Source organism: Sphingomonas alpina, from assembly GCF_014490665.1.
Taxonomy (GTDB): domain Bacteria; phylum Pseudomonadota; class Alphaproteobacteria; order Sphingomonadales; family Sphingomonadaceae; genus Sphingomonas; species Sphingomonas alpina.
Genome location: NZ_CP061038.1, coordinates 516,208 through 629,753, shown reverse-complemented (window position 1 = coordinate 629,753; position 113,546 = coordinate 516,208). Strand labels below are relative to the sequence as shown.

Sequence of the window (113,546 nt, the reverse complement as noted above, 5' to 3'; positions counted from 1 at the left end):
CAGGAGCAGAACGACAATTGAGCACAAGCCGCCTGTGCCGGCGTGGCGATCAACAGCGAGCCGAGCAGCGCAGGCAGCAGGAATAGGAGGCGCCGGATATTCATGGCGTACCGCCGGTGGCGGCGCAGCGCAGCGGTCCGATGCGCGGCAGCACGTCGCCCGTGGGCAGCGCCCCAAGCACCAGGCGACACGGCCCCTGCCTTGTGTCGAACTCGATCGCCAGGCCCGGCCGCACCTCTCGCACGAAGATCTCGCCGCCATAGCCGGTGAATGCCGTTTCGCCCGTGTCCAGCTGCACATTGGTGCCGACCTCGACCGGCGTTCCGTCGGCTGCTTGCAGCACGATGGTGGCAGGATGGTCCTTTTCGATCGCGAAGCGCGCCCTGACGGCACCGCGATAGCGTGGCACGACCAGCAGCGTGTCATTGGGCATGCGCGCATCGATCGGCACATCGCCGGGGTCGATCGCGATCCGGTTCTGCTCATAGGCGCGCAGGTCCGGGATGATCGCCCGGCCCTTGGTATCGGTACGGGTGACGGGACGGTTCTCCTGATAGATGCGGACATCCGCGAGATCCGGAACATCGACAACGCCCACGGCATCCTCGACACGCCGCGTGGCATAGGCGCGCCCGCCGGTGAAAAGCAGCCCGCCGCTCGCAAGCATCCTGACGCCCGCATTGCCCTCGACTCGCCCGGCCTCGACACTGACTTCCCCGGGGTCGCCGCGCCACAGCAGTTCGGCCTGCTGGCGGTCATTCTCGCCCACCCCCGCGGTGAGGCGATAGCCCCAGCCGCCCTCGGTCGGCGGTGTCTGGCGCACCTCGGCCAGGGCGTTGCGGTTGTCGGCCCGGACATAACCGCTGCCGCGTGATCCGAACGGAATGGTGAGGCCGACGCCAAAGGTGGTGTCGATGCCAAATCCCTCGATATCGCTCCTCAGCGCGAACAGGCTGACATAACCGCGATCGCCGATTCCCACGCTATAGCTGGCCGAGGCGAGCCGGGTGCGATTGCGATCGGCATATTCGAGATCGGTGTAGACCACGCCAAGATTGCCCCAGCGGCCAAGCGCGACTCCGCCCGATGCCTGGAGCTGGCGCGTGATGCGTTCCTGATCTCGATAGATGCCGAGCTGGTCGAAGTCGCGCGAGGCGCGCTGATAGCTGACCGCGATGTTCCAGCCGGGCGTGATGCGGCTGAAGAAAACACGATAGAGTGCGCCCTTCCCGTCCCCGCCGCGCGAGACCGCGCCGGCAACTCCGAACTCGCCGATTGCGGGCCAGACGATATTGGCGCCGGCGCCGACCATCTGGACATCGCCGCTCAGCTCAGTGCGGCCTTCAAGGCTGAGCCAGTCGGTGATCCCGCGGCGATAGGAGCCGGCGGCAAAGGGATTGCGGTAGCTGAAGTCGCGGATGCCATAGTCCCGGCGTTCTGCCCCACCCTCGAGCGACCAGGCACTAAGGCCCCGGCTGAGCAGACGCGAACTGACATAATAGGATGATGTCACGCGGCGTTCGACGCCAAGCGCGTCGCGGATCACCAGAGTCACGTCACCCGCACCGTTCACCAGCGGCACCTGGTCGATCGAAAAAGGGCCCTGCGCCACGTCGGTCTGGAAACGCTGCGCGTTGTTGACCAGCAGTTCGACGTTCGAGGGGATTGCCGTGCGGCCGGTAAAGGCCGGCGTAGGGAAGGTGACGAGGTTCGGCTGCAGGCTGAAATCAGTGCCGAGCCGGATGCCGCCGAAGCGGATCTGGCGCGACCAGTCGCGTGCGTCGGTGACTGCATCGCCGACCACCAGCCGCGTGAGCGTGTCGGGGAAGTCGCGCAGGAAATAGCTGTCGAGGCGCGTCAGGTCGCCCGCGCCCGCTCGCTGGCCGACTGCCATGGTCGAAGCAAGCAGCCCCCAATCGTCCGACACGCCAACCTCCAAAAAGGCGGCGGCCTGCAGCTTGCGATCATATTGGAGGGAAAGGTCATAGTTGAGAAAGGCCGCGAACGCGCTTTCGGTCGGTTTGACGCGGGCGACCGACCCCGAAATGCTTTGCGCGTCGAAACGGTCGGCGGGAATTGTGAGCGCAACATGCTGACGCGCGGCATCGAACTGCACGGCGATGCCAGGAAGCGCGGTCAACGGGATGAAGGATTCCCTGTCGATGATGACCGCCGCCGCCGGGGGAAGCGGATATGCCAGCGCGTGAGGTCGGACGAACGAAAGAAGAAATTGCCGACCTGCCGTGCGACCAGATAGTCGCCCTCCTGCGGCGCGCCGTTGATCGAGACCGCGAGAAACACCAGCTCGGCGCCTTCCGGACGCTGCAACGGCTCGGGCGGGTCATGCCCCGCCGACTGCGCTCTTCCGGCAGCCGGTTCGGCGGCGAGGCAGAGCGCGACCATGGCGCTCCTAAGGACGGCGGGCTTCACGCGGCCCCGCCTCGCTGACGAGATCGGCCGACAGGTTCGCCTGATCCGTCACCGCGTTCAATTTAAGCGCCTCTCCGACGCGAACCGGCGCGTCAATGTCGAGCTGGATCTGCTGCGACGCGCCAGGCAGCAGATAGACCGACATGTCGTCGGCGCCCAGTTTCGTGCCATCGCGGCGCGCCAGCGCAAGGCGGTTGATCTGGACATGGGCGGTGCCCTGATTGCTGATCGCGAGCGTCATCTTCCGCGGTCCCGTTGCCCAGGCCTGCCAGGTGAGGCGACCAAGCGCATGGGGGGCTGGCACGAAGATCGGAACGCTGATCCGCAACAGGGTGCGCACCTCGCCCGGCCGGGTCGGGCGCGACCCCGGCACCTCCTCGAGGAAGACGCGGTAGCTTTTCTCGATCGTGCCGGGCGTGGTCCGCAGCCCGAAGCGCGCAATCTGTTCACCCTGAGCAGCGATTTCGAACAGCCCGGGATTGGCCAGCACGTCACGCGTTTCCTCGAACACGTCCTTGCCTCCCGCTTGGCGCCAGGCGAACACGCGCACCTGGATACGCGCGGAATCCCCGCTGCTGTTCTGAATCCGCATCGTCTGTACCGGCTCTTTCGGGCTCAGCACGATACGGACCGGATAGATCCGGAGCGAAACCGCATGCGCCGCCATCACCAGCAAAAACATGCCGGCGACAGCAACGCCTGCGCGCATCGTGGCGCGCATCATCCCGGCCTTAGTAGTTGACGGTGACGGTGATGGTGTCGGTGTAACTGCCGGCAGGCACATTCTGACTGGCGGGCAGGCGACCGTAGACGGTCAGGGTGGTCGGCAGGATCGGCGCCGTGGTTGCCAGCGGCGTATCGGTGCCCGGCGTATTGCCCCAGTTGTTGGTGCGTGCCGCTTCCTGGTAAAGCGCATAGCCCAGCGTGTTCGCGCCGTTCGTCATGCGTCGCGTCGTGACGGTGGCGCCGCTCGCCGTACCCGCGTTGAGGCCGACCGTGAAGGATGTGCCGACAGTACAGAGCACGGAAAGCGTCGTCGTCGCATCGACCGGGGATGTCGCCGTCGGATCGTAATTCCCGAACGGAAGCGGATTTGCGGTGACGACACATGCCTTGAGCACGGTAGCGGTCACCGGAAATGTGGTGGTGGTGGTGGCCGCCTGTGCGGCTGGCGCGATCAACACGCCGGCGCTGGCGACAACGACCCAGCAAGCGCTGAGAAAATTGGTACGCTTGGTCATACAGAACCTTTCGAATACGCTACAGCTGCGGACAATACACGCACGCAATCTTCCGAGTGAATTAAACACTCACAACAAACCCCACTCGAAAAATCAAGCGTTGGTCACATTAAATCAAATTCACATAAGTTAATTTATGCCCGATATGGACATACTATCACAGCTCGCGCGCCTAGACAACGGATAATATTAACGAAGACTCTCAAGAACTTTGCCAAAGTCATAACGCAAGCGTTACGACATATGATATCGAGCAATTGTTCTATACTGATACTTATATTTTTACCGACCATGCAGGAAAGATAGTCGTCGTCAGAATATGATCTTAACGACCTCAACTACCCCATCGTCGGCGATATCTTGGGGCTCGGAGGAGCTGCCTCGCTGCGCATCGGCCCGGGGAGAGGCTTTCGCCAAATCATCCAGGACAACGAATGTTTGCGTCGATGAAACACAGTCGATGGATATGGATTTGGTGTCGGATGGTTGGCGTTTTTTTACCGGCGTCACCGAAATGGCGCAGGGCGAAACGACGGTCGCGCCAACAACGAGATCATTCTGCGCCGCAATCGCAGGCGCAGGAAGCGTCGAACCGAGAGCCGCGATTGCCGTATGAAACAGGATCTTTTGTGCGGCCAAGACGCCCTCCATCATACCGTAGAAACGGTAATGACGGCCAATCCTTAAGCGATGATTGTCGGGCTTTTCGGCACCTCAGCAAGGCTGCGGGCCAGGAACTCGTCCCGGTCGATCCGATCAGCCCGCAGGCTTCCAGGTCTGCGTCTTGCAAATGATGAAGAAGCACCCCTTCACGCGCAGCGTACCGTCCGGGTTGCGGCTGATGACCGACGAATAGGTATTACCATATTGCGGGTCATACAAATGACCGCGCCATACATCATCGTCTGCCTTCATGCTCAGGAAGATCGGCAGGCCGACCAGCGGGCGAGTACGCAGCTTCGGGTTGGAATTGCGTTCGTCCATCGTCTTGCCGGCATCGGATTTCGGCAGCAGCTTGACGATATGGCCGCATACCGCACCCCCGCACGGGGTGATCTCTACCACCGCCTTCTGGTTCTGCGTGACCCAGCGGCCAAGCACCGGCTCGGCCGCTTGCGCCGTGACAGGGAAAAGCATCAGGGTGGAAAGAAATACGGGGAAGAATGCGGCGAAACGCATGTTATGACTCCAGGGAATGGCAGGTCGAGCACCGCGACGGCGCGGTACTGAGGAATGACGAATGAATGATGACTGGACGATCGGAATCATCGGCGGATCGGGCCTTTACGCAATCGACGCGTTGGAAAATGCCGAATGGCGGCGTGTCGAAACTCCCTGGGGCGAGCCATCGGACGAATTGCTGTTCGGATCGATCGGCGGAGTCAAGCTGGTGTTCCTGCCGCGTCACGGAAGGGGCCACCGGATCGCGCCGTCCGAATTGAACGCGCGCGCCAACATCGATGCGCTCAAACGCGCCGGCTGCACCGACATCCTCGCCATCTCCTCGATCGGGTCGCTGCGCGAGGAATTGCCACCGGGCAATTTCGTGGTGGTTGATCAGTTCATCGACCGCACCGTCGCGCGCGTGTCGAGCTTTTTCGGCACCGGCATGGTCGCGCATGTCTCGATGGCCGAACCGGTCTGCCCGCGCTTGTCGGCCTTTGCCGCCGAAGCGGTGAACGCGGCTGGCGGTACGGTCGCCAAGGGGGCGACCTATCTCGCCATGGAGGGCCCGCAATTCTCCAGCCGCGCGGAAAGCCTGCTCTACCGGCAATGGGGCGCCGATGTGATCGGCATGACCGCGATGCCCGAGGCCAAGCTCGCACGTGAGGCGGAGCTGCCTTACGCGTTGATCGGGATGGTCACCGATTATGACTGCTGGCGGGAGGAGGAACATCATGTGGAGGTCAGCGAAGTAATCGCACAGATGGGCGCAAATGGGGCCATCGCGCGGCAGGCTGTGGCCGCATTCATTGCAGCGCTGCCGGAGAGACGAACGCCCTCACCGCTCGATACCGTCCTCGACGCCGCGCTGATCACTGCACCCGAGGTGCGCGATCCGGCGCTGCTGGCAAAGCTCGATGCGGTGATGGGACGGGTGCTGAGATAGGTTTTCGCTCCCCACAGGCATAGGGAAGGCAAAGGGACGAATGCCGTGATGCCTGTTGACGCCCAGCCTCGCATCGGTGAGTGAAAGATTATGTCGCCGCCTCCCTCCGTGTCCGGAACCGCCCAAGGCATGACCGGCGAGACGCGCACGCCGTCGCTGTCGGAAAGCTATCGCACGATCGCCGTGCCGCTCGGCGCGGGGCGCTTCTGGGGCAAGCTCGGTGCCTTTGCCGGGCCGGGCTATCTTGTCGCGGTCGGCTATATGGACCCGGGAAATTGGGCGACCGATCTCGCCGGCGGATCGGCGTTCGGCTACACCCTGCTCTCGGTCATCCTGCTGTCGAACCTGATGGCGATGGTGCTGCAGTCGCTCTCGGCCAAGCTCGGCATCGTCGCCGGACTCGATCTCGCCCAAGCATGTCGAGCGCATTATGGCCGCACGGTCAACTTCGCGCTCTGGCTGCTGTGCGAGCTGGCGATCATCGCCTGCGACCTGGCCGAGGTGCTCGGCACGGCGATCGCCTTGCAATTGCTTTTCGGCCTGCCGCTTGTCGCGGGCGTATGCCTGACCGCGTTCGACGTACTGGTGATCCTGTCGCTGCAGCGCTTCGGCTTCCGCAAGCTCGAGGCATTCATCGTCACGCTGCTGATCGTGATCGCCGGCTGCTTCGCCTATGAACTGGCGATCGCACAGCCGAGCGTCGCCGCGATCATGGGCGGGCTGATCCCGACCACCGAGATCGTCACCAATCCGGCAATGCTCTATATCGCGATCGGCATCCTCGGCGCGACGGTCATGCCGCACAATCTCTATCTCCACTCGTCGATCGTGCAGACGCGCAAATTCGGCCAGGACGAGGCCGGCAAGCGCGATGCAGTGCGTCACGCGACGCTCGACAGCACCATCGCACTTGGCCTTGCGCTGTTCATCAATGCCTCGATCCTGATCCTCGCGGCAGCGGCGTTCCACACCACCGGCCAGACCGAGGTCGCGGATATCGACCAGGCTTACAAGCTGCTCTCGCCGACACTCGGTGCAGGGGCAGCAAGCGTTGTGTTCGCGGTCGCATTGCTCGCATCCGGGCAGAATTCGACCGTCACCGGCACGCTTGCCGGGCAGATCGTGATGGAGGGCTTCCTCAATCTGAAGCTCAAGGTCTGGATCCGGCGCATGGTGACACGGATGCTGGCGATCATCCCGGCAGTGATCGTGGTCGGAATCGCCGGCAATTCGGGCGCGACGCAATTGCTGGTGCTGAGCCAGGTGGTGTTGAGCCTGCAGCTGCCGTTCGCGATCGTGCCCCTGGTGCGCTTCACCAACAGCCGGGAGACGATGGGCGGCTTCGCCAATCCGCTATGGCTGAAGCTCACCGCCTGGGGGATCGCAGCGGTGGTGATCGGGTTGAACACGACGCTGCTGATCGGCTTCTTCTTCTAGGACTTCCCCCGGGGACGCCAGCCTCGCCCGATCACTCCGATCCGCCGGTCGCCTTGCGGTAATCGAGCGCCGGCTTGCGGTCGCCGAGCATCGCTTCGTAGCGGAAGCTCGGGCCACGTGCCTTGACCAGTTCCGCCTTGGCCTCGGCCAGCGTCTGCGGGCTCAGGAACAGGTCGGCGGCGGTCAGCGCGATCGTCTTTGCGGCGACCACGCCACCCTTGGCGCCGATGCTCATCCCCGATGCGGCGACCGCCTGCCAGCTATGCGCCGGTGTGCCCGGCACCCAGGTCGCAGTGCCGAGACCGATGGTCGGCGCGGTCCAGCTGATGTCCGACACATCGGTCGATCCGCCCATATCGCCACTCCAGATCGGATCGATCGTTGCGACCGAATCCAGCGGCTTTTGTGTCGGCAGGGTCTTCTGGATCGCGGTCGCCCATTGCAGTTCCTCCGGCGTCCAGCTCTCGCCGCCCACGCTCGTCAGGTTGCGCTGCATCACGGCCGCCAGCGTGTTGCTCGCCAGCATCGAATAGACGCCGCCGGTCGCCTCGAACTCGACCGTGGTGCCGGTCGCGATCGCAGCGCCCTCGGCCGCCTTCTGCACCCGCGCCATCACCGATTTGACGATCGCCGGATCGGTGTTGCGGACATAATAATAGCTTTCGGCGAAATCGGGCACGACGTTCGGCGCCTGGCCGCCATTGGTGACGATGTAATGGATACGCGTCGACATCGGAATGTGTTCACGCAGGTAATTGACCGCGACGTTCATCACCTCGACCCCGTCGAGCGCGGACCGCCCCTTGTCGGGTGCGGCCGACGCATGCGCGGCGAGGCCATGGAAGCGGAACTTGCCCGAGATGTTCGCCTGGCTCTTGCCCACCGCGACGCCGTTCTGGTCGCCGGGATGCCAGTGCAGCACCGCATCGACATCGTCGAACAGCCCGGCGCGGACCATATAGACCTTGCCCGAACCGCCCTCTTCCGCCGGCGTACCATAGACGCGGAGCTCACCCTGAATCTTGTTGGCGACCATCCAGTCCTTGATCGCCATCGCCGCAGTGACCGATGCGGCCCCGAAGATATTATGGCCGCAGCCATGCCCGGCGACTTTGCCGGCGATCGGCGCGCGCGCGGAGGTCGCTTCCTGCGCCAGGCCGGGCAGTGCGTCGAATTCGGCCAGCACCGCGATCACCGGCCCGGTGCCGTTCTTGAAGCTGGCGACGAAGGCTGTCGGCATGCCGGCCACGCCCGCCGTCACGGTAAAGCCGGCTTTCTTGAGGTCGGCCTGCAACAGCCCGGAGCTCTTGGTTTCCTGAAAGCCGACTTCGGCATAATCCCAGATCTTCTTCGCGGTCGCCGCCAGCGCCGGGGCGCGGCCATCGACATTGGCGAGAATCGCGCCGCGCTGCACCTCGGTCACGCCCTGGGCATGCGCGGCGCCGGAAAAGGTGAGCGCCGTTGCGGCGAGAAGCAGGCTGCGGATCATCATCTCTTCCTTCTTTTCGAATGCCATTCTCAGGGTCGTTGCCGCCCTACACCAAGCCATATCGATGCGGGTCGCTTTCCCTGCTGACCGCTGCTATTTTCAAAAAAACATCACCCCTGTTAAGTTGGATTTCGGGTTATTGATTCCTGTTTATATTCAGCATCTTACTTTTCCTCACCGCTGTTATGGAAACAGCAGGTAACAGCGGTGACCCGACCCCTGTTATTGCCAGAACAGCGGTCGCAAACTGGAACGATATTCAGCACGGCAACGAGTGGTGCAAGATGCCCGGCAATGCGCACGTCCGGCACCACCATGCCGTACATCGCGCAACGACTGAATCGACGGCCGAGCGGATGCCGGGCAACAGAACCAAAACACCACAACCAGTGCACATCGGTGTCAGCGAACCCCCACCGCCAGCGCATCGGGGCGACGTGTGTCGGCCGACCCGAGAAAGCGGTCGCCGTCGACCATGATCGATTGCACGCTGCCCATCGTATTCGACATGCGCACCTTGTGCCCCTTCGCCTCAAGCAACCCGACCAGATCAGGCGAGAAGCCCTGTTCGAGTTCAAGCGGCGCATCGGCATCGCCCTGGTTGATGCGCGGACGCTCAGCCGCCTCGGCCACGTTGAGATCGAAGTCCATCACATTGGACAGCATCTGCACCATCGTCGCGATGATATAGCCGCCGCCCGGCGTGCCGGTGACCAGCCATGGCTTGTCGTCCTGGAAGACGATGATCGGCGTGATCGTTGAACCGACACGCTTGCCCGCTACCGGCAGGGTCGCGCGACGCTGGCCATCGGTCCCGCGCCCCCAGGCAAGATTGCCGAGCGAATTGTTGAGCAGGATGCCGGTGCCCGGCGCCACGACATGCGCGCCATAGGATGCCGACAATGTGTAGGTATTGCTGACCGCCCCGCCCTGCGCATCGACGATCGAGAAATGCGTCGTGTCCTTGCTTTCGAACGGATAGGGATTGCCCTCCGGCACATCGGTGCGGCCAAGCGAGCGGTCGGTGCGAATCAGCTTTGCGCGCTCGGCCGCATAGGCCTTGCTCGCCAGCCCCGAGGTCGGCGTCCGCCAGTCGGGCCCGCCACCGATCAGGCGGCGGTCGGACGATACGATCTTCAGCGTCTCGGCGAGCAGATGGAGGTTGGCGGTGCTGCCCCATTTTCCTTCGCGCACCGGGAAAGTCTCGAGGATGTTCATCGCCTCGGCAACGCTCACCCCGGAGGCGGTCGGCGGCATATAGGCGACCTTGCGACCGCGATAGCTCGACCAGATCGGCGCCGAGACGATCGGGCGATAGTCGGCGAGATCCCTGGCGTCGATCACGCCGCTGCCGGCCTTGATCCCGGCGGCAAGTTTCGCCGCGAGCGGTCCGGCATAAAAGCCATCACGCCCCTTGGCGGCGATCGTCTTGAGCGTATTCGCCAGGTCGGGCTGGCGCCATGTCTCTCCCGGCGCATAGGCGCTGCCGTCCGGCTTGAAATAGACCGCCAGCGCGGCGGGATCGTCGGCCATCGCCTTTTTCTGGTCGGCATTGGCCTGCGCCTCGTCATCGCTCAGCGCGACGCCCTTGGCCGCCATGGCGATCGCCGGCGCGACCAGCGTTCCCCAGGGCAAGCTGCCGAAGCGCCGATGCGCTTCCCATAACCCGGCGACGGTACCCGGAATGGCGACGCCCTTCATCGAATAGCCCTTGGCCGGATCGAACTTGCCATTGGCACCGAGCAGCAGGTCGGGCGTCGTGTTGCGCGAGGCCTGGCCGTAATAGTCGATCGCCAGGTCAACCGCCGGCTTTCCGCCCTTGGCCGGCATGTGCACCAGCATATAGCCGCCGCCGCCGATATTGCCCGCGCGCGGCAACACCACCGCCAGCGCAAAGCCGACCGCGACCGCCGCGTCGACCGCATTGCCGCCCTTGCGCAGGATATCGGCGCCAACCCGCGCGGCGACCGCGTTCTGGCTCACCACCATACCGCCCCGGCCGATCGCCGGTTTATGGATCTGGTCATAGGCGACGATGTCGCCGCCGGTCGTAGCGCGCGGCGCCGCGGGATCTTCCTGCGCCGACGCCATGACCGGTGTACCGGCCAGCGAAAGCAGGGCGGCGAATGCCATGACGCGACCGATGCGAGACATCAGAATGACGCCCGCACGCTGGCGTACCAGTAACGCCCATAAGGATTGTACATCGAACCGAGATAGCCGTTCGAGGACAAAGGCGGCTTTTCGTTGGTCAGGTTCCTGACGCCGAACCGGAGCCGGTAATTGCCCTCGCGCTCGGTGCCGACCGAGACCTGGGCATAGGCGTTGAAGGTCATCTGATCCTCAATCAGCCACGGAATGCCGGCGGAATCGACCAACGCGGTTTCATCCACGTCACTGGTATATTGCGTATAGCCGCCGAGTTCGAACTGCTTGTAGCTCCATGTCGCGGTGCCGGTAACCTTCCAGCGCGGCTTGCCATTCTGGCGGACCAGGTCACCGCCGCCGCTGATCGTCGTGCCAGCATTGATCGTCCCCGCCGCCCGCGCATCGATCAAGGTCTGGATATTGGGCGACGGCTTGAGGAAGAATTTGCTGAGATGCGCGGCATTGGCGGTGAAGTTGAACCGGCCGATGCCGAAATCCGGCAGCCGCCAGGTCAGACCAAGATCAAAGCCGGCCGCTTCCTGCGGCAGCAGATTGACGTATTGATCCTTGACGAAGAGCACGCGGCCCGCAGGTGCAAGGCCCGATCCCGCGAACAAGGCGATATCGTCGGCGGTCGGCGTGGCGCGGATGACGTTGGGATCCGAACTGCCTTTCGCACGCAACAGATAATCGTTGATCAACGCATTGCCCTCCCCGAACAGGCCGACAATGCCCTTCTGGTTCACGTGCCAATAATCGGCCGTGAAGGTGATCTTGCCGATCGCGCTGTCGAGAAAATAGGGTTGCAGGACGATGCCCGCCGACCAGGTGTTCGACGTTTCGGGCTTCAGATCGGGATTGCCCGAACGCTGCGCGGAGGTCGCGAAGCGTTGGGACGTGGCGCAGCGGGCATCGGTGAAACTCGTGATCGTCCCGCTTTTCAACAGCGCCTCGCAACGGAGCCAATCGGTTCGCGTGTTGGACCGCGTGACCACGGTCGCGTTGATCTGTTCAAGGTTCGGCGCCTTGAAGCCCTGAGCATAAGAACCGCGCAGCCGCAGGCCACGGAACACATCCCAGGCGCCGGCGATCTTTGGCTTCGCCACGCTGCCGACATCGTCATAATGTTCGAACCGGCCAGCGATCTGCAGTTCGAGCTTGCGGACCAGCGGGATATTCATCTCCGGGCTGACCACCGGCACCGCGAGTTCGACATAAGCGGCGGCCACGGTACGGCGCCCGCTGGTATCGGGCGAGGGGCTGGTGCCGATCAGATCGGAGCCGTTCACGACGCCGTTCACCGCATCCTTGAACGTGATTGTCCCGTCGAGACGCGGATCGCGATCGTCGCGCTGTGTTTCACGGCGAACTTCGCCGCCGATCGCCAGGCCGACATCGCCGCCAGGCAAGCTGAACAAGGAGGCATTGGACCCTTTCAGGTCGATCATCGCCAGCGTCGAGGTACTGACGCGCTGCGTCTTGACCCGAATTGCATCGATCGCCGCGCGGCTGCTCGGCGTTGCATCGGCGCCGCTCAGGTCGAGCAGGTTGCCGCCGTTGAACGGGTTATAGGCATCGGGGGTCGACAGAGCGAGCTGGCGCTGCAGCGCTGTCTGGCTGATACCATCGGAGGTGTCGCGGACGCGTGCCTGCGAATAGAGCGCTGCGCTTTCCCATTGAAAGCCAAGAAAATTCCAGCGCAGCCCGCCGAGCAGGCGATATTGCGTGTTCTTCACATCGACGATGTTGGGTCCGACATCGGCGAAATTATAGCTGCTGAGGATAACCGGCAGCCCGCCGGCTGGCGCGTTGATGCCAGGCAGGCGGTTGGGATTGGCCTGGCCATTGGCGAAGGTCACCGGGCCAAACGGATTCCAGTAATTCGACGCGGGGATCACCAGCGGCCCCGAACTCAGCGTGCCGGTCGAGGCCTGCACGCTGCGTGTCTTCGCCGTGTAATATCCGGCCTCACCGAAAAATTCGAGACCGTCGGTCAGTTCATAATGGCCGGTCAGGAAAAAATTCGCGCGCTTCAATGACGGTATCACGCTGGTGTTGAAGGCATGAGGCGCATCGAAGCCAAGGTTGCGATCGCCCGCCGCGCTATTGGCGCCGTCGTCGATGCAAATGCCGCCAGGCAGGCCAGTCGTCGTGTTCGTGGCACAGCCGGCATTGGTCAGCGGCTGGACGTGGAACTGGCCCGATGCGTTGGTCAGATTGGTGGCGCCCTGCCTGACGACGACATTGCCCAAGGTCTGGAACGAGCCCCAGGGCGTGATCGTGCTACGTCCGTCGGTCGCGGTGGAAAAGCGGGTATCGGCGAATAGCGGGTTGAGATTGGCCGAAGCGGTATAGTCCTGATCGCGTGCACCAAGCGAGGTTCGGCGATCATAGCTTGCGAACAAGGTTATGTTGCCACGGTCGCCGAGATTCTTCCCCGCCAACAAGTTGAGATTGCTCTCGGCGAGATTGGTGCCCTCCGCCCATCCGGTCTGTCCCTCGATCTGGACACCGGTGAAATTGGTCTTGAGTACGGTGTTGACCACGCCGGCAACGGCGTCGGAACCGTAAATCGCTGCCGCGCCGTCACGCAACACCTCGAGCCGCTCGAGCCCGAACACCGGGATCGCGTTGGTGTTGTAGGTCTGCACCGGAACGAGATTGTCGTCGGCGCGGCTGGTTGGATGAGCGACGACGCGGCGACCGTTGAGCAGAGTCAGCGTATTGCCGACACCCAGATTGCGCAGATTGACCGAACCGACATCGCCGCGCGCCGAGTTGGAGCTGTTGGGCAGATAGCTCGAATTGAAGCTGACATCGCCCATTTGCGGGATCGAACGGAACAGCTCATCACCCGAAACGGCGCCAGTGGCGCGAATCTGCTGCTCATCGACCACCGTGACAGGCAGCGCCTCGGTGACCTTGCTGCCCTTGATCTGGGTGCCGACGACGACGATGTCGCCCTGCTCCTGCTGATCATTGCCATCCACGGCATTCTCGGCCTGGGTGGTGCTGGATGTGTCGGAACCGGCCTGGCCGTCGGTGGCCTGGGGTGCGGATTGCGTGAGCGCAGCCGGCCGGACCTTCGCCCCGGCCTTGGCCAGCGCAATCACCCGGACGCTGCGCGCGCCGGTGAAGCGATAGGTATAGCCCGTCTTCGACAGCAATGTGTCGAGCAGCTGGCGCGCGGTATAAGAACCGGACACGCGCGCGACGCGGATTCCGGCGATACCCGGGTCGGTGAAGACTAGCTGCATGCCGGTCTGGCGTGCGACCTGGAACAAGGCCGTGTCGAGCGATCCGGCCGGCAAGTCGATGCTGTGGCGCACATCCGCAGCGGCCTGCGCGGTGGCCGGCATGGCGATCATGATTGCGGTCGTGGCGAATAACAGATGGCGTGTGTTCATCGGCGGGCCCCCTTCACTCGTTGCCCGGCCCTCCCCAGAGCCGATATTTCAATGACGCCAAAATGGATCAATGCGAACCAGGGCTGTAATTTTTTTATCGCCGGCCCGAATCTGGTTCGCCTTTGCCCCTGCGGCGCGTCATGGCAATGAGTACCGGGCGTGGATGGGGGACACAAAGAGTTGCGCAGAGCGGCAAATAGCGACGCAGGCCTAGCGACGGGCGAAGGCTTCGATGCCTATCGCGCGGCGCTTCGCGCGTTCGTCGCCCGCCGCGTCGCCAATCCCGCCGAAGTCGAGGACCTGGTGCAGGAAGCATGCGCGCGGCTGATCGCCCGGGCACGCACGCAGACGCTTGACGAGCCACAGGCCTATCTCTTCCGCATCGCCGCCAATCTGATCGCCGACCGCCACCGGCGCACGATCTCGACCGCGCCGCTGCTCGACGAACATGACATGCCGGTCCGGCCTGCGCAGGAGGATGGGCGGCGTGTCGCCGATCTGCAGGCTGCGCTGGAGGCGGCACTCGACGAGTTGGGCTCGCGATGCCGCGCAGTATTCGTGATGCGTCGCTTCGACGAACGCAGCACAAGCGAGATTGCGCGCGAACTGGGCATCAGTTCACGCATGGTGCAGAAGCATCTGACTCATGCTGTCGCGCATCTCTATGCCCGGCTCGGCCATTTGATGGAGCGCGGGCAATGAGCGACCGCGACCTGGGACACCGCGCCGAGGCGGTATTCGATGCGCTGCTGTCCGGGCGCAGCGACAATCTGCATCCGGCCGACCGGCAGGAAGCCGCGGCCTTCTGGGACTGGCTGGGCGACTTCGAGCGCCCGGTCGAGGCTCCGCCGGTACCGTCGATGTGGCAGACATGGCCGGCGCGAGCCGCCGCACTGGCAGCGGTGATGCTCGCGATCATCGGCGGCATCACCTGGTTCGTTCATCCCGCGACGGAACGCGATTTCGCGCAGCATTATGCGACGGGCCATGCCGAACGCAGGCTGATCCGGCTGGCGGACGGTTCGACGGTCACGCTCGCGGCCGACAGCCGCGTCGCCATCAGCTATACGCCGAGCGAGCGCCGGTTGAGACTGGCCAGCGGCGAGGCGCTGTTCAAGGTCGCGCACAACGCCGCGCGACCGTTCATCGTCGAGACGCCGCATGGCGAAGTGAGAGCGGTCGGCACCGCGTTCGACGTTGCGGTGGCGGCACGCGAGGCCGAGGTCACGGTGGTCGAGGGCGTGATCCGCATCGCGCTGCGCGACGGCGCACGGGGCGTGCGCGCGAGCGAGCCGATCGAGAAGCTCGCGCGCAAGGGGGAGCGGCTGGCGTTCGGGATTACCGCGCGCGATGGCGGCAGCGTCGGCTTCATCCGCCAGGCGACGGATCTCGACGCCGAGAGCGCCACCGCCTGGACCCGTGGCCAACTGGTCTTTCGCGGCGAGCCGCTGCGCGATGTCATTGCGAAGATCAATCTTTATGCGCGCGACCGCGTGGTGCTGACCGATCCAAAGGCGGGATCGATGCCGGTCTTCGGCGTGGTCGACCAAGGCGATACCGCCACGATCCGCGACCTGATTGCCGAACCCGATGCGATTGCGATTGAGCCGCTGCCGAGCCCCGCAGCGTCTGCGCCGAGGACGGCGGAACGCTGAGGCAGCCCTAGTCGGGATCGACATTCAGTTTTGTAGAGAATTCATCGTCCGCCTCTGCCGCCACTCCGGCTTGTTCGGCGCTTAACCCCTTCGACCAGGGGATCGGCATAATCGAGAGTGATCGCCCCTTCCTTGTGCTCCCGCGAAGGCGGGAGTCCAGACTGGGTCCCCGCCTTCGCGGGGACACAAGCTTCCTTGTCTTAAAGGGAGGTACCGACTTGTTCCGGGGTGACGAAATATTTCGAAAAGCGAACTCTCCAAACCTGAATGTCGATCCGCTCTAGCCAAGTTGATCCCCGCCCGTTCGGGCTGAGCTTGTCGAAGCCCAAGCGCAGCGGATGCCCTTCGACAGACTCAGGGCAAACGGTAGGGCCTGATTCCACTGAACCTGAGCAATGCTCGAAATCACGGCTCGCGCCGCGTGACCTCCGGCGCGGCTTCCCAGCCGCCGCCAAGCGCCTTGAACAGGCTGATCTGTGCATCCGCAACCGCTGCGTCCGACTGGGCACGGGCCGCCCGCGCATTGGCCCGGTCGCGTTCGGCATCGATCAGCAGCAGGAAACTGTCGGCACCATAGTCGAAGCGCAGTTTCGACAGCTTCGCCGCCTCCCCGCTCGCCTGTTCTGCACGGACCAGTGCGGCATTGGTGTCGAGCGCGCCAGCATAGCGCGCAAGTGCCTGTTCGACTTCCTTCAACGCGGTCAGCACCGAGCCGTCGAAGCGTGCGAGCGATCCGTCCGACACCGCCCTGGCCTGGCGCAGCCTGGCGCGCGCGATCGTCTGGTTGGGGAAGTTCCACGAGATGAGCGGCCCGAGCGAATAGGAAAAGCCCGATCCCTTGAACACGTTGCCCGGCTTGGTCCCACCAAAGCCAATGCTGCCGAGAAGCTGGATCGAGGGATAGAGATCGGCGGTCGCGACCCCGACCCGTGCGGTATCGGCGGCGAGCGTGCGCTCCGCCGCGCGGATATCGGGCCGGCGCGCAAGCAAGGCATTGCCGTCGCCCACCGGCAGGATCGCACGAACGCGCGGTGAGCTGGTGCAGCGATCGGCATCACCATCGATCTCGGCGGGCGGACGACCGGTGAGCGTCGCCAGCGCATAGAGCGACGCGCGGCGCTCGGCCTCGAAGCCTGGAATCTGCGCCTGGGTCTGGGCGAGCAGCACATCGGCGCGCTCGACATCGCGGCGCGTGCCGCGCCCGGCGTCGAACAAACGCCTGGTGAGGTCGAGCGTCTGCTGCTGCAGCCCGACCGTCTCCTGCGCCACGGCACGCTGCGCGGCATTGCCGCATGCGGTCGCATAGGCGCGCGCGGTTTCCGCCGCGATCGACACGCGCGCCGCATCGAGCTGCGCCGCCGCTGCATCGCGGTCGCCCTGCGCCGCCTGGATCGCGCGAGTCACACCGCCGAAAAGGTCGATCTCATAAGAGGCATCGAAGCCGACCGAATAATAATCGGTTTCGAACGCCGTCCGCGTCGGGCTTTGCCCCGCCGCCGTGCGGCTGCGCGTGGCAGACGCGCTGATGTCGGTCGACGGCAGCCGCGCGCCGCGCTGTTCCGACAATGCCGCCCGCGCCCGCGCCAGGTTGGCCGCGGCAACGCGAATATCGGTGTTGTGGACAAGCGCGTCGGTGATCAACCGGTCGAGGATCGGGTCGTCATAAAGCTTCCACCAATCATCGGGCAGCGTGGTTGCGGCAACCGCACTGCTCCGCCCCGTTTCACTGAAACCGCCCGCCGCCCCGGCCGATGTGGCCGGGCGCTCATAATTGGGCCCCACCGTGCAGGCCGCCAGCACCAGGGTCGATGCCAGCGCCGGGAGCGACGCAAGCGCCTTCATGCCGCGCCTCCTTCCGGCACCGGTGCCGGTTCCATTTCCGGTTTCGGCGTGCGACGCACCTTGGTGCTGACCCAGTCGCCGAACTTGCGGCTGATGACATAGAAGCTCGGCGTGAAGAGCAGGCCGAATGTCGTCACACCGATCATGCCGAAGAACACCGCCACACCCAGTGCCTGGCGCATCTCGGCACCCGGCCCGGTGCCGATCACCAGCGGCAGCACGCCGAGGATGAAGGCGATCGAGGTCATCACGATCGGGCGCAGGCGTTGTTCGGCGGCATGTTCGGCCGCCTTGTGCATCTCCATCCCCGCTTCCTCATTCTGGCGCGCGAATTCGACGATCAGGATCGCATTCTTCGCCGCCAGCCCGATCAGCACGACCAGCCCGATCTGAGTCAGGATGTTGTTGTCGCCGCCGAAGATATTCACCCCGACGATCGCCGCGAGCAGGCACATCGGCACGATCAGGATCACGGCGAGCGGCAGAACCAGGCTTTCGTAATTCGCCGCAAGCAGCAGGAAGACGAACAGCACGGCGAGCCCGAACACCAATGCGCCGGTATTGCCGGCCTGTTGCTGTTCATAAGCCAGTTCCGTCCATTCGAACGACATGCCCTTGGGCAAGGTCTGCGACGCCAGCGTCGCCATGGTGGTGAGCGACTGGCCGGACGAGAAGCCGGGCACGGTATCGCCCTGCAGTTCCGCCGATGGATAGAGATTGTAGCGCACCACGCGGTACGGCCCGCTGTCGTTCTTCAAGGTGAGTACCGCATCGAGCGGCACCATATTACCGGCCGCCGAACGCGTCTTGAGATGCCCGACATCGGAAATCTGATCGCGGTACGGCGCATCCGCCTGCGCCGTCACACGGAAGGTGCGGCCGATGAAATTGAAGTCGTTGATATAGGTCGAACCGAGATAGGTGCCGAGCGTGCGGAACACGCTGTCCACCGGCACACCAAGCTGTTCGGCGCGTTCGCGATCGATATCGGCATAGAGCCGGGGCGTGCGCGTGTTGAAGGTGGTGAAGGCGCTCGTGATGCCCTGGGCCTGGTTGGCCTTCATCATCATCGCGAACGCCGCACCCTCCAGCGCCTTGTAGCCCTGATTGTTGCGATCCTCGATCAGCATCTTCCAGCCGCCGCCGGTACCGATTCCGCGCACCGGCGGCGGCGGGATGACCAGGATGTTGCCGCCGGTGAGCGGGCCGAATGCCTTGCGCAGTTCACCGGCGATCATGTTCGCGTTCTTGCGGTCGGCATGCGGCTTCAGCGGAATGAACATCGCGCCCGCATTCGGCGCGGTCGAGAAGGTCGCACCGTCCAGCCCGGCAAAGGCGACGGTCGCCTGAGTCGCCCGGTTGGCGCGGGCGATTTCCCCCGCCTTGTTCATGATCTCGGTCGTGCGCTGCAGCGAGGATCCTGGCGGAAGCTGAATCACTGCGATCAGATAGCCCTGGTCCTGTGCCGGGATGAAGCCGGTCGGCGTCGCAGTGAAGCGCCAGCCGGCCAGCCCGATCAGGCAGGCATAGACGATGCCGACCAGCACCAGCGAGCGGACTGCGCGGGCGGTGAACTTGCCGAATCTTTCGCCGAGCCTGTTGAAGCCACGATTGAAGCCGCGTGAGAAGCGCGCCGGATAACCGAGCCAGCCCGGTCGCGGTTCGCTCTCATGCTTGGGCTTCAGGATCATCGCGGCGAGCGCCGGCGACAAGGTCAGCGACACGAACGCGGAGATCACCGCCGCCGAGACGATGGTCAGCGCGAACTGCTGATAGAATTGCCCTGAAATGCCGGGGATGAAGCTGGTCGGGATGAATACGCCGCACAGCACCAGCGAAATCGCGATCAGCGCACCCGACACCTCGTCCATCGTCTCATGCGCGGCCTCGCGCGGGGAGAGACCCTTTTCCTCCATCAACCGCTCGATATTCTCGACCACCACGATCGCGTCGTCGACGACAATCCCGACCGCCAGCACCATGCCGAACAGCGAGAGGTTGTTGAGGGAGAAGCCGAACACGGCGAGCATCGCCAGCGACCCGACCAGGGCGACCGGTACCGCGATCAGCGGGATGATCGTCGCGCGCCAGCTCTGCAGGAACAGCAGCACGACCAGCGCGACCAGGATGATCGCCTCGATCAACGTGTGGTACACGGCCTCGATCGACGCTTCGATATATTCGGTCGGGTTGTAGGGAATCGAATAGGTCATTCCCGCCGGGAAGGATTTGCTTGCCTCGGCGATTTCCTTCTTGACCGCTTCCGCCGTAGTCAGGGCATTCGATCCCGGCAGCTGGGTGATGCCGAGCGCGGTGGTCGCCTTGCCGCTCAACTGGGCGTTGATGCCGTAATCCTGCGCGCCGAGTTCGAGCCGCGCGACATCGCGCAGGCGTGTCAGCCGGCCCTGATCGTCGCGCTTGACGATGATCTCGCCGAACTGGTCGGTAGTGGTCAGCCGGCCCTCGGTCTGGATACCGAGCTGGAACGCGGTGCCGCCCTGGTTAAAGGGCGGCTGGCCGACCGATCCGACCGCGACCTGCGCGTTCTGCGCACGGATCGAGGCGATGATTTCATCGACGGTCAGGTTGCGCGACGATGCCCGGTCGGGATCGACCCACACGCGCATATTGTAGTCGCGACCACCGAACGAGCGCACGCCCCCAATGCCCTGAATGCGCGACAACCGGTCGATCAGCTGAGTCGTGGCATAGTTGGAGATATATTGCTGCGACAGCGATCCGTCCGGCGAGGTCAGCGCGATGACCATCAGGATGTCCGGTGAATTCTTGCGCACCGTCACGCCGATCTGGCGCACTTCCTCGGGCAGGCGCGGCTCGGCGGTCGAGACGCGGTTCTGCACCAGCACCTGCGCCTGGTCGACATCGACGCCCTGTTTGAAGGTGACGGTGATGGCGATCGCCCCGTCGCCGGTCGAAGAGGAGGACATGTAGATCATGTCCTCCACGCCGTTGATCGATTCCTCGAGCGGCGCGGCGACGGTTTCGGCCAACGTCTCGGCGGTCGCACCGGGATAATTCGCGCTGACCACCACGGTCGGCGGCGCGATCTCGGGATATTGCGCGACCGGCAGGCCAGGATAGGCGACGATCCCGAACACGACGATCAGGATCGACATGACGGCGGCGAAGATTGGCCGCTCGATGAAGAAATGGGGGAATTTCACGGGATCAGCGCGCCGTGGCTTCGGACGGCGGCGGGGCCGTGTCCGGCTGCGACGTCGGCGATGTGTTGGCGGCACGCGGCTGCATCTTGATCAGATGCGCCTTGACCGGCGCCCCGGGTTGCAGGGTGGTCAGCCCCTCGATCACGACCTGATCGGTGGCGGCCAGCCCTTTCTTGATCACGCGCAGTCCTTCGACCTGCGGCCCGGTCTCGACCGGGCGCGGCGTCGCCTTGCCGTCCTTGCCGACGACATAGACGAGCTTGCGAGTCTGATCGGTGCTGATCGCCTCGTCCGGCACCAGCATCGCCTTGTACGTGCCCGACCCGAGCAGCCGTGCCCGGCCGAACATGCCGGGGGTCAGGAAGCCGTCGGGATTGGCGATCACCGCATGGGCGCGGATCGTGCCGGAATTCTGATCGATCGCATTGTCGAGGAAATCCATATGGCCACGCCAGCGATAGCCGCTTTCATCGGCGAGTTGCACCTCGACCGGATTGGGCGTGTTGCGCGAAGAACCACGTTCGCCGCTACGGTCCTGGCGCAGATATTTGAGATAGAAGCTTTCCGCGCCTTCGAACGAGAACCAGATCGGGTTGGTCGATACGACGCGCGTCAGGACGGTCTGCCCCTCAGTCGCGAAATTGCCGCTCGACACACGACGGTCGGACACGCGGCCCGAGATCGGAGAGCGCACCGTGGTGAAACCGAGATTGAGCTGCGCGTTGCTGACCGAGGCCTGCGCCGCGGCAAGGTCTGCGCCCGATGTCCGTACCGCCGCCTGCTTGGTTTCGAATTCTTCCTTGGAGATCGCCTGCACATCGAGCAGTTTCTGCGCCCGCGCCAGTTCCGACCGCGCATTGGCAAGCGACGCCGCGGCCTTGGCCGATGCCGCCTGCGCCTGGCCCAGTGCGGCGCGATAGGGACGCGGATCGATGGTGAAGAGCGCCTGACCCTGGCCGACATTCTGCCCGTCGGTGAACAGCACGCGGTCGATCGTGCCTGACACGCGCGGGCGCAATTCGACGTCCTGGATCGCCTCGAACCGGCCGACATATTCGTCCCAGTCGACCACGTCGCGCTGCAGCGGTACCGCGACCGTCACTTGCGCCACCGGCGGTCCGGGGGGCGGCTTTGCGCCCGAGCAAGCGGCAATCAGCAACAGTGCAAGGCCGCTTGCCATGCCACGCAACCAGTTCTGGTTATCGATCATCGCTGCTCGTTCCCCCTGCCCTGTCGTTCAGGTCCCGGCTCCCGGAATGACGGCCGGCGTCTGCGCGCCCTTGCTCGGTCTCATTCCGGCGCGAATGGTGCGGCTGCCGCGAATGCTTTGCAAGTAGAGTATGGAACCAAAACGATAAGTACCGGAAACAAAGCAGAATTATTTGCTGCAATGCAGCACGCCCCGGATATGGCCCGGCAATTGGCGTGACGTGACGATGCTCCTATACCCGTCGACCTATCACGGGGGTTGGGGCCGAATGAACGATATACTGGCGAGCAGTGTCGGCGTGCTGCTCTGTGCGGCGCTTCGGGCAGCATGAAATCCGGCCCGTGGAAATCGGCCGCAGCGTTCGCGGCCGCGTTCGGCAGTTATGCGCGCTGGCGGGTCTGGCTGGCCGCCGGGCTGGTCGGGTCGGGCGCACTGCTCGAGGGGGTCAGCGTGGTGCTGCTGATCCCGATTCTCAGCGTCGTCGTTTCGCCGGGGAGCGGCGATCCGTGGCGGATATGGATCGGAGAGACGCTGACCGCGCTCGGCGCCACCACGCCAGTCACGCAACTCGCCGTGCTGCTGGCCGCGTTCGTCTGTGTCGCGCTGATCCGTGCCGGCACGCTTTACATGCGCGACCTGACGCTGGGCAAGTTACAGACCGGCTTTGTCGAACAGCAGCGCAACCAGGTGCTGCACACGCTCGCCGCAGCGCAATGGAGCCGGATCGTGACGCTGCGTCATGCCCGCATCACCAATCTGCTCGGCACCGAGATGCAGCGGCTCGGTTCAAGCGCACAATTCATGGTTCAAGGCGTGGTCGCGGTCGTGCTGCTGGTCGTGCAGGGCGCGCTCGCTTTCATGCTTGCGCCCGGCTTTGCAGCGGGGGCGATCATCCTGCTGATGATCGGGGGCGGCGTGATCCTGATGTCGCACGGCCGGTCGCGCGACCTGGGCAGCGATGTCGTGCGCCAGAGCCAGGCGTTGATGGGCAGCGCCAGCGGTTTTCTCGGCGGGTTGAAGGCAGCGGCGGCGCAGAATGGCCAAGGCCGTTTCGTCACCGAGTTCGAAACGATCCAGACCCAGTTGCGCCAGCGCCAGCTGACCTTTCAGCAACGCCAGGCGCGAAGTCGTGCCGGCTTTGCGATCGGCTCTTCATTGGCCGGTGCAGCCGTGGTGCTGGCCGGGGTTGCCATGCATATTCAGCCGGCAGTGCTGATCGCATTGGTGCTGATCTTCGCGCGGATGAGCGGCCCTGCGCAGCAGATCCAGGCGGCAGCGCAAAACTTCTTTTTCGGCCTGCCGAGTTTCGAAGCGATCCGTCAATTGGAGGTCGATCTGGGCCGCGACGAAGCCACCGCTCCGCCGCCGGTCACCCCACCCGTCGGCGATATCGAATTGCGTAGCGCGGCCTTCCTTCATCCGGGCGGCGGCGGCGTGAAGGAAGCGAGCCTGACGATCGCGCCGGGCAGCTTTATCGGCATCAGCGGTCCGTCGGGCGCCGGCAAGACGACACTGATCGACATGATGATCGGGCTGCTCGTACCGCAATCCGGTGAGATGCTGGTCGGCGGGGAGCCGCTCGACGCCGCGCGCCGCGCCGGCTGGCGCGACAGCGTTGCCTATGTCCCGCAGGACGGGTTCCTGTTTCATGACAGCGTGCGCCGCAATCTCAGTTGGGGCGACCCTGCGATCAGCGAGGAGGCAATGGCCCGCGCGCTCGATCTGGCGGACGCGCAAGGCCTGGTCGCGCGGCTCGAACAGGGGCTGGACACGGTGATCGGCGAACGCGGCACGATGCTGTCGGGCGGCGAGCGGCAGCGCCTCGCTCTGGCCCGCGCTCTGCTGCGCAGCCCGCGCCTGTTGGTCCTCGATGAGGCCGCCAATGCGATCGATGCCCAGGGCGAGGCTGCGTTGCTCGCCCGGCTCGCCGCGCTGGATCCACGACCGACGATCCTGATGATTTCGCACCGCGCCGAAAGCATGGCGCTGTGCGACCGGGTGGTGCGGGTGGAGCTGGGACAAGTCACCGCATAGGCGGCCCGTTACTCGTTGCCGCCTTCATGCCAGCGCAGAAAGCTGCCCATCTGAATGCCGCGCAGGAGCATCGGGCCATGTTCGGCGCTGCTCTTCATCGCCATCGCGGCATCCTCGGGAAAGGTATCGAGCAGATTTTTCAAGCGCGGGACATCGATAACCCGGGACGCGAGCGGCGAGCGGCCAATCCGCTCAATCGATGCCGCCATCGCATCGCGGCGCCTGCTGGCGACATGGTGCCATTCGGGACATTGCCGTCCCTGGCGATGTTCGATCAACACATCGCGAGGTACCCGATCGGCGAGGACGCGACGCGCCAGCCAGCGGGTCTCGCCCTTATGAAAGAATTGGGCATTGGGCACGCCCAGCGAGAATTCGGCGAGCCGTCGATCAGACATCGGATCGCGGTGATCGAAGGAAAAGGAATGCCGGAGCCCGGCCATGACATCGCGTGGATATTGGCTCTGAAGAAGCTGCATCCGCCAGGTACGAGCATCTCCCTTCCGCTCGAACGGCAGATCCTGGCCGAGCGCCCTGGCGTGTCGATCGAAATCGAGTCCGTCGAGAAAGTCGGGGGCAACAAGGCAGTGACGCAGCATCGCGGACGCTCCGCGATCATGCCGTCGCCAGCGCCAGAGGCGCAGCGATCGGGGTTCGATAGCGGGTATCATATCCTTGCGAAGGACGTTGAGAAGTGAGCGCTGCTGGGTTCGTTGCGTATCCATCGCCACGCGAACGGCGGCAATCAGCCGGCCACGCCGCAAATGGTCGGCATAAGGAGGCACGCCGGACCATGACAGGGTCATATTGCCCATCCCGCCATTGAGCAGGACGCGCGCGCCGGACCGTTCGACGGCATCGAGCAGAGGCTGGTACCAGCTTGGATTGAAGGCGCCGGTGTAGGGCATGCCTAGAATTGACGATTCCAGCTCGGGTTCGCGATCGCGCCGCATCTCGATATCATCGTCGATCGCCGTCCAGTCGATATTGGCATAACTGCCCGCCAATTGCCGCGCCAGCGCCGCCTCGTCGAGCGTATCATAGGGATGCGCAGCGCCCGGCACGCGAGTATATCCGCTGATCCGCCGATCCCCCAGCAATCGTGCGGCCGTGCCGACCACGCCGGTTGAATCGAACCCGCCGGACAGCATCGCAGCGACCCCGCCATTGGACGGCAGGCGGCTGGCCACCGCGCGGTCGAGCAGTTCACGCCCGGCATCGACATAGTCCTGATCGCGGACATAGTGCACCGGTGCAATCGATTGCGGCGTCCAGTAGCGACCCACCCGCACCGAACCACGTTCGATAACGACCGTACCGCCAGGCGGTACCCGGCGGATGTAACGATAAAGTGTGCGTTCAACATCGCCCTGTGTCTGGGTAATGAAATTACCGATCGCGATATCATCGAGATCACGCGGCACCTGCGGCAAGGCAAGCATCTTGCGCAAGGTGGTTGCAAATATGACAATATCATCATCGACGAAATAATAGAGTGCGCGCATGCCAAGCGCGTCGCGCGCCAATGTCAGCCGGCTCGATCGCTCATCCCAAAGTGCGAATGCGAAATCACCATATAACTGGGCGGCCGCGTCGTCGCCCCATCGCGCACAGGCGGCACCGAGTATCGCCAGATCCGCTGGCCGGCACGACACCTCCATCCCGAGTGCGCGCATTGTCTCGTCACGTTCGTCAACCCGGGCATCGGCAACCAGCACCGCGCCTGACGGGAGTTCCGCCAGTTGCGGCGCACTGTGCGAAGCGCTTCGCAAAGCACCCCGTTCGGCTATTGCCCCGGCACCCCCACGCCACAACGTCGCTTTAGCCTGACCGACAAGGCCCTGGCCCAACCGGTTGCATGTCGCACTTTCGATCGGGCCGCCATCAAACCGGACGGCGCCGGCAAATTCACCCATTCATTTTCACAGGTCTAGCCGATGGCGCGTTCAGCTCGAAGCATTGGACGATAGAAAATTGTCGCCGGCGACACCGGCATTAAAACCGGTCCCTTCCTTGATGTCGGCAGGCGTAATCACGGCCGGTGTCCGCCAGGATTTACGCTCGTCCGCTCCTCCACCGACCGTGTCGGTAGTGTTCAATCGCTCAGACTGTTCCATTGCCGTCCCCTTAACTCCAGTTCGCGCGTTCCTACGCGAAGCATGAGCGAACGAGCAATGCTAAAACTGACGACGAAAGTACAACAGATCGGTGTTCCGCCCCAATCGCGAACAGCCTGAGCCCAAAGGAGAGCCGGAACACCGCATTCTCCCACTTCGGCACCTCTGAACAAAAACCATATTGGATCAAAAATATGGCATTTATTGCGGCGCAACAATGCAGATCGCGCTTGACTGGCGGTCGATCGATGCGCGTATATGACGTGATCACCGACCTTTACGGGGTCAATCAGGCATCAAAGCCTGCATTGACACCGAGAGTGTTGACGTTCCTGTTCTTTTTATTGATTTGTTGCGCAGCGCTCAGCCGATTCTGAATCGCCGATTCAGATGAAGAGCGGAGCTTACTTTCTAAAGGAGGGTATATGTCGGATTATTTCTTGGGGGAAATCCGTATGTTCCCATGGGACTGGGCACCGAAGACCTGGGCTCTGTGCAATGGGGCCATCCTCGGCATTGCACAGAACCAGGCATTGTTCTCGTTGCTCGGCACGACCTATGGCGGCAACGGTGTTCAAACCTTCGCCCTGCCCGATTTGCGCGGACGCGTCGTCCTCGGCATGGGCCAGCTTCCCGGTGGATCCTTTTATCCCGAAGGTGCATCAGGTGGGGTGGAAAATGTCACGCTCGTCACCAGCCAGCTTCCGGCGCATAACCATTTGCTCAAGGGATCGAGCGCCAATGCGAACGCCAACTCGCCGTTGAACAATTATCTCGGCAATGCGCAGACTGCCATAACCGGCGGCGCGAACGAGATGATTTATGCGTCGACCACGACCAATTCGGTCGCACTTGCCGGTAACAGTATTTCGAACGTCGGCGGTGGCCAGCCCCATAATAACATACAGCCTTATCTGACGGTCAATTATTGTATCTCGACGTCGGGCATCTACCCCTCGCGCAATTGACCCTGCCGGACAACGGCTCCCTCCTGGAGGACGTGAAAAATGACTCCTTATCTTGGCGAAATCCGCTTGTTCGGCGGCACTTTTGCACCCGCCAACTGGCACCTCTGCAATGGCGCGCTGCTTGCGATCTCCAACTATGACGCACTCTACGCGCTGATCGGCACCACTTATGGGGGCGACGGCCAGACGACATTCGCCGTGCCCGATCTGCGCGGCCGTTTCCCGGTCAGCCAGGGGACGGGTCCGGGCCTGTCCTCCTATGTTATCGGTCAGGCATCGGGCAGCGAGACGGTAACGCTTCTCGAAACGCAGATTCCACCGCACTCGCACAGCCTGATTGCCCAGGCGACCGCAGCGACGACATCGCAGCCATCGAACGCGCTACTTGCCGAGCCGGAACTTGGCGAGCTGCTTTACCTCGACCCGACTGGGTTGACGACGACTGATTTCACGCTGGCGATCGATACGGTGCAGCCCTCGGGCAACACCCTGCCGCACGACAATATCATGCCCACTCTGGCGGCGACGTATATCATCGCGCTGGCGGGCATTTTTCCCAGCCGCAACTGACGGCGAACAGGGAGCTTTATCATGGACGGTTTTCTTGGCGAAATTCGCGCTTTCGGTTTCACATTCGTCCCGCGCGGCTGGTTGCAATGCAACGGCAACATATTGCCGATCCAGCAATATGCCGCGCTGTTCTCGATCCTGGGCACCAACTATGGTGGCAACGGCACGACCACCTTTGCATTGCCCAATTATTCCGGACGTGGTCCGGTCAGTCAGGGACAAGGCCCTGGCCTAACCAACTGGGTGGTCGGGGAATTAGCCGGCAGCGAGTATATCTCGCTGACCCAGGGGCAAATGCCGGCACATAGTCATATCGTGCACACCAAGGTATTCCCGAGTGCGATCACCGGTCTGCAGGCCGCGCCGAGCAATATAACGAACCTCAGCCGTCTTTCTTCGCCGGCCGGCACACCTTCGGCGCCTTTTACCAAACCACCGCTGACCCAGCCGGTGATCATGCATCCGCTCTCTGTCGGCATTACCGGCAGTTCCAGCCCGCATGAGAATCGGCAGCCCTATCTGCCGCTGATGGTCTGCATCTGCATCAACGGGGTCTTCCCTGCGCGGAACTGATGCGTTGACACTGCCAGCCTTCACGCTGCGCCCGGAGACGGCGGAGGACGAACCGTTCCTCCGCCGTCTCTATGTCGCAATCCGCTGGGCCGAGGTCGAGGCGATGGGGATTCCGGATGAAGCCCGGCGCCCGTTTCTCGAGCAGCAATTCTCGATGCAGCGCAGCCATTACCAGACGCATTATCATGACGCCGAATTCAGTGTGATCGAAGCGGATGGCGCGCCTGTCGGCCGGCTCTATCTGTTTCGCGGCACGCGCGATCATCGCATCGTCGACATCTCGTTGCTGCCCGAAACATCGGGGCAGGGCATTGGCGGCACCTTGCTCGACCGCGTCATGGCCGAGGCGGCTGCGCTCGGCCGCGGCGTGTCGATTCATGTCGAGGGCTTCAATCCCGCGCGCAGACTGTACGACCGCAAAGGGTTTCGCGAAATCGAGCGGCGCGGGCCCTATTGGCTGATGGAATGGTTCCCCGACGGCGCCACGCCGTCCGGGCAAGAGGTTCAGTTGAACACCGCTTCATAGTGGAAGCAGCCGCCACCGCTGTCGCGTCCGCACGGGGTGAGCATGATCTCGGTCACACCCAGCACCGGATGCTCCAGCGCGAGGATCTGCTGATCGAACAGGATGCTGGTGCTCGCGCCCTTGAACAAGAGGGTAAAGGGCTCGCGCGCTTCACTGGGCAGGCCATGCGGCAGATCGCCGACCTCGACCAGGGTCAACACATCCTCATACTCGTGCATCCGCACCGAAAACGCGCTGCCGATATGCGGCGTGAACATCGCGCTGGTCAGCAATTCGGTCATTGAACCCCCTCTTCCTTCCGGCCGCGCCCCACCGCGCCGACACGCCGCCCGATCCATAGCGGCACGCGCAGCACAGGATAGAGAAGATGCAGCCGCGACGGCAAGGGTATTGCCAGCACATCGTCCAGCGCCGTCATATGCGCGATGATATTGACGCCCAGGTCGCGCCAATCGCGTGACAGCAGGAAGCGCGCGCGGATCAGCCGCGCCTGACCGAAGCGCCGATGGGCGATCTCGCGCTCCGCCCCCGGCCCGGCCATGATGTCGAGCGCCACAGCGACAAGCTTCCGCACGCGGCGGCTGGCGCGCAGCTCTTCGGCAAGCGCCGGCGGCAGCGGCAGTTCGAGCAGCATCCCGGCAAGCAGCAGCGCCTGGGCGGCGCACTCGCCAACGCCATTCGCGGCTGCGGCGCGATAGAGGCGATCGATCTCGCCCTGCGCCCCCTGTCCCGCCAAGGCCGCGACGTCGGCGAGCCATTTCAGCCGGATCCAGCCATGCGCAGCGCCGTGCACGCACAAATAGGCGAACAGATCGTCCGGCCCAAGCGTGCGAACGCTCGGGCCGTCCGGGCCGAGCATCACCGTCTGGCTCGCCGCGGTCGCATTCAATCCCGGGAGCATGCGCGGATTGTCGGTCAGCCCCCAATGCAGCTCCAGTTGCACGCGACGCTTGCGATCGACCAACGCAATGTCGCGGCTATGGCGCATGACATCGCCGAGCTGGCGCTCGCTCAGTTCGCGGGCGGGCAACCAGAGCTGGTAGCCGTCGGCGCGAACCAAAGCGAGCGCAGCGGCGAGATCCGCGGGACGGACCAGCAGGTCGATATCCTTGGCATGTTTCAGAGCCTGCGAGCCATAAACAAGCTGCGCGAGCGGTGCGCCCTTGACCAGCAGCGAGGGGATGCCGGCGGCATCGAGCATGAATTGCAGCCGCGCCGATTCCATCGCCAGAACCCGGTTTTGCCCGGCGATCTGCCCGACGCGCGTCATCAGCGATCGCGCGAGAGTCTCCGGCAATGCGACGCCGGCTGAAGACAGCGCGGCATAAGCGAGGCCCAGGACGCGGTGGCGCGCGATGAGCTTATCAAAAAGGGCCCAGTCAACGGCAATGGCGGCAGCGCGCACGGCCGCGTCGCGCTCGGGAGTCGCCGGCCAGCGAGAACATGCTGTGACCAGCCGCATTTCGGGTGAGAGCATCTGCAGGTGCTGCGATGGTGGCTTGCCCCTCATGACACTGCCCTATCGCGCGCGCGGACACGACACAAACCCTCGGATTGCCAACCGGGTCCTTAGTTGCGACACTCCCGCTAAATCGTGGTCGGATTATCCATTTCATTCCCCCCTCGGAACCAAATTGATCGCTGTTCATTTTTTTAATTGAACATCGATCAATTGAGCGATATCATGCCTGTCATTAACATCGGCTTCGCGATTGGCCGATAGGAAGGCCGAGAGGAGACACCATGTCCGCCCCTGATCTTTCACTTCTCGGCAAACGCCGCTTCGCTCCCTTGTTCGTCGTCCAGTTCCTGGGCGCGTTCAACGACAATCTGCTGAAGTTCGCGCTGCTCTTCCTCGCCAATTTCGGGCTCTACGCCGCCGATCCGGGCAAGGCGGAGATGCTGGCGACGATCGCGACCGGTCTGTTCATCCTGCCCTATTTCCTCTTCTCCTCGATCGCCGGACAGATCGCCGACACCCATGACAAAGCCGTTCTGGTGCGCCTGGTGAAAGCCGCCGAAGTCGGCATCATGATCATGGCCATTGGCGGCTTCTGGTTTGAATCGGTGCCCGTCCTGCTCGTCTGCCTGTTCCTGATGGGCGTCCATTCGACGATCTTCGGGCCAGTCAAATACTCGATCCTGCCGCAGCATCTGAGCGAGCGCGAGATCATGGGCGGCACCGGGCTGATCGAGGCGGGAACCTTCCTGGCGATCCTCAGCGGCCAGTTGCTCGGCGGGATCATTCCCCCCTGGGAGGCAGGCCTTGCTGCAACCGGCGTCGCGTTGCTCGGCCTGTTCGCCAGCCTGTTCGTACCGCGCGCGCCGTCACTGCAACCGCGCCAACCCATCGACTGGAACATCGCGCGCGGCACCTGGCATATCCTGAAGGCGGCGCATGGCGGGCGCGGCGTGTGGCTGGCGATCCTCGGGATCAGCTGGTTCTTCGCGGTCGGCGCGATCATCCTGTCCGAACTCGCCCCGCTGGTGACGGGCACGCTGGGCGGCGGGCCCGAGCTGGTGACGATGTTGCTGCTGGTTTTCTCGGTCGGCGTCGCTTTTGGCTCGCTGGCGGTCAACCGCATGCTCGCGGGCGAAGTGTCGGCGCGCTATGTCCCGGTATCGGCGCTGGTGCTGGCGGGCTCGCTGGTCGTGATGTGGATCGCGACGCGAACCTTCACCATCGGCAGCGCAGGCCCATCGGTCTGGGCGTTCCTGGCGACACCGGGAAGCTGGGTGATCCTCGCCTCTGTCGCCGGCGTCGCTGTTTCGGGCGGCGTGTTCATCGTGCCGCTATACGCCATCCTGCAGACGCGCAGCGCGCCCGAACAGCGATCGCAGATCATTGCCGCCAACAATATCGTCAATGCGGTCATCACCGTGCTGCTGGTCGCGATCGTGCTTGGGCTGCTCGCGGCGGGCACCAGCGTGCCGGGCGTGATCGGCGCGATGGGCTTTGCGACGCTGGCGATCGCGCTGATCTCCTGCTGGCTGCTGCCCGAAACGGTGTTCAAGGCACTGGTCCGCTGGACGCTCACCTTGCTTTACCGCGTCGAAGTGACCGGCAAGGAAAATATGCCGCAGCCCGGCGAGCCGGCAGTGGTGGTGGTCAACCATGTCTCCTTCCTCGACGGGCTGCTGCTCGCTGCGTTCCTGCCGGGCAAGCCGACCTTCGCGATCCATTCGCGCATTGCCAAAGCCTGGTGGGTCAAACCGTTCCTCGGCATGTTCAACGCCTTTCCGGTCGACCCGACCAACCCAATGGCGGCCAAGGCGATGGTCAAGGCCGTCAAGCAGGGCCGTACCCTGGTGATCTTCCCCGAAGGGCGCATCACCGTGACCGGCGCGCTGATGAAGGTGTTCGACGGCCCCGGCATGGTCGCCGACAAGGCCGATGCACCGATCGTGCCGGTCCGCATCGACGGCGCACAATTCACGCCCTTTTCCTATCTCGGCGGCAAGGTTCGGCGCCGCACCTTCCCGAAGATCAGCCTGACGATCCTGCCGCAGCGCCGCTTCGCGCTCGCCGCCGGCACCGCGCGCGAACGCCGCGCGGCGGCCGGGCGGATGCTGTACGATGTGATGAGCGAGATGATCTTCGCCACGTCGGACATCGACCGCACCCTGTTCCAGGCATTGCTCGACGCGAAGGACATTCATGGCGGCAAGGCGCAGGTGGTCGAGGACATCAAACGCTCGCCCCTCGCCTATTCGCGACTGATCACCGGATCGCTCGCGCTGGGCCGGCCGCTAGCGGAGGGAACACGAAAGGGCGAAGCGGTCGGCGTGCTGCTGCCCAATGTCGCCGGCGTGGTCGCAACCTTCTTCGCGTTGCAGGCCAAAGGCCGCGTGCCAGCGATGCTCAACTACACCGCCGGGCTGACTAATTTGAAGGCGGCATGCACCGCGGCGGAGGTCCGCACGATTGTCACCGCGCATGCCTTTGTCGACCAGGCCAAGCTGGGTGACGTCGTTGCCGGACTGGCCGAGGCGGGGGTCGCCATCCGCTATCTCGAGGATATCGCCGCAACGATCGGCCCGATGCAGAAGCTGCGCGCGCTGTTCCTCACCCGTTTTGCCGGACGGCTCCACCGCCGCCTCGGCGTGGCGAGCGATGCGCCGGCGGTGATATTGTTCACCAGCGGCTCGGAAGGGTTGCCCAAGGGCGTGGTGCTGACGCACCGCAACCTGCTGGCCAATTGCCAGCAGCTCTCGGCGCGGATCGATTTCAACGAGAGCGACGTGGTGCTGAACGCGCTGCCGGTGTTCCACAGCTTCGGCCTGACCGGCGGCACCTTGCTGCCGATCCTGTCGGGGGTGAAGACGGTGCTCTACCCCAGCCCGCTGCACTACCGCATTGTCCCGGCGCTCGCCTATGACGCCAATGCGACGATCCTGTTCGGCACCGACACTTTCCTCAGCGGCTATGCACGGATGGCGCATGGCTATGACTTCTATTCGCTGCGCTACATCTTCGCCGGCGCCGAACGCGTGCGCGACGAAACGCGCAAGACCTATGCGGAGAAGTTCGGCCTGCGTATTCTGGAAGGCTATGGCGCGACCGAGGCGGCGCCGGTGATCGCGGTCAACACGCCAATGCATTTCCGCGCCGGCACGGTCGGGCGGCTGTTACCTGGCATGTCCAGCAAGCTCGATCCGGTGCCGGGAATCGAGGAAGGCGGGCGGCTGTCGATCCGCGGGCCCAACGTGATGGCGGGCTATCTGAAGGCCGACCGTCCAGGCGTGCTGCAACCGCCCGAGGATGGCTGGCACGACACTGGCGATATCGTCACGATCGACGATGCCGGCTTCATCACGATCCGCGGCCGCGCCAAGCGCTTTGCCAAGATCGGCGGCGAGATGGTCTCGCTGCCCGCGGTCGAAGGCTATGCCGGCGCGCTATGGCCCGACGCCGAACATGCCGTCGTCACCCGGCCCGACGCGCGCAAGGGTGAGCAGCTGGTGCTGTTCACCACCCGCCAGGACGCAAGTGCCGCCGCGCTGCAGGCCTGGGCCCGGGCCAATGGCGTGACCGAGCTGATGGTGCCCAAGGATGTCCGCATCGTCGAGGCGCTGCCGGTGCTGGGCACGGGCAAGATCGATTATGTGACGATGGGAACGATGGCGGAGGCATGATCGGTGGTCCAGTCACCCCACGAAAGGGCGGCCGGATCCTGCTGTTTCATGCTGTTTTCGCCGTGAATTTTTTCCATGCTGTTAAGTTGGATTTTCGGCGAGATTTCTTCCCGTAATCTCAATGCGATAATGGCCGCCAATGCTGTTATTCAATAACAGCATGAAAACAGCAATTAACAGCATGCGGGCTGCTGCTGTTCGCAACGGAACAGCAGGCGCCCGGAGGTTGATTTCATGATGAGAAAGAGCCGGCCGGGGATGTCTGCCCCGTGGAAATGATGCTGGCATCATAAACAGCTGAGTTGAATCGCCGGCGGCTTGGCAGGTGGGCCCACAGGGAGCAGAAGCGGCGGATGATCGCATCGCTCCTTCTGCTCGCCGCGCAGGCCGCCGCACCCGCCGTACAGGCACCCCCCGCACCGCCGCCGGCCAGCGCGACACCGGCACCCGCACCGGCCAGCAAATGGCCGACCGCCGAAGCGGATTTCCACATCAGGGATTTCCGCTTCGCATCGGGCGAGACGCTGCCCGATCTGAAGCTGCATTACACCATGCTCGGCAAGCCGCATCGTGACGCTCGGGGGCAGATCGACAATGCGGTGATGGTGCTGCACGGCACCGGCGGGACCGGACAACAATTCCTCTCGGCGCAATTCGCCGACCAGCTTTACGGCCCGGGACAGCCGCTCGACATCACGCGCTACTGGATCATCCTGCCCGACAATATCGGGCATGGAAAATCGTCCAAGCCGTCCGACGGGCTGCATATGCGTTTCCCGCGCTATGATTATGACGACATGGTCGCAGCGCAATATCGCTTGCTGAGCGAGGGTCTCGGCATCCCCCGCATGCGGCTGATCATGGGCACGTCGATGGGCTGCATGCACAGCCTGGTCTGGGGCGAGACGCACCCGGATTTCGCCCGCGCGCTGATGCCGCTGGCGTGCGAGCCGGTCGAGCTGGCGGGGCTCAACCGCATGTGGCGGCAATTGCTGATCGACGGGATCAAGGCTGACCCGGCCTGGGCCGGAGGCGATTATACCGCGCCGCCAGTACAGGGCCTGCGCACCGCGGCGACCCTGTTGTTCATTGCCGGCGCCGCACCGGTCAATCTGCAGAAACTCTATCCCGAGCGCGACAAGGCGGCGGCCTATGCGCAGGAGCGCGTCGCCAAGTCGATCGCGGGGATCGACGCCAATGACCTGATCTACCAGGTCGATGCCTCGCGCAGCTATAATCCCTGGCCCAAGCTGGAGGCGATCACCGCGCCGCTGACCTGGATCAATTCAGCGGACGATTTCATCAACCCGCGCAACCTCGATTATCCAGTGCGGGCCGTCGCGCGGATGAAGGACGCGCAGTTCCGCCTGATCCCGGAGACTGACGATACGCATGGCCACGGCACCCATACATGGGCGGTCAATTGGCGGGACGACCTGACGGCGCTGCTGGCACGGACGGAGGTGTCGGAGAAATAGGCGCGGGCGCCACGTCATAGGCCGAGACATGGTTGAGCGTGATCAGCCACTCACCACCGACCTTGCGGAACAGCCGGGTATTCACCCCTTCGGCCGCGCGGACCGGGCGTTCGAGATGATAGCGGCCGACCAGCATCGCAGCGTCGGGCGCGAGCAGTTCGATCTTCATGTCGTAGAAATGCAGTGTGCCGCGGGTCGCGGGCGAGGCGCCATAGTCACGGACATAATGGTCCAGCGTGCCCTGCCACCCGTCCTGGAACTTCCCGCCGGAAACGAACACCACGTCGGGATTCCGGAACCCGGCCATATAGCCGCGGAAATCGCCGCGGTTCCACGCCGCCTCCATCCGCGCGACCACCGCGAGGATCGCGGCGCGATCCTCCACCGGACCAGCGGCACAGGGTGTGGCGAGGATCAGCGCGAACGCGGCGAGGAGAAATCTGAGGATGGGCATGATGGGATTAGGCATGGCGCGGGGCGGTTGATCAAGCGCGTACGGACGTCAGCGTTTGCGCAGATCGATCATGACCATTTCGGGGTCGGGCGCGTCCTCCATGTAGAGCGGCTTGCTCACGCGCTTCGAGCGCTGCTCGAACACCTTGTCATAGGCCGCATCACCGCCGCCCTTGTTGAGCCGCAACTCGCGCGTGACGATCGCGCTGGTCAGCAGGTTCCAGCTCATCTCGAACCCGTCATGCGAATAGGTGCGGCTGTAGAGCGTCGCATCGAGGCCAATCAGCCGCATGCGTTGCCCCCGCCCCGCGGCCGGATCGATGCGGAAGCGGTAGATGGCGGACACCGCCGTCGTCCCGCCGGTCAACTCCTCGACCTTCAGCACGCCCTTTGCGATCGACAGCGATGCCGGGCCGAGCGCCACCGGCTCAAGCTTGAGCTCACCGATCGGCCGAAAGGGCGGCTTCACACCGGCCGGCTGCGCGATCAGCACCGTCACGCCGCGCGCGTCCGGGCTGCTCACGGAATAGGCGGTGTCGATCAGGCCGTCGCCGTTCAGGTCGCCATCGGCGCGGTCCTCGATCTCCTGGCCGAGTTCGAGCGAATCGTTGAGCTGCGCGTCGGTGAGGCGCGAAGCAGGCAGACGCTGCGCATCGGCCATGCCCGACGACAACAGGACAATGGTGATGGCCAGCATCCGCATCATGTCTCTCCTCCTCTCCTGCGACGGACCGCCGCCCGCGCTCAGTTCATATTGGCATAGACCTTCACCAGGTCGGTCAGATAATCGCGCCCGGTGAACAGCGAGCGCACCTCGATCCGCTCGTTCAGGCCGTGCGCGCCATTGCCGTCGGGGTCGCCCCAGATGCCCGGCACGCCATAGGTCGGGATGCCGACCGCCTCCAGGAAGATGCCGTCGGTCGCGCCGGTCGACATCACCGGCACCAAAGGCACGCCGGGGAAATATTTCTTCACCAGCGTCTCGGCCGGTCCCATGATGCGCGGGTCGAGCGACGGCGGCACCGCGGTCGGGCGGATCGGCGGCACCGGGGTGATCGTCACCTTCGCATCGCCGATCGCAGCGGCCAGCGCGGCCTGAGTCTGCGCCAGCGTCTGGCCCGGGAACATGCGGCAATTGACGTTGGCGCCGGCGCGCTGCGGCAGCGCATTATTGGCATGGCCGCCATCGAGCAGGGTCGCGACACAGGTGGTGCGCAGCATCGAATGATAGGTGCGGTCGGTCGACACGATCGCCTCCGCCGCCTTGTCCTGCGGGTTGGCGGCGATCGCGACCATCGCCGCGCCGATCTTGTCGGTCCGCGCCGCGCCCGCCTTGGCGAAGAAGGCCTTGGTCGTGTCGGTCATCAGCACCGGGAATTCATAATCGCGCACCCTGGCCAGCGCGTCGCTCAGTTCGTAAATCGCATTGTCGCGGATCGGGATCGAGCTGTGCCCGCCGGCATTGGTCGCCTCGAGCCGGAAATTCTGCACCGCCTTTTCACCGACCTGCATCGTCTGGACGATCACCTTGCCCTTGCCGTCGGTATCGCCGCCGCCGCCTTCGTTCAGTGCGAATTCGGCGGCGATCAGATCGGCCTTGTTCTGCGCCAGCCACTGCGCGCCGTTGAAGGCATAGGTGGTTTCCTCGCCGCAGGTCAGCGCCATCTTGATCATGCGCTTGGGGCGGTATCCGTCCTTCTTGAATCGGATCATCAGATCCGCCCACACCGCCGCCATCGACTTGTCGTCGGCGGAGCCGCGCGCATAATAATAGCCGCCTTCCTCGATCAGCTTGAACGGGTCGCGCGTCCAGTCCTCGCGCTTCGCCTCGACCACGTCGAGATGCGCGAGCAGCAGCATCGGCTTCAGCATCTTCGACGTGCCCGGCAGGACCGCTACGATGCCGCCCTCCTTCGGATGATCGGGTACGGCGAATGTCGTGATATCGGCATCGGTATAGCCCGCCGCCTTCAGCCGCGTGGCGACCTGCGCCGCGGCCTGAGTGCAGCTGCCCACCGACAGCGTCGTATTGGTCTCGACCATCTCCTTGTAGAGGTCGAGGAATGCCTGCTGATCGGGCTTCAGCGCGAGCGGGGCCGAGGAGGTCGGCACCTGCGCCGGGGCAATTCCCGGAGCGGCGACGCCGACGCACAATGCCGCAACCTGTACCGCCGCCAACCAGCTTTTCATGTGCCACCCCTTTAAGTCTGTCGAGCGCGAGATGATCATAGTTGGCGGCGGATGGAAAGGTGCGGAAACGGAAAATTACACGGCCGGGCAATTGTCCCGGATGCGGATGTGCGCGACAAGATGCGTATCGACCTGTATCCCGCCAGAAGGAATTCCGATGCGCATCCTGCCCGTTTTCGCCGCCGCCCTGATGATCGGCACCGGCGCCCCGACCGCCGGCATCGCCCAGGCGCAGGACGCCACGCCGGGTCGCGAGATCATGGCCGCGGTCGGGGCGCCGACCCGCCTGCCCGAGAACATGGCCCGCGACCAGTATCGCCATCCGGCCGAGACGCTGGCCTTTTTCGGCGTGAAGCCAACCGATACGGTGGTCGAGATCTGGCCGGGCGGCGGTTGGTATACCGAAATTCTCGCCCCCTATCTCGCGGGCAAGGGTACGCTCTACATCGCCGCCGCCAGTGAGAAGGGCCAGGCCGCGGTCAAGGCGAAGCAGGCGGCCAGTCCCGAACTCTATCGCACGGTAAAATATGCGATCTTCCCCGAAGGCGCGGGGCCGAAGGTGCCGGCCGGGACGGCGGACGCCGTGCTGACGTTCCGCAACGTCCATAACTGGCGCTTTGGCGAGAGCGACAAGACGCAGGCGGCGTTCGACCAGATGTTCGCCATGCTCAAGCCCGGCGGCACGCTCGGCGTCGAGGAACACCGGCTGCCCGAGGGCCAGGCGGGAGTCGAGGAAGGCAAGAGCGGCTATATGAAGCAGTCCACGGTGGTCGCCTATGCGACCAGGGCCGGCTTCAAGCTGGTCGCCGAGAGCGGGGTGAACGCCAATCCCAAGGATACGCACGACTATCCCAAGGGCGTGTGGACCTTGCCGCCGACCTATCAGGAGGGCGACACGGACCGCGCACGCTATGCGGCGATCGGGGAGAGCGACCGGATGACGCTGAAGTTCGTGAAGCCCAAGTAACGGCGGATCATCCCCGGCGCCGTCACAGGTAAACAGCGCGGTCACCACGAAACATTCCGGGACCTATGGCACTCTGGCTTTCCGGTGCTACATTCCCGGAATGTACCGCGTTTTTCACAGTCTTAGCGGCTGGATTCTGGCGTTGTCGCTCACGCCCTGCATGGCTGCGCACGCACAATATGCCCAGGGCACACCTGACCCTAAGCCCAACCCGCCGCTCGGTATCCCGGTTGGCCCGATCGACCCGATTCCGGGCGATCGGCAAATATGCCTGTACGACAAGCCGACCCGCAAGACGATCTGCCGCACCTATGATCAATGGCGGATCATCGGCCAGCAGCAATCGGCGAAACGGAATTTCGAGAAGCGTTGATCGACGCGCGTGGGCGCCCGCACCTCGTCCACCGCCGCGCATCCCGACAATGCAACGCATGGCACATCTCCGGCGTTGGAGCCGCTGCACCGGCGGGCATTTTTCCGACATGACGGGCCGCCTGTCCGGGAGACGATCCGGGAGAGTATCGATGACCGACCATGCAAACCCCGACCAGCCGCTCGCACCGGCGATGGAGCTGGCAATCAAGGGCCGCAAGCCCTTCCCGCACGACAGCGACGACTATCACCGCGCGCGCACTGCCTTGCTTGCCGAGGAGATCGAGCTGCGCCGCCAGATCCAGCGCGTCGCGGCGCTGCGCCGCGCACTGCCGCCGGGCGGCGCGGCCAGGGACTATCGCTTCCTCGGCGAGGACGGGCGCGAGGTCGGGCTGATCGACATGTTCGGGCGGCACGACACGCTGTTCACCTATTACTGGATGTACGGACCACAGCGCGAGCGCCCTTGCCCGATGTGCACCTCGTTCGTCGGCTCGCTCGACATCCCTGCGCGCGATATCGAGCAGCGCATCGCAATGGCGATCATCGGCAGTTCGCCGGTCGCGCGGCAACAGGCGGTCGCGCTCGAGCGCGGCTGGCGCAATCTCCATTTCTACCAGAGCATCGGCGACGATTTCGCGCACGATTATGGCGGGATCGACGCGGACGGCGATGAAGGCGCGATCGTCTCCGTCTGGCAGCGGCGCGGCGACACGGTCAATCTGTTCTGGGCGGCCGAAGGCGGCTTCGACACCGCCGATCCGGGCTTCGACCCGCACCTCGCGCCGGACCCGACGCCGCTCTGGACCATCCTCGACTGGACGCCGGGCGGGCGCGGGACCGACTGGTATCCGAGCCTCGACTATCCGGAAACCGAATCGCCCGGCAACGGCCGCTGAGCGGCGCCCACCCAGCTCCGGCAAGGACTTACCCACCCGCTCTGGACAAGCCGCGATCGCGAAACCTATCTGTGAACAGGCATGTCGATGCGTGTTCCGAGCGGGGAGAAGGTCATGAATCTGGTCAAGGCGGGTGCGGTCGGTTTCGTCCTGTTGATGGCGAGCGGCGGGGCCGCTCAGGCCCAGAATGCCTGCCTGATCGAGGGAGAGATGATGTCCGAGGCAATCAAGGATTGCAGCGAGACCAGCCTGAAGATCCCCGCCGCCGACTATGCCGAGCAATGCTCGTCCAATTCAAACGGCCCCCTGAAAGCCACGGTCCTCAAGGCCTGCCCGCCCCGAGCGCAGGCGAAATGCGTCGGCCCTTACGGCCAGCCCGTCACAACCTATTATTATGCACGCAGCCCGAAATCGCTGGCCGATACAAAGTCGAGCTGCACCGCGCAGCGTGGCAAATGGGTGCTCCAGCCGTAAGGGCGAAGGCAATCTCACTCCGGCTGCGCGCTGGCAGCGGGTTCATCAGGGATGTAGGCTGGAGCTGATCCATCCCCGTTCGGGCTGAACCTGTCGAAGGGCGAACGGAGGAGAGGTGATTCCGCCCAATCCAATGTTGGTCTAGGACAGGCCGGCAACCGCAAGGCGAACATACATGAACGACACGGCTCAAGGACCGGCGGTCCGGACCGCATTGATCGGCTATGGCTTTTCGGGCCGGACCTTTCACGCGCCGCTGATCCGCTCGATCGCGGGGCTCGACCTCGCACTGGTCGCGTCGAGCGATGCGGCGAAAGTGCAGGCCGACCTGCCCGGCATGAGCGTTATGGCCGATCCGCTTCAGGCCATTACCGATCCGGCGATCGAGCTGGTCGTCATTGCCACCCCGAACAGCAGCCATGCGCCGCTGGCGCGTGCCGCGCTGGCCGCGGGCAAGCATGTGGTGGTCGACAAGCCCTTCACGCTCGATCTCCACGAGGCGCGCGCATTGATCGCCCTGGCGGAGGAACGGGGCCGGCTGCTGTCGGTGTTCCACAACCGGCGCTGGGACAGCGACTATCTCGGCGTGAAGCAGCTGATCGACGCCGGCACGCTGGGCGATGTCGTGCATTTCGAATCGCATTTCGACCGCTTTCGCCCCGAGGTGCGCGACCGCTGGCGCGAGCAGGCGCTGCCCGGCAGCGGCGTTTGGTTCGACCTTGGCCCGCATCTGGTCGATCAGGCATTGCAGCTGTTTGGCCTGCCCGAGAGCCTGCAGGCGAACCTTGCCGTGCAGCGCAGTGGCGGACAGGTCGATGACTGGGCGCATGTCGTGCTGAACTACGGCGCGCGACGGGTCATCCTCCATGCCGGGATGGTGGTGACCGGCGGCACCGCGCGCTTCACCGTCCACGGCACCGAGGCGAGCGTGGTCAAAGCGCTAGCCGATCGGCAGGAACAGCAATTGCTTGCCGGCATCACCCCGGGCGCGCCGGGCTGGGGCGAGGACGGCGATGATCTGCGGCTCTATCACGGCGATGAGGTGCGCAGCCTCCCGACCCCGGCGGGCGACCAGCGCAATTATTACCGCGCGATCCATCAGGCGCTGCGCGGTGGCGGCGCCAATCCGGTGCCGCCGATCCAGGCGCTGGCGGTGATGGCGGTGATCGAGGCGGCGGCGCAGGCCGCGGCGGAAGGCCGGACCATGCCCCTCCCGCTGACCGGGGCGGAGCTGGCGGCCTGGAGCTGATACAGCGTCTCCGGTTCATCGCATCACCACGGAAGTGCGACGCCGCTCCCTGTTATCTCGCGCATAACAGGGAGAATAACAGGGAGCGGCAATTTTTTTGGCCGCTTTCGGGCGATTTTCTGGAGATATTTTCCTTCTATTTCAATCAATTATTCCTCCATCTCCCTGTTATCGAATAACAGGGAGATCGGGCGCGCGGAACAGGGAGCGGTGCGCATGATAACAGGGAGTTGCAGGGAGATACCCGCGCCTCTTTGCGAACTCCGACGAGCTGTTGCGATATTCATCCTGAGAAAGAGCGTGCCGGGCCGCCGCGACGGTCCGTCACGCGCACATTTTCATGATTGGCGGCGGCGTTGAATCGGCTGCGCGAAAGGGCGAGGTATCGATTTTCCCGCTTGCTTGCCCGAGGATTGACCTGTTCGCCTGCGCCGTTCCGGCATATCGATCAGCGCGGGAGAGTGTGACGATGGTGCGGATCGATCGACGGCAGGTATTAGCGGCGGGGGGTGCGGGAATGCTCGCGGCGAGCCCGATCGCGCGGGCCATGGCGATCGACGCCGATGTGCGCACGGGCACGCTGGCCGATGTCGAGCATATCGTGATCCTGATGCAGGAGAATCGCGGCTTCGACCATTATTTCGGATCAGCGGCCGGTGTTCGGGGCTTTGGCGATCGCTTCCCAATCCCGTCGGCGGCGGGAACCGGCCGGCAAACCATCTGGACGCAATATGGCGCGCCGGACCGGCCGGCGGGACTCGCGCCCTTCCATCTCGACACGGTCGCCGCCTTCCCGCTGATGCGCGCCGAGGGCACGCCGCATAACTGGCCCGATGCACAGGCGGCATGGGACGAAGGACGGATGAGCGCCTGGCCCAAGGCGAAGACACCGGGGTCGATGGGCTATTACCGCGCCGCCGATCTGCCCTTTCAATATGCGCTCGCCCATGCCTTCACGCTGTGCGACGCCTATCATTGCTCGGTCCAGACCGGGACCAACACCAACCGGCTGTTCCTGTGGAGCGGGACCAACGATCCGACAGGCCGGAATGGCGGACCGTCGATCGCCAATTCGCACGATCAACTGGCAAAGAATGGCGGCGCGCCCGAGGGGTATCGCTGGACCAGCTATGTCGAGCGGCTGCAGGCGGCGGGAATCGACTGGCGCATCTATGAGGACATGGCGGATAATTTCACCGACAATCCACTGGTCGGGTTCCGCCGCTTCCGCGATGCGGATGCCGCCGGGCCGGGCGGCGCGGATCATGAGCTGATCGCGCGCGGCCTTTCCACGCAGAAGCTCGACCGGTTGCGCCAGGACGTGCTGGCCGGCACGCTGCCGCGGATTTCCTATATCATCGCCGATGCCGCCGGGTCGGAACACCCCTCCGCCTCCAGCCCGGCGCAGGGCGCGGATTATACCGCGCGCGTGCTCGATGCGCTGACCGCCAATCCCGAAGTGTGGAGCCGCACGGCGCTGCTGGTGATGTTCGACGAGAATGACGGCTATTTCGACCATATGCCGCCGCCCGCGCCGCCGTCGCGCGATTCCGCCGCCGCCGATGGTCTGGCCGGGGGATCGACCGTGTCGACCGAGGGCGAATATCATCTCGTCCGCTCCGCCGCCGATGCCCTGTTCGAGCGCCCGGAATTGATCGGGCGTCCCTATGGCCTGGGCCCGCGCGTGCCGATGTACGTGATCTCGCCGTGGAGCCGGGGCGGCTGGGTCAATAGCGAGACATTCGATCACACCTCGGTGATCCGCTTGCTGGAATTGCGCTTCGGGGTGCAGGAGCCGAACATCTCGCCATGGCGGCGCAGCGTGTGCGGCGACCTGACCTCCGCGTTCGATTTCAGGCATCCGAACGATGCGCGCAACTGGCCTGCCCTGCCCGCCACCGCTGCGCAGGCCGCGCGTGCCGCCGCCCTACCGAAGCGGACGATAGCGGTACCGCCCGGCCAGCCCGACATGCCGGTCCAGGCGACCGGCCCGCGCCGCTCACGCGCCCTGCCCTATGCGCTCGACGTGCAGGCTCATGTCGCCGATGACGGCGTCCGTCTCGACTTCGCCAATAGCGGCCGGGCCGGCGCGGTCTTCCATGTCTATGACCGGTTGCAGCTCAAGCGCGCGCCGCGGCGCTATACTGTCGGCGCATCGGCCCGGCTGAGCGGCTTGTGGGCGGGCGCGGGCGACGGCGCCTATGATCTGTGGGTGCTGGGGCCGAACGGATTCCATCGTCATTTCATCGGGATGCGGAGCCGAGACGCGCTGCAGGTATCGCTGCGACCGGAGCCGATGCGGCGCGCGATCGCACTGACGCTCGACAATCCCAGCGCGGCAGCGCGGCGGATCGATATTCGCCCGATGGCCTATGGCAAGGCGCTCGACGCCCGGACGATCACGCTGCGTCCCGGCCAGTCGGTCACCGAGCTCTGGCGCGTATCGGCGACATCCGGCTGGTATGATCTGGCGGTCGAGGTCGCGGCGGAGAAGAGCTATTTCCGGCGCTTCGCCGGGCGGATGGAAACCGGGCGGGATTCGATTTCGGACCCGGCAATGGGCGGCACGGCGATCAGGACATATCTGCGATAGCGCTTCTCCGATAAGGCGCTATTCAGGAGTGTCGAACAGGAAGCGGCCGGGCTTCAACCTGCAGCTGACCCGTATTCATGGAGCAAGCTGACAGGCCCAGCGCGATCGGTGGGTCAAGGATGGAGACCTGGCCCGCGCGGGCATTGAGGACTGCACATATGCGGCTATGAGGGCAGCATGACACGCCCCCGCCGCAGCCTGCTGTACATGCCCGCGTCAAACCTTCGCGCGATCGAGAAGGCGCGCGACCTGCCGTGCGATGCGGTGGTGCTCGACCTGGAGGATGCGGTCGCGCCCGAGGCCAAGGCGGCGGCGCGGGAAACCGCTCTTGCGGTGGTCAGGGAGGGCGGGTTCGGCCGTCGCGAGCTGATCGTCCGCGCCAATGGGCTGGACACGCCCTGGGGGCGCGACGACCTGGCGGCGCTGGCAATTGCCGGGCCGGACGCGATTTTGGTGCCCAAGGTCAACGACGCCGCCGAAGTCGCCGCCTATGACGCGCTGATCGCCGCGGCGCCCGCGCATACCGGGCTCTGGGCGATGATCGAGACCGCCCGCGCGATGTTCCGACTGGAGGAGATCGCCGCGCAGGCGCGCACGACGCGGCTGAGCGGCTGGGTGATGGGCACCAATGATCTCGCCAAGGAAATGCGCGCCACGCTGGATGTGGAACGGGTGCCGTTCCTCGGCTTCCTGGCGCAATCGGTGGCGGCGGCGCGGGCATATGGGCTCACCATTCTCGATGGCGTGTTCAACGCGATCGACGATGACGCGGGACTTGAGGCGCAGTGCCGGCAAGGGCGGGCGTTCGGGTTCGACGGCAAGACGCTGATCCATCCGAAGCAGATCGGGACCTGCAACCGGGTGTTCACGCCGAGCGATGCGGAGCTTGCCGCGGCGCAGGCCGTGGTGGCGGCGTTCGCGCTGCCCGAAAATGCCGACAAGGGCGCACTGCGGGTCGATGGCCGGATGGTGGAACGACTGCACCTCGCCGAGGCCGAGGCAATGATCGCGCTGCGCGCGATGACCGACGCTTCCGGAACCCCCGCTTCGTAAAGCGCCGGGTCCGCAAGCGACCCGGCAAGACGCCTGCCCGCCCTTGCGTCTCGGCGGCTCAGCGTCGCGCTGCCTAATCATGTAACTTCATTAGTTGCAAAATCGCCGCAGGTGATTATGTAACATCATATGTGTCGTATCTGAAAGGCGAACAATGAGGTCGAGCCATGCATGATGTTGTCGTTATCGGCGGGAGTTTCGCAGGTCAGTCCGCGGCCATGCAGCTCGCCCGCGCGCGACAGAATATAGTGATGATCGATGCGGGAATGCCGAGGAACCGGTTCGCCGAAGCAGCGCATGGCTTTCTGGGCCAGGACGGACGAGCGCCCCATGCCATCATGCGGGAGGCGACCTGCCAGCTGCTGGCCTATCCCACGGTCGAAATAGTGGCGGCGGAGGCGCGGAGCGCGGTCCGGGCCGACGACCATTTCGTCGTGACATTGTCCACCGGCGTCGAGCGAAAGACGCGCCGGCTGGTGCTGGCGACCGGAGTGTCGGACGAACTCCCGGCCATTCCCGGCATGTCGGAACGGTGGGGCGAGACCGTACTGCATTGCCCCTATTGCCATGGCTATGAAGTGCGCGACCGCGCCCTGGGCGTCATCGCCAATCATGCGATGTCGGCCCATCAGGCCGCCTTGCTTCCCGACTGGGGCACGACGCGCTATTTCACCCAAGGCGCTTATGAGCCCGACCCCGCCGAGCTCGCGCTTCTTGCCGCGCGGGGAGTCACGATCGAGCGATCGCCCGTGATCGAACTGATCGGCAACGCGCCGGCGCTGGACGGGGTCAGGCTTGCGGATGGCCGGATCATCAAACTTTCCGCTATCTTCACCGCACCCAGGACCCGCCCGTCGAGCCCCATTGCCGGAAATTTGGGCTGCGCCATGGAGGAAGGCCCGACCGGTCCGTTCGTGAAGGTCGATCCATGGGGGCTGACCTCGGTACCCGGCGTCTATGCGGCGGGCGACGCCACCACGCCGATGCACAATGCGACGATCGCTTCGGCATCGGGCGTGCTCGCGGGCGTTGCGGCCCATCAGTCCCTGGTACGGGCATGAGAGAAACGAGTATCGCCGCCCGCCCGCACTCCGCCAGAATCGGCATGAGGCCTCTCCAGCCGGGGCGACGATTCAACATCGACTCCCGCTGAAGCAGGGTCAGTCCTGGGCTATCTTCGGACTGGCCCCGGCTATTTCTCATCGCGAATATTTCACAAGGTCCGGCAGCGGCTCCGCCCGCCGGACGGATTGCCCCCTATTGGCTGGCTGATACCTGGCTGTTCCGCTGGCTGTTAGCTGGCTGTTCGGTCGCTGATATGCTGGCTGTTCCGGCAACCCGCAGTTGAGATGCAACAACATGAAATCAGCCATATTCTTTCGATCTAACGGCGAAATAACAGCCAGGAAAAAACATTTCGGCATAGAACAGCCAGTAACAGCCAGTATCAGCCATGCGACGAAATAGCCGATGGGCGTCGCTTGCCCCTTGCTCCCCTGCCCCTGCATCGGCCATGCCACAGCCATGACGTTTCAGGTGGACATGGGCACCGACGGCGCGGGTAAGAGCGTGCCGATCGATCTCGAAGAATTGCTCGCGACGCGGTTGCTCGTGCAGGGCAATTCGGGGTCGGGCAAGTCGCACCTGCTGCGCCGACTGCTCGAGCGCAGCGCGAACCAGGTGCAGCAGATCATCATCGATCCCGAAGGCGACTTCACCACGCTGGCCGGTCCCTACGGCCATACCGCGATCGAGGCGGTGGCCTATTCGGTGACCGAGGTGACGCGCTTCGCCGCGCGCTGCCGCGAGCATCGCGCATCGGTCGTGCTGAGCCTTGAAGGGCTGGAGATGGAGGGGCAGATGCGCTGCGCCGCCGCTTTCCTGATGGGCCTGTTCGATGCGCCGCGCGAATTCTGGTATCCGGCGCTGGTGGTGGTCGACGAAGCGCAGATCTTCGCGCCGGCGGCCGGCGCCGAAGTGTCGGAGGAAATCCGCCGCGCATCGCTGTCGGCGATGACCAACCTGATGTGCCGCGGGCGCAAGCGCGGCCTGGCCGGGATCATCGCGACGCAGCGGCTCGCCAAGCTGTCGAAGAATGTCGCGGCGGAGGCCTCGAACTTCCTGATGGGCCGCACCTTTCTCGACATCGACATGGCGCGCGCGGCCGACCTGCTCGGCATGGAGCGGCGCCAGGCCGAGGCGATCCGCGACCTGCAGCGCGGCACCTTCCTGGCGCTCGGGCCCGCCGTGTCGCGCCGCCCGGTCGAGATCCGCATCGGCGCGGTCGAGACATCGGCGCGCAGCGGCAGTCCGATCCTGACGCCGCTGCCCGACGCGCCCGCCGCGGACATGAAACAGTTCCTGCTCGAAGGGCTGGAGGATATGCCGCCGCCACCGCCCCCTCCCCCCGCCGCGCCCCGCACCGGCCGAGGAGCTGATCGAGCAGATCTCGCATCCGGTAGAGGCCGAGCCGGCGGCGCCGAAGCCGGCCGAGGATCCGGCGTTCATCGAACAGGTCATTCGCGACGTGATGCGCGCGATCGTCGGCGACCCGGATGCGGCGTCGCGCACCGCGGCGGTGCTGTTCCAGGATTTCCAGGTGCGTTGCCGGATGGCCGGGGTATACCGCGCGCCGCTCGACACCTCGGCCTTTGCGCGCCGCCTTGCCGCCGCGCGCGCAGGGATTTTCGAAGGCCTGGACGAAGAATGGGCCGAAGTGATCCGCGCAGCCTATGACCTGCCCGACGATATGCTCGGCGCGTATCTGCTCGTCGCGCGTGCTGCGAAGGAGGGCGAGCCCTGCCCGACCGACGAGGATGTCGCGCGCACCTATGGCACCAGCTCGCTTGGCCGAGCGCGGCGGGTGATGAGCTATATGGAAGGGCGCAACATCCTGGTCACGCGCACTGACCTGTCGGGGCGGCGATCGATCACCATCCCGGGCCTGGGCTGGACCACGGCAGCGGCGGACGCGGCCTGATCGCTTACCCTTCCATCGCCAGACGGCCTTTGGCGAGACGCGAGGGCTCCATGCCGAACATGGCGCGAAATGCCGCGCTGAAATGTGCCGATGAGGCGAAGCCGCCATCCATCGCCGCAGCCGTCAGCGTTTCGCCCCGCGCCATGGTGCCGATCGCGGTGCGCATCGCGGCCCACAGCCGGTAGCGGCGCAGCGGCACGCCGGTCGCGGCCTTGAACACATGACGCAGGCGCGATTCCGACAGGCCGGCCTGCGCTGCAAGCGTGTCGAGCGAAAGGCGGTCGCCGGGCCGCTCGTGGAGCAGCGCCAGCGCTGCCTCCACCCTTGGGTCGATCGGGCGCGCGGAAGAGGCGAGCAGCGAGTCCAGCGCGGCGCGGGTCGTCGCCCAATCGTTCCTGTCGTCGGCCAAGGCCGTCAGGGTTCGGATCAGGGCGTCCTCCTCCTGCAGGTCGAACGCCGCGTGCGGCGCCGGCGCGCGGGCCGAAGCGCGCAGCCGGGCAAGCTCGTCGCTGAAGGGATCGATATAGAGGAACGCCAAGCGGCCCTGCGTGCCGGCGAAATGATGCAGCTTGCCGGGCGGGATGACCACGCTGCGGCAGCGGCGGTAGCGTCCCGACGTCTCCGCCGGCGGATCGGCGACACCGAACGCGCCGTCAAGGCCAAGCGCGACCACCGCGACGGCATTGCGATGCGCGGAGAGATTGAGCGCCGGCCCGACATAGAGCGCCCGCGCGCCCCAGGCGAAGACGCGCGCCGCCGGCACAGGCGCGACTGGCATGCGCGCAGCCGCATCGTGAAAGCGTGATCGGGCCGAACTTGCCATGACGGCATCATGCAACAGGATTGGACACGACGCACCATGGTCAAGGCGATTTCCCTGCTCGGCACGGTCGGCGCGCTATCGGCAATGGCGGGCCAGGATCCGGGCGAAGCGGCGGTTCGACAGGCGCTCGCGCGCTATGCGGCCGCCTGGACGAGTGGCAATCTGGCCGCAATCGTCACCTGCTATCATGACGACTTCACGCTGCATTATTTCGGCCAATCCGCCTTGTCGGGCACTCATGTCGGCAAGCCCGCCGCGCTCAAGACGCTGGCGGCATTCTCGCAGCGCACGCGGCGCAAGCTTATGGGCGTGACCGAGATATTGGCGGGCGACCGCCTCGGCGCGATCCTCGCGCGCGAAATGCTGATGCAGGGCGAACAGCCGATCGAGGTGGATCGCTTGTTGCTCTACCGCGTGGCGGACGGGCTGCTGATCGAATGCTGGGTCTATGACCAGGACCAGCGGTTGATCGATGCGATCATCGGCGGATGACGGCTCGCCGCAAATCCGGCCTGGCTCTCGACCCGCGCCCCGGAATATCCACAGCGCCCTGCCAGGACGATTGAGCCTGGCAGGGCGCTGCACATCTTTGTCGTTCAGGTCAGAGGGTCAGTTCGGGCACCGGCATCTTGCCCAGCTGGACCTGGCGCGCGAAGATGTCGCGCATCAGCGGCAGCGAGAAGAGGTGCGCGTAGAGCAGCGGGAGCATGCCGTTCTTGTGGATCTTGCGCAGCTGATCGCCGCGCAGGTCGGCGAGCTTCTCTTCATTGACCATCTGGAAGCCGCGATAGACGAAGGGCTGCTCGGCGCCTTCGGGCTGAATCGAGACTTCGCCTTCCATCAGCAGGCCCATTTCGCGCAGCTCGCCCATGAACTGATTGGTGCGGGCGCCGGCCTGTTCGAACGATTCGTTGAACGCAAGGACGTTCTTGACCAGCTCGGTCGGCTGGCCGTCGGCGAACAGCGGCTCGCCTTCGTCGAAATTGCCGAGCGCATCCGAGGTCGGATCGAAGCAGAGCGACAGTTCCTGTGCATCGGGACGCAGCCGCGCAAGCATATAGGGATAGCGGCGGACATAGGCCGGCACGTAGAAATTATTCTCGAGCAGCTTGCCGTCTTCGCCGATGAATACGTTGACGCCTTCGTTCAGCCCCATCAGCGCGATCGGGATCGCATCATCACCGGCGGTGAAGACGATCGGCATGAAACGCTGCGCCAGGGTGAATTCATCGACCGTGATCGGGATGGTGTGCTGGTTGATCAGGAACGGCGCACTGTCCATCGCCCGTGCGCGATAATTGGCATGTGCTTCGGACGAGAGCGGCTCAAGCGCGTTATAGAAGAGCGGCAGTTGCGATTGCTGTTGCGGCGCGCTGGCCATTGGAATCTCCATTGAAAACGATCGTCGTTGATCGGGCGCACACTACGCGAGCCGAATGGCCCGTGGCTCTATGGCTTGGCGGGCGTCGGCGCAAGCGTCACGAGCTTTCCGGGGTTGAACAGGCCATGCGGATCGAGCGCGCCCTTGATCGCGCGCAGTGCGGCCATCCGCGCGGGCGAAGACAGGCGTTCGAGCTCGCCAAGCTTCATCTGGCCGATGCCATGCTCGGCAGAAATCGATCCGCCGACCGACACCACCAGGTCATTGACGAAGCGAGTCACGCCCGGTGCATCCTCCGCATACCAGCGCGCCGGATCAATTCCGGTGGGCGCGCGGACATGGAAATGGACATTGCCGTCGCCGAGATGGCCGAAGGCGCTGGCATGGGTGCCCGGAAAGGCCGCCTCGCACGCCGCCGCCGCCTCGATCATGAAGCGCGGCATGGCGGAAACAGGGACCGAGATGTCGTGCTGCACGGCGGGGCCGGCGGCGCGTTCGGATTCGGAGATCGAATCGCGCAGCCGCCAGAACGCCTCCGCCTGTGCCTCGCTCGCGCCGATCACCGCATCGCTGGCCATTCCATCGGAGAGCGCGGCGGCAAGCAGGCGTTCGAGCAGCCCGGCAGGCGATTCGGCGGCCGCGTCCGTCGCAACCGATTCGATCAGCACATGCCAGGGATGGCTTCCGCCAAGCGGCGCCCGCGTGCCGGGAATATGGCGCAGCACCAGGCCGAGCGAATCGGCCGGGATGATCTCGAAGCTTTCGATCGAATGGGTGGCGGCTTCGAGCCGGCGGAGCAGGCGCAATGCCGCCTCGGGACTTTCCAGCCCCACCCAGGCGACCGCACGCGCGGTGATGGCGGGGACGAGACGCAAGGTGGCCGCCGTGACGATCCCAAGCGTCCCTTCAGCGCCAATCAGCAGCTGGTTGAGGTCATAGCCGCGATTATCCTTCTTGAGCGCGGCGAGCCCGTCATGGATCGAACCGTCCGGCAACACCGCCTCGACGCCCGCGACCAGTGCGCGCATCGTGCCGAAGCGCAGCACCTGGGTGCCGCCGGCATTGGTCGAGACCAGCCCGCCGATCGTGGCGCTGCCACGCGCGCCAAGCGTGAGGGGGAAACGCCGGCCTTGTGCAAGGGCGGCTGCGTGGAGATCGGCGAGAATCACCCCCGCCTCGGCGATGGCGAGATTGTCGGCGGGCAGGACGGTCCGGATGCGGTTGAGCCGGCGCAACGATAGGATCAGCGCGGATCCGTCCGCCGGCGGGGTCGCCCCACCGACCATGCCGGTATTCCCGCCCTGCGGCACCAGCGCGACGCCCTGTTCACCGGCCAGTGCGACGATCCTGGCCACGCCTTCGGTGCTGTCGGGAGCGAGGATCGCCGGACTGGCACCATGATAGCGGCCGCGCCAGTCATGCAGCCAGGGATCGATATCGGTGGGGTCGGTCAACACCGCTTTCGGGCCGAGCGTGGTGCGGGCGGATTCGATCAGCCTGGATTGCGCAGATGTCATAATGCGGCGCTATCACGCGATGCGGCGCAGGCCAATTGCTGCGCCTCCCAGATGCCCCGCGCCCACTTGCTGCGCGCCTAGTGTCATTAGTTCATCGACTGTTCAAACGTTTGCGGTAATTATTGACGGTTCATGCCGAATCCGATCGTCCCTGTTTTGATCCTGTTGCTGGCCGCACCGCCCCCGACCGACAAGGATCAGGGCAGCAGGGGCGTGCTGGTCGCACAGTTGACGATTCGGCAGCGGATCATCATCCGCGTGCCGCGCCCGCCGGTCGGTCCGCCGCCGGTGGCCGATATTGTCATCCCGGACTCGCCCCGGCGGATGGCGGAGAAAAACGGGCCGAAATGCATCCCGGTACAAAGCCTGGCCGGGTCGGCTGAAGCACGCAAGGACAGCGTCGACCTGATGATGGCCGATGGCAGCAGGATGCGCGCGAAACTCGACAATGATTGCCCTGCGCTCGATTTCTACGCCGGCTTTTATATCAAGAAGACGCCCGACGGCATGATCTGCGCCGACCGCGACATCATCCGCTCGCGCTCCGGCCGCGCCTGCCCCATTTCGTCCTTCAAGCGACTCCAATCCAAACGCGGAAGAGACTAGGTTGCTCGTTACCGAAGGTCGAACGAGCGCCTTTACCTTGACTTTTGCCGTCTTATCCGCAAGCGCACCGTTACTGGCTGGTGGCTTTCCCCAAGCCTGATTTTTCCGGACACAGCATGACTTTTGCCGATCTCGGCCTTTCCGACGAACTTTTGAAAGCCGTGAACGAGTCCGGTTATACCGAACCGACTCCGATTCAGGCGAGCGCGATCCCGAGCGTGCTGATGATGCGCGACATCGTCGCGATCGCTCAGACCGGTACCGGCAAGACCGCGGCCTTCGTGCTGCCGATGATCGACATCCTCGGCGAGGGACGCAGCCGTGCGCGCATGCCACGTTCGCTGATCCTCGAGCCGACGCGCGAACTCGCCGCGCAGGTCGCCGAGAATTTCGAGAAATACGGCAAGTATCACAAGCTCTCGATGGCGCTGCTGATCGGCGGCGTATCGATGACCGACCAGCAAAAGGCGCTGGAAAAGGGCGTCGACGTACTGATCGCGACGCCGGGCCGGCTGATGGACCTGTTCGGACGCGGCAAGATCCTGCTCACCGGCTGTTCGCTGCTGGTGATCGACGAGGCCGACCGCATGCTCGACATGGGGTTCATCCCGGACATCGAGGAGATCTGCACCAAGCTGCCCAAACAGCGCCAGACCCTGCTCTTCTCGGCGACGATGCCCCCACCGATCAAGAAGCTGGCCGACAAGTTCCTCGACAACCCCAAGACGATCGAGGTCGCGCGGCCCGCGACGGCGAACATCAACATCAAGCAATGGGTCGTGCCGGTCACGGCATCGAAGAAGCGCGAGAAGCTGATCGAACTGCTGCGCGCCGAAGATGTGCGCACCGCGATCATCTTCTCCAACCGCAAGACCACGGTGCGCGAGCTCAACAAGGTGCTGCAGCGCCAGGGCTTCCGCTCGTCGGAGATTCATGGCGACATGGAACAGTCGCAGCGCATCGCCGAGCTCGACCGGTTCAAGGCCGGCGACGTCAACATCCTGGTTGCCTCCGACGTCGCGGCACGTGGGCTGGATATCAAGGGCGTGAGCCATGTGTTCAACTTTGATGCGCCCTGGCATCCGGACGATTACGTCCACCGCATCGGCCGCACCGGTCGTGCGGGTGCGACCGGAGTCGCCTTCACGCTGGTGACATCGGACGATGCCGAGAATATCCAGAATATCGAGAAGCTGACCGGCCTGAAGATCGACCGCTACGAAGGTGCGGCGGACATCGCTTCGGCCGATGATGACGGCGACGCCAAGCCGCGCGGACGCTCGCGCGCCAAGCCAGCCGAGAAAAAAGGCCGTTCGGCCAAGGCGGCGCCGGTCGAGACCGATGCGCCGGAGACAGAAGAAGCGCCGGCCCGCACACCGCGTGCACCACGCGAGGCACGGCCTGCGCGTGACGCTCGTCCGGCCCGTGAAGAACGGCCGGCGCGCGAAGCACGACCGCCCCGCGATGAACGCCCCGCACGGGACGAGCGCCCGGCGCGCGACAATCGCCGCGATCCCGATGACGGGCCGGATGACGGCTGGAACGGGCCGATGCCCAGCTTCCTAAGCGCCAAGCTCACCATCGACTGACGCCATGGACGGGATTTTCGAAACGGTCCCGGTGGTGCGGATCGTGAGTCCGTGCATCAATATCTGCGAGATCGACGACGTGTCCGGCCTGTGTGCCGGATGCGCGCGGACGATCGACGAAATCGCCGGCTGGACCAGCGGCACGGCAGAATGGCGCGACGCGGTGATCGCAGCGTTGCCGGCGCGCCGCGATTCCGTCGGAAAGTTCTAAAGCCGGATCCAGCCGGGATGATGGCCGTAACGGAGCGCGGCCCTCATCACTGCTACCCCGCCACTGGACCCCGGCCTTCGCCGGGGAAGCAGCGGGGTTACCGCGAGGGTCAGGCCGGCTGCTGTGCCGGCATCAGCGCATCGTCCTTGGCATTGCCGCGCTGATACGCCTCGCGCTCCGTGAGCCGGGCGACATAATCGACAAAGGCATCACGCTTCGGCAGCGTCCCGAACTGCGTGCCCCAAGCAACCTGCGACCCGACATAGACATCGGCGGCGGTGAAGCTGTCGCCAGTGATATACGGATGCGCAGACACCGCCTGTTCGAGCACGTCGACCATCAGGTCGTAATTGCCATAGCCGGCCATCCGGCCCTGGTCGGCGGTCGGAACGAAGCCGAGCGACTTGTTGGTTACTGCCTGCTCGGTCGGTCCCGAGGCGAAGAACATCCAGCGGTAATAATCGGCTCGGTCCGTGGTCGGCGGGGCAAGACCAGCCTCCGGGAAGGCATCGGCGAGATAGGCGCAGACCGCCGCGCACTCGGTCACGACATGGCCGTTATGGACGATCGCGGGCACTTTCCCCATCGGATTGACCGCGAGATAGGCCTCGTCCTTCATCGACGAAGCAAAGTCGAGCACCACCGTCTCATAGTCGGCACCGGTCTCTTCGAGCATCCAGCGTGCGATCCGGCCACGCGACATGGGATTGGTATAAAAGGTCAGGCTCATCGCACTCTCCATTTCCAGATATGGAACATATATAGAACAGTCGAACGGTCAGCCGTCAATATGGCTGTGCAGGAAAGCGATGGTGCGTTCCCATGCCAGCGCCGCCGCCGCCTCGTTATAGCGTTCCTTGGAGGTGTCGTTGTTGAAGGCGTGATCGACCCCCTCATAGGTATAGGCGGTCACGTCCTTGCCCGCCGCCTTGAGCGCCTCGGTCCAGGGTCCGCCGGTTGCCGCGACGCGGGTGTCCTTGCCGGCGTAATGAAGCAGCAACGGCGCCTGCACCTTGGCCGCCTCTTCCGGCGCGGGGGCCGGCCCATAATAAGCCACACCGGCCGACAGCGCATCGCCGGCCGCGACGGCGACGCGGTTGACCAGCGCGCCGCCCCAGCAAAAACCAATGATCCCTGCCTTGCCATTGCCGTTTTCGCGCGTCTTGAGCCGCGCGATCGTTCCGATCGCACTGGCAATGACGGCGTCATAATTCGCCTTGCCGATCAGGTCGCGCGCGGCATTCTCATCGGCCGGCGTGCCGCCCTGGTCGGACAGGAAGTCGGGTGCGACGGCATAGAAACCGCCCAGCGCGACGCGGCGCGCGACATCCTCGATATGCGGTGTCAGGCCGCGATTTTCGTGGATCACCATGACCGCGCCCGCGCCCCTGGCATCGCGCGGCGCCGCGAAATAGCCGGTCATGCTCTTGCCGGGACCAATATCGTAGCTGCCCTTGCGCGTAACCAGCCGCGGGTCGGCGGGGTCGATGATCGCGGCAGCGGCGGGCGATGCGGCAATGCCCGCAATCAGCACTTCGGCCGCGGCGACCGATCCGGCCAGCGTCGCCATTTCGCGGAGCAAGGTACGGCGATCGCGATGTTCATGCGTGAAAGCGTCATAGATCTGGATGGCGCGGTCGCGAAGATCGGACATTGGCGGCTCCGAAGCTGAATCGCCCCCCGGCGTCGGCCCCACCTTAACCCGTTCACCCCGAGCTTGTCGAAGGGCCGTACTTCTTTTCTAAGCAAAGAAGACGACAAGCAGCACGAACGGTTGGGAATTTCACTCCTTAAACCGCGCGATACCACCACACGCCGTCGATCACGTCCTTCACTGCCCTGCCCTCGATCTCGAGACGGCGAAGATGCGCCAGTGCTTCACCAGTCGCCATGCCGAGCATATCGGGGCCGATCGCGCGACGAAACAGGCGGCCGAAACAATCCACCGCGCGGCGCGGTTCGGCGATAAAGACTTCCAACTCGTCGAGCCGCTCATGATGCTCGCGATCCATCGCATCGAGCCGGGCATGCAGACCGGTAAACGGGTCCCCGTGGCCGGGCAGCACGAGCAGGTCATCACGCAGGGTTCTGAGCTTCGCGATCGAGGCGAACCATTCGCCGAGCGGATCGGCATTGGGCTCGGTCACCCCGAGCGAGACATTGGGACTGATCCGCGGCAGCACCTGGTCACCCGCGATCAGCAACCCCGTCGCCTCGTTGAGCAGGCAGGCATGTTCCGGGCTGTGACCCGACCCGACCACCACATGCCAGGCCTGGCCGCCAATGGTCAGCGTGTCGCCATCCTTGATCCGCGTGAAGCTGAGCGGCAGCGGCGTAACGATGCGGCGAAAACCGGCCCAGCCGCGTTCCGCTGCGTGAACGATCTGTTCCTCGCTCCAGCCGGCGCCGACCCGCATCGCGGTGACCTCCGCCGGGACTGCATCGCGCGCATCGGCGACAAGCATCTGCGCCGTCAGCCATTCGCCGCGCGTCATCACCAGGGGCGCCGCGTGATGATCGCACATCCAGCCGGCGAGACCGATATGATCGGGATGGAAATGCGTGCCGATCATCTGCGTCACCCGCACGCCGGCAAGCGGTCCCTTGAACACGGCCTTCCACGCCGCACGCGCCTCGGTTGTGTTCATGCCGGTGTCGATCAGCGCGACGCCGTCCTGATCGTCGAGCAGCCAGCAATTCACATGCTTGAGCGGCCCGGGAACCTTGAGCCGGACCCAGCGCACACCCTTGGCCACCGTCATCACTTCACCGTCCGCCGGTTCAGCGCCGCCGAACGGATAGGTCAGCCCCTTATGGCTGGTGGGCACGAAGCTCTCGTCGGGAACGAAGGCGGCATCGGACTGGGGCGCGGTCGACATAGGTTGCGGGTAGCAACGGAATGACGCGCGTGCCAACAACTATGTGCCGGTCGCCGACAGGCCCCGATGCCTTTAGCTGGACGACGCCCGGTGTTCCCGAAAGGCACATGCCAAGGTGCGTAGCGCTTCCCGGGACTTGGCGTCGGTCAGCGTGGAATGCAGGACGATCTCCGAAGAGGGTAGCGGCGGCAGGCCGAAACGCTGGCTGACCTCGACCGAGCCGGCGGGGGCAAGGCGGCAGGAGAATGCCGAGACCGCCAGGCCCGCCGACACCGCAGCCGTCACGACCGACGACCCGCCGCCGAGAAACACCTCGGTCCAGGCAATGCCCGCGGCGTCGAGCGCCTGGGTCGAGATGTCGCGAACGCCGCAGACCGGCGACAGGGCGGCGAGCCGCAGCGGTTCGCCCTGACGATGCTCGAACTGCGGTGCGGCGAACCAGCCGAAATGCTCCGGCCCGAGCACCTCGCCATCGCGCCGGTCGTCCTCGCGGCGAATGATCGCCGCATCGAGCTCGCCCCGGTCAAAGGCATCAAGCAGCGCGCGTGACGTGTCGAGTTGCACTTCGATCGTCAGGCCGGGATCATGCGCGTTGAGCCGCGCCAGCAGCGTGGGCACTTCGGGGCCGGCGACATGCGCGGCAATACCGAGCGCGAAATGGCGGCGCGACGACGACAGTGCGGCAATCGCCCGGTCATGGGCGCAGAGAAAGTCGCGCGCGGACTCCAGGAACACCGCTCCCTGCGCCGACAAGCGCACCTGCCGAGGCGTTCGTTCGATCAACCGATGATCGAGCCGTTCTTCCAGCCGCTTCAGCTTCACGCTGATCGCCCCTTGCGTGCTGCCCAACGCCTCGGCGGCGCGGGTAAAGCTCTGCAAATCGGCGATCGTCACAAATGCCCGGACAGCATCCACGTCCAGCGTCATCATCGCATCTATCCACTTCTGTCGTCTCTGAAATATATAATCATCCAATTCTGTTATGATCAAGCGCGCACTATCTCGTTCTGGCCCCATCCGACGTCGAAAGGCCGAACCATGTCCCTTACATCCCGCAGCCAGAGCCTGATCGCCCTGGCCGCCGTCTGTCTTTCTTCACTGATGTTCGGCCTGGAAATCTCCAGCGTGCCGGCGATCCTGCCCACGCTGGAACAGGCGCTGCATGCGAATTTCAGCGCGCTGCAATGGATCATGAACGCCTACACCATCGCGGTGACGACGGTACTCTTCGCAACCGGCACGCTGGCCGATCGCTATGGCCGCAGGCGCATCTTCCTGATCGGCATCATCGCCTTTGGCGCAACGTCATTGATCTGCGGTCTCACCGGCAACGTCGCCGTGCTGATCGCCGCGCGCTTCCTTCAGGGCATGAGCGGCGGTGTCATGCTGATCTGCCAGGTCGCAGTCCTGTCGCATCAATTCCAGGAACCGCGCGAACGCGGCATGGCATTCGGCTGGTGGGGGATCATCTTCGGGATCGGCCTCGGCTTCGGCCCGATCATCGGCAGCGCGATCGTCGCGCTGTCGAACTGGGCATGGGTATTCCTCGTCCATGTCGTGCTCGCCGCCGTCACCGCGCTCCTCGCGATGATCGGCGTTCGAGAATCGCGCGACCCCGGTGCGGAGAGCCTCGATATCATCGGCATCGTCACTCTCTCCTTGTCGGTCTTCTGCCTCGCCTTCTACATCACGCAAGGGCCCGCGCTGGGCTTCGGCAGCCCGGCCGGACTTGGGGTCATCGGCCTGGCCGTCGCGAGTTTCATCGCCTTCATCATCGCCGAGAAGGTCAGCGCCCGGCCGATGATCGACTTTTCGGTCTTCCGCATCCGGGCCTTTTCCGGCGCGGTGGTCGGGTCGGCGGCGATGAACATCAGCTTCTGGCCGTTCATGATCTACCTGCCGATCTGGTTTCATGCCGGGCTTGGCTATGACACCGTCACGACCGGCACGGCGCTGCTTGCCTATACGCTGCCGGCTCTGCTCGTACCGCCATTGGCGGAACGATTGGCACTGCGCTACCGGGCCGCGCTCGTCATCCCGGCAGGGCTGTTCGTCATTGGCCTTGGCTTCTTTCTGATGAAGGCCGGCAGCGCCGCCGCAAACGCGAGTTGGATGACGATGCTGCCCGGCGCACTGCTCGCCGGGATCGGCATCGGTCTGACCAACACGCCCGTCACCAACACCACGACGGGGGCGATATCGAGCGACCGCGCCGGCATGGCGTCGGGCATCGACATGAGCGCGCGGATGATCTCGCTCGCGATCAATATCGCAATGATGGGCTTCATCCTGATCAGTGGTGTCGCGACGTATCTCAGGAGCGTGCTGCCGTCCTCAGTCAACGATGCGGCGTTGCGCTCGCTGGCGGAACGGATCGCCGCCGGCAATACCGCAGCGGTTCCGGAGCTGTCCGGCGCGGTGGTCCACGACGCACTGGTCCACGGCTTTGGCTGGGTCATGCTTTATGGCGGAATCGGCGTCTGGCTGCTCGCCGGGATCAGCTTCGTGGTGTTCGGCGTGCGCGAAGCAGCGCAGACGACGGAGGCGACGACGCCCTGCACGCCGTGACCGCGGGTCGATGAACGAGAAGCCGGGCACCGCGCACTGGCCTCAACCAGCGCGCGGCGGCCGACGAATCAGCGTTTGAACAGGTTCTCGGCGGTCGGCTCGGCCGAGGCAGGAGCTTCGCCGGCTTCCACCGCTTCTGCGTCGAGCACGGCCTGCGCGCGCTGGGCGCGCAATTCGGTGATCAGCGCCTCGCGGTCGCCTTCGAGCCGCGTATCGACCGGCGCTTCAAGGCCCGCCGCCTTGGCCGCCTTGCCCACCGCCGCGTCGAGTTCGCGCTGCGTGGTCAAGCCCAGGGTGACCGGATCCTTCGGGGTGATATTGGCAATATTCCAGTGGCTACGATCGCGGATCGCCGCGATCGTGGTGCGGGTCGTACCGATCAAATTGCCGATCGCGCCATCGGTGATCTCCGGATGGTTGCGGATGATCCACGCGATGCCGTCGGGCTTGTCCGAACGCTTCGACACCGGCGTGTAGCGCGGGCCCTTGGTGCGGCGGACCTGCTCCGGCCCTTTCAGGATCTTGAGCGAATATTCCGGATCGGCCTGGCCCTTGTCGATTTCTTCCTGGGTCAGTTCGTGCGCACGAACCGGGTCGCGGCCAGTCAGTTTGGTCGCGGCGGTATCATCGGCGATCGCCTGGATCTCGAGGATGTGCAGGCCGCAGAATTCAGCGATCTGCTCGAACGAGAGCGAGGTATTGTCGACGAGCCACGACGCGGTCGCATGCGGCATGAGCGGCTGAGCCATGGGGAAACTCCTTAAAAACAGAAAGGGCCGCCCCTTTCGGAGCGGCCATGTGCTGGCGCCCGACTTACTGCGGATGGCGCGGAGTGGCAAGGCGGCGCGTGCGACGCCCCGCCGACCCTCTATGCGGCGGTGCTCGGCCATTTGCATCGGCGACACGGCGGCGGTACGATGGCGCGTCGAAAAAGGCAGGGTCGGATCACGGTAAGCCCGACCCCTTCCATCCGGAAGCTCTGCTCCACGCTCCTGCGTGAGAACCCACGACGCGAGCCCGGCATGTGCCGGGGGCTCGCGTTGGGCGTGCCGTTTTTCGACTGGCTCCAGCGCGGGTTGAACCCTGATGGAGCTGACAATGCGACTGAATCACCTCGACCTTCACGTCCCCGATGTCGCGGCGACGCGCGATTTTCTGATCGAGCATTTCGGCCTTGCCGAAATCGAAATGCGCGGCGCCGATGGGCTGGCGATCCTCAACGATGATGCCGGCCTCGAACTCGTCATCAGCCGGCCGGTGGCCAAATTCGGCGGCGCGGACCAGGTCTCGACCGCTGTGGCGACTTATCATATCGGCTTCATCCTGCCGTCGCGCGGTGAGGTTGATGCGCTCTACGCGCAGCTGGTCGCGGCCGATGCCGCTATCTGGAATGCGCCACGCGCGATGCGGGGCGGCTGGGTCTTTTACTGCTTCGCGCCGGGACGGATCCTGATCGAAGTCGGGTTTCGTCCCTGATGTGGCTGAGCCTTTTGCCGCGATCCAGCGGGAAGAGGCTCAGGCCGCGGCTGCCTCATCGCCGAATGCGGGTACCAGCGCGCCGAGGAACTGGCGCGCGCTCGCTTCCCAGGTGAAGGTCCGGCCATAGGCCATGCAGGCCGCACGGTCGCGGGTCAGCGCAGTCGCGATCGCCGTGTCGAGATTCTCGTCCATCGCGCCGACACGGTCGTTCAAGATGTCGATCGGCCCGGTCACCGGATAGCCCGCGACGGGCACGCCGCAGGCCAGCGCCTCGATCATCACCAGCCCGAACGTGTCGGTCCGGCTCGGAAAGACGAACACATCGGCCGCAGCATAGCAGGCGGCAAGATCGGCACCGAAGCGGGGGCCGAGGAATTTCGCATCCGGGTATTTCGCTTCCAGCGCGGATCGTGCGGGGCCGTCGCCGACGATCACCTTGGTGCCGGGCTGGCCGGTCTGCAGGAACGCCTCGATATTCTTTTCCACCGCGACGCGGCCGACATAGAGCTGAATCGGCCCAGGCAGCACCGTGATCGCCGGGTCGGGTGCGGCATCGGCGCCGAACACCGAGAGATCGACCCCACGCCCCCAATGCCGGATGCGGGTCAGGCCATGCGCCTTCAGCGTCTCGGCGATCGACGGCGTCGAGGCGAGGATCGATTGCGCCGGCGCATGGAACCAGCGGATATAACGCCACACCCATTCCGGATTCACACCGGTCCGCGCCGCGACATAATCGGGGAATTGCGTGTGATAGGCGGTGGTGAAGGGGAATTCGCGGCTGAGGCACCAGCGCCGCGCGGCGACGCAGACCGGCCCCTCGGTCGCAAGATGGATCGCATGCGGTGCGAAATCCTCCAGCATCTTGCCGACCGTATAGGTGCTGGCAAAGGCCAGGCGGATTTCCGGATAGGTCGGGCAAGGCACCGAATAAAACAGGTCGGGCGAGACGATCAGCACCTCATGGCCCTGGCGTTCGAGTTCGGCACGGACCATCTGCAAGGTCCGCACGACCCCGTTGACCTGGGGCGTCCACGCGTCTGTGGCGATCGCGATGCGCACTTTGGTCAGGCCGCCATCATCTCGATCCCCGCGCGGGCTTGTCCTGGTGCGTCATCGGGCAGTTCGCGCCGGGCGATCTCGTCGGCCCAGTGGATCAGCTCCATGCGGCCGTCGAAATGTTCGACCAGCGCCGTGCATCCCTCCACCCAGTCGCCATCATTATAATATTCCACGCCGCCGATGTCGCGGAACTCGGCAGTATGGATATGGCCGCAGACGACACCGTTGACGCCGCGGCTGCCCGCTGCCTGCGCCACGACTTCTTCGTAGTTCGAAATGAATTCGACTGCGTTCTTCACCTTGGCCTTCGCGTGTTTCGACAGCGACCAATAGGGCAGGTCGAAGAAGCGGCGATACGCGTTTACCCAGCGGTTCAGGGCCATCATGAATTCATACGCGACATCGCCGACATGCGCCAGCCAGCGGTGCGTCAAAGTAATCGCATCGAATTCATCGCCGTGCAGCACGAGCAGACGGCGGCCATCGGCGGTTTCATGGATCGCCTGACGGCGGATCGACACGCCGCCGAAATCGAGCCCGGAGAATTGCCGGAACACCTCGTCATGATTACCCGGGATATAGATCACGCGCGTGCCGCGCTTCGCGCGTTTCAGCAGCCGCCAGACAATATCGTTATGGGCCGATGGCCAGTAGAATTTCTTCTTCAGCCGCCATCCGTCGATGATGTCGCCGACCAGATACATCGTCTCGCTATCGACATGATCGAGAAAGTCGATCAGCATCGTCGCGTTGCAGCCGCGCGTCCCGAGATGCACGTCGGAAATCCAGATCGTCCGATATTGCCGCCGTCCCTCCACGATCCGTTCCGGAATCGCCGGATGGGAATTGGCGAAGTCCGTCAGGTCGGTAATATTGCCGTCGCTCATAAGCTTGCTGATGACGTTCATGGCCTCGCCCCGCTAAGGTTTCCCATTGCAGCGGCTATGACGACATCGTGTTACATTTAGAATCGTGACGCGTGACAGTTCCGTGTCAGTTCAAGCGTCCAATGTTACATGCCCCGGCATTGCTGCAACTTGCCCGAGCCACTTTTGTACAGACGGGTAGAGCGAAAGATCGAAACCACCTTCATTCGCGACATGAGTATAAGCGTAGAGCGCAATGTCGGCGAGCGTCGGCCGGTCACCGACAAAATAGTCGCGCGTGCTCAGATGCTCGTCCATCAACGCGAGCGCGGCTTCGCCCGCCACCTGTTTGGCGGGAAGCTGCGCGCGTTGCAGATCGTTCAGACGATCGTCGCCGATGAACAGGCGCCAGAAGCGCAACGTCGCGACATTGGGTTCGTGATTATATTGTTCCCAGAACATCCAGCGCATCATGTCGGCGCGGTCGAACCGGTCCGCCGGGAGCAGCGCCGACCCGTCGGCGAGATACAGACACGCCGCCCCGCTTTCCGGCAGAAACCGGTCGCCGACCTGGAGCACCGGGATTCGTCCATTGGCGTTGACCGTATCGAGAAAGGACGGGGTCCGCGTTGCTCCCGCCATGATGTCATATTCGCGCCGCTCGACCGGAAGGCCGAGACAGGCGGCGGTGAGGCGGATCTTGTAGCAATTTCCCGACCGGGCATATTCGTGAAGAATCAGATTGGACATGCCGCGGCTCCCCCTCGATCGACGCACTCTTCATGGCGCTCCGGCGCGGTGCGTCAAATCAAACGAGCGGAATGATCGACAAGCGCGCCTTGTGACCTGCCTGCCGCGCCGATTGGCCGATGACCGCAGCCATGCGAGTCGCGGTCATCATCGGGCCGGATTTACCGCTGTTCCTTCGAAAAAAGGTCACCCCTGTTAAGTTGGATCTGGGTCGCTGATTTTCTTCTTTTTTCAATGCCTTGAATACCTCCACCGCTGTTATCCATAACAGCGGTGGGAAGCGCAGGAACAGGGGTGAGCTGACCGCTGTTCCTGCCGAACAGCGGTCGCAAAACACTGGTTGTTTTCCGGTCATGTCAAAGAGCGGGGCGCAACGCCGGCTGGCATCCCATCCGCCGCCACGCTGGCATGAATGCCCGCAGGATTGAATCGACGCGGCCCGCATCGCGGCGCTGACCGTCGATCCATCCTAACCGACGCGGCTCCAGTCCATGTACCAGTTTTCCGCCCAGCTCTTGCCGCCATCGCGTGAGACGGTCTGATACCAGCGGTGCGAGGTCGGGGTGATCCGGTCCCATATCCCGCGCACCAGCATCCTGGTGCCGCCATCCATTTCCTCGGACTCGAACGTGCCGACGCCGTCCCGGAATACCCCCAACTGCCCCGGTACGGCGACCACACCGGACTTGCCGTTGACCCAATGGTCCGACCAGACCCGCTTTTCGAGATCGAGCAGGCGCAGACCCATGCCGGAGAAATCGCGCGCCGGGATGCGCAGTTCCTCGACGCTGCACACGCCGCCGAGGATCGCCCGTACCGTCGCTTCGCCGGGAAACTCGATCCATTCGCCGGTCGTTCCTGGCTTGATCATGCGATTATGGATCCGCCATTCGCCGGTCAGGAAGTCGAAATCGCCCGGCTTGCCCAGCGGTTCGGCCTCGGTCGCGCCCGCCGCCGTCACGCCAGCCAGCGCCATATGCGCGACGATCAATCCAGCAGCGCCCTGCAGCATTGTTCTGCGTCCGATTGTCTGTTCCATGTCCATTTTCCTTCACCTGTGATGCGAAGCGGTATGGACCGTGCTACCTGACACTTTCCGTCAGCTATTATCGGGCATAGCCGATTCATGCGCGCAAGCCGGCTCCTGTCGATCCTGATCCTGTTGCAACTCCGCACGCGGCTGACCGCGAAGGCATTGGCCGAGGAGTTCGAGGTCTCGGAGCGGACCATCTATCGCGATATCGACGCGCTGAGCGCGGCCGGCGTGCCGGTCTATGGCGATCGCGGCCCGGGCGGCGGGTTCCAGCTGCTCGACGGATATCGCACGCGCCTGACCGGGCTCGCCAGCGACGAAGCGGAGGCGATGCTGATGATCGGCTTGCCCGGCCCGGCCGCCGCGCTCGGCCTGGGCCCCGCGGCATCGCGCGCGAAGGGCAAGCTGCTCGCGTCGCTGACGCCCGGATCGGTCGACGGCGCGGCGCGGATCGGCGGACGCTTCCATCTCGACCCGGTCGACTGGTACCGCGACGATCAGCCGGCCGAGCATCTGCCCCGACTGACCCGCGCGGTGCTCGACCAGCGGGTGGTCGAAATGCGCTACGAAAGCTGGACTGCAACGCATGACTGGCGGATCGAACCGCTCGGTTTGGTGATGAAAGGCGGCGGCTGGTATTGCGTCGCCGCCGCGCGCGGCAAGACGCGAATCTTCAAAGTGTCCAATATCCTGTCGGCGACGATGCTGGATACGATGTTCGAGCGGCCCGCGGGGTTCGAACTCGCCGCTTTCTGGTCGGAAGCGACCGAGCGCTTCGAGAGCGATTTGCGGCAGGAGAATGCGGTGCTGCGCGCTTCGCCGATCGGCCTCAAGCGACTGGCCCGGCTCGGCGGTTATGCCGTCCGCGCCGTGCAGGCGGCCGGAACAGTGGAAAGCGATGGCTGGGTGCGCCTGACCCTGCCGGTCGAGCGGCCCGAACAGGCGGCGCTCGACCTGCTCGCCATCGGGCCGGAGATCGAGGTGATCGATCCGCCGGCATTACGCGCGGCGTTGCATGAACTGGCCGGGCAGATGATCGGCCGGAGCGCGCCGCTGGTTTGAAGAAATTCCGATCGTACCGGCTACGCTGTCGGACCTTGGCGACCCAGCAAAACGCCGCGAATCATGGCATCCCGCTTGACCACCGGGTCATCAATCAACGTCATCGCCTTCCCCGAAGACCCGACCCTGGTTGGACATACGCGTGAAACGCCTCATCATTCCTGGTCGGACACGACCACGACCGGCGCGACCACCGGTTTGGTCTGGGTTGCGGTCACCGATTTCGTCATCGCCTCAAGCGACGAGCCGTCGATGCCGAGTTCCTTCATCAGCCCGTCGATCAGTGGCGCCTGGGCGCGATAGCGCAACGCCGCCGACACCGCCGAATTGGCGAGGTTGCCGTTACCGCCATCGCCGTCGATCGCGACACCGGCACCGCCCTGGCCCTGCAGCCCCTCGACCTGCACGATCTTGATGCTGTCGATCGCTTCCATCGGCCGTGCCGCTTCGCGGATCAGGTCGGGCAGCACCTTGAGCAAGGCGAGCCTGGTCGCCATCGACACCTGGTCGGACGAAAGCAGGTTCGCCGCTTCGTTGACCGCACGCTGCCCCGCGGCCTCGACCTCGAAGCGGACGCGGTCGCCCTCCGCCTTGAGCTTGGCAGCTTCCGCTTCGCTCTCGGCGGTCAGTCGTACCGCTTCACCGCGGTCGGCCGCCGCCTGCTTCTCAGCCTCGGCCTGCACCTTGATGCCGATCGCGGCACGTTCGGCTTCGCGCGACGCATCGATCAGCTCGATGCGCTTCTGGCGCTCGGCGATCTCCGTCTCGCGCGCGGTGCCGACCTGTTCCTCGGCGGCGACGGCTTCGGCGCGTGCCTTATCGGCCTCGGCGCGCGACTGGCTTTCTTCGCGGCTCTTGTTCTGCACCGCGATCTGCTGCTCCTGCCGGGCCAGCGCGAGCGCCTGTTCCTGCGCGATCTGCGCTTCCTTGACCGCGCGGTCGGCTTCGATCTGCGAGCTGTCGACCTTCTGCTTGGCCTCGATCTTCGCCTGATCGGCTTCACGCGTGCGCAGCGCCTGTTCGCGCGCCACTTCGGACGCCTGGCCGGCGCGCTTCAGTTCGATCTCGCGCTCCTGCTCGAGCCGGGCGAATTCGGTATCGCGGCCGATCAGGAAGGACTGGCGCTCGGCCTCGAGATTCTTGGTCTCGATCTGGATCCGCGTGTCCTGCTCGATATCGTTGCGCGCTTTCTTTCGCAGTTCGATCTGCTCGGTCAGCTTGGTCAGGCCTTCGGCGTCGAACGCGTTATTGGCATTGAAATGCTCGATCGAGGTCTGGTCGAGCCCGGTCAGCGAGACCGATTCGAGCTCCAGGCCATTCATCGCCAGATCGGCGGAGGAGACCTGCTGCACCTTCTGCACGAAATCGGCGCGTTGTTCGTGCAGTTGGTTCATCGTCATGCCGGCGGCGACCGAACGCAGCGCGTCGACGAACTTGCCCTCGACCAGCTCCTTCAGCGCATCGGGATGCATGGTGCGCATGCCAAGCGTCTGCGCCGCGGTCGCGATCGACTGGGCGTCGGGACGCACGCGGACATAGAATTCGGCCTTCACGTCAATGCGCAGCCGGTCGAGCGTGATCAGCGCGTCGGTGTTCTTGCGCTCGACGGCGAGACGCACCGTGTTCATGTTGACCGGCATCGTCTCATGGAACACCGGCAGCACCAGCGCACCGCCGTTGATCACGACCTTTTCGCCGCCGAAGCCGGTGCGCACGAAGCCGATCTCCTTCGAAGCGCGCTTGTAGAGCTTGGCGAGAATCATGCCGAGGATCAGCAGCGCGGCAAGGCCGACGCCCGAATAGATCAGATAGGGTATGATCGATCCCGACTGGCTAACGACTTCGTTCATTGCGGTCAGACTCCGATATGCGGCAGACGATGGTCGCCGCGAGAAATGGCACGAAAGATCTGGTCCTCGCGGCGTACGAGCAGGATGCGCTCGCCCTCCTCAAAGACCTGGTCGGGCGTATTGGGTTCGACCATGACGTAATGCGCCTGGCCATGTTCGTCCTCGGCGCGAGCGCGGGCGGGCGACCCATAAGCGGCACGGCCGGTGACGATATACGCCACCTCGCCAACCAGATCGTCGAGCGAGATCGCGGTGGTGTGATCGCGCGGCAGGACGCGCGCGAGGCCCCGGGCGGCCAGGCCAGTGACGGGAAGCGCCGCGGCAAGGGCGGCGGGAATGGCGAACCAGGAATCCAGCAGCGCGCCGGTCGTGTCATGAATCGCCTGCTGGCCGATCAGCCCGATCACGCCGAAGGTCGCCAGGAAAACGACCAGCAGCATGAGCATGGGCAAGCGGCCGACCCCGAGCCAGCTCAGCAGGTCGGGGTGCGAATCGAAATCGCCATGAATATGCGCGTCATGACCAAGCCCGACCAGTTGCACGACGCCGATCAACAGCATCAGCACGATGGCCGAAACGAAGACGAAATTTTCCGGCGCCCCGAGAAACGCTAACACTTACCACCCTGCCCCATGAATACAGGATAGAGGTCGAGACGGCCGGTCGCCAGCGGAATCGAACACGAATGTCGATTGAGATGTCGGGGGAACCTCCCACCTCAACGTCATCCCCGCGCAAGCGGGGATCCCGCTGCCTTTTCCACCTTGGCCGGTAGAGACTGAATTTCTGTCGAAAAGAAGAAGCGGGATCCCCGCCTTCGCGGGGATGACGGGAGGTTTAAGAAAGCGGGGCTATCGCAACTCCTTCGGAAATACGGCGCCTTCTTCCGTCCCGCCGTTCATCGTCTCGAACAAATCCAGCCAATCGGGATTCACCGTCTCGATCAGCTCGATCTTCCACGCGCGCCGCCATTTCTTCATCTGCTTCTCGCGCACGATCGCATCGTCGATCCGCTCGGCATATTCGGCCCAGACGAGCTTGGTAATGCCGTAGCGGCGGCAGAAATCGGAGCCGACCTGGGTCGCATGCTGGAAGGCGCGGGCTTCGATATAAGCGGTGACGCCGATATAGATTGCGCCGCGATAGCGATCGGCCATCATATAGACCCAGCCGCCTTTCATCTCAGGAATCGAGAAGAAGAAGCGGGATTCCCGCGTTCGCGGGAATGACGTGTGTAGTTGGGCAGGCGGCCAACCAAACAAGCCCCGTCATCCCAGCGGACGCTGGGATCCCGCTGCCTTTTTCCACGACCGACCATAGGCGCTAGTCGTCCATCACCAGCACGATCTTGCCGACATGGTCGCCGGCCTCCATCCGTTCATGCGCAGCCGGGGCTTCCGCGAGCGGGAAAGTGCGGTCGATCACCGGTTTCAAACGTCCCGCTGCGACATGTGGCCAGACCGTGCGTGAAAGTTCGTCGGCGACCAGCGTCTTGAACGCGGTGTCGCGCGGGCGCAGCGTCGATCCGGTCAGAGTCAGGCGGCGGCGCATGATCTCGAAGATCGGGATCGTCGCGGTCAGCCCGCCTTGCACGGCGATCGAGACGTGACGACCATCGTCCGCAAGGCACTGCATGTTGCGCGGCAGATAGTCGCCGCCGACCATGTCGAGCACCACGGCACAGCCCTTGCCGGCGGTAATCGCCTTCACCTCAGCGACGAAGTCCTGCGTCTTGTAGTTGATCGCATGATCCGCCCCGAGCGCCTTGGCCGCGGCGCATTTCTCGTCCGATCCGGCCGTGACGATGATCGTCAGGCCGAACAGATTGGCAAGCGCGATCGCCATGGTTCCGATGCCGCTGGTCCCGCCATGCACCAGCACCGTGTCGCCTTCCGAGGCATAGCCGCGCTCGAACAAATTGGTCCACACGGTGAACAGCGTCTCGGGCATTGCCGCGGCCTCGACCATCGACAGCGCTTCGGGCACCGGCAGGCACTGGCCCCAGGGCGCGACGGCATAATCGGCATAGGCGCCGCCGCTGATCAGGGCGCAGACCGGCTGGCCGATAATTTCCTTCATGACGCCGTCACCAACCGCGACGATCGTGCCGGATACTTCCATGCCGAGAATCGACGGCGCGCCAGGCGGCGGCGGGTATAATCCCTTGCGCTGCATCACTTCCGGCCGGTTGACGCCGGCGGCGGCGACGCGGATCAGCACCTCTTCGGGCCCGGGCACCGGCACGGGCCGCTCGACGATGCGCAACACATCGGGTCCGCCGGGCGCATCGGGATCGATCGCCCGCATCAGTTTCGGAATGTCGCTCATCGATCCGCCGCCCCTTTTTCGCCGGATATCCGGCGGGTCTTATTGACATCGCGGTACACCCGGTCAACTTTCATGTCATGGATTTGGATGAGATCCTTGCAGGAAAACCGGGCGACCCGCTGACAGCGCTGACCCGGCAGGACCTCGACCCCCTGTCGGTCGAGGAATGCGAAGCGCGGATCGCCGCGCTGGAGGGCGAAATCGTCCGCACACGTACACGCATGACCAAGGCCGTTAACCATCGCGCAAGCGCTGACGACCTATTCAAGCGATGAGCATGAGCGCTCCGGCAGGCTGGAAGAGCCGGAGCTTTTTTCAAGTGCTTGATGCGGGCGACCTGCCTTCCAACATTAGTGGAAAGGGCCGTCCGCATTCCGACGGTCCGCATGGAGTAATCTGAATGCCTAGTTTCGCCTCTGCGCTCGAGACCACGCTTCACAAGGCGCTCGAAGCCGCATCGTCGCGCCGTCATGAATATGCGACGCTGGAGCATCTGTTGCTGGCGCTGGTCGATGACGAGCATGCCTCCAATGTCATGTCGTCATGCGGCGTCGATCTCGGCGAGCTGAAAGCGACCGTGGCGCATTATCTCGATACCGAGCTCGAGGCGCTGAAGGTCGATGCCGCTACCGACCCGTCGCCCACCAGCGGTTTCCAGCGCGTCGTGCAGCGCGCGATTCTCCACGTCCAGTCCTCGGGCCGCGACGAGGTGACCGGCGCCAATGTGCTCGTCGCTCTGTTCAGCGAGCGCGAAAGCTATGCCGTCTATTTCCTTCAGCAGCAGGACATGAGCCGTCTCGATGCCGTCAGCTTCATCTCGCATGGCGTCGGCAAGGGCGGCGCCGTTCCCGAAGCGCGCGAAGTGAAGGGCGCCGAGGAAGAGAAGACGCAGAAGCCCGGCGAGAAAAAGGGCGAAAGCGCGCTCAAGCAGTTCACCGTCGACCTCAACGAGAAGGCCAAGAACGGCAAGGTCGACCCGCTGATCGGGCGCGGCCCCGAAGTCGATCGCACCGTGCAGATCCTGTGCCGCCGCTCGAAGAACAACCCGCTCTATGTCGGCGATCCCGGCGTCGGCAAGACCGCGATCGCCGAAGGCCTGGCACGCAAGATCGTCGAAGGCGATGTGCCCGAGGTGCTGTTGCCGGCAGTGATCTATTCGCTCGACATGGGCGCCTTGCTCGCCGGCACGCGCTATCGCGGCGATTTCGAGGAACGCCTGAAGGCGGTCGTCAACGAGCTCGAAAAGCTGCCTGACGCGATCCTGTTCATCGACGAGATCCACACCGTGATCGGTGCCGGCGCGACCAGCGGCGGCGCGATGGACGCGTCGAACCTGCTGAAACCCGCTTTGTCGGGCGGCACGATTCGCTGCATCGGTTCGACCACCTACAAGGAGTTCCGCAATCACTTCGAGAAGGACCGCGCGCTGCTGCGGCGCTTCCAGAAGATCGACGTCAATGAACCGACGATCGAGGACACCATCAAGATCCTGACCGGGCTGCGTACCGCGTTCGAGAATCATCACTCGGTCAAATACACGCCCGACGCGATCAAATCGGCGGTCGAGCTGTCGGCGCGGTACATCAACGACCGCAAGCTGCCCGACAAGGCGATCGACGTGATCGACGAGGTCGGCGCGATGCAGATGCTGGTGGCGCCGAACAAGCGCAAGAAGACCATCACCACGCGCGAGATCGAAGCCGTGATCGCGACGATGGCGCGCATCCCGCCGAAATCGGTCTCGACCGACGACACCAAGGCGCTGGAAAGCCTGGAAACCGATCTCAAGCGGGTCGTGTTCGGACAGAATGCCGCAATCGAGAAGCTTGCCTCGGCGATCAAGCTCAGCCGTGCGGGCCTGCGCGATCCCGACAAGCCGATCGGCAATTACCTTTTCACCGGCCCGACCGGCGTCGGCAAGACCGAAGTCGCCAAGCAGCTCGCCAGCATCATGGGCATCCCGCTGCAGCGCTTCGACATGTCGGAATATATGGAGCGTCACTCGGTCAGCCGGCTGATCGGCGCGCCTCCCGGCTATGTCGGGTACGACCAGGGCGGGTTGCTGACCGATGCGGTCGATCAGCAGCCGCATTCGGTGCTGCTGCTCGACGAGATCGAGAAGGCGCATCCCGACCTGTTCAACATCCTGTTGCAGGTGATGGACAACGGCAAGCTGACCGACCACCACGGCAAGACCGTCGATTTCAGGAACGTCATCCTGATCATGACGACCAATGCCGGCGCATCCGACATGGCGCGCGAGACGCTTGGCTTCGGCCAGCTGTCGCGCGAGGGCGAGGACGAGCAGGCGGTGCAGAAGATGTTCACGCCGGAGTTCCGCAACCGGTTGGATGCGATCGTGCCGTTCAGCTATCTGCCGACCGACGTGGTCGCGCGGGTGGTGGAGAAGTTCATCCTCCAGCTCGAACTGCAGCTCGCCGACCGCAATGTGCACATCACGCTCGACGACGAATCCAAGGCGTGGCTCACCACCAAGGGCTATGACAAGCTCTATGGCGCCCGCCCGATGGGCCGCCTGATCCAGGAAAAGATCAAGCAGCCGCTCGCCGAGGAATTGCTGTTCGGCAAGCTGGTCCATGGCGGCGAAGTGACGGTGAAGATGAAGGATGGCGCCTTGGTCTTCGAAATCACGGCCGCGGCACCGAAAAAGCCCAAGAAAAAGGGCCCCGATAAAAAGGGTAGGGCCGAGAGCGTCGAAGCGAAATAAGGCGTTACATCACCTACAGCGAGGGGCCGGGCGAAAGTCCGGCCCTTTTGCTATCGGCGATAATAGACCGGCCCCGGCGAGGAGCGGATCACGACGGTAATGCGGGTGCCCGGCGCCACCGAATAGGTGACGGGCGGGCGAGCCGGCGGGGACCATACCTGAGCGGGCCGCGGTTCGCACCCGCCCCAGCCACAGGCGCGCAATTGCGCCGCGCGCTCCAGCGCCAGGCGACGCATCCATTTGTCATGACTGATCGCTGCGGATGCCTGATCCTCAGTGCTTTCCCAGGCCTCCTCGCGGCAATCCCGGTCACTACCGCAAATCCGGTTCACCGCGCGATCGACCCGGCGATACAGTTCGGCGATCCCCGCGCTGGTCGCCAGATCGAGATCGGCGGCGGCCACCACCACCTGCTGCATTTCGTAACGATCGTCCCAGTCCGCCTGGGCGGCACTCGAGATCGTCGCCAGTGCGACTCCAGCCAGCAATTTCCGCACCATGTCCGACTCCCACGGTATGATGGTTAACAATAGGCACGTGGCGGCGATAGAAAACAAGATAGCTGTGAAGCTTGTCCCGCATATGGACAGCAAAAGATCAGTCGCGGACCAGATCCCGGACGGCTTTTCGATCATTCAGCAACGGTCAAGATGCGGTCGTTCACTCTTCTCACAACACGGATCGGGAGTGGGTGACATGCGAACATCATTGATCGTCCTGGCGGCATTTGCCGGATTGAGCGTCGCAATGCCTTTGTCGGCAAAGGAAGCGCCGCCGCCCGCCAATCCGCTGATCGACTATGACGGCTTTGTCGCGCTGACTCAGGATGTCGGCCCCTATCGCGCAAAACGGTTGCTGAATGTGGCTGACTTCAAACGCGAAAGCGTGGCGCCGAACGCGCTGTTGCTCGATGCGCGATCCGCCGAGGCATTCCGCCAGGGGCATATTGCCGGCGCGGTCAATCTGCCGCTGCCCGATTTCACTGCCGAAAGCCTGGCGCGGGTGATCGGATCCGACACGAACCGGCCGATCTACATCTATTGCAACAATAATTTCCGCAACAACATCGCACCGGTGGTCACCAAGTCGCGGCCCTTGGCGCTCAATATCCAGACCTTCGTCAATCTGGTCGGCTATGGTTACAAGCAGGTCTGGGAACTGGGCGAGGCGGTCGACATGAACGATCCGGCGATCGGCTGGGTCAAGGGCCAGCCGACACAGGGTTAGCCGCCGGTTGGTCGGCCTGGCCGGCAAGCCAGTCGAGAAACGCCGCCAGCACTTTCGACGTGTCGTCACGACGGTGAATCAGGTTGATCGTCCAGGATGCCGGCGGATCGAGCCGGACCGCGACCAGCGAACCGGGGCGCATCGAGTCGACGATCTCGGTGTCGATAAAGCCGATACCGTCGCAATTCCTGACCACTTCCGCGACCGAGCGCTGGCTGCCCATCTCATGGATCATGCCCGGACGGACGCCGAATTCTTCCAGCATGGCGTCGACCGTGCTGCGGATATTATGCGCGCGCGGCATCATCACGAATATTTCGCCGTCGAGTTCGCTGAACCGGACCAGGTCGCGATCGGCAAGACGATGATGCGGCGCCACCACCAGCGTCATGGTGCGCTCGCCGATCGGCACCGCTGCCAGCTTCATTCCAATCGGGACCGGGCCGATGATCGCCCCCATATCGACCTCGCCCGCGAGGATTCTGTTGAGCACCAGTTCGGGTGGTGCGACATGCTGGTTGACGCTGACCTGCGGGTTTTCGCGGGCAAAACGGCCAAGCAATGCGCCAAGCACGCCTTCCGCGACGACCGGAATGGCAGTCGCCCATAATGTACCGTGCAACCCGCCCCTGATCTCCCCGATCGTGCGCTGGACGGCGCGCAGGCCGGCAAAGCTGCGTTCGACCGATGCGAGCAACACCTCTCCCTCCGGCGTCAGGGTCATGCCGTTCCGGCCGCGATCGAACAGCCGGAATCCGCAGGATTTCTCGAATGCACCGATGGTTCGCGTCACGCTCGGCTGAGTGGTGTTGAGCCGGTTCGCCGCGCGCGTCGCCGAGCCGGTCTCGGCAATGGCGCGGAAGATCTCAAGCGTTCTGGGATCGACGGGGGTCATCTGTCGTTATTGACCTTGATGCGAGACGGCAGCCGGAACGATAGGTCATATCGGCGGCGTAATGGATAGCGATCGGATCGAATTTTCATAGCCAGCGCCGCCGGCTCGCCCCGGATCGGCACATCCGGCAGTCGTCGGAGCGCTCTTTACCTTCTGTTTGGCATATCCGGTCTAGACAGTGCGGATGCTTCGGCCGTGGTTTTTCAGTCTGTTGGCGCTGATCGGCGCTTGCCTGGCGGTGATGGTCGCCACGCCGGCACCCGCGCGGGCACAGGCCGGCACGGTCGGCAAACCGATTACGCTGTGCATCCTGCGCGCCACGCCCGGTATGACTGCGGCGCAACTCCTGCGCACGCCGTCGTCGGGCTTTGACTGCAAGACGCCTCAGCAGAAGTTTGGCGCGGGCAATTTCTGGGTGATCAGCCAGCCCATGTCGGTCGCGGATACGCGCCAGCGCATTGGGGTACGCGTGCTCAGCCAGTGGCAGGAAAGCATGACGCTCTACGCGCTCTATGCCGACGGCAAGGTTGCGACGATCCGGACGGATGCCCATGCCGCGACGCGCAATCTGCAACTCGGCGCGATCGTGCACCGCTGGCTCCCGCGCCGCGACGCGCCGGTGGTGCGGTTGCTCTGGTATGTCGAGGGCAGCATGAACCTGCGCGGCGTCGTGCTCGGTGCGACGATCGCGACCGGGACCGAAGCAGCGATGTCCAATATCGTCCTGGCGGCGATCTATGCCGGGTTCGGCGGGCTGTGCCTGGCTCTGCTACTCTACAATCTCGGCCTGGCCCGGGCACTGCGTCAGGACTATCTGCCGCTCTATTGCCTGATGCTCGTCGCGTTGATGCTCTATGCCTTATCCTCATCCGGCACGCTGGCATGGCTGCTGACGGACATCGACAACCGGACACGGCTGCGCATCAATTATCTGACCCTGGCGATGGTCGGCGTGACGGCGGTCGCGTTTCTCGGCCATTTCTTCGAACATGGCGTGATGACCTCGCGACTGCGGGCATTGACCCGGATCGCGTCGGCCGCTGTGGCACTGCCCGCACTGGGTATAGCGTTGCTCGCGCCCTGGGGGATGCGCGGGTTCGACACGGCCCTGTCGCTCGGTTTCGGGCTGCTGATCCTGTCGATCGTCCCGGTCCTGTACAGCGCCTGGCGGCACCACAGTCCCTATCTCTGGCTGTTCCTGATCGCCTGGTCGGTACCGATCGGCCTCGGCGCGGCCCGCACCGCGTACAGCTTCAACTTGCTGTTCTATAATTTCTGGCTCGACAATTCGACCGTTGTGTCGATGGCGGTCGAGGCCGTGCTGTCGTCGATGGCGATCGCTTATCGCATCCTGATGATCAGCCGCGAACGCGATGAAGCGCGCGAACAGGAGATTGCCGCCCGGCTGCTGGCCGACACCGATCCACTCACCGGCCTGCTCAATCGCCGTGCCTTTTTGCACCGGGCGATCGGCCGCGCGGGCAATCAGTCGTTGCTGCTGATCGACATCGACAATTTCAAGCGCGTCAACGACACGATCGGCCATGACGGCGGTGATGAAGTGCTGCGCGTGGTCGCCCGCATCCTGCGCGCTGCGGCAAACGCCGAAACGCTGGTCGCCCGGATCGGTGGCGAGGAATTCGCGGTGGTCACGTCATGCGACCGCCCGATCGAAGCCGAGGCGATCCTCGCCGGATTCCGTAGCGGCCGCATGCCGTTCGATCTCGCCGTCACCGCCAGCATCGGCGTGTGCAACGGCCCGCTCGCGCGCGAAACCGATTGGAAGGCATTGTACCGCGCCGCCGATCGTGCGCTGTTCGACGCCAAGGAAGCTGGCCGGGACCGGGTGCGGGCGGCCCGCGCGCCACAGTTCGAAAGAGCCGCCGCCGCCTAGACGCGCTTGCCGTTTTGCCTTCGAATCGTTACGCAGAACGACGACAGGGGCAATTTAACCAGAAGGACGCGCCAATGCGCGATCGCCGAATTGCCGTGGCCGTTGTCGTCGCATTGCTCTTCGCAATCGCCGTGCGACATCCATCCGCCGATATTCGCATCATCACCCATGATCAGGGCGACCGGTCGCCGGGCCGCGTGCAGGCCGCGGTCGATGTCGGCCTGTTCGGCGTGTCAGTGCTGATCACCTGGACCAAGCGGTTCGCGGGCTGATTGTGTTTTAATATTGCCGCCCGGGCGGCAGGACATTCTCGCGCTTGCGTGGGGAGAAACCGTTGCTTACACCAATGTCAATGTCAGACCCGATCACCGCCTGGACCAACGCCTATCGCCATCCCACACGCTGGGACACGGTGTTCCCGCCACTCTCGATGGTCGAGCTGTTCGACCGCGCGGCCGCGCTTGCCGGCGATGCGCCGCTGGTCGATTTTCTCGGCCGACTCTACAGCTATGCCGAGACGCTGGATGGCGCGAACCGTGTCGCGGCCGGGCTGACGGCTCTCGGCTATGGCCCGGGCGACCGGATCGGCCTCTTCCTGCCCAATGTGCCGCATTATCTCGCCGCTTATTATGGCATCCTCAAGATCGGCGCGACGGTGGTCAATTTCTCGCCGCTCTACACGGTCGACGAACTGGCGCACCAGGTCGCGGATTCGGGCACGCGCATGCTGTTCACCGTCTCGGCCAGTGCGGTGTTGCCGACCGCCTTGAAAGTGCTCGACCGCAGTGGCCTCGAACGGCTGGTGGTCGGATCGGTTGCCGGCGCCCTGCCGCCCGCAAAGTCGCTGCTCTACCGCTTGTTCAAGAGCAAGGAGACGACCAAGCGGCCCGACGATCCAAGGATCATCGCCTTCTCGAAGCTGATCGACAATGACGGCCAGCATGCACCGGTGGAGATTGATCCGGCCAATCATGTCGCGCTGATCCAATATACCGGAGGAACGACCGGCACGCCCAAAGGGGCGATGCTGACGCACGAGAATTTGTCGGCCAATGCGCGGCAGGTGATGGGGCTCGACCCGCATCCTGGTGCGGTCGATCGCATTCTCGGCGTGCTCCCGCTGTTCCACGTCTTTGCCAATACCTGCGTGCTCAACCGCACTGTGCTCAACGGCGGCTGCATCGTGATGCTGCCGCGCTTCGATTCCGGACAGGTGCTCGCCGCGATCCACCGTACCAAGGCGACTGCCCTGCCCGGCGTCCCGACCATGTACCAAGCGCTGCTCGATCACCCGAAGATCGGCCAGACGGATTTTTCCTCGCTGCGGATCTGTATCTCCGGCGGCGCGCCGCTTTCGTCCGAGCTGAAGGCGAAGTTCGAGAGCGTCACCGGTGCGACCGTGGTCGAGGGCTATGGCCTGTCGGAAAGTTCCGGCGTGGTTTCGGCCAACCCATATGAAAATGAGGGCAAACCGGGCACGATCGGCCAGCCGCTGCCGGCTACCAATGTGAGATTGGTCGACAAGGGTGATCCCGCGCTGCCAGCACCCGAGGGCGAGCCGGGTGAGTTGGTCGTGTCGGGACCGCAGATCCTGAAAGGCTATTGGGGCAAGCCCGATGCCGATGCCGATGTGTTCGTAACCGATGCGGCCGGCACGCGCTGGCTGCGCACCGGTGACGTTGGCACGATCGACCCCGATGGCTTTATCCGCATCGTCGACCGGCTGAAGGACATGATCGCGGTCAGCGGCTTCAAGGTCTTTCCGAGCCAGATCGAGAATATCCTCTACCGCAACCCGGCGGTGAAGGAGGCATTGGTGATCGGCATGCCCGACGCCTATCGCGGCGAGCAGCCGCGCGCCTATGTGACGCTGGTCGACGGGAACACCACCACGGGCGAGGAATTGCGCGACTGGCTCAACCCGCAACTCGGGCGTCACGAGCGGGTCGATGAGGTGGTCGTGCGATTGAACATGCCCAAGACGATGATCGGAAAGCTCAGCCGCAAGGACCTGATCAGCGAAGTTCTGGCCGAGGCAAAAACCACCGCCTGACACCGGCTTAACGACGACTGCATCTGTCCCAGTCCTGCACGTTTACCGCGCAGGGCTGTTAACCATCTGCATTAGTGTCGTTTTAAGCATATCTTCGGCGCTCGATGCTGTACTTTCTTCGCCTGGGACCGAGGGAAACATCATGAGATGCAAGCAATCCTGTCCCGGCTGCGCAATCGCCAAGAAGGCGAGATCGCCGCACTGATCCTGAAGAATATTCGGCACGGCATCGCCGCGCTCTCTGCCGAACAACGCCATCGCCGCGCTGCCGATCGGGCATTCGATCGGCGTTGGGGCACCGACACCAGCCGCGGCGTGAGCGTCCATGATCTGGGCATCGACCGGTCGCGAATCGAGCAATGCAACCGCTACGATCCGAGCAGTACGGCGATGCTGCGCGATCCGGTCGCGGCACTGGGTATCGATCCGGCCATCCATCATTTCATTGATTACGGCGCCGGCAAGGGGCGGGCGATGATGCTGGCGATCGAGATGGGCTTCGCACGGGTTTCCGGCATCGAGCTGTCGACACGTCTGTGTGATATCGCGACCGCCAATATCTCGCACTTCGCAGCACAACATCCCGGCATGCCACCCGTCCGCATGGTCGCAGCCGATGCGGCGGCTTTCATGCCCGACGGCGGCGATATCGTGGCCTATTTCTACAACCCGTTCGATGCGACGGTCATGAACATGGTCAGGAACCGTCTGGAGGGCGCGCTGTGCCGACTGACCGGGCGCGTGGTGGTCATCTACGCCAATCCCGAACATGGCGAGGTGTTCGCCGATGCCCCGGGATGGCGGCAGGGACCCTCCACGCCAGGCGTGGCAACATTCGTGGCCGAGTCGGAACGTTTCCGGTGGCGCGCGCTGACGGGGTCAGGGTCCGATCTTTCCTCCGGCCCGTCATCCCCGCTTTCGCAGGGTGACGGCATGACCCTCTAGCCGGCCACCGTCTTCAGATTCATGAACTCATGCAATCCGTATGGCCCGAGCTCACGCCCATGGCCCGAGCGCTTGATCCCGCCGAACGGCGCTTCGGGACTGCTCGCCAGCATCTGGTTCACCGCAGTCATGCCTGCCTCGATATAACGCTCGAACTGTTCCCGCTCGGCCGGGTCATTGGTCCATACCGAAGACCCCAGCCCGAACGGCACGTCATTGGCCAGCGCGATCGCCGCATCGATATCCGCCGCTCTGAACACCATCGCAACGGGGCCGAACAGTTCCTCCTTGGCGACGGCATGATCAACCGGCACATCCACCAGTATGCCCGCCGACATATACGCGCCCTTACCGGGCAATTTCTCGCCGCCGAGGATCAACTTCGCGCCCTCCTTTTCGATCATCGCGATCTGGTCGAGCACGGTCTGGCGCTGTTCCTCGCTCGACAGCGGGCCCATATCGGTGTCGGCCGACATCGGGTCGCCGGCCTTGACCGCCGCCATGCCCGCGGTGAACTTCGCCAGAAATTCGTCATAGATATCGGCGTGGACGATCATCCGCTTGGCGCAGATGCATGACTGCCCGGTATTCTGGATGCGTGCGGTCACCGCGGTCTTCACCGCCTGGTCGAGATCCGCCGAGGGCATGACGATGAACGGGTCGGACCCACCCAGTTCGAGCACGACCTTCTTCAGCGCACGCCCCGCCGCTTCGGCGACTTTCATCCCCGCCCCTTCGCTGCCGGTCAGCGTCACCGCGACGATCCGGTCATCGGCAATCAGCGCATCGACCTTGTCCGACTTGATCGCGAGATTCTGAAACAGGCCGGCCGGCGCGCCCGCCGCGATCACCATCTCCTCGATCGCTGCCGCGACGCCCTGCACGCTCGATGCGTGTTTCAGCAGCCCGACATTGCCAGCCATGATCGTCGGCGCAAGAAATCGCACCACCTGCCAATAGGGAAAGTTCCACGGCATCACCGCCAGCACCGGCCCCATTGGTAACCAGCGCGCCGTTGCTTTCCCGGTTGCGGTGGCGATGGCGCGCGAGGCGAGCATGTCAGGCCCCTCTTGCGCATAATGGCGAAAGCCGACCGCGCACTTCTCGACCTCGGCGAGCGATGATTTCAGCGTCTTGCCCATCTCCCGCACCGCGATCTCGGCGAGACGCTGGCGGTTCGCGTCGAACTGATCGGCGATCGCCGAGAGCAACGCGGTCCGCGTGGCATAATCGGTCGTGCGCCATGACTGGAATGCGTCATGCGCGCGCTGGACCCTGGTCTCGACCTCGTCGGCGGTGAGCTCGGCAAAGGAGTCGCCGGCCTCGCCGGTGGCGGGATTGATGCTGGTGAACATGGGCGCGCTCCTGTGATCTATCGTCCTAACGAAGCTGGTGACGTTGCTTTCCCCGTTAAAGGGGCTGGCCCGGTTAAAGGGGCTGGCCCGGTCAAACGACCGGGCAGGATTGCGGGCACCCGATAAAAGCCGCGCTTTGCGCCGCTGCCGTCCTTGACCCCCCCTCGCCCGCCTGCCGCATAGCGGCGCCATGGATAATCCGATCGAAGAATTGTCGTTCGAGGCTGCGCTCAGGGAGCTGGAGACGATCGTCTCGCGGCTGGAAAGCGGCGATGCGCCACTCGACGAAGCAATCCGCCTGTACGAGCGCGGCGACCAGTTGCGGCTGCGGTGCAAGGAGCGGCTCGACGCGGCGCAGACACGGATCGAGGCGATCCGGCTCGACGGCGAAGGCCGGCCAACCGGCACCGCCCCCTTTGCCGCCGGCTGAGCGCGTGAACGCTGCATCTCTGACCCTGCAGGCCGCGCTGGGAGAGGTCGCGACCGATATCGACCAGCGTTTCGATGCGTTGCTGTCCATTCCCGACGATCCGCGCGCCGATCTGTACCGCGCGATGCGTCATGCCGCGATCGGCGGTGGCAAACGCCTGCGCCCATTGCTGACCATGGCGACCGCGCAATTGTTCGGCGTCGACCGCGACTGTGCCGGTCGCGCCGGCCTCGCGATCGAGTGCATCCATGTCTATTCGCTGATCCATGACGATCTCCCCGCGATGGACGACGACGATATGCGCCGCGGCAAGCCGACCGCGCATAAATTGTTCAACGAAGCGACCGCGATCCTTGCCGGTGATTGTCTCCATGCGCTGGCGTTCGAGATTCTCGCTGATACAGCGACACATGCAGACCCGCATGTCCGGGTCGAGCTGATCCTAGATCTGTCGCGCGCGTCCGGCCCGAACGGCATGGCCGGGGGGCAGATGATGGACCTGGAGGCGGAGAAATCGAGCTTCGACCTGCCCACTGTCACCCGGTTGCAGGCGATGAAAACCGGCGCGCTGATTGCCTGCTCGGTCGAGGCCGGCGCGATCCTCGGCAAGGTTCCGCCCGAGCAGCGTACGCCGCTGCGCGGCTATGCCCGCGATCTCGGCCTCGCTTTCCAGATTGCCGACGACATTCTCGATGTCGAGGGCGACGAGGCGGTGGCGGGCAAGAAGCTCGGCAAGGACGCGGCGGCGGGCAAGGAAACCTTCCTGTCGCTGCTCGGCCTCGACCGCGCACGCGGCCAGGCGCGCATGCTGGTCGACCAAGCGGTCGAACACTTGCAGGGCTTCGGCCCGGAGGCCGACCTGCTGCGCGATATCGCCCGCTTCGTTATGGACCGCGACCGCTGAACTCCGGGATGCCATTTTTGGGGACGACATCATGACCATTCGCACCGGCGTCTATCCCGGCACTTTCGACCCCGTCACGCTGGGGCACATGGACATCATCCGGCGCGGCGCGAAGCTGGTCGACCGGCTGGTCATCGGCGTTACCACCAACCCGTCCAAATCGCCGATGTTCAGCCTCGAGGAGCGCATGGCGATGGTCAAGCGCGAGGTCGCCGAAGTCGGCGGCGAGATCCATGTCGTCGCGTTCGATTCGCTGCTGATGGACTTTGCCGAGCGCGAGGGCGCCAAGGTCATCGTGCGTGGCCTGCGCGCGGTCGCCGATTTCGAATATGAATATCAGATGGCGGGCATGAATCAGCAGATCAATCCCCGTGTCGAGACGGTGTTCCTGATGGCCGACGTCTCGTTGCAGCCGATCGCCAGCCGACTGGTCAAGGAGATCGCCCTGTTCGGCGGCGACATCCATAAATTCGTTCCGGCCCGCGTCCGTGATGAAGTCGTCGCACGGGTCGAAAAGGTCGGCCGCAAGGGTTCGTGAGACAACGGGAACCACGACCGGGATTCGGCCCAAGGTTCGGATTGGCGTGGCCCTGGATTTGCTTTAGACGCGAGCCATTCCCTCGATAGTTGCGAGACCAAGATGCGTTTTATTGCCAGCTTGTTTGCGTGTTTGACCGCCCTGATCGCTGGCCCGGTCGCGGCGCAAGACATCCTTGATACGGTAACGCAGCGCGCGCCCGTCGCCCCGGCGACCGACAAGGAGAATATCCTCTATCTCGACCTGTCGACCGGTGGCCGGGTGATCATCTGGCTGCGGCCCGACGTCGCGCCCAAGATGGTCGAGCGGATCAAGACCCTGTCGCGTCAGCATTTCTATGACGGGCTGCTGTTCCACCGCGTGATCGATGGCTTCATGGCGCAGACCGGCGACCCCAAGGGCGACGGTACCGGCGGATCGCCGCTGCCCGACCTGCCCGCCGAGTTCAATTACCTGCCGCATGTGCGCGGCGCGGTCGCTGCGGCACGCGAAGGTGCACCGGAAGGCGCCGATGCCGCCGCCAAGAAAAAGGCCGAGGACAGCGCCAACAGCCAGTTCTTCATCGTCTTCCAGCCGCGCCTGACGCTCGACAAGAAATACACCGTATTCGGCCGGGTGCTCGAAGGCATGCAATATGTCGACGCGATCGAACGCGGTGAGCCGCCGGCGAACCCCTCGCGCATTCTCCACGCCTATGTCGCTGCCGATAATCCTCCGCCCTATGTGGCTGCACCGGTCGAGACCCCGGCCGCTCTGGGTCCGCCCGTGGCTTTGCCCGGGACCGGGCCCGGGATCGGAACGACGGCTCCCAAGCCCGCCACACCGGCGGCACTGAAGCCCGCGACGAAGAAGCCGGCCGCCAAGAAACCGGCGGCGAAGAAGAAATAACCTTCGCCCCGCTGCCCTCGGGCAGCGTGCGGCTGGCGGGAACGGCATGAAAGTCGATCTGTTCGATTTCGAATTGCCGCCGGAGCGCATCGCGCTGCGGCCGGCGGAACCGCGCGACGCCGCACGCCTGCTGGTGCTCGATGGAGCCGGCACACGCGACCTGCATGTCGGCGACCTGCCGGCACAATTGCGTCGCGGCGACCTGCTGGTGTTCAACGACACCCGGGTCATTCCCGCCCAGCTCGAAGGCGTGCGCGGCGCAGCGAAGATCGGCGCGACGCTACACAAGCGCGAGGGGCCGAGGCGATGGCGCGCGTTCGTGCGCAATGCGAAGCGGCTGCGCGACGGCGACATGATCGATTTCGGCAATGGCGTCGCGGCGGTCGCATCCGACCGCGCAGAGGATGGCAGCTTCGCCCTGACCTTTGCCGGCGAGGAGCCGGTCGAGCTGCTGCTCGACCGCGCCGGTCGCATGCCGCTTCCACCCTATATCGCCGCGCGACGCCAGGCCGATGCGCGCGATGCCGAAGACTATCAGACCATGTTCGCCACCGAGAAGGGCGCGGTCGCCGCACCGACCGCCGCGCTGCATTTCACCCCGGCACTGATCGCCGCGCTGGCCGAGGCCGGCATCGGCCAGGCGACGCTGACCCTGCATGTCGGCGCGGGCACCTTCCTGCCGGTCAAGGTGGACGACACGGCGGAGCACAGGATGCACGCCGAATGGGGCCGCATCGACACCGCAACGGCCGATCGCCTCAACGCCGTGCGCGCCGCGGGTGGTCGCGTGATCGCGGTTGGCACCACCAGCCTGCGCCTGATCGAAAGCGCGAGCGGCGAAGACGGTGTAATTCGCCCGTTCGAAGGTGACACCGCAATCTTCATCACCCCCGGATACCGCTTTCGCGGCGTGGACGGGCTGATGACCAACTTCCATTTGCCGCGCTCGACCCTGTTCATGCTGGTCAGCGCGCTGATGGGGCGAGAACGGATGCGCGCCGCTTATGCCCATGCGATCGCGAATGGCTATCGCTTCTACAGCTATGGGGACGCGTCACTGCTACTGCCGTAATTGCCTGTCGGTAGGTTTCTGGCGGGCGCTTTGAGCCAGCTGTGTGAAGAGGCAAACCCCAAAGTCGCCAGTTCAAGGGGCTAATCATTGCGGTTGCACCGCGAGTCTGCTCGCGATACTTATCCACAAAGACGGGTAGCGCTTCGGCGCATTTTTATGCTGGGGGCACCATGAGCGACGGGAGCCGGATCACCGTGATTCAATCCCGATTCCGCCTGATTTTTCAGTAGCGCCGCCTCAATGATCCGGTTCAAAGACATTATTGCAGAACATGGCGGTGATCCGACCTGCTTTCTCAACTTCGATGAGGACAGCGATCAGGTTCACCTCCTGCCTTATGCCACATTATCAGCCGCCCGAACGACGGAATCAACGGATCCTCTTTCGGCGCTGATCGGTGTCTATGAATGGCAGAGCGCTCCGCTGTTCATGCTCGTGGACGGAGATGCGCTTTCTGGTGATCCCGAAGGTCTGACGCGATTACGTCGCCTCATCGCCATGCGGGGTGATGCACCATATCTCGCGGTGCTCCAGATGGGGAGGCTGACCTTTCACAACGTCGGACTCGATAACAAGACTTTCGATGCCACCAAAGCAATGGCCGATGAACTGAACGATGTCGGCATGGCCATTCCCTTTGTGGCCAATGAGCGACCCAATCCGTCCACTCGCCAGGTCTGGATCAGCGACGTCATCCTGAATCTGCTGACTGCCGCGCTTGATGCGCTAGTAAGGCTCAATATCGACGATGGTGACGCAATTTCCCTGGCAGGGCGTGCGCTGTTTACCCGATTCCTCGCTGATCGCGGCTTACTGCCGGACGCAGTGGTCCGGATAGGAGAGTCTGGAATAGAAACTTTGTTTGACACCGCCACAAGCTCGGCCGGCGTTTCTGCGTGGCTTGATAAGACCTTCAATGGCGATTTTCTACCGCTGGCCAAATCTAAAATATCTGGTTTTCCTCCAGAGGCATTTCAGACCGTCGGGAACATTATGCGCCGCGCCCAAGATGGCCAACTCCCGCTCGAATGGGCGGAAGATTGGGCTAGGCTTGATTTTGCACATATTCCGGTTGGCGTTCTGAGCCAAGCTTACGAGCGCTATCTCGGGCAACATCAGAAAGATAAACAGCGAAAAGAGGGGAGTTTTTATACGCCCAGACACATTGCTGATCTAATGGTACACGCATCGTTTGCCAGCCTGCGGCGAGAAGGTAAAGCTCACTGCGCGCGTGTGTTAGATCCGGCTGCAGGTGCTGGAGTCTTTCTGATCACCGCTTTCAGACAGATTGTCAAAGAACGCTGGCAATATGATGGAAAGAGGCCCGACACTAAAACCCTTCGACAGATACTTTATGATCAGATTTGTGGATTTGACATTAATGACTCCGCGCTACGTTTTGCTGCGCTTGGCCTATATTTGATCTCGATCGAGTTGGATGCTGCCCCGAAACCAATTGAGAAACTGAAGTTCAACCACGACCTTCGGCAAACTGTCATATTCGAACTTGGCCACGGCGATGACACCGAGGGACAAAGCTTGGGCAGCTTGGGCGATGACGTCGGCCCTGAACACACTCATCAATACGACCTTGTTATCGGAAACCCTCCTTGGTCGTCAGCCACAGGCCTCGCCAAGTGGCCATCGGTGACAGAATGGGTTTCCAAATTTGCCCATGAGCGTTTGAACGATGAACGGGTCGATGCGCCACTCCCCAACCATGCGTTGGACCTGCCTTTTGTCTGGCGGGCGATGAATTGGGCAAAGCCAAATGGGCAAATCGCCTTTGCACTGCATGGACGCCTGCTGTTTCAGCGGGGCGAGGGCATGGACAAGGCCCTGTCGGCAATCTCCAGAGCAATTGATATCACGGGCATCGTCAACGGCGCAGAAGTCCGCCAATCTCAGGTTTGGCCGAACGTAGATGCACCCTTTTGTTTACTTTTTGCGAGAAACGCATGCTCCGCGCCCGACGCAGGTTTCCGATATGTCAGCCCTCATCTGGAAGGGCCTCTCACCGCTGCCGGTGGATGGAGAATCGATCCGGCACAGACTGAGTCCGTTACAGTTGATGAGCTAAGGCAGCGGCCAGAATTGCTCAAAATTCTATTTCGCGGCAACCGCTTGGATTTGGACATATTCGAACGCATTTCTGCGAAAGAATATCCCACCTTCGGCGAGTATTGGAGAGACTTGCACGGCGGAACCGCCAATCAGCCTAATTGTGCTGGCAAAGGCTTTGGAAATCTCCTTCGGGGCAGTAGACCGAACCCCGCCGAGCAAAATCTTCCCGGCTATTCTGCCGAGAAAATGTATGATTTTCCATTCTTAGATCACGACCTGTTCCGAGGAGTTCTCTTAGATACCGAACAGTTTAGACTGTTTCGCGACCTTCGCATGCCACGCCTCGATCAGCGCCGATTATTGAGCCTTTATACGGGACCAATGCTACTGGTGAAAAAGTCACCTGACGCAGAAGATGGCCGCATTAGAACAGCTGTTTCGCTGAAAAATCTGACATTTAATCAATCTTACTATGGATATACTGCTCACCAACTTGACAATTCTGGCGAACTGGTAAAATATCTTTGCTTGATCATCAGCAGCAAAATCGCACTTTGGCACGCCCTTATTACAAGTGGAGGCTTTGGTGTCGAACGAGATCCGGTCGAGAAGTTTGTAATCCAGGAAGCTCCATTGCCACCTTTCGAGAGCTTGAGTGCGACGGATCGTGAGCGCGCTGCTGAGCTTTTTGCTGCACTAGCACAGGAAGAGACGCCGGAGACGTGGCTTAAGGTAGACGAGTGGGTAGGATCGTTGTTCAATCTGACTTCGGATGATGTGCAAGTAATCTCCGACACTTTGGCCTTTTCGTTGCCCTTCGGGGACAACAGAAATGCGGCCCAAGCCCCCGTTGATCGGTTGTCAAAAGACGCTTTTTCCAATCGACTAGAGGCTGAACTGGTCCCGTGGGGTTCACGCTTTGAGAGGAAACTTACAGTCTCTTCTGTGAACACGTCATCTTTCTGGCCGTGGCAATTTGTCGCAATAAAAGCGAACGCAGCCTCGAGCCCAGGAGAAAAAATGGATAGGGCACTGCTGGAAGTCATGCAACAACTCGCAGACACATTGTCATCCAGCGAGATTGTCTACTGGGATGAGCAAACAGACTGCCTCTTTGTAGGACGCCTCAATCAGGCTCGCTACTGGTCGACTAGCCAAGCACGCTTAGTAGCGAGGCGGATTATTTGGGACCATGTTGAGTTCCTGTCAGGTAAGCGCGCCGCATGAATATGGCGATCGGGCAACCTCGCCCCAACCATATCGCGGAACTGACAGTGGGCACGCGCTTGCCTTTGGATCAGATCAACGATGCTCATTTGAGCGTAATCTTGGAAACGATATCATTAGCTTGGAGCGACTTGCTCGCCGGTGGGGCTCCGGCATTGTTAAGCGGGAACGAGGCGGAGGTTAATGCGCTCCTCGAACCGAGATTGAATCACTTGTGCCAAACCCAACCGTTATGGAAGGATCTGATCCATTCCGTGCACCGCGGCCGGGAGTCGATGAGCTATAATGGCGCCAAGATCGAGGGCAGGCCCGATTTATCACTCGTTTTCACTGCGGGAAATCGCAATTTCCCATTGAGTGTCGAGTGCAAAATCATAGACTATCCAAACGCGAAGCGCGTTGGCCTGTACTGCACCAATGGGATCGCGCGCTTTGTGGCTGGCGAGTATGCTTGGGCTCATCGGACGGCAATTATGTTGGCCTACGTTCGCGACGGATCATCCGTGACAACAAGGCTAGTACCGCACCTTGCAAAGTGTGCCACCGCCTCGCCTGATGCTATGCAAACCATTTCTCAGCCTGCACCTCGGCTCGACATTCATCCGACAGTTCAGCATTCGTCCCATCAACGAAATTTCAGCTATCTTTCGAAAGCCGGTGACACTCCTCCTGGGCCGATAAATTTATTTCATCTCTGGTTATAAAGTTTCATCGGCGGGATAGCTGATTAGTTGACGGGAAGTGGCAAGGCCTCCGCCAAATTTTCGGCCGTCTTATCAGAAGATTGTTGAACAAGCTGCAAAACGCGTTCCTGCGCGCGAAGCATACGTACCTGTATGTCGTCACATTTTTTCTTCGCATCACGTGACCATGAAGAGCGTGCGGTTCGTAGGTTCACGTTCGCGACTAGTAGACATGTGGTGATGGCGGCGAGCGAGGCAGAAATTCCCGCGCCTGCATCTCCCATGGCTGGCCGAAATCCGATACTCCAAATAGACATGCCATTTTCAAACGCTTGGAAAGAGAGATCAACGATTTCAAATAATATGTTCGTGGCCTCCCTCAGTCCGTCGGTGGCCTGAGCAGCGTTCTGTCGTTTCTGCGTAACCAGCGCAGGATTGTCTCGACGAATCCGGGCGTCGATGACAGCCTGAAAGACTCGTGAATCCTCCTCGAACAAGACCTTGAGGCGGGGTGATATTCGATTCTCTAATAGATTCACTATTACTTCGGCCTGAGCTTTCGCAGCTGCCTCTTTCCCTTTGGCCACCGTCATTTTCGCTACTGCGCATATGAGGCTTGATGCGAGGAGCGACATGAGTGCCGCTGCGCTTCCAGACCCAGGGGTGGCTGCGCCCGCCCCGAAACGGCTCAACAGATCTCCCGCAGACAGATCCAATAAGGCGAGTTGCTGGCCTGCGCCTTGGCCCTGATCATCACCCATCTCGCTTGCCCCCGATCCGATCTATGTTATCAACCGACCGTTGCGCGAGTTGATGACTGTGCAAATGTAGTTCAGCGTTCACGAATATTGAAGCCGCAGATTCTTGGGTTCTGAAGCGACCTGCCTCGCAAGCACATTCGCCCGTCAAACGAGCATTTCAGCATCCTATCAAACGAGCACGAAAACACAGACTCCAGTATCCTCAAGCGGCTATTGCGATCTCGCCACCTGACATCAGAGGTCCCTGAAGGCTGGACGGTGGTGCATAGAGCCCTTTCTTAGCATCCCGGTCTGATCTACTTCGGAGGCCGTGTGACATGCGCTTACGTTCAGCCGGACGCCCTTAAACGTGCATGCGCCCAACCGCGGATCGGGTCAGCGCCTCGCACTACGCGCCTCTTGCTCCACCTGTTGGCGCGATGGCTATTTCCCACCAAGGTGGCTCGCGCCGAGCAAGCCGAACCCGAAGCGCACCGTCGTAATTGAGAAACGGCTTGGACGGTCGAGCTCTCCGAGGGCGGGATTTAAAGGCGAACAGCAATTGACAGCGGATATCGCCAATGACGCCGCGGATATAATATCTCACGCCTTTAGCTGCTATCGAACCGTATCCTCTTCAACTCACAATTTCAAAGAGCCAGCCCGTCCGCTAATCGGCCAACGAACCGTGGCTACTCGTTCCGGTGATCTCCACCTCAGCGCCGAAGCCAGCGTGGCGGACCAACTCGCCGCGGGGTGCGATCAATCACCGTTTCGATTGCCTTGCGTCGGCTTACCGGCGCAGACTGGCCCGGTCACTCTCCTGACGAGGTGCGAAACCCGCTAGTCCATGCCTGTCCCCGCTCCCCCTACCCTGTCGCCATTGGATCCGGCTGCGGCCGAACCCTTTTACCGGCAGATTTACGACCGTGTTCGCGGCGCCATCGCCGGCGGCGCGCTCGAGCCCGGCGACCGCATCCCGTCGGCGCGGGCCCTTGCCATCGAACTGGGCCTGGCCAGGGGCACCGTCGACACGGCCTATTCGCTGTTGTCGGCGGAAGGATATATCTCCGCCCGCGGTCAGGCCGGCACCATCGTGACACCGGGCCTCGATTTGCGGTCGCCCGCCGCCGAGCCGCGACCCGACAACCGCCCGCCAATGGCCAGTTTCCGTGCGGATTCGATCCTGCCGTTCCAGATGGGCCTGCCCGCGCTTGACGTGTTTCCGCGCAAGATCTGGGCGCGGCTCGGCGCACGCAGCGTCCGCGCGCTGCAACCATCGGGCATGGCGCATCCTCCCGTGTTCGGGGCACCGTCACTGCGCGCCGAGATCGCCGCCTATCTCCAGGTCTCGCGCGGGATCAACTGCTCCGCCTCGCAGGTCTTCGTGACATCGGGATATCGCCATACGCTGGAACTGATCTGTCATGCCCTGCTCCAGGCGGGGGACCGCGTCTGGGTCGAGGATCCGGGCTTTCCGCCGACCCGGGAATTGCTTGGCCATCTGAACATCGACGCCAGCGCCGTTCCGGTCGATCGCGAGGGTATGGTCGTTTCGGACGCGATAAAGCGCGCGCCCGGCGCGCGCGCCGCCGTGGTCACGCCGGCGCATCAAAGTCCGCTCTGCGTGTCGCTATCCCTGTCCCGGCGCCTCGCGCTGCTCGACTGGGCAGCATGCAATGACGCCTGGATCATCGAGGATGATTATGACGGCGAGTATCGCTATGTCAGCCGCCCATTGCCGGCGCTGAAGAGCCTCGATCGCGATGGGCGGGTGCTTTACTCGGGCACGTTCAGCAAGGTGCTCTTCCCCAGCCTGAGGCTCGCCTATCTCGTCGTGCCGGAAACGCAGGTCGACCGGTTCGAGCAGATCGCCATGGCCTTTGCCGGAGGCAGCCCGGAGCTTACGCAGACCATCGTGACCGCGTTCATCAAGGAAGGCCATTTCGCGCGCCATATCCAGCGGATGCGCAAGCTCTATGCCGAACGCCGGGATGCAACGGCGGCGGGCCTGGAAAGCGTGCTGGGCGATCATATGCGCATCGATGCCCAACCCGGCGGCATGCATCTGATCCTGCGGCTGCTGAATGGCCGGCCGGATCGCGCGCTTGTCGCACGGATGCGGGCCGACGGCCTTTATGCCGAAGCCCTGACCGACTGGACGACAGATCGCGACAGCGCTCCGGCCCTGCTGCTCAACTTCACCAATATCGACTCTGTGGGCACCGCCGAAAAGCTTGCCGGACGTATCCTGAAGCTGATGTGAGCGACGATCGAGGCGAAAGATCATGGCCTAACGCACAAGCCAGATCATGGCCCTTCAAACATGGTCCAAGATTCACGAAATGGAGCTCGTCAACTCGATTAGGAATTCAGCATGACCCAGCGCATCGACTACGCAAAGGCGTCGCCCGACGGCTATAAGGCTTATGGCGGCGTCTATGTCGCAATCCAGAAATCCGGCCTGCCGAAGGAGCTGATCGACCTCGTCTATCTGCGGGTCTCGCAGATCAATGGCTGCGCCTATTGCATCGACATGCATAGCCGCGACCTGCTCAAATCCGGTCTGAGCACGGACAAGCTTGTCTTGGTCCCGGTATGGCATGATGCCGGCAATGTGTTCAGCCAGCGCGAACGTGTCGCCCTTGCCTGGGCGGAAACCGTGACGAATGTGGCCATAACCGGCGTTCCCGATGCCGATTACGATGCGGCCTCCGCTGAGTTCAGCGACAAGGAGCTGGCCGATCTCACTTATGCGATCGGCCTGATGAACGCCTTCAACCGGCTGGGCATCACATTTCGCGTGCCGCCGGCCGCTGCCCTGAAGGCCTGAGACAGCCCGGAAGCGAGCGCCGCGACCCTGTCGGCGCTCGCTTCTCCCTTCCTCGCCCTGCCCAAAGCGCTGGCGAAGCTATGAACGGAACGATCGCATATGGCGTGGCTCCTCCTCGGCATCGCCGGCATTCTCGAAATCGTGTTCGCCCTGTGCATGAAGCTGTCGGAAGGCTTCACGCGATGGGTACCCGGACTGTTCACGGTCGCGACCGGCCTGTCGAGCGTGGTCCTTCTTTCGATGGCGCTCCGCACATTGCCGGTGGGCACCGGCTATGCGGTCTGGACCGGTATCGGCGCGGCGGGCACCGCGATCTTCGGTATGATGATATTGGGCGACTCCGCGTCCCCGCCGCGGATTTTCTGCATCATGCTCATTCTGGCGGGTGTCATCGGACTCAAGCTGGTCGCACCGAACTGAAGTGCCGCGAAGGCGCCGGACCTCGCTGAGAGATCCGGCGCCCCGGTGTTCGCGATGTTCCCGCAGGTCAGTTACTTGCTGCTGCGTGCCGCCTTTTCGATGATCGATGCGACAGCGGCTGGCTTCGAGACGTAGATGGCATGGCTGCCCACCGCCTCTTCGACCTGCGCCCCGGCCCGTGCCGCCATCGTCCGCTGCGCCGCCGGCGGGATCATCTTGTCCTCGCTCGCCACCAGGTACCAGCTGGGCTTCACGCGCCAGGCCGGGACGGTCACCGTGCCGGAGAGCGCCTCGACACCCCATGGCACCTGCGAATCAGCCATGAACTGCGCGAGGTCGGGCCGGACATCGGCAGCGAACGCCTTCGCGAACTTCGCCTTGTCGAGGGACAGATAGCCGTCCTTGGGCGGGAGGATCGGCGGCACCGGCGCACCGGGCGCGGGGTTGGCGATCAGCGTTGAAACCGACTCGCCCTTATCGGGTGCGAAGGCCGCGATATAGACCAGGCCGGCGACCTTCGGGTCCGTGCCCGCCTCGGAGATGATCGCGCCGCCATAGCTATGGCCAACCAGGATCACCTTGCCTTCTGCAGCGGCGATCGCACGCTTGGTAACCGCGACGTCATCGGCCAGCGAGTTGGTCGGGTTCTGGACGATGCTGACGTTGTAGCCGTCCTTTTTCAGGATCTTGTAGACATCCATCCAGCCTGAACCATCGGCGAACGCGCCATGGACAAGCACGACCGACTTGGTTGAGCCCGGTGCGGCGTCCTTGGCGGAAGCGGCGGCGGGAAGCGTGCCCAGAGCGAGCGAGGCAGCGGCGGTGAGAAGCAGTTTGGACTTGGTCATGGTCAATCTCCTTTATTTGTTACTGCGATATTCTTTATCGCGATATCTATTAGCTAGGCCTGCAATTACCCCTTGTCCAGATAAAAGTTATCGCGATATGTATTTTTCTGATAAGAGCTTGATTCGAAAGCGAGGAATTTAGTGACAAAGCCCCCCAGCCCGCCCCTGCCGCTTGATGCGCAGCTCTGCTTTTCGCTCTATTCGACGACGATCGCGATCAACCGGCTCTACAAGCCGATGCTCGATTCGCTCGGCGTGACCTATCCGCAATATCTCGTGCTCAGCACCTTATGGGAGGGCGATGGGCAGACCATCTCGGCCATCGCCGATCGGCTTGCGCTGGAGCCAAGCACCATCACCCCGTTGATGAAGCGGCTCGAAGCCGCGGGCTTCGTCTCGCGTCAGCGCAACCCGGCCGACGAGCGCCAGGTCCAGGTGTTCCTCACTGCGAAGGGCCGCAATCTGCAGCACGACACTCCGTGCCTCACCGATGCGCTGCTGGCCAATTCCGGCCTCTCGGTCGCCGAGATCATGGCCCTCAATGAACAGGTCCAACGACTCCGTTCCGCTCTGGTGGATCGGAACGAGCCCGCTCGCGACCAATAGTTGACACAGTCAACTATTGGTCGCAGTCTCCCCACATGGACTCGACGATTCAGGCGCTGCGCGCCTTCAACCGCTTTCATACCCGCTTCATCGGGGTGCTCGGCGCAGACTATCTCGACAGCACCATGTCGCTGACCGAGGCGCGGCTACTGTACGAGATCGCCACGCGCGAAGCGCCCGTCGCGGTCGACCTGCAGCAGATCCTCGGGCTCGATGCCGGCTATGCCAGCCGCATCGTGCGGCGCTTCGAACAGCGCGGCTGGGTCGCGCGCGGTCGAAGCGACGATGCCCGCCGCCGTCCGATCGAGCTGACCGACGCAGGACAGGCGGTCTTTGCCGACCTGCAGCAGCGTCAGCATGACCTGTTCAAGGACCGGATCGGATCGCTCGCCGCAGCCGATCGCCGCGCGCTGGAGGCTGCGCTCGACACGGCGCGCAGCCTGCTCTCCCGCACCGAGCCGGCCGGCTATACCGTGCGGACCTTCGACACCGGGGATATGGGGCTGGTCGCCGCGCGCCAGGCGATCCTGTACCGCGAAAGCCATGGTTGGGGGGCGCCGATGGAAGTCCTGCTCGGCGAGGTGACCTCCCGCTTCCTGCGCGATTTCCAGCCGGGGCGAGAGCAATGCTGGATCGCCGAGAGTGCAGGCACGATGGCGGGGTCGGTGTTCGTCGTCGATGCGGGCGACGGGGCCGCACAGTTGCGATTGCTCTATGTCGAGCCATGGGCGCGGGGCATGGGGATCGGCGGCGATCTCGTCGCACGCTGCCTGACTTTCGCGCGGGGCGCCGGATACACCTCGCTACGCCTCTGGACGCACACCGTGCTCGAAAGCGCGCGGCGCATCTATGCCAATGCGGGGCTCCGCATCGTCTCGACCGAGGTGCACCATGAGTTCGGGACGCCCGAGCAGGGCGAAACCTGGGAAATCGCGCTGAACGCGTGAGTTCGCGTTGACGTTGGCTCATCTTCCACCTGCTCCCCGGCGAAGGCCGCGGCCCAGTTGGCAAGCATGTGTTGGCCTGGCGCCTCGCATTGTCACCTCGACCTTCTCGACTGGTCCCCGGCCTTCGCCGGGGAAGCAGTAAAGGTGGGGCAGGAGTGACGCAGTGATGGGGTCGCGGCGGAACAACGCTCGCATAGGGCGGCCTGTATCCCTACGCTTCTTCCGGAAACACGCGAACAGCCATTCCATCGCGAATGTCCGAACCCGGCCGACGCCTTGTCCTTTCGCACCAACAGGATGTCCGATCACCCATGCTGAGTCAGGCCGAACAGGCGATCCTGAATCTGGAGCAAGCGCGTGATCTGCGGGCTTCCGGTACTCCCTATCGCCAGATCGGTCGCCAGCTCGGCCTCACGTCCGGCCAGCTCAGCCATATTCGCCGGACGCTGAAGCGGGAAAAGGGGGCACGGACGAGGCTGCTTTCGGCGAACCGCCAGGCGACGGATCGCGACCTGCCGGTCAGCCAGTCCGTCCTGCCGTCCGGTTTGCGGCAGCGCCTCACCGCATCGGGGTACCGGACGCTCGGCGACCTGGCGGACAGGCTTGCCGATCCGGACTTTCCGGGGCTGGAAACCATGCCCGGCATCGGCCCGCACAGGGCACGGCTGGTGAAGAGGGTATTGGATCATTTCGGCCTGCTCTCCGGACCAAGCGACCTGCAGGCGGCGATCGAACGCATCTTTCCCGAATTCGGTGACGCGCCCTCCGGTGGGCAAACGCCAGGCCCCGCGAAAAAACCGGCGCCATCGGCTGGACGCCCCCGTCCCGTCCCCGCTATCGGCACCCGATGAGCATCATCGCCACCATCATGAATTCGTCCACCGGCCAGCCGATTCAGCGGATGACCTTCGGCCGCATGCCCAAGCCCTGGGCCTCGTTCAATCTCGAGACCGGCGAGCTCGTCTCCGCTGACCGCGTTCATGTCGGCAAGCCCGCGCCAGGCAAGTTCGTCGCGCCGGTCGAAGTGTGGGTGACGCCAAAGAGCTGAGCCGCGGCGGGCGATTCAACGCCGCTGCCACCGAGCAATCCGCGCGCCGTTACCGGACCGAATCGCCACCAGCCACGCGATCGCCCGGCCGCAATTCCGATCGGCCTAGCTGTTGGGGCAGCCGTCGTTGATCCATACCGTCAGCGCCGCGATAATGTCGGCCTGGGTCGGCGTCTCGGCATTATAGGGGGGCGACGGCTGCGGCATCGGGCCGATCGATCCGGTATCGGGATCGAACGGACTGCCCGCCGTACCCGACAGCGCCATGACCAGGTTGGATGCGGCGGCATTGCCGACCTCGACGATCTTGAATCCCGGCACGCCGGGCATGTCCTGGGTGATGAACTGGTTATAATCGAGGTCTTCATAGAAGACGCCGTGCGGCGCGAGTGCGGGCGTCAGATTGTTCGCTGCGACGAGCGCCGACAAATTCTTCTGGAGGTCGGCATAGTTGCTGATCGTGACCGTCATGATCGGTTTCCTTCTCTCGGGTTCAGACGCGAAGCTTTTGTCGGTGGTAACGATGCTCAGTGCGGCAAGGGGAAGCCGGCCGGGTTCTGCGGCACGACCGGACCACCCGGATAAGGCCGGACGGGTTCGGGAATGAAGGCATTGCCGGTCGCCGCGATCACGCTGAAATCGCCGCCCTGAAACTGGCCTTGCGACCCATGGCACCCAAGGCAACCACCGGCAGTATAGCCGATATATTTGGTGCCGTTGAACTTCGCGACATGCGCTGTGTTCGGCCCGGGCACATTCTGGTTGGGGCCACCCAGCCCGCCCTGGAAGAATTGCAGCGTGTCGTTGGTCTCGGTGGCGAAGTTGGACAGGAAGAATTGCTGCGCCGGCACGGGGCCGCCGGGATCGTTCTGTACCACCGCCTGGACGCCGATCAGCTGATAGTTCGCCCAGACATTATTGGCCCCGAACATGCTGCGGACCTGCGCCTGCATCGCCTGGTTATAGGCGACCAGGTTGAACGGGCTGCCGGCGCCCGGGATCGGAAATTGCCGTGCCGCGGTGATCACGCCCGGATCGGGCAGCTTGCGCGGATAGCTGGGTGGGCCGACCACCTGCGGATTGGTATTGATGAAGCGGAAGCCGGTCGCTTCGTTGCTGACATGCTCGAACGTCGCAAAGGTGAAGGTCGGAACGTTCGGCGTCTTCTGAATGATGTGCAGCGCGATGAGCAGTAATATGTCGTTGTTCGCGACCAGGCCGCCACTGGCGTTTTTGGTGTAATAGATACCCTTGGTCCAGTGGAAGTTGTTGAGGTTGTCGAGCGTGCTGTCGTAACGCCGCCATGTCGCCTTGATCTCGATCGCCCCGCTCGGCAATTCGAACGCCGTGCCGGTCACCGGCATGTTGGTGATCTTGTTGATTGCCTGCGCCTTGGCCCTGCGCCGCGTCGCCGCATTGTTGAACTGGGTGGTCTTCAGATAATTGAAGATCGCCGGATTACCCTTTGCCTCATAGACCAGGCTTGCCTTGATCTGCGCATCGAGGATCTGCTGCTGCTGCGCCGGGGTCGGGTTGGGGAAGGATTTGCTGAGCGCGTCCGCAGCCGCCGCGAACGGCGTGTGATACATGTTCGCCAGCGTGATCTCGCTCGCCTCGTCAAGATTGTTGAACAGGGTGAGGCTGGTCTGCGGCGTGGCCTTGGTGATGGTGGTCGCGGCGCCATATTGATAGGCTGGTGCCGCATTGGGATCGGGCAGCATGTTGCCGGCGCCAGTCGCATAGGTCGGATAGAGCTCATTGCGGTGGTAGAAAGTCTCCCACACGGTGACGCCGCCGGCACCGGTCCCGCCCGACACGGCAGTGGTCGATGGCTGGCCGCGGAAATAGCCCGACGACGGCACCGCGGGATTGGTCTTGGCCGGCCAGGTCAGCGCGATGAATTCCTGCCAGGCGAATTGCGCGGCCTGCTGCGGATCGGCGGGATTGGCGATATCCGTCGGCACAGTCGAATTCAACGTGACGGCAGGCGGCGTCGCAACGGCCTTGATATCGGCACTGGCGCTGGATTGATTACAGCCGGCCAGCAATATGGCGCCCAGCAGGCTCGCGGAAACCCCCGCCCACAATTGGCGACTGAGCAAAATTGAATAATCGCGCTTCATATAAGGCCCCCACCTGGCGACAATAGCCGACTCAAGAGTCCGGCAAGCATCGATGCGGGCGAATTTCTGCGATTGGCTCGAAGTTTTGTCTACCGCAACACGAGCCATCTTGGTTCTATACTATACAATATGGTTCAGTTCGGCGGTTTCCATGACATCGGAACGGGCAGAATACCGGTCATCCCATGTGAAATGTGCCTAACAATCTATCGCCATCACCTCCGAAATGAGGCTATCGCTTGCTCGACCCGGGGCAAGCTCAGCCCTGAAAGGACCGCCGATGCGCCGCCTGATTCTCGCCGCCGCCCTGATCGCCCTGCCTGTGATCATTCCGCCTGCGATCGCACAGCAACGGCCCGCGTCGCCGGTCGCCGGTCAGCCCATCCCTTCCGTACCGCCCGGCCCCGGCCAGCCCGCCGCGACGATCATCGCCGAGCCGGCCGCGATGATGATCGCCGCATGCGACGCGGATGGCGATGCGCGCGTCACAACCGCCGAATTGACCACATGCGTGGCAAAATCCTTCGCCGGCACCGAGGGCGCGGCAACCGGATCGATCGGTTATATCGCCTATAGCGACTGGGCGCTGAAATGGCTCGGCGACCGCAATGCCCTGCCCAGCCCGTTCACTGTCGATGCCGATAACGACAACCGCATCACCCTGGTCGAGCTGCAGGGGCAGTTCGCCAAGCTGTTCGCGCGCTTCGACATCGACAAGGACGGTGTGGTGACGCGCGCGGAATTGCTGACCATCAAGACCGGTTTTCGCGACCTGGGCGGACGCGGCAAGCGCGGCGGCAAGCAATAGTCGCATGAACGGGTCAGGTCCGGGGCCGATTGCGGGCCGGCGATGGCGGCGGTATCGAGCCTGATGCCCGCGCCGCATTACAAGATGGTGATCTTCGACTTCGACGGAACACTCGCGGACAGCGGCGACTGGTTCCTGTCGATCTCCGACGAGCTTGCCGACCGATTCCGTTTCCGTCGCGTGTTGCCCGAGGAAATCGAAATGCTTCGTGGCCAGTCGAGCCGCGAAGTGATCCGTTATCTTCGCGTGCCGCGCTGGCGGTTGCCGGCGATCGGGCGCTTCGTCCATGCCAGGCTCGCCGAACAGACCGATCGTATCGCGCTGTTCGACGGCGTGGTACCGATGATCGAGGCGCTGGTCGCGGCCGGCGTGCGGCTCGCGCTGGTCACCTCCAATTCTCAGCATAATGCCTGCGCCATTCTCGGGCCGCGCATCACCGATCATATCGAGCATTTCGAATGCGGCGCATCGCTGTTCGGCAAGGCGCCACGCTATCGCAAGGTACTGCGCCGCGCGAAGTTGAGCGCCGACCAGGTCTTCTCGATCGGCGACGAAACGCGCGATATCGCTGCTGCGCACAAGGTCGGGATCAAGGCCGGTGCCGTGATGTGGGGCTATGCCAACCGCGTCGCGCTGGCGCGGCTCTCGCCCGAGGCGATGTTCGAGACGCCGGATGCCGTGCTCGATCTCGTGCTTGGCCGGCAGCCTGATCCGGCAGCGGCGAACTGAGCGATGCGCACCATCCCCGACAGTTTCGACCCGGCTATGGTCGCCGCGATCGATGCACGGCTCGATGCGGTGGCGCGCGACGAGCGCGTCTCGCTCCCGCTGGTGATCGAAAGCGGCAGCCGCGCCTGGGGCTTCGCGTCGCCCGACAGCGACTATGATTGCCGCTTCATCTATGTCCGCCAGCGGCGGGATTATCTCGCTTTATGGCCGAAACGCGATGTCATCGAAACGCCGCTCGACGGGCTGCTCGACGTCAATGGCTGGGACTTGGCCAAGGCGTTGCGGCTGATCGTCAAGGGCAATGCCGTGGCGATCGAGTGGCTGCGCTCACCGATCGCCTATCGCGGCGACGAAGCATTCCGGGACGCGCTCGATGCCTTTGCGGTCGAGCATATGCCGGTCGATGCGGTGCAGAGTCATTACCTCCATCTCGGGCTCCAGCAATGGTCCCGGCATGGCGAGGAAGTCACCTCAGGCAAGAAGCTCTTCTATGCGCTGCGCCCGGCGGCGGCCTTGCGCTGGATCCGGTTGCATGATCAGGCCCTCCCGCCGATGCATTTCCCGACGCTGATGGCCGAGTGCGATCCGCCTGCCGACGTTGCCGTCCTGGTCGCCGATCTGATCACGCGCAAGGCCGAGACCCGGGAACTGGGTGAGGCGATCATTCCCGCTGAGATCGCAGCGTTTATCGAAAACGAGTATGGGCTCGCGGCGAACCAGCAACGCGACCGCAGCACAGACGACAAGGCCAAGGCAGCCGCCGACGCTTTGTTCATGACCCTATTGGACCGATTTTCCCCCGATGACTGAACCCCGTTTCGACTTCACCATCCACGCCACCGACGGCAAGGCGCGCAGCGGCGAGATCGCGATGCGGCGCGGCACGATCCGCACGCCCGCCTTCATGCCGGTCGGCACTGCCGCGACGGTCAAGGCGGTCAAGCCCGGCGATGTCCGCGCCTCGGGCGCCGACATCATCCTCGGCAACACCTATCATCTGATGCTTCGTCCCGGCGCGGAACGGATGGCGCGGCTTGGCGGCCTGCATGGCTTCATGGGCTGGGACCGGCCGATCCTGACCGATTCGGGCGGCTATCAGGTGATGAGCCTGTCCGACCTGACCACCCGGTCGGAGGACGGCGTGACCTTCAAGAGCCATCTCGACGGCACGCGCCACACGCTCAGTCCGGAACGCTCGATCGAGATCCAGCGGCTGCTCGGCTCCGACATCGTCATGGCGTTCGACGAACTGGTCCCGACCACTTCGAGCCGTGAGGTGCAGGCGGCGGCAATGGCACGCTCGATGCGCTGGGCGAAGCGCAGCCGCGACGCATTCGACGCCGGCGGCGAACATGCCGAGGGCGCCGCCCTGTTCGGCATCCAGCAGGGCGCGCTCGACCCAAGGCTGCGCGGCGAGAGCGCCGGCGCGCTGATCGAGATCGGTTTCGACGGATATGCGGTCGGCGGCCTTGCGGTCGGCGAGGGGCAGGAAGCGATGTTCGCCTGCCTCGATTTCGCGCCCGGACAATTGCCCGAGGACAAGCCGCGCTATCTGATGGGTGTCGGCAAGCCTGACGATATCGTCGGCGCGGTCGAACGCGGCATCGACATGTTCGATTGTGTGTTGCCGACCCGGTCGGGGCGGACCGGTCAGGCCTTTACGCGAACCGGGCCGATCAACATCCGCAATGCGAAGTTCAGCGAGGATCTGGGACCACTCGACCCGGCCTGTGCCTGCCCGGTGTGCAGGACCTGGAGTCGTGCCTATCTCCATCATCTGGTGCGGGCAGGCGAAATTCTTGGCGCAATGCTGATGACTGAGCATAACCTGTATTTCTATCAGGCGCTGATGGCCGATTTGCGCGCGGCGATCGTTGAAGGACGGCTCAAGAGTTTTGCCGATGCGTTCCGGGCAGATTATTGCAAGAGTGCAACGTGAAAATGTGACGTGGAAGTACGACGTGAAGGAAGATGGCGTGAGTGACGACAGCGTACCCGAGATGAACGAGATCGAAGCGGCAGCGCATGAGGCGAAGCGCGCCCGCGCCGCCGCCGACGCCAGCGCCGCGAAGCGCGAGGACGGCGGCAACTGGCCGATCGTGCCGATCGGCATCGGCATCGGCTCGGCCGCTGTGGTCGCGGCGCTCCTTTACGCCAACCGGTCGCGCAAGAAGCGCTGACTGACGTGAGCGAAGCGAGCCGGGTCGCCGCCGCGCGTCGCTGGTTCCGGCTGCTGGGCAAGACACCGGTCATTGATCGTGGCGCGATCGTCGTCACTGATCCATCGCACCCCAATGTCTGGAACGCCAATTTTGCCCTGGCCGAACCGGGTGCGGATCCGGATGCGGTGATCGCGGCGCTCGACCGCGCCATGCCGTGGAGCAAATGGCGCGTGATCGTCGCCGATGCGTTGACCGATCCGGCCATGGTGGCGACGCTCGGATTCGAAGGCTTTGAGCAGGCCGGGCCGTTGATCGAAATGCTCGCATCCGAATCCGCCTCATCATTACAGGCTGTTGCGCCGGTCACGCTACGCCGGGCAACACCCGACGAACACTGGTCGGCGTTCGAACGATTGGTGCGCGCCGATCATCGCGAAGGACTGCGCACGGGGCCCTATACTGCGGAGGTGAGCGACGGGTTGCTCGCGACGATGAGAACCCGCTCCCGGCTTTGCCGGTATTCGATCATCGCTCTCGACGGTGTCGATGTCGGATACGGCCTGAGCACCATCTGTCCGAATGGCCTCGGGATCATCGACGAGCTGTTCACACTGCCGGGGTGGCGCGGGCGCGGCGTGATGTCGGCATTCATCGTCGCTGTTGATCGTGAGTTGCGCCAGGCCGGCTGTGACGGGGTGTTCCTCGACGCCTTCGCCGATGATCGGCCGAGGCTCTTGTACGCGCGGCTCGGTTTCAGGCCGGTCGCGATAACGTGCCGATGGACCAGGAAATTACCTTAACCATCTAGTGTTTCGTGGTGGGACGCGGCGAAATGGGGGGCATCCTGTTAAGGGCTGTCGCGCTATGCGGGTGCAGGCGGATTCATCGGGTTGAGTCGGCCAGAGCCTGGGGCACGAACGCTTGACGCTGGAGATGATCAGAAACGGGTTCCGGATCCGACGGCTGGGCTGGCTCGGCGTCGCGGGAACGGTTGCGCTGGTCTTTGCCGGTGTGTCGGCGCAGGCCGCCTTGCGCGCGATCGTCGAGCATAGCGGCGATGCCATCGCCACCGCACCGCAACCGGTCGGCTATGAAGCCGAGGATCATTTCCCGGGCTCCGCCTATCTCTATGTCGCGGACGAGAATGCCGCACCGGCAAAGGGCGCCACCGGCACCGCTGCCTTGCCCGATCTGCCGCTGCCGCCTGAGGCCGCATCGCTCGCCGCCGATGGCTCGATCCATGCAGCCGCCCCCTTTTCGATGCGCTATGCCAGCGCCACCGATCGCGGCCGTGCGCTGCAATGCCTGACTGCGGCGATCTATTACGAGGCAGCGTCGGAGCCCGATGCCGGGCAACAGGCGGTCGCGCAGGTGATCCTCAATCGCGTGCGCCATCCCGCCTTTCCGGCAACGGTGTGCGGCGTCATTTACCAGGGGTCGGAACGGACCACCGGGTGCCAGTTCAGCTATGCCTGCGACGGATCGATGGCGCGCATTCCCGCCAAGGCCTATTGGAACCGCGCGATGCGCGTTGCGGCACAGGCACTGAATGGCGCGGTCTATGCGCCCGTCGGCATGGCGACGCATTACCATACCTATGCGGTGACCCCGTCATGGAACCGCAGCCTGGTAATGACCGCGGCGATCGGCGCGCATTTCTTCCATCGCTGGCAGGGCTATTGGGGGACGCCGGGCGCGTTCCGGCAAGCCTATCGCGGCGGCGAACCGCTGCCCGGCCCGCATCCGCGCGCTGATGTGCCGGAGGTGCCCGTCGTCACCCTGGCCGCAGCGGCGGCAGTGCCTCCCGCACTACAGGCCCCCACACAAACCACGCCACAAACTGTACCGGCCACGATCCAGCCAGCCTATGCGCAGAGCGGCATGCCCACCAATGGCTATACCCCGGCCGTTGCCAAGGCTGCTGCTAAGGTCGCGACCGCGCCCCTGCCCGGGGACTCGCAAATCCTCGATCGCTGGAAGGATTCAGGCAAGCCGCTGCGCTAACCTTCGCTGTTTGCGTCTGCCTCGGCGCTTATCCCCTTCAAACAAGGGATTGGCGTATCGAAAGCGATCGCCCCTTCCCTTGTGCTCCCGCGAAGGCGGGAGCCCAGACTGGGTCCCCGCCTTCGCGGGGACACAAGCTTCCTTATCCGAAAGGGCTAAGCACCGATCGAGTCCCGGGAACCAGGGAAAAACACGCGAAACGGCCCCGCCATCACTGACGGGGCCAATTCAACTTTGTCACTGCGCCGGTTTAGTAGCGGCGGCCCTGACGATCATGCTTCTGGATCCGGATGCGCTGGCTCAGCCCGTCGAAGCGGCGGTCGAGATCGCGGCGTTCGGCAATGGTCAGGCCGGGACGGCTGCGGCGATACTGCGCCTCGAGATTGTTGAGCTGGCGGAACTCCGCCTTCAGCCGGCTGGCCTCGACGCGGTTGAGCGCCCCGGAACGGATGCCCTGCTCGATCCGATTGTACAGATTGGCCTGGCGCTGATTGATGCTCTGCCACTGCGCTTGCGGATAAGGCGCGGCATTGGCGGCGACGGGAAGCGCGGTGGCGGCAAAACCTAGGCTCGCGATCAAAATGGCAATCTTCTTCATAACCCTCACTCCTTGTACCCGGCCGATCCGATCGGCCTGACATGGGTTATGAAATCCGCCTGTCGCACGGATGTCCCGCAAAACCGGGAAAAGTGTCGCGACCTTTGTCAGCGTGCGAAGGTTCGTTCAGGTTTGCCGGAATGGGGTCCGATTTCAGCGACAGGTGCAAACCCTCCGACCTCATGGAGCGAGCCCACCCACAGGATCTATATCAAAATAATTCTCCTATATAATTGATATTATTGCATAAATCATGCAATTCTCGCATGCTTGCGCGCCGAAGATATGGGACAATCCGGTGTCCCATATCTCCCCGCCTACCCTCGCGCTGCTCGATTCAAACCCCATGCAAGCGCCGCTATTCCGGCAGACATGGAAACACGTCCCTCAACCTTCGACCCCGATTATGTCCGCCAGGCACGCGAGCTATATGCTCAAGGCCTGACCGATCGCGAGCTTGCCGAGGCGTTCGGCGTCTCGCGCAGCACCATCTTCCGCTGGCGCGCCGCCTATCCCGAGTTTGCCGAAGCGACGCGGCTCGGCAAGGACGTCGCCGATGACCGGGTCGAACGCGCGCTGTACGAGCGTGCGATCGGTTATGAGGAGGAAGCGGTGAGCGTTTATCGCCCGACTAGCGCCGAGGCGCCGGTGATCGTGCGCTACAAGCGCGAAGTCCGCCCCGATGTCACCGCCGCGCTGCAATGGATGCGCGCCCGCCGCCCCAAAATCTGGGCTCGTCCTGCCCCGCCATCCGAGAAAGAGACGAATATCGCCGAGGAAATCCGCAAGGGGATGGAGCGGGTCGAGAGAATCGCAGGGCCGCAATTCCGCGCGGCGCCGCACCACCATGCACGGGAATAAACGCACTGACGGCATGGGCCGATACGACCGCGTCCCGGCTGGATCGTTTACCGGATCAGTTGGACGCCAGCCGCTTGGCGAAATGGACCTCGACCGCGCGGCGCACGCTCTGCGCGATGCGCTTGCGGCCGTCGGCCGAGTCAATGAACGCGGCGTCGCTGGGATTGGAGATATAGCCGGTTTCGAACAGGATCGACGGCATGTCGGGCGCCTTCAGCACCATCAGCGACGCCATGCGGTGAAAATTCGCCTTGAGCGGCATCAACGGCTGCGCCTCGCGACCGAGCAACCGGGCGAAATTGGCCGAGCTATTCATCGTTTCGCGCTGCGTCAGATCGATCAGGATCGAAGAGATATCGGTGGTGGTGCCACCCAGATCGACGCCGGCAATGATGTCGGCCTTGTTCTCGCGCGCCGCGAGCCGGGCCGATTCCTTGTCGGAGGCGACCTCGGACAAGGTATAGACCGACGCGCCGCTTGCGGTGCCCGCCCCGACACTGTCGCAATGCACCGAGATGAACAGGTTCGCCTTGAGCTTGCGCGCGATGCCATAGCGTTCCTGCAAGATCAGGAAGCGGTCGTCCTCGCGGGTCAGCGCGACGCGTACCCGGCCCGAGCGCAGCAACTCGTCGCGGATCGCCTTGGCGATGCGCAGCGTCACATCCTTTTCGCGCAATCCGCTGTCCGGCGAGATCGCCCCGGGATCGACGCCGCCATGGCCGGCATCGATCACCACCAGCGGGCGGCTGTCGTCGTCGCCATAGACCGCCGGCAGCGCGATCGTCTTGCTCGGCCGCGGCACGGGAATGGTCAATTCGTAACGGCGCGGCGCCGCGGCTGCGCCGAAGCTGTTGAACGGCGGCAGAAAACTCATCCGCCCTTCCGCCGCGGCGCGAGCGAAGCTGGCATCGTCGACGGTGCGCAATGCGAGCGTCAGGGCGCGGCCATCGCGCCCGAACGCGCCTTCGGTAACGATTGCCGGGCGCGCAAGGTCGAACACGACGCGCGCACCCTCGCCCCCGCGCGGCGCCTGGCGGATCGCCTTGACTGCGCCGCCGATGCTCGTCTGTCCGCCCGGTGTCGCGCCATTGAGATCGAGCGCAATGCGATTGGGCCCGGCCAGCATGAACATCGACGCATCAACGATGCGCTCGTCGAAATGGACCACGATGCGATCGCCCTTGACTTCGACGCGCTCCACCGACGCCGCCCAACCGGGGGTGCCGGCAAGCCAGCATGCCAGGAGGGTCAGAAAGAAGGACACACGAATGTAATGCCGCGCCGACTGTGGCGCGGTCCAGCGAAAATACATGGGCGGGGGGTCCCATTCGAACAATAATGACACTGGCTGGATACCGCCCGCCCCCTTCCAACACGGTGAAGCGAAGCGGTTAACGGCACGTTCGGCATGATATTGCCGTAACGGCGGCAGGAACGTGCCGGTTGCTGCGCCGAACGTCCGGTGCTAGATGCGAAATTGCACCGGTAAGCGCAGTGTTCATGCGCCCAATCCGGTCTCACGGCCGCCCCGGTTTCCCGGGCATGGTCCTTCCAGGTTGAAGTTCGCAATGACGCATTTCCTTTCCCGCCCGCACCGACCGGTTCCGACCGGCGGGTTCGTGGGCGTGTCAGGTGCCATGGGCCAGGCGCCCAGGCGTGCGCGGCGAGCAGAGGCAAATTTCGACAACAGCGGCATGTCCGGGCCAGGCGACTCTTTCGCCCGGCACGACGGCCATCACAATTGCGCGCGGCCATCCCGGCCCAGCCTTTACCAGCTGCATCCCGGACCGCGCGCCCGGAGAATAGTCAATGACAACGCGTATGCTGATCGACGCACGCCACCGGGAAGAAACCCGTGTGGCGGTCGTCAAAGGGAACCGGATCGAGGAGTTTGATTTCGAGTCCGCCGAGCGCAAGCAGCTCAAGGGAAATATCTATCTAGCCAAGGTTACCCGGGTCGAACCGTCGCTGCAGGCGGCGTTCATCGACTATGGCGGCAATCGCCATGGCTTCCTGGCGTTCAGTGAAATCCACCCCGATTACTACCAGATCCCCAAGGAAGATCGCGATGCCCTGCTTCGCGAAGAGGCGGAGCATGCCGCCGAGGAAGCCGCACTGCGCGCCGAACAGGATGCACAGGACGAGCTGCACGGCGACGAGTATGACGATGACCATGATCATGACGCCCATGATCATGACGGCGATATCGACGAAGAAACGGTAGAACGGTTCGAGGACGATGGCGGCGTGCAGGCCGAAGTTGCCGCTGAAGAAGGCGGTCGTTCGCGCGGCCGGCGCAAGCGCGGCGCGTCCGACGACGCGGTCGACGATCTGCGCGAACGGCGCATGAACCTGCGCCGCCGCTACAAGATCCAGGACGTGATCCGCCGCCGTCAGGTGCTGCTGGTTCAGGTCGTCAAGGAAGAGCGCGGCAATAAAGGCGCGGCGCTGACCACCTATTTGTCGCTTGCCGGCCGCTATTGCGTGCTGATGCCCAACACGTCGCATGGCGGCGGGATCAGCCGCAAGATTTCGAACGCGGGCGACCGCAAGCGTTTGAAGTCGATCATGGCGGACATGAAGCTGCCGCCGTCGATGGGCTGCATCGTGCGCACCGCCGGGCTGCAGCGCACCAAGGTCGAGATCAAGCGCGACTTCGATTATCTCGCCCGGCTGTGGGACGGCATTCGCGAGACCACATTGTCCTCGTCGGCGCCCGCGCTGGTGTACGGCGACAGCGACCTGATCAAGCGCGCAATCCGCGATATCTATAACCGCGAGATCGACGAGGTGATCGTCGAGGGCGAGGACGGCTATCGCCACGCCAAGGACTTCATGAAGCTGCTGATGCCGAGCCATGCGCGCAAGGTGAAGCATTATTCCGACCCGGTGCCGCTGTTCCAGCGCGCGCATGTCGAGGATCAGCTCGGCGCGATGTACCATCCCGTGGTGCAGCTGAAATCGGGCGGCTATCTGGTCATCAATCCGACCGAAGCTCTGGTCTCGATCGACATCAACTCCGGCCGGTCGACGCGCGAGCATTCGATCGAACAGACCGCGACCGCGACCAATCTCGAAGCGACGCAGGAAATCGCGCGCCAGTTGCGCCTGCGCGACATGGCCGGCCTCGTTGTGATCGACTTTATCGACATGGACAACGGATCGAACGTCCGGAAGGTCGAGAAGGCGATGAAGGAGGCGCTGAAGAATGATCGCGCCCGCATCCAGGTCGGCCGCATCTCCAGCTTCGGCCTGATGGAAATGAGCCGCCAGCGGTTGCGCACCGGCGTGCTCGAAGCATCGACCCGCCAGTGCCCGCATTGCGAAGGCACCGGCCTGGTCCGGACCGCGTCGTCGGCCGGCCTGTCGGCACTGCGCATGATCGAGGACGAGGCCGCACGCGGTCGCGGTTCCGAAGTCACGCTGCGCGCCAGCATGGAGGCGGCCTTCTACCTGCTCAACCGCAAGCGCGCGGAACTGGCCGAGATCGAGGATCGCTACGGCGTGAAGATCGAAGTCGCGCCGGACGGTGAACAGGAAGGCGCGCGCATGTCGGTGGAAGTCTCCGGACCGCCGCCGGCACATGCGCCACGCTTCGACGCGCCAATCGAGGAATTCGACGAGGACGTCCCCGAGGATATCGAGGATGAGATCGACGAGGTCGAGGAGGACGAAGTCGAAGAGCCGCGCAAGGCGCGCGAACCGCGTGAACGCGGCGAGCGCCCCGAGCGGTCGGGCGACGATGAGGGTGGCTCGCGTCGCCGTCGCCGCCGTCGCGGACGCCGCGGCCGCAATCGTGTCGAAGGCGATGGTACGCCGGAGGGCGATGCCGCCGCCGCACAGGCCAATGCACAAGCCGATGCCGAAGACGCACTCGAAGATGCGGAAGCTGGCGAGAGCGAAGCAACGGTCGACGCAACAGGCGAGCAGGCAGCCGGTGACGGCGAAGGCCGTCGCCGTCGCGGTCGCCGGGGTCGTCGTGGCGGTCGCCGCAACGAGGGCGAACGGACCAACGAGGCCGGCGAGGCGATCACCGCCGACGAGGCCGTGACCGAGGCACCGCTAGAAGAGCCGGTGGCCGAGGCAGAGCCGGTCGAAGCGCCGAAAAAGGCCGTCGTCGTCCCAAGGCACGCGATGCGGCCGAGGTTCCGGCTGTGGTTGCAAAAGCACCGGTGGAGCCACCGGTCGTCGAGGCCGAGGTTGAAACCGAAGCACCGGCCAAGCCCAAGCGTGCGCGCAAGGCCAAAGCCAAGGCTGCCCCTGAAACCCAGGTCGAGGCCCCTGCACCAGCTCCCGAGCCGGTGATCGAGGAAGCCGCGCCCAAGGCAAAGCGTCGCGCGCCGCGCAAAAAGGCCGGCGCGGCCGCCGAGGCGGCTCAGCCCGATGAATCCGACATGCGGGCCGTCCCGGCTGGTAACGGACTCGATGGCGCAGATCCTGCCGATACGGCAGCAGCGGGTCCCGGCGATGCGGCCAATGATGCCGATCCAGGCGAGGCCGGCTCGCCGCGCCGCGGCTGGTGGCAGCGCACCTTCGGGGCATAAGCCGGAATCGTCCTTCCTCTCCGAGGAAGGAGCGATGGTTAGCGGCGGCGAGGGCTGAATGCCTTCGCCGCCGTTTCCGTTTCACGGTGTGCGTATTTCACCCGCTATTCAGCGATCCCGCGCCACAGTCGGCCCTTCCCCGTTGCCAGAGCGGGCAGAAGTGTCGATATGTCGGGCATGAAGCGGATTCTCGCTGGTCTGACGGCCGCTCTACTCCTCTGGGCACAACCCGCCGCTGCGCAATCGATCCTGCGCGACGCGGAAACCGAGGCGATGTTCAACGACATGTCGCGGCCGCTCATCCTTGCGGCCGGGCTCAGTCCACGCAATGTGCGTGTCGTCCTGATCAACGATGATTCCATCAATGCCTTCGTCGCGGGCGGGCAGGTCGTCTATGTCCATTCGGGACTGATCCAGGCGGCCGACAATGCCAACCAGGTGCAGGGCGTCATCGCGCACGAACTCGGCCATATCGCCGATGGCCATGTCGTGCTGCAGGATGCGGGCGCCAAGCCCGCCATGGGCATTTCGATCGTGAGCATGGTGCTGGGCCTCGCCGCGATCGCCGCCGGTGCTGGCGATGCCGGGATCGGCATCCTGCAGGCCGGCCAGCAGGCCGCGATGGGCAAGTTCCTCGCCTTCACCCGCGTCCAGGAATCAAGCGCGGATGCGGCGGGCGCGCGCTATCTCAATGCCTCGGGGATTACCGGAAAGGGTATGATCAGCTTCTTCAAGAAGCTCCAGAACCAGGAATATGCCTATGGGGTGAAGAATATCGACCCTTATGCGCAGAGCCATCCACTGAGCGGCGCGCGCATCGCCAACCTGACGCACGACCTGGAGTCCGCGCCCTCCTGGAACACGAAACTCGATCCGGCACTCGAAGAGCGGTTCAAGCGCGTCAAGGCCAAGCTGCTCGGCTTCGTCTCCGACCCCAAGACCACGCTCAACGTCTTTCCCGATACGGATCAGAGCGTCTATGCCCATTATGCCCGCGCCTATGCCTGGCATAAGTCCGGCTATCCCGAAAAGGCCGATGCCGAAGCCGCGGCACTGATCAAGGCCGATCCGCACGACCCCTATTTCCTCGAGATCAAGGGCCAGATCCTGCTTGAGGCTGGCAAGCCGGTCGAAGCGCTCGAGCCGTTGCGCGACGCAACGCGCCGGTCGGACAATTCGCCGCTGATCGCAACGACGTTCGGCCATGCGCTGATCGCGACAGAGAACAAGGCGAACTATCCTGAGGCGGTGACGGTATTGCGCGGCGCCATCGCGCGCGACGACCAGAATCCGTTCGCCTGGTTCCAGCTTGGTACAGTCTACGAACTGACCGGCGATCAGCCTCGCGCCTTGCTGGCGAACGCGGAGACCGCGAGCATGCGCGGCGATTCACCGACTGCGGCCTATAGTGCACGCGGGGCGATGGCCGGGCTGCCCCCCAACAGCATCGACTGGATCCGCGCGCAGGACATTGCCATGACCGCGCAGAACGACATCGAAGAGAACCCCAAGAAATTCAAGCGCCGATGAGCGGCAGCCGACCAGAGAAGTACCAGCATCAATGATCGATCGACTGTCCAGAAATCCTTTGGCACTGGCCGGCGCGGTGCTGCTCGCAGCCCTGGTCGGCGCGGCCGCGATGTGGGGTCTGCAGCGCGTTGCACCGGGGAGGCTCGGTGTCACCGATACGGCGCGCGTCGAGGCCGTGGTGCGCGAATATGTACTCGCGCATCCGGAACTCATTCCTGAGGCGATGGACCGGCTGCGCGATCGACAGATGTCCAAATTGATCGACGCCAACCACAAGGCGATCCTCGAGCCGTTCGGCGGAGCATGGATCGGCAATCCCAAGGGCGATGTCACACTGGTCGAATATTACGACTATAATTGTGGCTATTGCCGCGCCAGCCTGCCGGCGATCGCCGAACTTGTCGCACGCGATCCCAAGGTGAAGATCGTGTTCCGCGAATTTCCCATCCTGAGCGAAGAGAGCATCGTCGCTGCAAAGCTGAGCCTCGCGGCAGCCGAACAGGGCAAGTTCAAGGCGTTCCACGATGCGCTTTATGCCGGCGGGCAGCTCACCCCCCAGAGCATGACCGCAGCCGCCAAACAGGCCGGCCTGGACATGACCAAGGCAGCGGCAATGACATCGCGCGCCGAGGCGGAGATCGCGACCAACCGCAGCATGGCGCAGCAATTGGGACTGACCGGTACGCCGAGCTGGGTGATCGGCGACAAGGTCGTGTCGACCGCCCTGACGCTCGAAGAGCTGGAAAAGGCAGTCAGAGAAGCGCGCGAAAAGAGCTGAAGAGAGCGTCCGGAATAGCGGATTTTCGTGGCGCAATGCTCAAAACAAAAGACCCGCGCGATTGAAGCGAGGCCGTGGCGGTCCTACCTATGGGCCATCCTAAAAGGGGGCCAAGTGGACACCATTCTCTCCGTCAGCGGCGTATCCAAGACCTATGGGTCGGGTACGACCGCGCTGCATTCGGTCGACCTCGACATCGCCAAGGGCGAGATCTTCGCACTGCTCGGGCCGAATGGCGCGGGCAAGACGACGCTGATCAGCATCATCTGCGGCA

104 protein-coding genes and 2 pseudogenes (2 of these 106 only partly in view) are annotated in these 113,546 nt (G+C 63.8%); 60 read left to right on the top strand and 46 right to left on the bottom strand.

Going from position 1 to position 113,546, the window contains the following annotated elements:
• The 7 genes from H3Z74_RS02830 to H3Z74_RS02805 all read right to left on the bottom strand — a co-directional run.
• Window positions 1-104 carry the 5' portion of a Csu type fimbrial protein gene (locus H3Z74_RS02830; RefSeq protein ID WP_187762499.1) on the bottom strand. It extends 391 nt beyond the left edge of the window, so the window shows 104 of its 495 coding nt (coding positions 1-104); its start codon is at window positions 102-104; the stop codon falls past the left edge of the window.
• A complete protein-coding gene (locus H3Z74_RS02825; RefSeq protein WP_229726845.1) occupies window positions 101-2,140 on the bottom strand; it encodes a fimbria/pilus outer membrane usher protein in 2,040 nt (679 codons plus the stop codon). The genes H3Z74_RS02830 and H3Z74_RS02825 overlap by 4 nt, the downstream gene beginning before the upstream one ends.
• Window positions 2,137-2,403 carry a hypothetical protein gene (locus tag H3Z74_RS24260; protein WP_229726844.1) on the bottom strand — a complete coding sequence of 89 codons (267 nt, stop codon included), beginning with the start codon at window positions 2,401-2,403 and terminating at the stop codon, window positions 2,137-2,139. Before H3Z74_RS24260 ends, H3Z74_RS02825 begins: the two co-directional genes overlap by 4 nt.
• Window positions 2,404-2,410: 7 nt before the next feature.
• Window positions 2,411-3,151 carry a fimbrial biogenesis chaperone gene (locus H3Z74_RS02820; protein ID WP_229726843.1) on the bottom strand — a complete coding sequence of 247 codons (741 nt, stop codon included), beginning with the start codon at window positions 3,149-3,151 and terminating at the stop codon, window positions 2,411-2,413.
• 10 nt (window positions 3,152-3,161) lie between these two features.
• Window positions 3,162-3,671 (bottom strand): Csu type fimbrial protein, encoded by a 510-nt coding sequence (locus H3Z74_RS02815; RefSeq protein ID WP_187762498.1) that lies wholly within the window; start codon window positions 3,669-3,671, stop codon window positions 3,162-3,164.
• Between the two features lie 312 nt (window positions 3,672-3,983).
• Window positions 3,984-4,310 (bottom strand): hypothetical protein, encoded by a 327-nt coding sequence (locus tag H3Z74_RS02810; protein WP_187762497.1) that lies wholly within the window; start codon window positions 4,308-4,310, stop codon window positions 3,984-3,986.
• Window positions 4,311-4,427: 117 nt separating this feature from the next.
• On the bottom strand, window positions 4,428-4,808 hold the full coding sequence (locus H3Z74_RS02805) for a DUF2147 domain-containing protein (RefSeq protein ID WP_187762496.1): 381 nt from the start codon (window positions 4,806-4,808) through the stop codon (window positions 4,428-4,430).
• Between the two features lie 103 nt (window positions 4,809-4,911).
• Here H3Z74_RS02805 and H3Z74_RS02800 point away from each other — a divergent pair, with 103 nt between their 5' ends.
• Both H3Z74_RS02800 and H3Z74_RS02795 read left to right on the top strand, forming a co-directional pair.
• Window positions 4,912-5,781, top strand: coding sequence for an S-methyl-5'-thioadenosine phosphorylase (locus H3Z74_RS02800; protein WP_187762495.1), 870 nt, complete (start codon window positions 4,912-4,914; stop codon window positions 5,779-5,781).
• A 129-nt stretch (window positions 5,782-5,910) separates the two neighbouring features.
• The gene (locus H3Z74_RS02795) at window positions 5,911-7,218 is read left to right on the top strand and encodes an Nramp family divalent metal transporter (RefSeq protein WP_229726842.1); all 1,308 of its coding nucleotides are present in this window, start codon (window positions 5,911-5,913) and stop codon (window positions 7,216-7,218) included.
• Between the two features lie 31 nt (window positions 7,219-7,249).
• Here the strand turns inward: H3Z74_RS02795 and H3Z74_RS02790 are convergent, their stop codons facing one another.
• From H3Z74_RS02790 to H3Z74_RS02780, 3 genes are all read right to left on the bottom strand, one after another.
• Window positions 7,250-8,734 carry an amidohydrolase gene (locus tag H3Z74_RS02790; protein ID WP_229726841.1) on the bottom strand — a complete coding sequence of 495 codons (1,485 nt, stop codon included), beginning with the start codon at window positions 8,732-8,734 and terminating at the stop codon, window positions 7,250-7,252.
• Window positions 8,735-9,109: 375 nt separating this feature from the next.
• Complete coding sequence (gene ggt / locus H3Z74_RS02785; RefSeq protein WP_187764133.1) at window positions 9,110-10,840, bottom strand: gamma-glutamyltransferase; 1,731 nt, start codon at window positions 10,838-10,840, stop codon at window positions 9,110-9,112.
• A 20-nt stretch (window positions 10,841-10,860) separates the two neighbouring features.
• Window positions 10,861-14,262: a TonB-dependent receptor gene (locus tag H3Z74_RS02780; protein ID WP_229726840.1), complete on the bottom strand. Its 3,402-nt coding sequence runs from the start codon at window positions 14,260-14,262 to the stop codon at window positions 10,861-10,863.
• A 180-nt stretch (window positions 14,263-14,442) separates the two neighbouring features.
• On the opposite strand from H3Z74_RS02780, the gene H3Z74_RS02775 reads away from it, so the two are divergent.
• Complete coding sequence (locus H3Z74_RS02775) at window positions 14,443-14,964, top strand: RNA polymerase sigma factor (RefSeq protein ID WP_229726839.1); 522 nt, start codon at window positions 14,443-14,445, stop codon at window positions 14,962-14,964.
• Window positions 14,961-15,917, top strand: coding sequence for a FecR family protein (locus H3Z74_RS02770; RefSeq protein ID WP_187762492.1), 957 nt, complete (start codon window positions 14,961-14,963; stop codon window positions 15,915-15,917). Before H3Z74_RS02775 ends, H3Z74_RS02770 begins: the two co-directional genes overlap by 4 nt.
• Window positions 15,918-16,322: 405 nt before the next feature.
• Here H3Z74_RS02770 and H3Z74_RS02765 read toward each other — a convergent pair whose 3' ends face one another.
• Genes H3Z74_RS02765 through H3Z74_RS02755 form a run of 3 tightly spaced genes read right to left on the bottom strand, consistent with a single transcriptional unit; the run spans window position 16,323 to window position 22,154 of the window.
• Window positions 16,323-17,759 carry an efflux transporter outer membrane subunit gene (locus H3Z74_RS02765; protein ID WP_187762491.1) on the bottom strand — a complete coding sequence of 479 codons (1,437 nt, stop codon included), beginning with the start codon at window positions 17,757-17,759 and terminating at the stop codon, window positions 16,323-16,325.
• Window positions 17,756-20,944: an efflux RND transporter permease subunit gene (locus H3Z74_RS02760; RefSeq protein ID WP_187762490.1), complete on the bottom strand. Its 3,189-nt coding sequence runs from the start codon at window positions 20,942-20,944 to the stop codon at window positions 17,756-17,758. The genes H3Z74_RS02765 and H3Z74_RS02760 overlap by 4 nt, the downstream gene beginning before the upstream one ends.
• Before the next feature lie 4 nt (window positions 20,945-20,948).
• Window positions 20,949-22,154, bottom strand: coding sequence for an efflux RND transporter periplasmic adaptor subunit (locus H3Z74_RS02755; RefSeq protein WP_187762489.1), 1,206 nt, complete (start codon window positions 22,152-22,154; stop codon window positions 20,949-20,951).
• Window positions 22,155-22,481: 327 nt separating this feature from the next.
• Between H3Z74_RS02755 and H3Z74_RS02750 the strand changes: the two genes are divergently transcribed.
• Complete coding sequence (locus H3Z74_RS02750; RefSeq protein WP_187762488.1) at window positions 22,482-24,188, top strand: ATP-binding cassette domain-containing protein; 1,707 nt, start codon at window positions 22,482-22,484, stop codon at window positions 24,186-24,188.
• 8 nt (window positions 24,189-24,196) lie between these two features.
• Here the strand turns inward: H3Z74_RS02750 and H3Z74_RS02745 are convergent, their stop codons facing one another.
• Together H3Z74_RS02745 and H3Z74_RS02740 are read right to left on the bottom strand one after the other, a co-directional pair.
• Window positions 24,197-25,864 (bottom strand): asparagine synthase-related protein, encoded by a 1,668-nt coding sequence (locus H3Z74_RS02745; protein ID WP_229726838.1) that lies wholly within the window; start codon window positions 25,862-25,864, stop codon window positions 24,197-24,199.
• Between the two features lie 270 nt (window positions 25,865-26,134).
• Window positions 26,135-26,305, bottom strand: a complete 171-nt coding sequence (locus H3Z74_RS02740; protein ID WP_187762486.1) for a hypothetical protein — start codon at window positions 26,303-26,305, stop codon at window positions 26,135-26,137.
• 425 nt (window positions 26,306-26,730) lie between these two features.
• Between H3Z74_RS02740 and H3Z74_RS02735 the strand changes: the two genes are divergently transcribed.
• The 4 genes from H3Z74_RS02735 to H3Z74_RS02720 are packed head-to-tail and all read left to right on the top strand — an operon-like array spanning window position 26,731 to window position 28,942.
• Entirely contained in the window at window positions 26,731-27,273 is a 543-nt protein-coding gene (locus H3Z74_RS02735) for a phage tail protein (protein ID WP_187762485.1), read from the top strand.
• A gap of 39 nt (window positions 27,274-27,312) precedes the next feature.
• Entirely contained in the window at window positions 27,313-27,843 is a 531-nt protein-coding gene (locus H3Z74_RS02730) for a phage tail protein (RefSeq protein WP_187762484.1), read from the top strand.
• A gap of 21 nt (window positions 27,844-27,864) precedes the next feature.
• The gene (locus H3Z74_RS02725; protein ID WP_229726837.1) at window positions 27,865-28,416 is read left to right on the top strand and encodes a phage tail protein; all 552 of its coding nucleotides are present in this window, start codon (window positions 27,865-27,867) and stop codon (window positions 28,414-28,416) included.
• A gap of 4 nt (window positions 28,417-28,420) precedes the next feature.
• Window positions 28,421-28,942, top strand: a complete 522-nt coding sequence (locus H3Z74_RS02720; RefSeq protein WP_187762483.1) for a GNAT family N-acetyltransferase — start codon at window positions 28,421-28,423, stop codon at window positions 28,940-28,942.
• Here the strand turns inward: H3Z74_RS02720 and H3Z74_RS02715 are convergent.
• On the bottom strand, window positions 28,921-29,223 hold the full coding sequence (locus H3Z74_RS02715) for a DUF6916 family protein (protein WP_187762482.1): 303 nt from the start codon (window positions 29,221-29,223) through the stop codon (window positions 28,921-28,923). The genes H3Z74_RS02720 and H3Z74_RS02715 overlap by 22 nt on opposite strands.
• Window positions 29,220-30,452 carry a nucleotidyltransferase domain-containing protein gene (locus H3Z74_RS02710; RefSeq protein ID WP_187762481.1) on the bottom strand — a complete coding sequence of 411 codons (1,233 nt, stop codon included), beginning with the start codon at window positions 30,450-30,452 and terminating at the stop codon, window positions 29,220-29,222. Before H3Z74_RS02710 ends, H3Z74_RS02715 begins: the two co-directional genes overlap by 4 nt.
• Window positions 30,453-30,685: 233 nt before the next feature.
• Here H3Z74_RS02710 and H3Z74_RS02705 point away from each other — a divergent pair, with 233 nt between their 5' ends.
• Both H3Z74_RS02705 and H3Z74_RS02700 read left to right on the top strand, forming a co-directional pair.
• Window positions 30,686-34,078: an acyl-[ACP]--phospholipid O-acyltransferase gene (locus H3Z74_RS02705; RefSeq protein ID WP_187762480.1), complete on the top strand. Its 3,393-nt coding sequence runs from the start codon at window positions 30,686-30,688 to the stop codon at window positions 34,076-34,078.
• A gap of 353 nt (window positions 34,079-34,431) precedes the next feature.
• Entirely contained in the window at window positions 34,432-35,556 is a 1,125-nt protein-coding gene (locus H3Z74_RS02700; protein ID WP_187762479.1) for an alpha/beta fold hydrolase, read from the top strand.
• Here the strand turns inward: H3Z74_RS02700 and H3Z74_RS02695 are convergent.
• Genes H3Z74_RS02695 through H3Z74_RS02685 form a run of 3 tightly spaced genes read right to left on the bottom strand, consistent with a single transcriptional unit; the run spans window position 35,498 to window position 38,199 of the window.
• Window positions 35,498-36,010: a YybH family protein gene (locus H3Z74_RS02695; RefSeq protein WP_187762478.1), complete on the bottom strand. Its 513-nt coding sequence runs from the start codon at window positions 36,008-36,010 to the stop codon at window positions 35,498-35,500. The genes H3Z74_RS02700 and H3Z74_RS02695 overlap by 59 nt on opposite strands.
• Window positions 36,011-36,058: 48 nt before the next feature.
• Entirely contained in the window at window positions 36,059-36,712 is a 654-nt protein-coding gene (locus tag H3Z74_RS02690) for a hypothetical protein (protein WP_187762477.1), read from the bottom strand.
• 41 nt (window positions 36,713-36,753) lie between these two features.
• Entirely contained in the window at window positions 36,754-38,199 is a 1,446-nt protein-coding gene (locus tag H3Z74_RS02685) for a M20/M25/M40 family metallo-hydrolase (protein WP_187762476.1), read from the bottom strand.
• A gap of 157 nt (window positions 38,200-38,356) precedes the next feature.
• On the opposite strand from H3Z74_RS02685, the gene H3Z74_RS02680 reads away from it, so the two are divergent.
• The 9 genes and pseudogenes from H3Z74_RS02680 to H3Z74_RS02640 all read left to right on the top strand — a co-directional run bounded on the left by H3Z74_RS02680 (window position 38,357) and on the right by H3Z74_RS02640 (window position 48,786).
• Window positions 38,357-39,166, top strand: coding sequence for a class I SAM-dependent methyltransferase (locus H3Z74_RS02680; RefSeq protein ID WP_187762475.1), 810 nt, complete (start codon window positions 38,357-38,359; stop codon window positions 39,164-39,166).
• Between the two features lie 160 nt (window positions 39,167-39,326).
• The gene (locus tag H3Z74_RS02675) at window positions 39,327-39,539 is read left to right on the top strand and encodes a hypothetical protein (RefSeq protein WP_187762474.1); all 213 of its coding nucleotides are present in this window, start codon (window positions 39,327-39,329) and stop codon (window positions 39,537-39,539) included.
• 151 nt (window positions 39,540-39,690) lie between these two features.
• Window positions 39,691-40,437: a DUF899 family protein gene (locus H3Z74_RS02670; protein ID WP_187762473.1), complete on the top strand. Its 747-nt coding sequence runs from the start codon at window positions 39,691-39,693 to the stop codon at window positions 40,435-40,437.
• A gap of 114 nt (window positions 40,438-40,551) precedes the next feature.
• The gene (locus tag H3Z74_RS02665) at window positions 40,552-40,911 is read left to right on the top strand and encodes a hypothetical protein (protein WP_229726836.1); all 360 of its coding nucleotides are present in this window, start codon (window positions 40,552-40,554) and stop codon (window positions 40,909-40,911) included.
• Window positions 40,912-41,086: 175 nt separating this feature from the next.
• Window positions 41,087-42,160, top strand: coding sequence for an oxidoreductase (locus tag H3Z74_RS02660; protein WP_187762471.1), 1,074 nt, complete (start codon window positions 41,087-41,089; stop codon window positions 42,158-42,160).
• 469 nt (window positions 42,161-42,629) lie between these two features.
• The gene (locus tag H3Z74_RS02655) at window positions 42,630-44,753 is read left to right on the top strand and encodes a phosphocholine-specific phospholipase C (RefSeq protein ID WP_187762470.1); all 2,124 of its coding nucleotides are present in this window, start codon (window positions 42,630-42,632) and stop codon (window positions 44,751-44,753) included.
• A 177-nt stretch (window positions 44,754-44,930) separates the two neighbouring features.
• Window positions 44,931-45,806: an HpcH/HpaI aldolase/citrate lyase family protein gene (locus H3Z74_RS02650; RefSeq protein WP_187762469.1), complete on the top strand. Its 876-nt coding sequence runs from the start codon at window positions 44,931-44,933 to the stop codon at window positions 45,804-45,806.
• Window positions 45,807-45,973: 167 nt separating this feature from the next.
• Window positions 45,974-46,867, top strand: a complete 894-nt coding sequence (locus tag H3Z74_RS02645; protein ID WP_187762468.1) for an NAD(P)/FAD-dependent oxidoreductase — start codon at window positions 45,974-45,976, stop codon at window positions 46,865-46,867.
• 463 nt (window positions 46,868-47,330) lie between these two features.
• Window positions 47,331-48,786, top strand: a pseudogene (locus H3Z74_RS02640) (helicase HerA domain-containing protein).
• A gap of 4 nt (window positions 48,787-48,790) precedes the next feature.
• On the opposite strand, the gene H3Z74_RS02635 reads toward H3Z74_RS02640, so the two are convergent.
• Window positions 48,791-49,564 carry a helix-turn-helix domain-containing protein gene (locus H3Z74_RS02635; RefSeq protein ID WP_187762467.1) on the bottom strand — a complete coding sequence of 258 codons (774 nt, stop codon included), beginning with the start codon at window positions 49,562-49,564 and terminating at the stop codon, window positions 48,791-48,793.
• 54 nt (window positions 49,565-49,618) lie between these two features.
• Between H3Z74_RS02635 and H3Z74_RS02630 the strand changes: the two genes are divergently transcribed.
• Window positions 49,619-50,101, top strand: coding sequence for a nuclear transport factor 2 family protein (locus tag H3Z74_RS02630; protein WP_229726835.1), 483 nt, complete (start codon window positions 49,619-49,621; stop codon window positions 50,099-50,101).
• 109 nt (window positions 50,102-50,210) lie between these two features.
• Here H3Z74_RS02630 and H3Z74_RS02625 read toward each other — a convergent pair whose 3' ends face one another.
• Together H3Z74_RS02625 and H3Z74_RS02620 are read right to left on the bottom strand one after the other, a co-directional pair.
• Window positions 50,211-50,990: a SapC family protein gene (locus H3Z74_RS02625; protein WP_187762466.1), complete on the bottom strand. Its 780-nt coding sequence runs from the start codon at window positions 50,988-50,990 to the stop codon at window positions 50,211-50,213.
• Between the two features lie 68 nt (window positions 50,991-51,058).
• Window positions 51,059-52,507: an FAD-binding oxidoreductase gene (locus H3Z74_RS02620; protein WP_187762465.1), complete on the bottom strand. Its 1,449-nt coding sequence runs from the start codon at window positions 52,505-52,507 to the stop codon at window positions 51,059-51,061.
• 132 nt (window positions 52,508-52,639) lie between these two features.
• On the opposite strand from H3Z74_RS02620, the gene H3Z74_RS02615 reads away from it, so the two are divergent.
• From H3Z74_RS02615 to H3Z74_RS02605, 3 genes are all read left to right on the top strand, one after another.
• A complete protein-coding gene (locus tag H3Z74_RS02615; protein ID WP_229726834.1) occupies window positions 52,640-53,113 on the top strand; it encodes a hypothetical protein in 474 nt (157 codons plus the stop codon).
• 116 nt (window positions 53,114-53,229) lie between these two features.
• A complete protein-coding gene (locus H3Z74_RS02610; protein ID WP_187762464.1) occupies window positions 53,230-54,702 on the top strand; it encodes a DEAD/DEAH box helicase in 1,473 nt (490 codons plus the stop codon).
• 4 nt (window positions 54,703-54,706) lie between these two features.
• Complete coding sequence (locus tag H3Z74_RS02605) at window positions 54,707-54,913, top strand: DUF1289 domain-containing protein (RefSeq protein WP_187762463.1); 207 nt, start codon at window positions 54,707-54,709, stop codon at window positions 54,911-54,913.
• A 109-nt stretch (window positions 54,914-55,022) separates the two neighbouring features.
• On the opposite strand, the gene H3Z74_RS02600 is transcribed toward H3Z74_RS02605, so the two are convergent.
• From H3Z74_RS02600 to H3Z74_RS02585, 4 genes are all read right to left on the bottom strand, one after another.
• The gene (locus H3Z74_RS02600) at window positions 55,023-55,643 is read right to left on the bottom strand and encodes a glutathione S-transferase family protein (protein ID WP_187762462.1); all 621 of its coding nucleotides are present in this window, start codon (window positions 55,641-55,643) and stop codon (window positions 55,023-55,025) included.
• 48 nt (window positions 55,644-55,691) lie between these two features.
• On the bottom strand, window positions 55,692-56,567 hold the full coding sequence (locus H3Z74_RS02595; protein WP_187762461.1) for a dienelactone hydrolase family protein: 876 nt from the start codon (window positions 56,565-56,567) through the stop codon (window positions 55,692-55,694).
• 136 nt (window positions 56,568-56,703) lie between these two features.
• On the bottom strand, window positions 56,704-57,792 hold the full coding sequence (locus H3Z74_RS02590) for an MBL fold metallo-hydrolase (RefSeq protein WP_187762460.1): 1,089 nt from the start codon (window positions 57,790-57,792) through the stop codon (window positions 56,704-56,706).
• A 72-nt stretch (window positions 57,793-57,864) separates the two neighbouring features.
• Window positions 57,865-58,722, bottom strand: a complete 858-nt coding sequence (locus tag H3Z74_RS02585) for a LysR family transcriptional regulator (RefSeq protein ID WP_187762459.1) — start codon at window positions 58,720-58,722, stop codon at window positions 57,865-57,867.
• A 108-nt stretch (window positions 58,723-58,830) separates the two neighbouring features.
• Between H3Z74_RS02585 and H3Z74_RS02580 the strand changes: the two genes are divergently transcribed.
• Complete coding sequence (locus H3Z74_RS02580; protein WP_187762458.1) at window positions 58,831-60,360, top strand: MFS transporter; 1,530 nt, start codon at window positions 58,831-58,833, stop codon at window positions 60,358-60,360.
• 68 nt (window positions 60,361-60,428) lie between these two features.
• Here the strand turns inward: H3Z74_RS02580 and H3Z74_RS02575 are convergent, their stop codons facing one another.
• Window positions 60,429-61,109: a DUF1013 domain-containing protein gene (locus H3Z74_RS02575; RefSeq protein WP_187762457.1), complete on the bottom strand. Its 681-nt coding sequence runs from the start codon at window positions 61,107-61,109 to the stop codon at window positions 60,429-60,431.
• 349 nt (window positions 61,110-61,458) lie between these two features.
• Here H3Z74_RS02575 and H3Z74_RS02570 point away from each other — a divergent pair, with 349 nt between their 5' ends.
• Window positions 61,459-61,836 (top strand): VOC family protein, encoded by a 378-nt coding sequence (locus H3Z74_RS02570; RefSeq protein WP_187762456.1) that lies wholly within the window; start codon window positions 61,459-61,461, stop codon window positions 61,834-61,836.
• A gap of 39 nt (window positions 61,837-61,875) precedes the next feature.
• On the opposite strand, the gene H3Z74_RS02565 is transcribed toward H3Z74_RS02570, so the two are convergent.
• From H3Z74_RS02565 to H3Z74_RS02545, 5 genes are all read right to left on the bottom strand, one after another.
• Window positions 61,876-62,901, bottom strand: a complete 1,026-nt coding sequence (locus H3Z74_RS02565; protein WP_187762455.1) for a glycosyltransferase family 4 protein — start codon at window positions 62,899-62,901, stop codon at window positions 61,876-61,878.
• Window positions 62,902-62,906: 5 nt separating this feature from the next.
• Complete coding sequence (locus tag H3Z74_RS02560; RefSeq protein ID WP_187762454.1) at window positions 62,907-63,809, bottom strand: UDP-2,3-diacylglucosamine diphosphatase; 903 nt, start codon at window positions 63,807-63,809, stop codon at window positions 62,907-62,909.
• Window positions 63,810-63,899: 90 nt separating this feature from the next.
• The gene (locus H3Z74_RS02555) at window positions 63,900-64,517 is read right to left on the bottom strand and encodes a glutathione S-transferase family protein (RefSeq protein ID WP_187762453.1); all 618 of its coding nucleotides are present in this window, start codon (window positions 64,515-64,517) and stop codon (window positions 63,900-63,902) included.
• Window positions 64,518-64,575: 58 nt separating this feature from the next.
• Window positions 64,576-64,872, bottom strand: a complete 297-nt coding sequence (locus H3Z74_RS02550; protein ID WP_187762452.1) for a hypothetical protein — start codon at window positions 64,870-64,872, stop codon at window positions 64,576-64,578.
• A 114-nt stretch (window positions 64,873-64,986) separates the two neighbouring features.
• Window positions 64,987-65,556: a hypothetical protein gene (locus tag H3Z74_RS02545; protein WP_187762451.1), complete on the bottom strand. Its 570-nt coding sequence runs from the start codon at window positions 65,554-65,556 to the stop codon at window positions 64,987-64,989.
• A gap of 87 nt (window positions 65,557-65,643) precedes the next feature.
• Here H3Z74_RS02545 and H3Z74_RS02540 point away from each other — a divergent pair, with 87 nt between their 5' ends.
• Window positions 65,644-66,612: a helix-turn-helix transcriptional regulator gene (locus H3Z74_RS02540; RefSeq protein ID WP_187762450.1), complete on the top strand. Its 969-nt coding sequence runs from the start codon at window positions 65,644-65,646 to the stop codon at window positions 66,610-66,612.
• A 155-nt stretch (window positions 66,613-66,767) separates the two neighbouring features.
• Here H3Z74_RS02540 and H3Z74_RS02535 read toward each other — a convergent pair whose 3' ends face one another.
• The 4 genes from H3Z74_RS02535 to H3Z74_RS02520 form a co-directional block, all read right to left on the bottom strand.
• Window positions 66,768-68,462 (bottom strand): flotillin family protein, encoded by a 1,695-nt coding sequence (locus H3Z74_RS02535; RefSeq protein WP_187762449.1) that lies wholly within the window; start codon window positions 68,460-68,462, stop codon window positions 66,768-66,770.
• 5 nt (window positions 68,463-68,467) lie between these two features.
• Window positions 68,468-69,079, bottom strand: coding sequence for a YqiJ family protein (locus tag H3Z74_RS02530; RefSeq protein ID WP_187762448.1), 612 nt, complete (start codon window positions 69,077-69,079; stop codon window positions 68,468-68,470).
• A gap of 234 nt (window positions 69,080-69,313) precedes the next feature.
• Window positions 69,314-69,643, bottom strand: coding sequence for a GIY-YIG nuclease family protein (locus H3Z74_RS02525; protein WP_187762447.1), 330 nt, complete (start codon window positions 69,641-69,643; stop codon window positions 69,314-69,316).
• Window positions 69,644-69,785: 142 nt separating this feature from the next.
• Window positions 69,786-70,790 carry an NAD(P)H-quinone oxidoreductase gene (locus H3Z74_RS02520; protein WP_229726833.1) on the bottom strand — a complete coding sequence of 335 codons (1,005 nt, stop codon included), beginning with the start codon at window positions 70,788-70,790 and terminating at the stop codon, window positions 69,786-69,788.
• Window positions 70,791-70,867: 77 nt separating this feature from the next.
• Between H3Z74_RS02520 and H3Z74_RS02515 the strand changes: the two genes are divergently transcribed.
• Window positions 70,868-71,065 (top strand): DUF1192 domain-containing protein, encoded by a 198-nt coding sequence (locus tag H3Z74_RS02515; protein WP_187762446.1) that lies wholly within the window; start codon window positions 70,868-70,870, stop codon window positions 71,063-71,065.
• 125 nt (window positions 71,066-71,190) lie between these two features.
• Window positions 71,191-73,518 carry an ATP-dependent Clp protease ATP-binding subunit ClpA gene (gene clpA, locus H3Z74_RS02510; RefSeq protein ID WP_187762445.1) on the top strand — a complete coding sequence of 776 codons (2,328 nt, stop codon included), beginning with the start codon at window positions 71,191-71,193 and terminating at the stop codon, window positions 73,516-73,518.
• Between the two features lie 50 nt (window positions 73,519-73,568).
• Here the strand turns inward: clpA and H3Z74_RS02505 are convergent, their stop codons facing one another.
• Complete coding sequence (locus H3Z74_RS02505; protein WP_187762444.1) at window positions 73,569-74,018, bottom strand: UrcA family protein; 450 nt, start codon at window positions 74,016-74,018, stop codon at window positions 73,569-73,571.
• A gap of 196 nt (window positions 74,019-74,214) precedes the next feature.
• Between H3Z74_RS02505 and H3Z74_RS02500 the strand changes: the two genes are divergently transcribed.
• A complete protein-coding gene (locus tag H3Z74_RS02500) occupies window positions 74,215-74,745 on the top strand; it encodes a rhodanese-like domain-containing protein (protein WP_187762443.1) in 531 nt (176 codons plus the stop codon).
• On the opposite strand, the gene H3Z74_RS02495 is transcribed toward H3Z74_RS02500, so the two are convergent.
• A complete protein-coding gene (locus H3Z74_RS02495) occupies window positions 74,720-75,640 on the bottom strand; it encodes a LysR family transcriptional regulator (protein ID WP_187762442.1) in 921 nt (306 codons plus the stop codon). The two genes, H3Z74_RS02500 and H3Z74_RS02495, sit on opposite strands and share 26 nt — an antisense overlap.
• Before the next feature lie 184 nt (window positions 75,641-75,824).
• Here H3Z74_RS02495 and H3Z74_RS02490 point away from each other — a divergent pair, with 184 nt between their 5' ends.
• The 4 genes from H3Z74_RS02490 to H3Z74_RS02475 all read left to right on the top strand — a co-directional run bounded on the left by H3Z74_RS02490 (window position 75,825) and on the right by H3Z74_RS02475 (window position 80,532).
• A complete protein-coding gene (locus H3Z74_RS02490) occupies window positions 75,825-77,534 on the top strand; it encodes a sensor domain-containing diguanylate cyclase (RefSeq protein ID WP_187762441.1) in 1,710 nt (569 codons plus the stop codon).
• Window positions 77,535-77,608: 74 nt separating this feature from the next.
• Entirely contained in the window at window positions 77,609-77,806 is a 198-nt protein-coding gene (locus tag H3Z74_RS02485; protein WP_187762440.1) for a hypothetical protein, read from the top strand.
• An 80-nt stretch (window positions 77,807-77,886) separates the two neighbouring features.
• On the top strand, window positions 77,887-79,587 hold the full coding sequence (locus tag H3Z74_RS02480; protein ID WP_187762439.1) for an AMP-binding protein: 1,701 nt from the start codon (window positions 77,887-77,889) through the stop codon (window positions 79,585-79,587).
• A gap of 147 nt (window positions 79,588-79,734) precedes the next feature.
• The gene (locus H3Z74_RS02475; protein WP_187762438.1) at window positions 79,735-80,532 is read left to right on the top strand and encodes a hypothetical protein; all 798 of its coding nucleotides are present in this window, start codon (window positions 79,735-79,737) and stop codon (window positions 80,530-80,532) included.
• Here H3Z74_RS02475 and H3Z74_RS02470 read toward each other — a convergent pair.
• The gene (locus H3Z74_RS02470) at window positions 80,529-81,887 is read right to left on the bottom strand and encodes an NAD-dependent succinate-semialdehyde dehydrogenase (protein ID WP_187762437.1); all 1,359 of its coding nucleotides are present in this window, start codon (window positions 81,885-81,887) and stop codon (window positions 80,529-80,531) included. The genes H3Z74_RS02475 and H3Z74_RS02470 overlap by 4 nt on opposite strands.
• 190 nt (window positions 81,888-82,077) lie before the next feature.
• On the opposite strand from H3Z74_RS02470, the gene H3Z74_RS02465 reads away from it, so the two are divergent.
• The 7 genes from H3Z74_RS02465 to H3Z74_RS02435 all read left to right on the top strand — a co-directional run bounded on the left by H3Z74_RS02465 (window position 82,078) and on the right by H3Z74_RS02435 (window position 89,714).
• Window positions 82,078-82,317, top strand: coding sequence for an exodeoxyribonuclease VII small subunit (locus H3Z74_RS02465; protein ID WP_187762436.1), 240 nt, complete (start codon window positions 82,078-82,080; stop codon window positions 82,315-82,317).
• Between the two features lie 4 nt (window positions 82,318-82,321).
• Window positions 82,322-83,221: a polyprenyl synthetase family protein gene (locus H3Z74_RS02460; protein ID WP_187762435.1), complete on the top strand. Its 900-nt coding sequence runs from the start codon at window positions 82,322-82,324 to the stop codon at window positions 83,219-83,221.
• 37 nt (window positions 83,222-83,258) lie between these two features.
• Window positions 83,259-83,759, top strand: coding sequence for a pantetheine-phosphate adenylyltransferase (gene coaD / locus H3Z74_RS02455; RefSeq protein ID WP_187764127.1), 501 nt, complete (start codon window positions 83,259-83,261; stop codon window positions 83,757-83,759).
• Window positions 83,760-83,861: 102 nt separating this feature from the next.
• A complete protein-coding gene (locus H3Z74_RS02450) occupies window positions 83,862-84,647 on the top strand; it encodes a peptidylprolyl isomerase (protein ID WP_187762434.1) in 786 nt (261 codons plus the stop codon).
• 46 nt (window positions 84,648-84,693) lie between these two features.
• The gene (gene queA / locus H3Z74_RS02445; protein WP_187762433.1) at window positions 84,694-85,719 is read left to right on the top strand and encodes a tRNA preQ1(34) S-adenosylmethionine ribosyltransferase-isomerase QueA; all 1,026 of its coding nucleotides are present in this window, start codon (window positions 84,694-84,696) and stop codon (window positions 85,717-85,719) included.
• Window positions 85,720-85,959: 240 nt separating this feature from the next.
• Window positions 85,960-89,010 carry an HsdM family class I SAM-dependent methyltransferase gene (locus tag H3Z74_RS02440; RefSeq protein ID WP_187762432.1) on the top strand — a complete coding sequence of 1,017 codons (3,051 nt, stop codon included), beginning with the start codon at window positions 85,960-85,962 and terminating at the stop codon, window positions 89,008-89,010.
• Window positions 89,007-89,714, top strand: coding sequence for a hypothetical protein (locus H3Z74_RS02435; RefSeq protein ID WP_187762431.1), 708 nt, complete (start codon window positions 89,007-89,009; stop codon window positions 89,712-89,714). Before H3Z74_RS02440 ends, H3Z74_RS02435 begins: the two co-directional genes overlap by 4 nt.
• 23 nt (window positions 89,715-89,737) lie before the next feature.
• Here the strand turns inward: H3Z74_RS02435 and H3Z74_RS02430 are convergent, their stop codons facing one another.
• Entirely contained in the window at window positions 89,738-90,454 is a 717-nt protein-coding gene (locus H3Z74_RS02430) for a cyclodeaminase/cyclohydrolase family protein (RefSeq protein WP_187762430.1), read from the bottom strand.
• Between the two features lie 829 nt (window positions 90,455-91,283).
• On the opposite strand from H3Z74_RS02430, the gene pdxR reads away from it, so the two are divergent.
• The 3 genes from pdxR to H3Z74_RS02415 all read left to right on the top strand — a co-directional run bounded on the left by pdxR (window position 91,284) and on the right by H3Z74_RS02415 (window position 93,686).
• Entirely contained in the window at window positions 91,284-92,699 is a 1,416-nt protein-coding gene (pdxR, locus tag H3Z74_RS02425) for a MocR-like pyridoxine biosynthesis transcription factor PdxR (RefSeq protein WP_187762429.1), read from the top strand.
• A gap of 111 nt (window positions 92,700-92,810) precedes the next feature.
• Window positions 92,811-93,266 (top strand): carboxymuconolactone decarboxylase family protein, encoded by a 456-nt coding sequence (locus H3Z74_RS02420; protein WP_187762428.1) that lies wholly within the window; start codon window positions 92,811-92,813, stop codon window positions 93,264-93,266.
• A gap of 99 nt (window positions 93,267-93,365) precedes the next feature.
• Window positions 93,366-93,686 (top strand): DMT family transporter, encoded by a 321-nt coding sequence (locus H3Z74_RS02415; protein WP_187762427.1) that lies wholly within the window; start codon window positions 93,366-93,368, stop codon window positions 93,684-93,686.
• Between the two features lie 71 nt (window positions 93,687-93,757).
• Here the strand turns inward: H3Z74_RS02415 and H3Z74_RS02410 are convergent, their stop codons facing one another.
• Entirely contained in the window at window positions 93,758-94,534 is a 777-nt protein-coding gene (locus H3Z74_RS02410; protein ID WP_187762426.1) for an alpha/beta fold hydrolase, read from the bottom strand.
• Window positions 94,535-94,675: 141 nt separating this feature from the next.
• Between H3Z74_RS02410 and H3Z74_RS02405 the strand changes: the two genes are divergently transcribed.
• The 4 genes from H3Z74_RS02405 (at window position 94,676) to H3Z74_RS02390 (ending at window position 97,135) form a co-directional block, all read left to right on the top strand.
• Window positions 94,676-95,140, top strand: a complete 465-nt coding sequence (locus tag H3Z74_RS02405) for a MarR family winged helix-turn-helix transcriptional regulator (RefSeq protein WP_229726832.1) — start codon at window positions 94,676-94,678, stop codon at window positions 95,138-95,140.
• A gap of 35 nt (window positions 95,141-95,175) precedes the next feature.
• Window positions 95,176-96,087 carry a bifunctional helix-turn-helix transcriptional regulator/GNAT family N-acetyltransferase gene (locus tag H3Z74_RS02400; protein ID WP_187762425.1) on the top strand — a complete coding sequence of 304 codons (912 nt, stop codon included), beginning with the start codon at window positions 95,176-95,178 and terminating at the stop codon, window positions 96,085-96,087.
• 311 nt (window positions 96,088-96,398) lie between these two features.
• On the top strand, window positions 96,399-96,938 hold the full coding sequence (locus H3Z74_RS02395; protein WP_187762424.1) for a cupin domain-containing protein: 540 nt from the start codon (window positions 96,399-96,401) through the stop codon (window positions 96,936-96,938).
• Entirely contained in the window at window positions 96,935-97,135 is a 201-nt protein-coding gene (locus tag H3Z74_RS02390) for a hypothetical protein (protein WP_187762423.1), read from the top strand. The genes H3Z74_RS02395 and H3Z74_RS02390 overlap by 4 nt, the downstream gene beginning before the upstream one ends.
• A gap of 105 nt (window positions 97,136-97,240) precedes the next feature.
• Here H3Z74_RS02390 and H3Z74_RS02385 read toward each other — a convergent pair whose 3' ends face one another.
• Window positions 97,241-97,606, bottom strand: a complete 366-nt coding sequence (locus H3Z74_RS02385; RefSeq protein ID WP_187762422.1) for a hypothetical protein — start codon at window positions 97,604-97,606, stop codon at window positions 97,241-97,243.
• A 56-nt stretch (window positions 97,607-97,662) separates the two neighbouring features.
• On the bottom strand, window positions 97,663-99,258 hold the full coding sequence (locus H3Z74_RS02380; RefSeq protein ID WP_187762421.1) for a hypothetical protein: 1,596 nt from the start codon (window positions 99,256-99,258) through the stop codon (window positions 97,663-97,665).
• A gap of 280 nt (window positions 99,259-99,538) precedes the next feature.
• Between H3Z74_RS02380 and H3Z74_RS02375 the strand changes: the two genes are divergently transcribed.
• The 7 genes from H3Z74_RS02375 to H3Z74_RS02345 all read left to right on the top strand — a co-directional run bounded on the left by H3Z74_RS02375 (window position 99,539) and on the right by H3Z74_RS02345 (window position 104,961).
• Window positions 99,539-100,066: an EF-hand domain-containing protein gene (locus H3Z74_RS02375; RefSeq protein ID WP_187762420.1), complete on the top strand. Its 528-nt coding sequence runs from the start codon at window positions 99,539-99,541 to the stop codon at window positions 100,064-100,066.
• A gap of 42 nt (window positions 100,067-100,108) precedes the next feature.
• Entirely contained in the window at window positions 100,109-100,795 is a 687-nt protein-coding gene (locus H3Z74_RS02370; protein WP_229726831.1) for an HAD hydrolase-like protein, read from the top strand.
• 3 nt (window positions 100,796-100,798) lie between these two features.
• On the top strand, window positions 100,799-101,605 hold the full coding sequence (locus tag H3Z74_RS02365) for a nucleotidyltransferase domain-containing protein (RefSeq protein ID WP_187762419.1): 807 nt from the start codon (window positions 100,799-100,801) through the stop codon (window positions 101,603-101,605).
• Window positions 101,598-102,734, top strand: coding sequence for a tRNA guanosine(34) transglycosylase Tgt (gene tgt / locus H3Z74_RS02360; RefSeq protein ID WP_187762418.1), 1,137 nt, complete (start codon window positions 101,598-101,600; stop codon window positions 102,732-102,734). The genes H3Z74_RS02365 and tgt overlap by 8 nt, the downstream gene beginning before the upstream one ends.
• 4 nt (window positions 102,735-102,738) lie before the next feature.
• A complete protein-coding gene (locus H3Z74_RS02355) occupies window positions 102,739-102,975 on the top strand; it encodes a hypothetical protein (protein WP_229726830.1) in 237 nt (78 codons plus the stop codon).
• Between the two features lie 5 nt (window positions 102,976-102,980).
• Window positions 102,981-103,757, top strand: coding sequence for a GNAT family N-acetyltransferase (locus tag H3Z74_RS02350; RefSeq protein ID WP_187762417.1), 777 nt, complete (start codon window positions 102,981-102,983; stop codon window positions 103,755-103,757).
• A gap of 133 nt (window positions 103,758-103,890) precedes the next feature.
• Window positions 103,891-104,961, top strand: coding sequence for a cell wall hydrolase (locus H3Z74_RS02345; protein ID WP_187762416.1), 1,071 nt, complete (start codon window positions 103,891-103,893; stop codon window positions 104,959-104,961).
• A gap of 250 nt (window positions 104,962-105,211) precedes the next feature.
• Here H3Z74_RS02345 and H3Z74_RS02340 read toward each other — a convergent pair whose 3' ends face one another.
• Complete coding sequence (locus H3Z74_RS02340) at window positions 105,212-105,559, bottom strand: hypothetical protein (protein ID WP_187762415.1); 348 nt, start codon at window positions 105,557-105,559, stop codon at window positions 105,212-105,214.
• A 372-nt stretch (window positions 105,560-105,931) separates the two neighbouring features.
• Here H3Z74_RS02340 and H3Z74_RS02335 point away from each other — a divergent pair, with 372 nt between their 5' ends.
• Window positions 105,932-106,420 (top strand): helix-turn-helix domain-containing protein, encoded by a 489-nt coding sequence (locus H3Z74_RS02335; RefSeq protein ID WP_187762414.1) that lies wholly within the window; start codon window positions 105,932-105,934, stop codon window positions 106,418-106,420.
• A 55-nt stretch (window positions 106,421-106,475) separates the two neighbouring features.
• On the opposite strand, the gene H3Z74_RS02330 is transcribed toward H3Z74_RS02335, so the two are convergent.
• Window positions 106,476-107,732 (bottom strand): N-acetylmuramoyl-L-alanine amidase, encoded by a 1,257-nt coding sequence (locus H3Z74_RS02330; protein ID WP_187762413.1) that lies wholly within the window; start codon window positions 107,730-107,732, stop codon window positions 106,476-106,478.
• Between the two features lie 497 nt (window positions 107,733-108,229).
• On the opposite strand from H3Z74_RS02330, the pseudogene H3Z74_RS02325 reads away from it, so the two are divergent.
• The 4 genes and pseudogenes from H3Z74_RS02325 to H3Z74_RS02310 form a co-directional block, all read left to right on the top strand.
• Window positions 108,230-110,964 (top strand): annotated as a pseudogene (locus tag H3Z74_RS02325) (Rne/Rng family ribonuclease).
• 177 nt (window positions 110,965-111,141) lie between these two features.
• Window positions 111,142-112,494, top strand: a complete 1,353-nt coding sequence (locus H3Z74_RS02320) for a M48 family metalloprotease (RefSeq protein ID WP_187762412.1) — start codon at window positions 111,142-111,144, stop codon at window positions 112,492-112,494.
• Between the two features lie 31 nt (window positions 112,495-112,525).
• Window positions 112,526-113,272 (top strand): DsbA family protein, encoded by a 747-nt coding sequence (locus H3Z74_RS02315; RefSeq protein ID WP_187762411.1) that lies wholly within the window; start codon window positions 112,526-112,528, stop codon window positions 113,270-113,272.
• Window positions 113,273-113,386: 114 nt separating this feature from the next.
• Window positions 113,387-113,546: the 5' end (the start) of an ABC transporter ATP-binding protein gene (locus tag H3Z74_RS02310; protein WP_187762410.1), read on the top strand. The gene runs 785 nt beyond the window's last position; the window shows 160 of its 945 coding nt (coding positions 1-160); it begins with the start codon at window positions 113,387-113,389; the stop codon falls past the right edge of the window.

What these genes read in the sequence shown, in the direction of transcription:
- H3Z74_RS02655 (WP_187762470.1), top strand. Translation starts at nt 42,630, where the DNA reads ATGGTGCGGATCGATCGACGGCAGGTATTAGCGGCGGGGGGTGCGGGA.
- H3Z74_RS02795 (WP_229726842.1), top strand. Translation starts at nt 5,911, where the DNA reads ATGACCGGCGAGACGCGCACGCCGTCGCTGTCGGAAAGCTATCGCACG.
- H3Z74_RS02725 (WP_229726837.1), top strand. Translation starts at nt 27,865, where the DNA reads ATGGACGGTTTTCTTGGCGAAATTCGCGCTTTCGGTTTCACATTCGTC.
- H3Z74_RS02700 (WP_187762479.1), top strand. Translation starts at nt 34,432, where the DNA reads ATGATCGCATCGCTCCTTCTGCTCGCCGCGCAGGCCGCCGCACCCGCC.
- H3Z74_RS02515 (WP_187762446.1), top strand. Translation starts at nt 70,868, where the DNA reads ATGGATTTGGATGAGATCCTTGCAGGAAAACCGGGCGACCCGCTGACA.
- tgt (WP_187762418.1), top strand. Translation starts at nt 101,598, where the DNA reads ATGACTGAACCCCGTTTCGACTTCACCATCCACGCCACCGACGGCAAG.
- H3Z74_RS02525 (WP_187762447.1), bottom strand. Translation starts at nt 69,643, where the DNA reads ATGAAAGGCGGCTGGGTCTATATGATGGCCGATCGCTATCGCGGCGCA.
- H3Z74_RS02740 (WP_187762486.1), bottom strand. Translation starts at nt 26,305, where the DNA reads ATGGAACAGTCTGAGCGATTGAACACTACCGACACGGTCGGTGGAGGA.
- H3Z74_RS02820 (WP_229726843.1), bottom strand. Translation starts at nt 3,151, where the DNA reads ATGCGCGCCACGATGCGCGCAGGCGTTGCTGTCGCCGGCATGTTTTTG.
- H3Z74_RS02375 (WP_187762420.1), top strand. Translation starts at nt 99,539, where the DNA reads ATGCGCCGCCTGATTCTCGCCGCCGCCCTGATCGCCCTGCCTGTGATC.
- H3Z74_RS02340 (WP_187762415.1), bottom strand. Translation starts at nt 105,559, where the DNA reads ATGAAGAAGATTGCCATTTTGATCGCGAGCCTAGGTTTTGCCGCCACC.
- H3Z74_RS02610 (WP_187762464.1), top strand. Translation starts at nt 53,230, where the DNA reads ATGACTTTTGCCGATCTCGGCCTTTCCGACGAACTTTTGAAAGCCGTG.
- H3Z74_RS02465 (WP_187762436.1), top strand. Translation starts at nt 82,078, where the DNA reads ATGGATAATCCGATCGAAGAATTGTCGTTCGAGGCTGCGCTCAGGGAG.
- pdxR (WP_187762429.1), top strand. Translation starts at nt 91,284, where the DNA reads ATGCCTGTCCCCGCTCCCCCTACCCTGTCGCCATTGGATCCGGCTGCG.
- H3Z74_RS02440 (WP_187762432.1), top strand. Translation starts at nt 85,960, where the DNA reads ATGATCCGGTTCAAAGACATTATTGCAGAACATGGCGGTGATCCGACC.
- H3Z74_RS02665 (WP_229726836.1), top strand. Translation starts at nt 40,552, where the DNA reads ATGAATCTGGTCAAGGCGGGTGCGGTCGGTTTCGTCCTGTTGATGGCG.
- H3Z74_RS02335 (WP_187762414.1), top strand. Translation starts at nt 105,932, where the DNA reads ATGGAAACACGTCCCTCAACCTTCGACCCCGATTATGTCCGCCAGGCA.
- H3Z74_RS02570 (WP_187762456.1), top strand. Translation starts at nt 61,459, where the DNA reads ATGCGACTGAATCACCTCGACCTTCACGTCCCCGATGTCGCGGCGACG.
- H3Z74_RS02630 (WP_229726835.1), top strand. Translation starts at nt 49,619, where the DNA reads ATGCAACAGGATTGGACACGACGCACCATGGTCAAGGCGATTTCCCTG.
- H3Z74_RS02395 (WP_187762424.1), top strand. Translation starts at nt 96,399, where the DNA reads ATGCTGAGTCAGGCCGAACAGGCGATCCTGAATCTGGAGCAAGCGCGT.
- H3Z74_RS02380 (WP_187762421.1), bottom strand. Translation starts at nt 99,258, where the DNA reads ATGAAGCGCGATTATTCAATTTTGCTCAGTCGCCAATTGTGGGCGGGG.
- H3Z74_RS02660 (WP_187762471.1), top strand. Translation starts at nt 41,087, where the DNA reads ATGAACGACACGGCTCAAGGACCGGCGGTCCGGACCGCATTGATCGGC.
- H3Z74_RS02435 (WP_187762431.1), top strand. Translation starts at nt 89,007, where the DNA reads ATGAATATGGCGATCGGGCAACCTCGCCCCAACCATATCGCGGAACTG.
- H3Z74_RS02415 (WP_187762427.1), top strand. Translation starts at nt 93,366, where the DNA reads ATGGCGTGGCTCCTCCTCGGCATCGCCGGCATTCTCGAAATCGTGTTC.
- H3Z74_RS02320 (WP_187762412.1), top strand. Translation starts at nt 111,142, where the DNA reads ATGAAGCGGATTCTCGCTGGTCTGACGGCCGCTCTACTCCTCTGGGCA.
- H3Z74_RS02805 (WP_187762496.1), bottom strand. Translation starts at nt 4,808, where the DNA reads ATGCTTTTCCCTGTCACGGCGCAAGCGGCCGAGCCGGTGCTTGGCCGC.
- H3Z74_RS02735 (WP_187762485.1), top strand. Translation starts at nt 26,731, where the DNA reads ATGTCGGATTATTTCTTGGGGGAAATCCGTATGTTCCCATGGGACTGG.
- H3Z74_RS02695 (WP_187762478.1), bottom strand. Translation starts at nt 36,010, where the DNA reads ATGCCCATCCTCAGATTTCTCCTCGCCGCGTTCGCGCTGATCCTCGCC.
- H3Z74_RS02625 (WP_187762466.1), bottom strand. Translation starts at nt 50,990, where the DNA reads ATGGCCAGCGCGCCGCAACAGCAATCGCAACTGCCGCTCTTCTATAAC.
- H3Z74_RS02790 (WP_229726841.1), bottom strand. Translation starts at nt 8,734, where the DNA reads ATGGCATTCGAAAAGAAGGAAGAGATGATGATCCGCAGCCTGCTTCTC.
- H3Z74_RS02780 (WP_229726840.1), bottom strand. Translation starts at nt 14,262, where the DNA reads ATGAACACACGCCATCTGTTATTCGCCACGACCGCAATCATGATCGCC.
- queA (WP_187762433.1), top strand. Translation starts at nt 84,694, where the DNA reads ATGAAAGTCGATCTGTTCGATTTCGAATTGCCGCCGGAGCGCATCGCG.
- H3Z74_RS02590 (WP_187762460.1), bottom strand. Translation starts at nt 57,792, where the DNA reads ATGTCGACCGCGCCCCAGTCCGATGCCGCCTTCGTTCCCGACGAGAGC.
- H3Z74_RS02315 (WP_187762411.1), top strand. Translation starts at nt 112,526, where the DNA reads ATGATCGATCGACTGTCCAGAAATCCTTTGGCACTGGCCGGCGCGGTG.
- H3Z74_RS24260 (WP_229726844.1), bottom strand. Translation starts at nt 2,403, where the DNA reads ATGGTCGCGCTCTGCCTCGCCGCCGAACCGGCTGCCGGAAGAGCGCAG.
- H3Z74_RS02500 (WP_187762443.1), top strand. Translation starts at nt 74,215, where the DNA reads ATGCGAACATCATTGATCGTCCTGGCGGCATTTGCCGGATTGAGCGTC.
- H3Z74_RS02595 (WP_187762461.1), bottom strand. Translation starts at nt 56,567, where the DNA reads ATGTCCGATCTTCGCGACCGCGCCATCCAGATCTATGACGCTTTCACG.
- H3Z74_RS02450 (WP_187762434.1), top strand. Translation starts at nt 83,862, where the DNA reads ATGCGTTTTATTGCCAGCTTGTTTGCGTGTTTGACCGCCCTGATCGCT.
- H3Z74_RS02400 (WP_187762425.1), top strand. Translation starts at nt 95,176, where the DNA reads ATGGACTCGACGATTCAGGCGCTGCGCGCCTTCAACCGCTTTCATACC.
- H3Z74_RS02370 (WP_229726831.1), top strand. Translation starts at nt 100,109, where the DNA reads ATGGCGGCGGTATCGAGCCTGATGCCCGCGCCGCATTACAAGATGGTG.
- H3Z74_RS02800 (WP_187762495.1), top strand. Translation starts at nt 4,912, where the DNA reads ATGAATGATGACTGGACGATCGGAATCATCGGCGGATCGGGCCTTTAC.
- H3Z74_RS02765 (WP_187762491.1), bottom strand. Translation starts at nt 17,759, where the DNA reads ATGAAGGCGCTTGCGTCGCTCCCGGCGCTGGCATCGACCCTGGTGCTG.
- H3Z74_RS02345 (WP_187762416.1), top strand. Translation starts at nt 103,891, where the DNA reads ATGATCAGAAACGGGTTCCGGATCCGACGGCTGGGCTGGCTCGGCGTC.
- clpA (WP_187762445.1), top strand. Translation starts at nt 71,191, where the DNA reads ATGCCTAGTTTCGCCTCTGCGCTCGAGACCACGCTTCACAAGGCGCTC.
- H3Z74_RS02635 (WP_187762467.1), bottom strand. Translation starts at nt 49,564, where the DNA reads ATGCCAGTCGCGCCTGTGCCGGCGGCGCGCGTCTTCGCCTGGGGCGCG.
- H3Z74_RS02475 (WP_187762438.1), top strand. Translation starts at nt 79,735, where the DNA reads ATGCAAGCAATCCTGTCCCGGCTGCGCAATCGCCAAGAAGGCGAGATC.
- H3Z74_RS02330 (WP_187762413.1), bottom strand. Translation starts at nt 107,732, where the DNA reads ATGTATTTTCGCTGGACCGCGCCACAGTCGGCGCGGCATTACATTCGT.
- ggt (WP_187764133.1), bottom strand. Translation starts at nt 10,840, where the DNA reads ATGGCATTCGCCGCCCTGCTTTCGCTGGCCGGTACACCGGTCATGGCG.
- H3Z74_RS02540 (WP_187762450.1), top strand. Translation starts at nt 65,644, where the DNA reads ATGCGCGCAAGCCGGCTCCTGTCGATCCTGATCCTGTTGCAACTCCGC.
- H3Z74_RS02620 (WP_187762465.1), bottom strand. Translation starts at nt 52,507, where the DNA reads ATGACATCTGCGCAATCCAGGCTGATCGAATCCGCCCGCACCACGCTC.
- H3Z74_RS02755 (WP_187762489.1), bottom strand. Translation starts at nt 22,154, where the DNA reads ATGATCGATAACCAGAACTGGTTGCGTGGCATGGCAAGCGGCCTTGCA.
- H3Z74_RS02645 (WP_187762468.1), top strand. Translation starts at nt 45,974, where the DNA reads ATGCATGATGTTGTCGTTATCGGCGGGAGTTTCGCAGGTCAGTCCGCG.
- H3Z74_RS02750 (WP_187762488.1), top strand. Translation starts at nt 22,482, where the DNA reads ATGAAATCCGGCCCGTGGAAATCGGCCGCAGCGTTCGCGGCCGCGTTC.
- H3Z74_RS02705 (WP_187762480.1), top strand. Translation starts at nt 30,686, where the DNA reads ATGTCCGCCCCTGATCTTTCACTTCTCGGCAAACGCCGCTTCGCTCCC.
- H3Z74_RS02410 (WP_187762426.1), bottom strand. Translation starts at nt 94,534, where the DNA reads ATGACCAAGTCCAAACTGCTTCTCACCGCCGCTGCCTCGCTCGCTCTG.
- H3Z74_RS02815 (WP_187762498.1), bottom strand. Translation starts at nt 3,671, where the DNA reads ATGACCAAGCGTACCAATTTTCTCAGCGCTTGCTGGGTCGTTGTCGCC.
- H3Z74_RS02680 (WP_187762475.1), top strand. Translation starts at nt 38,357, where the DNA reads ATGCGCATCCTGCCCGTTTTCGCCGCCGCCCTGATGATCGGCACCGGC.
- H3Z74_RS02690 (WP_187762477.1), bottom strand. Translation starts at nt 36,712, where the DNA reads ATGCGGATGCTGGCCATCACCATTGTCCTGTTGTCGTCGGGCATGGCC.
- H3Z74_RS02495 (WP_187762442.1), bottom strand. Translation starts at nt 75,640, where the DNA reads ATGACCCCCGTCGATCCCAGAACGCTTGAGATCTTCCGCGCCATTGCC.
- H3Z74_RS02745 (WP_229726838.1), bottom strand. Translation starts at nt 25,864, where the DNA reads ATGCGCGCACTCGGGATGGAGGTGTCGTGCCGGCCAGCGGATCTGGCG.
- H3Z74_RS02580 (WP_187762458.1), top strand. Translation starts at nt 58,831, where the DNA reads ATGTCCCTTACATCCCGCAGCCAGAGCCTGATCGCCCTGGCCGCCGTC.
- H3Z74_RS02535 (WP_187762449.1), bottom strand. Translation starts at nt 68,462, where the DNA reads ATGAACGAAGTCGTTAGCCAGTCGGGATCGATCATACCCTATCTGATC.
- H3Z74_RS02390 (WP_187762423.1), top strand. Translation starts at nt 96,935, where the DNA reads ATGAGCATCATCGCCACCATCATGAATTCGTCCACCGGCCAGCCGATT.
- H3Z74_RS02470 (WP_187762437.1), bottom strand. Translation starts at nt 81,887, where the DNA reads ATGTTCACCAGCATCAATCCCGCCACCGGCGAGGCCGGCGACTCCTTT.
- H3Z74_RS02605 (WP_187762463.1), top strand. Translation starts at nt 54,707, where the DNA reads ATGGACGGGATTTTCGAAACGGTCCCGGTGGTGCGGATCGTGAGTCCG.
- H3Z74_RS02550 (WP_187762452.1), bottom strand. Translation starts at nt 64,872, where the DNA reads ATGACCGGAAAACAACCAGTGTTTTGCGACCGCTGTTCGGCAGGAACA.
- H3Z74_RS02555 (WP_187762453.1), bottom strand. Translation starts at nt 64,517, where the DNA reads ATGTCCAATCTGATTCTTCACGAATATGCCCGGTCGGGAAATTGCTAC.
- H3Z74_RS02650 (WP_187762469.1), top strand. Translation starts at nt 44,931, where the DNA reads ATGACACGCCCCCGCCGCAGCCTGCTGTACATGCCCGCGTCAAACCTT.
- H3Z74_RS02710 (WP_187762481.1), bottom strand. Translation starts at nt 30,452, where the DNA reads ATGAGGGGCAAGCCACCATCGCAGCACCTGCAGATGCTCTCACCCGAA.
- H3Z74_RS02670 (WP_187762473.1), top strand. Translation starts at nt 39,691, where the DNA reads ATGACCGACCATGCAAACCCCGACCAGCCGCTCGCACCGGCGATGGAG.
- H3Z74_RS02545 (WP_187762451.1), bottom strand. Translation starts at nt 65,556, where the DNA reads ATGGAACAGACAATCGGACGCAGAACAATGCTGCAGGGCGCTGCTGGA.
- H3Z74_RS02575 (WP_187762457.1), bottom strand. Translation starts at nt 61,109, where the DNA reads ATGGCTCAGCCGCTCATGCCGCATGCGACCGCGTCGTGGCTCGTCGAC.
- H3Z74_RS02585 (WP_187762459.1), bottom strand. Translation starts at nt 58,722, where the DNA reads ATGATGACGCTGGACGTGGATGCTGTCCGGGCATTTGTGACGATCGCC.
- H3Z74_RS02365 (WP_187762419.1), top strand. Translation starts at nt 100,799, where the DNA reads ATGCGCACCATCCCCGACAGTTTCGACCCGGCTATGGTCGCCGCGATC.
- H3Z74_RS02490 (WP_187762441.1), top strand. Translation starts at nt 75,825, where the DNA reads ATGCTTCGGCCGTGGTTTTTCAGTCTGTTGGCGCTGATCGGCGCTTGC.
- H3Z74_RS02730 (WP_187762484.1), top strand. Translation starts at nt 27,313, where the DNA reads ATGACTCCTTATCTTGGCGAAATCCGCTTGTTCGGCGGCACTTTTGCA.
- H3Z74_RS02505 (WP_187762444.1), bottom strand. Translation starts at nt 74,018, where the DNA reads ATGGTGCGGAAATTGCTGGCTGGAGTCGCACTGGCGACGATCTCGAGT.
- H3Z74_RS02480 (WP_187762439.1), top strand. Translation starts at nt 77,887, where the DNA reads ATGTCAGACCCGATCACCGCCTGGACCAACGCCTATCGCCATCCCACA.
- H3Z74_RS02520 (WP_229726833.1), bottom strand. Translation starts at nt 70,790, where the DNA reads ATGAGCGACATTCCGAAACTGATGCGGGCGATCGATCCCGATGCGCCC.
- H3Z74_RS02615 (WP_229726834.1), top strand. Translation starts at nt 52,640, where the DNA reads ATGCCGAATCCGATCGTCCCTGTTTTGATCCTGTTGCTGGCCGCACCG.
- H3Z74_RS02385 (WP_187762422.1), bottom strand. Translation starts at nt 97,606, where the DNA reads ATGACGGTCACGATCAGCAACTATGCCGACCTCCAGAAGAATTTGTCG.
- H3Z74_RS02600 (WP_187762462.1), bottom strand. Translation starts at nt 55,643, where the DNA reads ATGAGCCTGACCTTTTATACCAATCCCATGTCGCGTGGCCGGATCGCA.
- H3Z74_RS02420 (WP_187762428.1), top strand. Translation starts at nt 92,811, where the DNA reads ATGACCCAGCGCATCGACTACGCAAAGGCGTCGCCCGACGGCTATAAG.
- H3Z74_RS02770 (WP_187762492.1), top strand. Translation starts at nt 14,961, where the DNA reads ATGAGCGACCGCGACCTGGGACACCGCGCCGAGGCGGTATTCGATGCG.
- H3Z74_RS02685 (WP_187762476.1), bottom strand. Translation starts at nt 38,199, where the DNA reads ATGAAAAGCTGGTTGGCGGCGGTACAGGTTGCGGCATTGTGCGTCGGC.
- H3Z74_RS02485 (WP_187762440.1), top strand. Translation starts at nt 77,609, where the DNA reads ATGCGCGATCGCCGAATTGCCGTGGCCGTTGTCGTCGCATTGCTCTTC.
- H3Z74_RS02560 (WP_187762454.1), bottom strand. Translation starts at nt 63,809, where the DNA reads ATGAACGTCATCAGCAAGCTTATGAGCGACGGCAATATTACCGACCTG.
- H3Z74_RS02715 (WP_187762482.1), bottom strand. Translation starts at nt 29,223, where the DNA reads ATGACCGAATTGCTGACCAGCGCGATGTTCACGCCGCATATCGGCAGC.
- H3Z74_RS02675 (WP_187762474.1), top strand. Translation starts at nt 39,327, where the DNA reads ATGGCTGCGCACGCACAATATGCCCAGGGCACACCTGACCCTAAGCCC.
- H3Z74_RS02430 (WP_187762430.1), bottom strand. Translation starts at nt 90,454, where the DNA reads ATGGGTGATGATCAGGGCCAAGGCGCAGGCCAGCAACTCGCCTTATTG.